This window comes from Streptomyces sp. GL_140 (assembly GCF_057834465.1).
The window spans coordinates 2,756,931-2,868,690 of the sequence record NZ_CM174404.1 but is presented as its reverse complement, the minus strand read 5'-3'; the positions used below and the strand labels follow the sequence as shown (position 1 = coordinate 2,868,690).

At 71.9% G+C, this 111,760-nt stretch carries 100 protein-coding genes, 3 tRNA genes and 2 pseudogenes (1 of these 105 running past the window's edge); 56 read left to right on the top strand and 49 right to left on the bottom strand.

What is annotated here, in order from left to right; all coding sequences use genetic code 11:
* Together AC3IYJ_RS13430 and AC3IYJ_RS13425 are read left to right on the top strand one after the other, a co-directional pair.
* Positions 1-708, top strand: a pseudogene (locus AC3IYJ_RS13430) (ComEC/Rec2 family competence protein) (its annotated part extends 1,695 nt beyond the left edge of the window); the annotation flags it as partial.
* A gap of 136 nt (positions 709-844) precedes the next feature.
* Positions 845-1,726, top strand: a complete 882-nt coding sequence (locus tag AC3IYJ_RS13425) for a YceI family protein (protein ID WP_489401534.1) — start codon at positions 845-847, stop codon at positions 1,724-1,726.
* An 18-nt stretch (positions 1,727-1,744) separates the two neighbouring features.
* Here the strand turns inward: AC3IYJ_RS13425 and AC3IYJ_RS13420 are convergent, their stop codons facing one another.
* Positions 1,745-1,987: a hypothetical protein gene (locus tag AC3IYJ_RS13420; protein WP_489401533.1), complete on the bottom strand. Its 243-nt coding sequence runs from the start codon at positions 1,985-1,987 to the stop codon at positions 1,745-1,747.
* Positions 1,988-2,060: 73 nt separating this feature from the next.
* Between AC3IYJ_RS13420 and holA the strand changes: the two genes are divergently transcribed.
* The gene (gene holA, locus AC3IYJ_RS13415) at positions 2,061-3,053 is read left to right on the top strand and encodes a DNA polymerase III subunit delta (protein ID WP_489401532.1); all 993 of its coding nucleotides are present in this window, start codon (positions 2,061-2,063) and stop codon (positions 3,051-3,053) included.
* Between the two features lie 61 nt (positions 3,054-3,114).
* Here the strand turns inward: holA and AC3IYJ_RS13410 are convergent, their stop codons facing one another.
* Positions 3,115-4,488 (bottom strand): MFS transporter, encoded by a 1,374-nt coding sequence (locus AC3IYJ_RS13410; protein WP_489401531.1) that lies wholly within the window; start codon positions 4,486-4,488, stop codon positions 3,115-3,117.
* Between the two features lie 100 nt (positions 4,489-4,588).
* Here AC3IYJ_RS13410 and AC3IYJ_RS13405 point away from each other — a divergent pair, with 100 nt between their 5' ends.
* Positions 4,589-5,170: a TetR/AcrR family transcriptional regulator gene (locus AC3IYJ_RS13405; protein ID WP_489401530.1), complete on the top strand. Its 582-nt coding sequence runs from the start codon at positions 4,589-4,591 to the stop codon at positions 5,168-5,170.
* Positions 5,171-5,384: 214 nt separating this feature from the next.
* Here AC3IYJ_RS13405 and rpsT read toward each other — a convergent pair whose 3' ends face one another.
* Complete coding sequence (gene rpsT / locus AC3IYJ_RS13400) at positions 5,385-5,651, bottom strand: 30S ribosomal protein S20 (protein WP_330296357.1); 267 nt, start codon at positions 5,649-5,651, stop codon at positions 5,385-5,387.
* A 226-nt stretch (positions 5,652-5,877) separates the two neighbouring features.
* Here rpsT and lepA point away from each other — a divergent pair, with 226 nt between their 5' ends.
* The 3 genes from lepA to hemW all read left to right on the top strand — a co-directional run bounded on the left by lepA (position 5,878) and on the right by hemW (position 11,223).
* Positions 5,878-7,743 (top strand): translation elongation factor 4, encoded by a 1,866-nt coding sequence (lepA, locus tag AC3IYJ_RS13395; protein ID WP_489401529.1) that lies wholly within the window; start codon positions 5,878-5,880, stop codon positions 7,741-7,743.
* Between the two features lie 264 nt (positions 7,744-8,007).
* On the top strand, positions 8,008-9,900 hold the full coding sequence (locus AC3IYJ_RS13390) for an AMP-dependent synthetase/ligase (protein ID WP_489401528.1): 1,893 nt from the start codon (positions 8,008-8,010) through the stop codon (positions 9,898-9,900).
* A gap of 90 nt (positions 9,901-9,990) precedes the next feature.
* Positions 9,991-11,223, top strand: a complete 1,233-nt coding sequence (gene hemW, locus AC3IYJ_RS13385) for a radical SAM family heme chaperone HemW (protein ID WP_489401527.1) — start codon at positions 9,991-9,993, stop codon at positions 11,221-11,223.
* Positions 11,224-11,349: 126 nt separating this feature from the next.
* Here the strand turns inward: hemW and AC3IYJ_RS13380 are convergent, their stop codons facing one another.
* On the bottom strand, positions 11,350-12,147 hold the full coding sequence (locus AC3IYJ_RS13380; RefSeq protein ID WP_489401526.1) for a DUF3097 domain-containing protein: 798 nt from the start codon (positions 12,145-12,147) through the stop codon (positions 11,350-11,352).
* A 28-nt stretch (positions 12,148-12,175) separates the two neighbouring features.
* Positions 12,176-12,901 carry an MBL fold metallo-hydrolase gene (locus tag AC3IYJ_RS13375; protein WP_489401525.1) on the bottom strand — a complete coding sequence of 242 codons (726 nt, stop codon included), beginning with the start codon at positions 12,899-12,901 and terminating at the stop codon, positions 12,176-12,178.
* Between the two features lie 161 nt (positions 12,902-13,062).
* Between AC3IYJ_RS13375 and hrcA the strand changes: the two genes are divergently transcribed.
* The 6 genes from hrcA (at position 13,063) to AC3IYJ_RS13345 (ending at position 18,640) form a co-directional block, all read left to right on the top strand.
* A complete protein-coding gene (hrcA, locus tag AC3IYJ_RS13370; RefSeq protein WP_489402801.1) occupies positions 13,063-14,079 on the top strand; it encodes a heat-inducible transcriptional repressor HrcA in 1,017 nt (338 codons plus the stop codon).
* Positions 14,080-15,219 (top strand): molecular chaperone DnaJ, encoded by a 1,140-nt coding sequence (dnaJ, locus tag AC3IYJ_RS13365; protein WP_384652592.1) that lies wholly within the window; start codon positions 14,080-14,082, stop codon positions 15,217-15,219.
* A 192-nt stretch (positions 15,220-15,411) separates the two neighbouring features.
* Positions 15,412-16,503, top strand: coding sequence for a nitronate monooxygenase (locus tag AC3IYJ_RS13360; protein WP_489401524.1), 1,092 nt, complete (start codon positions 15,412-15,414; stop codon positions 16,501-16,503).
* Complete coding sequence (locus tag AC3IYJ_RS13355) at positions 16,500-17,246, top strand: 16S rRNA (uracil(1498)-N(3))-methyltransferase (RefSeq protein ID WP_489401523.1); 747 nt, start codon at positions 16,500-16,502, stop codon at positions 17,244-17,246. Before AC3IYJ_RS13360 ends, AC3IYJ_RS13355 begins: the two co-directional genes overlap by 4 nt.
* A 125-nt stretch (positions 17,247-17,371) precedes the next feature.
* Positions 17,372-17,731: a histidine triad nucleotide-binding protein gene (locus AC3IYJ_RS13350; RefSeq protein ID WP_489401522.1), complete on the top strand. Its 360-nt coding sequence runs from the start codon at positions 17,372-17,374 to the stop codon at positions 17,729-17,731.
* Positions 17,732-17,734: 3 nt separating this feature from the next.
* Positions 17,735-18,640 (top strand): ribonuclease Z, encoded by a 906-nt coding sequence (locus tag AC3IYJ_RS13345; protein ID WP_489401521.1) that lies wholly within the window; start codon positions 17,735-17,737, stop codon positions 18,638-18,640.
* A 30-nt stretch (positions 18,641-18,670) separates the two neighbouring features.
* Here the strand turns inward: AC3IYJ_RS13345 and AC3IYJ_RS13340 are convergent, their stop codons facing one another.
* Entirely contained in the window at positions 18,671-20,068 is a 1,398-nt protein-coding gene (locus AC3IYJ_RS13340; RefSeq protein ID WP_489401520.1) for an MFS transporter, read from the bottom strand.
* A 271-nt stretch (positions 20,069-20,339) separates the two neighbouring features.
* Between AC3IYJ_RS13340 and AC3IYJ_RS13335 the strand changes: the two genes are divergently transcribed.
* The 6 genes from AC3IYJ_RS13335 to AC3IYJ_RS13310 all read left to right on the top strand — a co-directional run bounded on the left by AC3IYJ_RS13335 (position 20,340) and on the right by AC3IYJ_RS13310 (position 26,433).
* Entirely contained in the window at positions 20,340-21,437 is a 1,098-nt protein-coding gene (locus tag AC3IYJ_RS13335) for a carbohydrate kinase family protein (protein WP_489401519.1), read from the top strand.
* A gap of 133 nt (positions 21,438-21,570) precedes the next feature.
* A complete protein-coding gene (locus AC3IYJ_RS13330; protein WP_489401518.1) occupies positions 21,571-23,685 on the top strand; it encodes a PhoH family protein in 2,115 nt (704 codons plus the stop codon).
* A 13-nt stretch (positions 23,686-23,698) separates the two neighbouring features.
* Positions 23,699-24,196 carry an rRNA maturation RNase YbeY gene (gene ybeY, locus AC3IYJ_RS13325; protein WP_453605333.1) on the top strand — a complete coding sequence of 166 codons (498 nt, stop codon included), beginning with the start codon at positions 23,699-23,701 and terminating at the stop codon, positions 24,194-24,196.
* The gene (locus tag AC3IYJ_RS13320; protein WP_489401517.1) at positions 24,193-25,500 is read left to right on the top strand and encodes a hemolysin family protein; all 1,308 of its coding nucleotides are present in this window, start codon (positions 24,193-24,195) and stop codon (positions 25,498-25,500) included. Before ybeY ends, AC3IYJ_RS13320 begins: the two co-directional genes overlap by 4 nt.
* Entirely contained in the window at positions 25,497-25,859 is a 363-nt protein-coding gene (locus AC3IYJ_RS13315; RefSeq protein WP_371615818.1) for an MmcQ/YjbR family DNA-binding protein, read from the top strand. Before AC3IYJ_RS13320 ends, AC3IYJ_RS13315 begins: the two co-directional genes overlap by 4 nt.
* Positions 25,860-26,076: 217 nt before the next feature.
* Positions 26,077-26,433, top strand: coding sequence for a cytidine deaminase (locus tag AC3IYJ_RS13310; protein ID WP_489401516.1), 357 nt, complete (start codon positions 26,077-26,079; stop codon positions 26,431-26,433).
* 121 nt (positions 26,434-26,554) lie between these two features.
* On the opposite strand, the gene AC3IYJ_RS13305 is transcribed toward AC3IYJ_RS13310, so the two are convergent.
* Positions 26,555-27,082 (bottom strand): hypothetical protein, encoded by a 528-nt coding sequence (locus AC3IYJ_RS13305; RefSeq protein ID WP_489401515.1) that lies wholly within the window; start codon positions 27,080-27,082, stop codon positions 26,555-26,557.
* 85 nt (positions 27,083-27,167) lie between these two features.
* On the bottom strand, positions 27,168-28,496 hold the full coding sequence (locus tag AC3IYJ_RS13300) for an MFS transporter (protein ID WP_489401514.1): 1,329 nt from the start codon (positions 28,494-28,496) through the stop codon (positions 27,168-27,170).
* A gap of 41 nt (positions 28,497-28,537) precedes the next feature.
* Between AC3IYJ_RS13300 and AC3IYJ_RS13295 the strand changes: the two genes are divergently transcribed.
* The 4 genes from AC3IYJ_RS13295 to era all read left to right on the top strand — a co-directional run bounded on the left by AC3IYJ_RS13295 (position 28,538) and on the right by era (position 33,152).
* Entirely contained in the window at positions 28,538-29,644 is a 1,107-nt protein-coding gene (locus AC3IYJ_RS13295; protein ID WP_489401513.1) for a GlxA family transcriptional regulator, read from the top strand.
* 63 nt (positions 29,645-29,707) lie between these two features.
* Entirely contained in the window at positions 29,708-30,763 is a 1,056-nt protein-coding gene (locus AC3IYJ_RS13290; RefSeq protein WP_489401512.1) for a hypothetical protein, read from the top strand.
* A 5-nt stretch (positions 30,764-30,768) separates the two neighbouring features.
* Positions 30,769-31,197 (top strand): WxL domain-containing protein, encoded by a 429-nt coding sequence (locus AC3IYJ_RS13285; RefSeq protein WP_489401511.1) that lies wholly within the window; start codon positions 30,769-30,771, stop codon positions 31,195-31,197.
* Between the two features lie 1,004 nt (positions 31,198-32,201).
* Positions 32,202-33,152, top strand: a complete 951-nt coding sequence (gene era, locus AC3IYJ_RS13280) for a GTPase Era (protein WP_371619652.1) — start codon at positions 32,202-32,204, stop codon at positions 33,150-33,152.
* A 45-nt stretch (positions 33,153-33,197) separates the two neighbouring features.
* Here the strand turns inward: era and AC3IYJ_RS13275 are convergent, their stop codons facing one another.
* The 4 genes from AC3IYJ_RS13275 to AC3IYJ_RS13260 form a co-directional block, all read right to left on the bottom strand.
* Entirely contained in the window at positions 33,198-33,866 is a 669-nt protein-coding gene (locus tag AC3IYJ_RS13275) for a class I SAM-dependent methyltransferase (protein ID WP_489401510.1), read from the bottom strand.
* 142 nt (positions 33,867-34,008) lie between these two features.
* A complete protein-coding gene (locus AC3IYJ_RS13270) occupies positions 34,009-34,827 on the bottom strand; it encodes a GNAT family N-acetyltransferase (RefSeq protein WP_489401509.1) in 819 nt (272 codons plus the stop codon).
* A gap of 66 nt (positions 34,828-34,893) precedes the next feature.
* Positions 34,894-35,163, bottom strand: a complete 270-nt coding sequence (locus AC3IYJ_RS13265; protein WP_489401508.1) for a protealysin inhibitor emfourin — start codon at positions 35,161-35,163, stop codon at positions 34,894-34,896.
* A gap of 10 nt (positions 35,164-35,173) precedes the next feature.
* Positions 35,174-36,229 carry a M4 family metallopeptidase gene (locus tag AC3IYJ_RS13260; protein ID WP_489401507.1) on the bottom strand — a complete coding sequence of 352 codons (1,056 nt, stop codon included), beginning with the start codon at positions 36,227-36,229 and terminating at the stop codon, positions 35,174-35,176.
* 376 nt (positions 36,230-36,605) lie between these two features.
* Here AC3IYJ_RS13260 and leuA point away from each other — a divergent pair, with 376 nt between their 5' ends.
* The 7 genes from leuA to AC3IYJ_RS13225 all read left to right on the top strand — a co-directional run bounded on the left by leuA (position 36,606) and on the right by AC3IYJ_RS13225 (position 44,261).
* Positions 36,606-38,369 (top strand): 2-isopropylmalate synthase, encoded by a 1,764-nt coding sequence (leuA, locus tag AC3IYJ_RS13255; RefSeq protein WP_489401506.1) that lies wholly within the window; start codon positions 36,606-36,608, stop codon positions 38,367-38,369.
* A 236-nt stretch (positions 38,370-38,605) separates the two neighbouring features.
* A complete protein-coding gene (locus AC3IYJ_RS13250; RefSeq protein WP_489401505.1) occupies positions 38,606-39,301 on the top strand; it encodes a TerB family tellurite resistance protein in 696 nt (231 codons plus the stop codon).
* Positions 39,302-40,091: 790 nt separating this feature from the next.
* The gene (locus AC3IYJ_RS13245) at positions 40,092-41,588 is read left to right on the top strand and encodes a nucleobase:cation symporter-2 family protein (protein WP_489401504.1); all 1,497 of its coding nucleotides are present in this window, start codon (positions 40,092-40,094) and stop codon (positions 41,586-41,588) included.
* A gap of 104 nt (positions 41,589-41,692) precedes the next feature.
* Positions 41,693-42,439 carry a DNA repair protein RecO gene (gene recO, locus AC3IYJ_RS13240; protein ID WP_214950820.1) on the top strand — a complete coding sequence of 249 codons (747 nt, stop codon included), beginning with the start codon at positions 41,693-41,695 and terminating at the stop codon, positions 42,437-42,439.
* A gap of 12 nt (positions 42,440-42,451) precedes the next feature.
* Complete coding sequence (locus AC3IYJ_RS13235) at positions 42,452-43,276, top strand: isoprenyl transferase (protein WP_489401503.1); 825 nt, start codon at positions 42,452-42,454, stop codon at positions 43,274-43,276.
* A 194-nt stretch (positions 43,277-43,470) separates the two neighbouring features.
* Complete coding sequence (locus AC3IYJ_RS13230) at positions 43,471-43,650, top strand: YcxB family protein (RefSeq protein WP_489401502.1); 180 nt, start codon at positions 43,471-43,473, stop codon at positions 43,648-43,650.
* Between the two features lie 80 nt (positions 43,651-43,730).
* Positions 43,731-44,261 carry a YcxB family protein gene (locus tag AC3IYJ_RS13225; protein WP_489401501.1) on the top strand — a complete coding sequence of 177 codons (531 nt, stop codon included), beginning with the start codon at positions 43,731-43,733 and terminating at the stop codon, positions 44,259-44,261.
* Positions 44,262-44,278: 17 nt separating this feature from the next.
* Here AC3IYJ_RS13225 and AC3IYJ_RS13220 read toward each other — a convergent pair whose 3' ends face one another.
* Genes AC3IYJ_RS13220 through AC3IYJ_RS13205 form a run of 4 tightly spaced genes read right to left on the bottom strand, consistent with a single transcriptional unit; the run spans position 44,279 to position 47,422 of the window.
* On the bottom strand, positions 44,279-44,707 hold the full coding sequence (locus tag AC3IYJ_RS13220) for a Fur family transcriptional regulator (protein WP_384654143.1): 429 nt from the start codon (positions 44,705-44,707) through the stop codon (positions 44,279-44,281).
* A 59-nt stretch (positions 44,708-44,766) separates the two neighbouring features.
* Positions 44,767-45,633 carry a metal ABC transporter permease gene (locus AC3IYJ_RS13215; RefSeq protein WP_489401500.1) on the bottom strand — a complete coding sequence of 289 codons (867 nt, stop codon included), beginning with the start codon at positions 45,631-45,633 and terminating at the stop codon, positions 44,767-44,769.
* Positions 45,633-46,424, bottom strand: a complete 792-nt coding sequence (locus AC3IYJ_RS13210; protein WP_489401499.1) for a metal ABC transporter ATP-binding protein — start codon at positions 46,422-46,424, stop codon at positions 45,633-45,635. Before AC3IYJ_RS13210 ends, AC3IYJ_RS13215 begins: the two co-directional genes overlap by 1 nt.
* Before the next feature lie 29 nt (positions 46,425-46,453).
* Positions 46,454-47,422, bottom strand: a complete 969-nt coding sequence (locus AC3IYJ_RS13205) for a metal ABC transporter substrate-binding protein (RefSeq protein ID WP_489401498.1) — start codon at positions 47,420-47,422, stop codon at positions 46,454-46,456.
* Positions 47,423-47,577: 155 nt separating this feature from the next.
* Between AC3IYJ_RS13205 and AC3IYJ_RS13200 the strand changes: the two genes are divergently transcribed.
* A complete protein-coding gene (locus AC3IYJ_RS13200) occupies positions 47,578-48,960 on the top strand; it encodes a glycine--tRNA ligase (RefSeq protein WP_489401497.1) in 1,383 nt (460 codons plus the stop codon).
* A 70-nt stretch (positions 48,961-49,030) separates the two neighbouring features.
* Here AC3IYJ_RS13200 and AC3IYJ_RS13195 read toward each other — a convergent pair whose 3' ends face one another.
* The 6 genes from AC3IYJ_RS13195 to AC3IYJ_RS13170 all read right to left on the bottom strand — a co-directional run bounded on the left by AC3IYJ_RS13195 (position 49,031) and on the right by AC3IYJ_RS13170 (position 52,935).
* Complete coding sequence (locus AC3IYJ_RS13195) at positions 49,031-49,756, bottom strand: VC0807 family protein (RefSeq protein ID WP_489401496.1); 726 nt, start codon at positions 49,754-49,756, stop codon at positions 49,031-49,033.
* A gap of 137 nt (positions 49,757-49,893) precedes the next feature.
* Positions 49,894-50,487, bottom strand: coding sequence for a TetR/AcrR family transcriptional regulator (locus tag AC3IYJ_RS13190; protein ID WP_489401495.1), 594 nt, complete (start codon positions 50,485-50,487; stop codon positions 49,894-49,896).
* 21 nt (positions 50,488-50,508) lie between these two features.
* Positions 50,509-51,549 (bottom strand): aldo/keto reductase, encoded by a 1,041-nt coding sequence (locus AC3IYJ_RS13185; protein ID WP_489401494.1) that lies wholly within the window; start codon positions 51,547-51,549, stop codon positions 50,509-50,511.
* A 77-nt stretch (positions 51,550-51,626) separates the two neighbouring features.
* Positions 51,627-52,055 carry a MarR family winged helix-turn-helix transcriptional regulator gene (locus AC3IYJ_RS13180; RefSeq protein WP_489401493.1) on the bottom strand — a complete coding sequence of 143 codons (429 nt, stop codon included), beginning with the start codon at positions 52,053-52,055 and terminating at the stop codon, positions 51,627-51,629.
* Between the two features lie 7 nt (positions 52,056-52,062).
* Positions 52,063-52,479 (bottom strand): SRPBCC family protein, encoded by a 417-nt coding sequence (locus tag AC3IYJ_RS13175; protein ID WP_489401492.1) that lies wholly within the window; start codon positions 52,477-52,479, stop codon positions 52,063-52,065.
* Between the two features lie 111 nt (positions 52,480-52,590).
* A complete protein-coding gene (locus tag AC3IYJ_RS13170; RefSeq protein ID WP_489401491.1) occupies positions 52,591-52,935 on the bottom strand; it encodes a DoxX family protein in 345 nt (114 codons plus the stop codon).
* 90 nt (positions 52,936-53,025) lie between these two features.
* Here AC3IYJ_RS13170 and AC3IYJ_RS13165 point away from each other — a divergent pair, with 90 nt between their 5' ends.
* Positions 53,026-53,481 (top strand): MarR family winged helix-turn-helix transcriptional regulator, encoded by a 456-nt coding sequence (locus AC3IYJ_RS13165; RefSeq protein WP_489401490.1) that lies wholly within the window; start codon positions 53,026-53,028, stop codon positions 53,479-53,481.
* 87 nt (positions 53,482-53,568) lie between these two features.
* On the opposite strand, the gene AC3IYJ_RS13160 is transcribed toward AC3IYJ_RS13165, so the two are convergent.
* Positions 53,569-55,056, bottom strand: a complete 1,488-nt coding sequence (locus AC3IYJ_RS13160; RefSeq protein WP_489401489.1) for an MFS transporter — start codon at positions 55,054-55,056, stop codon at positions 53,569-53,571.
* Positions 55,057-55,120: 64 nt separating this feature from the next.
* On the opposite strand from AC3IYJ_RS13160, the gene dusB reads away from it, so the two are divergent.
* The 5 genes from dusB (at position 55,121) to AC3IYJ_RS13135 (ending at position 62,130) form a co-directional block, all read left to right on the top strand.
* A complete protein-coding gene (gene dusB / locus AC3IYJ_RS13155; protein WP_489401488.1) occupies positions 55,121-56,263 on the top strand; it encodes a tRNA dihydrouridine synthase DusB in 1,143 nt (380 codons plus the stop codon).
* Positions 56,264-56,638: 375 nt separating this feature from the next.
* A complete protein-coding gene (gene ppdK, locus AC3IYJ_RS13150) occupies positions 56,639-59,347 on the top strand; it encodes a pyruvate, phosphate dikinase (RefSeq protein ID WP_489401487.1) in 2,709 nt (902 codons plus the stop codon).
* Positions 59,348-59,842: 495 nt separating this feature from the next.
* Positions 59,843-60,961, top strand: a complete 1,119-nt coding sequence (locus tag AC3IYJ_RS13145; RefSeq protein ID WP_489401486.1) for an ArsR/SmtB family transcription factor — start codon at positions 59,843-59,845, stop codon at positions 60,959-60,961.
* Positions 60,962-61,126: 165 nt separating this feature from the next.
* On the top strand, positions 61,127-61,591 hold the full coding sequence (locus AC3IYJ_RS13140; RefSeq protein WP_489401485.1) for a group III truncated hemoglobin: 465 nt from the start codon (positions 61,127-61,129) through the stop codon (positions 61,589-61,591).
* A 131-nt stretch (positions 61,592-61,722) separates the two neighbouring features.
* On the top strand, positions 61,723-62,130 hold the full coding sequence (locus tag AC3IYJ_RS13135; RefSeq protein WP_489401484.1) for a VOC family protein: 408 nt from the start codon (positions 61,723-61,725) through the stop codon (positions 62,128-62,130).
* Between the two features lie 3 nt (positions 62,131-62,133).
* Here AC3IYJ_RS13135 and nirD read toward each other — a convergent pair whose 3' ends face one another.
* Genes nirD through AC3IYJ_RS13120 form a run of 3 tightly spaced genes read right to left on the bottom strand, consistent with a single transcriptional unit; the run spans position 62,134 to position 66,286 of the window.
* A complete protein-coding gene (nirD, locus tag AC3IYJ_RS13130) occupies positions 62,134-62,469 on the bottom strand; it encodes a nitrite reductase small subunit NirD (RefSeq protein ID WP_489401483.1) in 336 nt (111 codons plus the stop codon).
* Positions 62,466-65,009 carry a nitrite reductase large subunit NirB gene (nirB, locus tag AC3IYJ_RS13125; protein WP_489401482.1) on the bottom strand — a complete coding sequence of 848 codons (2,544 nt, stop codon included), beginning with the start codon at positions 65,007-65,009 and terminating at the stop codon, positions 62,466-62,468. Before nirB ends, nirD begins: the two co-directional genes overlap by 4 nt.
* A 2-nt stretch (positions 65,010-65,011) precedes the next feature.
* Entirely contained in the window at positions 65,012-66,286 is a 1,275-nt protein-coding gene (locus tag AC3IYJ_RS13120; RefSeq protein ID WP_489401481.1) for an NAD(P)/FAD-dependent oxidoreductase, read from the bottom strand.
* A 168-nt stretch (positions 66,287-66,454) separates the two neighbouring features.
* Here AC3IYJ_RS13120 and AC3IYJ_RS13115 point away from each other — a divergent pair, with 168 nt between their 5' ends.
* From AC3IYJ_RS13115 to AC3IYJ_RS13105, 3 genes are all read left to right on the top strand, one after another.
* Complete coding sequence (locus tag AC3IYJ_RS13115; RefSeq protein ID WP_489401480.1) at positions 66,455-67,750, top strand: ferredoxin reductase family protein; 1,296 nt, start codon at positions 66,455-66,457, stop codon at positions 67,748-67,750.
* 453 nt (positions 67,751-68,203) lie between these two features.
* Positions 68,204-68,980 carry a sulfite exporter TauE/SafE family protein gene (locus tag AC3IYJ_RS13110; RefSeq protein ID WP_489401479.1) on the top strand — a complete coding sequence of 259 codons (777 nt, stop codon included), beginning with the start codon at positions 68,204-68,206 and terminating at the stop codon, positions 68,978-68,980.
* 22 nt (positions 68,981-69,002) lie between these two features.
* A complete protein-coding gene (locus AC3IYJ_RS13105; protein WP_489401478.1) occupies positions 69,003-69,947 on the top strand; it encodes a class I SAM-dependent methyltransferase in 945 nt (314 codons plus the stop codon).
* Here the strand turns inward: AC3IYJ_RS13105 and AC3IYJ_RS13100 are convergent.
* The 4 genes from AC3IYJ_RS13100 to AC3IYJ_RS13085 all read right to left on the bottom strand — a co-directional run bounded on the left by AC3IYJ_RS13100 (position 69,941) and on the right by AC3IYJ_RS13085 (position 73,410).
* Positions 69,941-70,561 carry a class F sortase gene (locus AC3IYJ_RS13100; RefSeq protein ID WP_489401477.1) on the bottom strand — a complete coding sequence of 207 codons (621 nt, stop codon included), beginning with the start codon at positions 70,559-70,561 and terminating at the stop codon, positions 69,941-69,943. The two genes, AC3IYJ_RS13105 and AC3IYJ_RS13100, sit on opposite strands and share 7 nt — an antisense overlap.
* 130 nt (positions 70,562-70,691) lie before the next feature.
* The gene (locus tag AC3IYJ_RS13095; RefSeq protein ID WP_489401476.1) at positions 70,692-71,240 is read right to left on the bottom strand and encodes a GVDTG sorting domain-containing protein; all 549 of its coding nucleotides are present in this window, start codon (positions 71,238-71,240) and stop codon (positions 70,692-70,694) included.
* Positions 71,241-71,443: 203 nt separating this feature from the next.
* Positions 71,444-72,718, bottom strand: a complete 1,275-nt coding sequence (locus AC3IYJ_RS13090; protein WP_489401475.1) for an ATP-binding protein — start codon at positions 72,716-72,718, stop codon at positions 71,444-71,446.
* Positions 72,715-73,410 carry a hypothetical protein gene (locus tag AC3IYJ_RS13085; protein ID WP_489401474.1) on the bottom strand — a complete coding sequence of 232 codons (696 nt, stop codon included), beginning with the start codon at positions 73,408-73,410 and terminating at the stop codon, positions 72,715-72,717. Before AC3IYJ_RS13085 ends, AC3IYJ_RS13090 begins: the two co-directional genes overlap by 4 nt.
* A 179-nt stretch (positions 73,411-73,589) precedes the next feature.
* Here AC3IYJ_RS13085 and AC3IYJ_RS13080 point away from each other — a divergent pair, with 179 nt between their 5' ends.
* Complete coding sequence (locus AC3IYJ_RS13080) at positions 73,590-74,015, top strand: gamma-glutamylcyclotransferase family protein (protein ID WP_489401473.1); 426 nt, start codon at positions 73,590-73,592, stop codon at positions 74,013-74,015.
* A gap of 10 nt (positions 74,016-74,025) precedes the next feature.
* On the opposite strand, the gene dnaG is transcribed toward AC3IYJ_RS13080, so the two are convergent.
* The 4 genes and pseudogenes from dnaG to AC3IYJ_RS13060 all read right to left on the bottom strand — a co-directional run bounded on the left by dnaG (position 74,026) and on the right by AC3IYJ_RS13060 (position 79,582).
* Positions 74,026-75,930: a DNA primase gene (gene dnaG / locus AC3IYJ_RS13075; protein ID WP_489401472.1), complete on the bottom strand. Its 1,905-nt coding sequence runs from the start codon at positions 75,928-75,930 to the stop codon at positions 74,026-74,028.
* A gap of 35 nt (positions 75,931-75,965) precedes the next feature.
* Positions 75,966-77,240, bottom strand: coding sequence for an NAD(P)/FAD-dependent oxidoreductase (locus tag AC3IYJ_RS13070; protein ID WP_489401471.1), 1,275 nt, complete (start codon positions 77,238-77,240; stop codon positions 75,966-75,968).
* Positions 77,241-77,333: 93 nt separating this feature from the next.
* Positions 77,334-78,656, bottom strand: coding sequence for a deoxyguanosinetriphosphate triphosphohydrolase (locus AC3IYJ_RS13065; protein ID WP_489401470.1), 1,323 nt, complete (start codon positions 78,654-78,656; stop codon positions 77,334-77,336).
* Positions 78,657-78,722: 66 nt separating this feature from the next.
* A pseudogene (locus AC3IYJ_RS13060) lies at positions 78,723-79,582 on the bottom strand (sirohydrochlorin chelatase).
* Between the two features lie 252 nt (positions 79,583-79,834).
* On the opposite strand from AC3IYJ_RS13060, the gene AC3IYJ_RS13055 reads away from it, so the two are divergent.
* From AC3IYJ_RS13055 to AC3IYJ_RS13045, 3 genes are all read left to right on the top strand, one after another.
* Positions 79,835-80,545 (top strand): SanA/YdcF family protein, encoded by a 711-nt coding sequence (locus tag AC3IYJ_RS13055; RefSeq protein ID WP_489401469.1) that lies wholly within the window; start codon positions 79,835-79,837, stop codon positions 80,543-80,545.
* A gap of 77 nt (positions 80,546-80,622) precedes the next feature.
* Positions 80,623-81,384, top strand: coding sequence for a glucose 1-dehydrogenase (locus tag AC3IYJ_RS13050; protein ID WP_489401468.1), 762 nt, complete (start codon positions 80,623-80,625; stop codon positions 81,382-81,384).
* A 151-nt stretch (positions 81,385-81,535) separates the two neighbouring features.
* Positions 81,536-83,641 (top strand): molybdopterin oxidoreductase family protein, encoded by a 2,106-nt coding sequence (locus AC3IYJ_RS13045; RefSeq protein ID WP_489401467.1) that lies wholly within the window; start codon positions 81,536-81,538, stop codon positions 83,639-83,641.
* On the opposite strand, the gene AC3IYJ_RS13040 is transcribed toward AC3IYJ_RS13045, so the two are convergent.
* Positions 83,638-84,069: a hypothetical protein gene (locus AC3IYJ_RS13040; RefSeq protein WP_489401466.1), complete on the bottom strand. Its 432-nt coding sequence runs from the start codon at positions 84,067-84,069 to the stop codon at positions 83,638-83,640. The genes AC3IYJ_RS13045 and AC3IYJ_RS13040 overlap by 4 nt on opposite strands.
* A 559-nt stretch (positions 84,070-84,628) precedes the next feature.
* Between AC3IYJ_RS13040 and AC3IYJ_RS13035 the strand changes: the two genes are divergently transcribed.
* Positions 84,629-85,735, top strand: a complete 1,107-nt coding sequence (locus tag AC3IYJ_RS13035) for an RNA polymerase sigma factor (protein ID WP_489401465.1) — start codon at positions 84,629-84,631, stop codon at positions 85,733-85,735.
* 49 nt (positions 85,736-85,784) lie between these two features.
* Here the strand turns inward: AC3IYJ_RS13035 and AC3IYJ_RS13030 are convergent, their stop codons facing one another.
* The 4 genes from AC3IYJ_RS13030 to AC3IYJ_RS13015 all read right to left on the bottom strand — a co-directional run bounded on the left by AC3IYJ_RS13030 (position 85,785) and on the right by AC3IYJ_RS13015 (position 91,470).
* Positions 85,785-87,710, bottom strand: coding sequence for an ABC transporter ATP-binding protein (locus AC3IYJ_RS13030; RefSeq protein ID WP_489401464.1), 1,926 nt, complete (start codon positions 87,708-87,710; stop codon positions 85,785-85,787).
* Positions 87,707-89,440, bottom strand: a complete 1,734-nt coding sequence (locus AC3IYJ_RS13025; RefSeq protein ID WP_489401463.1) for an ABC transporter ATP-binding protein — start codon at positions 89,438-89,440, stop codon at positions 87,707-87,709. The genes AC3IYJ_RS13030 and AC3IYJ_RS13025 overlap by 4 nt, the downstream gene beginning before the upstream one ends.
* Before the next feature lie 177 nt (positions 89,441-89,617).
* The gene (locus tag AC3IYJ_RS13020; RefSeq protein ID WP_489401462.1) at positions 89,618-91,057 is read right to left on the bottom strand and encodes an FGGY family carbohydrate kinase; all 1,440 of its coding nucleotides are present in this window, start codon (positions 91,055-91,057) and stop codon (positions 89,618-89,620) included.
* Positions 91,058-91,164: 107 nt separating this feature from the next.
* Positions 91,165-91,470 (bottom strand): YtxH domain-containing protein, encoded by a 306-nt coding sequence (locus AC3IYJ_RS13015; protein WP_489401461.1) that lies wholly within the window; start codon positions 91,468-91,470, stop codon positions 91,165-91,167.
* A 145-nt stretch (positions 91,471-91,615) separates the two neighbouring features.
* Here AC3IYJ_RS13015 and AC3IYJ_RS13010 point away from each other — a divergent pair.
* The 3 genes from AC3IYJ_RS13010 (at position 91,616) to AC3IYJ_RS13000 (ending at position 92,030) form a co-directional block, all read left to right on the top strand.
* Positions 91,616-91,688 (top strand) — tRNA-Asn (locus AC3IYJ_RS13010).
* Positions 91,689-91,693: 5 nt separating this feature from the next.
* A tRNA-Asn gene (locus AC3IYJ_RS13005) sits at positions 91,694-91,766 on the top strand.
* A 187-nt stretch (positions 91,767-91,953) separates the two neighbouring features.
* Positions 91,954-92,030: transfer RNA gene (locus AC3IYJ_RS13000), tRNA-Ile, on the top strand.
* Between the two features lie 82 nt (positions 92,031-92,112).
* Here the strand turns inward: AC3IYJ_RS13000 and AC3IYJ_RS12995 are convergent.
* Both AC3IYJ_RS12995 and AC3IYJ_RS12990 read right to left on the bottom strand, forming a co-directional pair.
* The gene (locus AC3IYJ_RS12995; protein ID WP_489401460.1) at positions 92,113-93,639 is read right to left on the bottom strand and encodes a peptide MFS transporter; all 1,527 of its coding nucleotides are present in this window, start codon (positions 93,637-93,639) and stop codon (positions 92,113-92,115) included.
* A 367-nt stretch (positions 93,640-94,006) separates the two neighbouring features.
* A complete protein-coding gene (locus tag AC3IYJ_RS12990) occupies positions 94,007-95,161 on the bottom strand; it encodes a carboxylate-amine ligase (RefSeq protein ID WP_489401459.1) in 1,155 nt (384 codons plus the stop codon).
* A 226-nt stretch (positions 95,162-95,387) separates the two neighbouring features.
* On the opposite strand from AC3IYJ_RS12990, the gene AC3IYJ_RS12985 reads away from it, so the two are divergent.
* Entirely contained in the window at positions 95,388-96,659 is a 1,272-nt protein-coding gene (locus AC3IYJ_RS12985; protein WP_489401458.1) for an MFS transporter, read from the top strand.
* A 56-nt stretch (positions 96,660-96,715) separates the two neighbouring features.
* Here the strand turns inward: AC3IYJ_RS12985 and AC3IYJ_RS12980 are convergent, their stop codons facing one another.
* A complete protein-coding gene (locus AC3IYJ_RS12980; protein ID WP_489401457.1) occupies positions 96,716-97,120 on the bottom strand; it encodes a cupin domain-containing protein in 405 nt (134 codons plus the stop codon).
* 49 nt (positions 97,121-97,169) lie between these two features.
* On the opposite strand from AC3IYJ_RS12980, the gene AC3IYJ_RS12975 reads away from it, so the two are divergent.
* A complete protein-coding gene (locus tag AC3IYJ_RS12975) occupies positions 97,170-97,988 on the top strand; it encodes a helix-turn-helix domain-containing protein (protein ID WP_489401456.1) in 819 nt (272 codons plus the stop codon).
* A 252-nt stretch (positions 97,989-98,240) separates the two neighbouring features.
* Here AC3IYJ_RS12975 and AC3IYJ_RS12970 read toward each other — a convergent pair whose 3' ends face one another.
* From AC3IYJ_RS12970 to AC3IYJ_RS12960, 3 genes are all read right to left on the bottom strand, one after another.
* The gene (locus tag AC3IYJ_RS12970) at positions 98,241-99,596 is read right to left on the bottom strand and encodes a carboxyl transferase domain-containing protein (RefSeq protein ID WP_489401455.1); all 1,356 of its coding nucleotides are present in this window, start codon (positions 99,594-99,596) and stop codon (positions 98,241-98,243) included.
* Positions 99,597-99,717: 121 nt separating this feature from the next.
* Complete coding sequence (locus AC3IYJ_RS12965) at positions 99,718-101,295, bottom strand: GAF domain-containing protein (protein ID WP_489401454.1); 1,578 nt, start codon at positions 101,293-101,295, stop codon at positions 99,718-99,720.
* The gene (locus AC3IYJ_RS12960; RefSeq protein ID WP_489401453.1) at positions 101,292-102,329 is read right to left on the bottom strand and encodes a rod shape-determining protein; all 1,038 of its coding nucleotides are present in this window, start codon (positions 102,327-102,329) and stop codon (positions 101,292-101,294) included. Before AC3IYJ_RS12960 ends, AC3IYJ_RS12965 begins: the two co-directional genes overlap by 4 nt.
* A gap of 242 nt (positions 102,330-102,571) precedes the next feature.
* Here AC3IYJ_RS12960 and AC3IYJ_RS12955 point away from each other — a divergent pair, with 242 nt between their 5' ends.
* Positions 102,572-103,264, top strand: a complete 693-nt coding sequence (locus AC3IYJ_RS12955) for an esterase/lipase family protein (RefSeq protein ID WP_489401452.1) — start codon at positions 102,572-102,574, stop codon at positions 103,262-103,264.
* A gap of 6 nt (positions 103,265-103,270) precedes the next feature.
* On the opposite strand, the gene AC3IYJ_RS12950 is transcribed toward AC3IYJ_RS12955, so the two are convergent.
* Positions 103,271-103,861 carry a hypothetical protein gene (locus AC3IYJ_RS12950; RefSeq protein ID WP_489401451.1) on the bottom strand — a complete coding sequence of 197 codons (591 nt, stop codon included), beginning with the start codon at positions 103,859-103,861 and terminating at the stop codon, positions 103,271-103,273.
* Positions 103,862-103,939: 78 nt separating this feature from the next.
* Between AC3IYJ_RS12950 and AC3IYJ_RS12945 the strand changes: the two genes are divergently transcribed.
* Positions 103,940-104,659, top strand: coding sequence for an SCO2400 family protein (locus tag AC3IYJ_RS12945; RefSeq protein WP_489401450.1), 720 nt, complete (start codon positions 103,940-103,942; stop codon positions 104,657-104,659).
* Positions 104,660-104,729: 70 nt separating this feature from the next.
* On the opposite strand, the gene AC3IYJ_RS12940 is transcribed toward AC3IYJ_RS12945, so the two are convergent.
* Positions 104,730-105,152 (bottom strand): MarR family winged helix-turn-helix transcriptional regulator, encoded by a 423-nt coding sequence (locus tag AC3IYJ_RS12940; RefSeq protein ID WP_489401449.1) that lies wholly within the window; start codon positions 105,150-105,152, stop codon positions 104,730-104,732.
* Positions 105,153-105,266: 114 nt separating this feature from the next.
* Here AC3IYJ_RS12940 and AC3IYJ_RS12935 point away from each other — a divergent pair, with 114 nt between their 5' ends.
* The 3 genes from AC3IYJ_RS12935 (at position 105,267) to AC3IYJ_RS12925 (ending at position 107,742) form a co-directional block, all read left to right on the top strand.
* Positions 105,267-106,289, top strand: a complete 1,023-nt coding sequence (locus AC3IYJ_RS12935) for an NADP-dependent oxidoreductase (RefSeq protein WP_489401448.1) — start codon at positions 105,267-105,269, stop codon at positions 106,287-106,289.
* A 66-nt stretch (positions 106,290-106,355) separates the two neighbouring features.
* Positions 106,356-106,778 carry an organic hydroperoxide resistance protein gene (locus tag AC3IYJ_RS12930; protein ID WP_330296265.1) on the top strand — a complete coding sequence of 141 codons (423 nt, stop codon included), beginning with the start codon at positions 106,356-106,358 and terminating at the stop codon, positions 106,776-106,778.
* A 145-nt stretch (positions 106,779-106,923) separates the two neighbouring features.
* Positions 106,924-107,742 carry an EI24 domain-containing protein gene (locus tag AC3IYJ_RS12925; RefSeq protein WP_489401447.1) on the top strand — a complete coding sequence of 273 codons (819 nt, stop codon included), beginning with the start codon at positions 106,924-106,926 and terminating at the stop codon, positions 107,740-107,742.
* A gap of 26 nt (positions 107,743-107,768) precedes the next feature.
* On the opposite strand, the gene AC3IYJ_RS12920 is transcribed toward AC3IYJ_RS12925, so the two are convergent.
* Together AC3IYJ_RS12920 and AC3IYJ_RS12915 are read right to left on the bottom strand one after the other, a co-directional pair.
* A complete protein-coding gene (locus tag AC3IYJ_RS12920; protein WP_489401446.1) occupies positions 107,769-108,488 on the bottom strand; it encodes a carbon-nitrogen hydrolase family protein in 720 nt (239 codons plus the stop codon).
* Between the two features lie 70 nt (positions 108,489-108,558).
* Positions 108,559-109,134: a TetR/AcrR family transcriptional regulator gene (locus tag AC3IYJ_RS12915; RefSeq protein ID WP_489401445.1), complete on the bottom strand. Its 576-nt coding sequence runs from the start codon at positions 109,132-109,134 to the stop codon at positions 108,559-108,561.
* A 136-nt stretch (positions 109,135-109,270) separates the two neighbouring features.
* On the opposite strand from AC3IYJ_RS12915, the gene AC3IYJ_RS12910 reads away from it, so the two are divergent.
* Positions 109,271-111,730 carry a beta-glucosidase family protein gene (locus AC3IYJ_RS12910; protein ID WP_489401444.1) on the top strand — a complete coding sequence of 820 codons (2,460 nt, stop codon included), beginning with the start codon at positions 109,271-109,273 and terminating at the stop codon, positions 111,728-111,730.
* Positions 111,731-111,760 lie beyond the last annotated feature (30 nt).

Below are 111,760 nucleotides of genomic sequence, written 5' to 3'. Positions count from 1 at the left end.
GGAGACGCCGCCGTACTCGCCGTCGCTCCGGGGACGGCCGTGGTGGTGGACGCGGGTCCCGAGCCCGGTCCGGTGGACGAGTGCCTGCGGGAACTGGGCGTGCGACGGGTGCCGTTGCTCCTGCTGACGCACTTCCACGCCGACCACGTGGGAGGTCTGGCGGGGGTGCTGCGGGGGCGCGCGGTGGGTGTGGTGCAGGTCACCACGCTGGAAGAGCCACCGGGGCAGGCGGAGTTCGTGCGACGGACGGCGGCGGCCGCCGGGATTCCCGTGGTCCCCGCGATGGACGGGGAGCGGCGCCGGGCCGGGCCGCTGGAGTGGCAGGTGCTGTGGCCGCCGGCCGGGGGAGCGATCTCCGAAGGGCCGAACGACGCGAGCGTGGCCCTGCTGGTGCGGACCGCCGGAGTGACCCTCCTCCTGCTCGGCGACCTCGAACCGGACTCCCAGCGGGAACTGCTGAAGAACCATCAGGAACTCGGTCCGGTCGACGTCCTCAAGGTCGCCCATCACGGCAGCGCCCATCAGGACCCCGGCCTCTACGACCGGGTCCGGCCGCGCCTCGCGATCGTCCCGGTCGGCGCGGGCAACCGGTACGGACACCCCGCGGAAGGTACGCTCGCGCGGCTGCGGGCCTCGGGGGCGGCGGTGCTGCGCACGGACGAGGACGGTTCGGTCGCCGTCACGGGCAGCGGCTCGGGGCTGCGGGCATTCCCGGTCAATCGACGACGACACCGGCGCGGTCATACCGGGCGTGACCGCTCTGTTTGCCCACAACCCGACAGCATGATCGAATGCGTTTTCGCCAGAGCGGTCCAGGTCCACACAGCACGGGGGTGCATAAACCATGTTCAGTCGCAGACGGGGGATGGAGTCGGCGGGAAGTGCCAGTCCCCAGACATCCGCGACACTGACGCTTTCTCATACGGCACGGCTGCTCAGCTGCCGGGTTCTCGACACGGTCCACCAGCCGGTTCGGCAGGCCCAGTTCGAGGTGACCGACCCGATCGGGCGGCGGATCGTCAGCGGGGAGACCGACCCGTACGGCGGTTTCACGGCGACCATGCCGGAGGGCGAGTACCGGCTGTCCGTGACGGCCGAGGGCTACGCGCCCTTCTACGGGGCGACGCTGGTGGGGGACCCGGCGCAGCCCGGAACCGGGGAGATCATCCTCGACGCCGTGGAGCCGCCGCTGCTGCCGCAGCCCGGCCACTGGGAGCTCGATCCGGCGCATTCGTCGATCGGGTTCTCGGCCCGGCACATCGGCCTCGCCCGGATCAACGGCCGGTTCAACACCTTCGCCGGCGCGGTACGGATAGCCGACCGCATGGAGGATTCCTCCATGCACGTGATCATCGACGCGGCGAGCATCGACACCGGACTGCGGATGCGGGACGACCACCTGCGCTCCGCGGACTTCCTGGACGCGGCCCGCCACCCGACCGTGGAGTTCTACAGCGAGCGCTTCATCCACCGGATCGGCAGCCGCTGGTCCGTGGCCGGCGCCCTGACCCTTCACGGGGTCAGCCGGTCCGTGACCCTGGACACCCAGTACCTGGGTCTGGGAACGGGCATGGAGGGCGAGCCGAGGGCAGCCTGCCGGGCCACGGCGGAACTGCACCGGGAGGACTTCACGCTGAACTGGCAGTCGGTGCTGGCGCACGGGATCGCGGCGATCGGGTCGAGCGTGGAAGTGGCGCTGGACATCCAGGTCGTGCACAAGGCCTGACCGGGGGGAGCCGGGGGCCTACGGGGCTTCGAGCCAGCCGTCGTACTCGGCGGCCAGATCGTCCAGGGCGGTGGCGTCGAGCCCTTCACGGGGGTCCTCGACGACCACCAGCCACTGGGCGTCCTCGGCGTCGTCCTCGCCCGCCAGGGCGTCGCGGACCAACTGCGGTTCCTCCGGGAGGCCGAAGCGGTCGACCACCTCGCGGGCCACCTCCTCGGCGGCGTCGCGGTCGGGCAGCACCAGTACATGTCGCACGTTCACCCGGTCATTCTCCGGCACGGGGCAGGGGCCGCGGAGCGAGGGGCTGTCAGTGCGACGTGGGATGCTGGATCCGATGGCCACCAGGAAGAATTCCACCGACGATCCGCTTGCCCCCGTCACCCTCGCGGTGGGGCAGGAGGACCTCCTGCTCGACCGCGCCGTGCGGGAGGTGCTGACGGCGGCCCGGGCCGCCGACGCCGACACCGACGTGCGCGACCTCGCCTCCGATCAGCTCCAGCCCGGCACGCTGGCCGAGCTGACCAGCCCCTCGCTCTTCTCCGAGCGCAAGGTGCTGGTCGTGCGCAACGCGCAGGACCTGTCGGCGGACACGGTCAAGGAGGTCAAGGCGTACCTCGAGTCGCCGTACGAGGAGATCAGCCTCGTCCTGCTGCACGCGGGCGGCGTCAAGGGCAAGGGCCTGCTCGACGCGGCGCGCAAGGCGGGTGCCCGGGAGATCGCCTGCCCGAAGATGACCAAGCCGGCGGACCGGCTGTCGTTCGTGCGGGGCGAGTTCCGCACGCTGGGCCGTACCGCGACCCCGGAGGCCTGCCAGACGCTGGTCGACGCGATCGGCAGCGATCTGCGGGAGCTGGCGAGCGCGGCGGCGCAGCTGTGCGCGGACGTCGAGGGCACGATCGACGAGGCCGTGGTCGGCCGCTACTACACCGGCCGGGCCGAGGCTTCGAGCTTCACGGTCGCGGACCGGGCGGTCGAGGGCCGCGCGGCCGAGGCGCTGGAGGCCCTGCGCTGGTCCCTGTCCACCGGGGTGGCGCCGGTCCTGATCACCAGCGCGCTGGCCCAGGCGGTGCGGGCGATCGGCAAGCTCGCCTCGGCCCCGCGGGGAGCCCGCCCCGGCGACCTCGCGCGCGATCTCGGCATGCCGCCGTGGAAGATCGACCGGGTCCGGCAGCAGATGCGCGGATGGTCGGCGGACGGCGTCGCGGACGCCCTGCTCGCGGTGGCGGCGGCCGACGCGGGAGTCAAGGGCGGCGGCGACGACCCGGAGTACGCGCTGGAGAAGGCCGTGGTGGCAGTGGCCCGAGCGGCCCGCCGACCGCGCGCCTAGACCGTCCGGGCCGTCCGGGCCTCTGAGCCGCCTGTGCCTCTGGGCCGTCCGGGCCGTCGCTTCAGTGGGCCATCGCATGGGTGGCGGAGGCGGCCGGCCGGCCTTGGGGGAGTAGGAGCGGGGCGGCCAGGGCGAGGGCCAGGGCCGGGAGGGCGAGGGTGGTGAAGCTGCCCGAGGCGAAGGCGGCGATGCCGATGGCCGCGCCCAGTTCGTGCGAGGTGCCGACCAGCCCGGAGGCCAGGCCGCTGTGGTCCGGGGGCACTTCGGAGAGGGCCGAGGTGGTGGCGCAGACGAATGCCGCACCGAGCCCGAGGGCCAGTAGGGCGAAGCCGGGGACCAGACCCGTCCAGAGACCGCCGAGGTCGGTCACGGCCGCGCCCGCGGCGGCCAGGGCGAAGGACGCCGCGCCGATCGGGCGCCAGCCGAAGCGGGGGACGAGCCGGGAGCCGAGGTGCGCGCCCGCGGTGACGGCCACGGCCGCGGGGAGGAAGGCCAGGCCGGTGACCAGGGGGCTCCGCCCGAGGGAATCCTGGATGTGCAGGGAGCTCAGGTAGAACGCCGTCACGAGCAGGCCCGCGGCCCCCAGCATCACCGTGGAGCCTCCCAGCAGGTTCCTGCGGCCCGGCAGGGCGCGGGGCAGGACGGGGCTGTGCGACCGGCGCTCGGTCACCGCCAGGAGCACCCCCGCGGCCAGGGCCCCGGCCAGGAAGAGCCAGGAGCGTTCGGTCAGCCCGTAGACGAGCGCGGCCGAAGCCAGGGTCGGGAGGAGGATTCCCGGCACGTTCACCCGGATCCGGGCGGCCGTCGCCGCTCCGCCGGGAGTGCGCAGTGCGTGGCCCAGCAGCAGGGGAACGAGGACGAGCGCGAGCACCCCGACGGGCAGGTTGACGTAGAAGATCCAACGCCAGCCGGGGCCGTCGGTGAGGATCCCGCCGAGCAGTACCCCGATGGCCGCGCCCGCACCGCCGATCGCCGCCCAGGCGCCGAGGGCGCGGTGCCGTTCAGGGCCCCGGAACAGCACCGAGACCAGGGCCATGGCCGCCGGGGAGAGCAGTGCCGCGCCGACGCCCTGCGTGGAGCGCGCCGCGATCAGGGTGACCGCGTCCGTGGCGAGTCCGGACGCCACCGAGGCTGCCGTGAAGAGGGCGAGCCCGGCCAGGAACGTCCGCAGCGCCCCGAACCGGTCCGCCAGCCGGCCGCCCGCCATCAGCAGGGCGCCGAAGAACAGGGTGTACGCGGTGACGACCCAGGTGAGTCCGGATCCGGAGAGGGCGAGGTCGTGGCTGATGGCGGGCAGCGCGACGTTCACGACGGTGACGTCGGCGATCAGCATGAACTGGGCCAGGCCGAGCAGGGTGAGCAGCAGCCACCGGTGCGGATGGGGGCTCCCGGTGTGGTGCGGGGCGTTCCGGGTGTTCGAAGGCATGGCGGACATGACGGAGCCACTCCTAAAGTTAACAGAACTGTTAAGGATCTCGGATCCGAGTATGCGGCTCCGGCGGGAGAATGTGAACACCGGTGTTAAGTTTGGTTCCATGGTCCCCGACGCACCCCGCCCCCGCCGCGCCGACGCCGAGCGCAACACCGCCGCGATCGTCGATGCCGGCCTGGACTGTTTCCTCGCCGACCCGCAGGCGAGCATGGCCGCCATCGCCCGCGCCGCCGGGGTCAGCCGCGTGACGCTCTACTCGCACTTCCCGACCCGCGAGGCACTTCTCGACGCCGCCCTCGACCGGGCGGTCGCCGAGTCCGCGGCCACCCTGGAGGCGCTCGACAGCCGGGCCGGCACCTTCGAGGAAGCTCTCGCGCGGCTCATCCGCGGCTCGTGGCGGCTGCTGGACCGGCACTCCGCCGTCTTCGCCGTGGCCTCCGTAGCCCTCCCGCCAGAGCAGCTGCGCGAACGGCACGACCGGGTCCTCGCCCCCGTCCGGCGCCTGATCGGCCGCGGCCGGGAGGGCGGTGAAGTGCGCTCGGACCTCTCGGTCGACTGGCTGGTCACGGTCGTCTACAGCCTCGTCCACGCGGCCGCCGCCGAGGTTCAGGCCGGCCGGATGTCCGCCGAGGAGGCGCCGGAGGCCCTCACGGCCACCGTCCTGGCCGCCGTCGCCGCCGGATAGCGCGAAGCTCCAGGCCGCAGCAGGGGGCTGCGAAGCCCCCGGCCAACGCGAAGGCCCCGGCCGCCACCCTGGGGAAGGGTGGTGGCCGGGGCCCTCGGTATTGCTTTGGTTGCGCCGCACCCGCGTGGCGAACGCTTCGTGTGCGGCGCGGGGTGCCGGTCGGGAGCGGGAGAGAGGGCCCGCTGGATCCCTACCCGGCGATCACATCAGAAGCTCAGCCCTGGAGGGAGGCAGCCTTGATCGCCAGCGCCGACTTCTTGTTGGCGGCGGCGTTCTTGTGGATGACACCCTTCGAGACAGCCTTGTCGAGTGCACGCGCGGCGGCGCGAGAAGCCACGGTGGCCTTCTCGACGTCACCGGCGGCGACGGCCTCGCGGGCCTTGCGGATCGCGGTCTTGAGCGAGGACTTGACGGCCTTGTTGCGCAGGCGCGCCTTCTCGTTCGTCTTGTTCCGCTTGATCTGGGACTTGATGTTCGCCACGAAAGAGCCTTTGCAGGTTCAGAGATTTGATCTTCGGATTTGTGTCCCGGAAGCTTAGAGGGCATACGAGACACAGCTGCTCAGGCTACCAGGCGCGCTCCGACCGGCCCAAACCGAGCGCACTGCCCAGTCCATGGGACCATGGAAGCCTGCGTACAGATCCGACTTCGCGCAGACCGACGCTCACCACTTCGTTCCGACTGAGACCCGAGAATCAGGACACTGCGTGCCCGCGATCCCCAGCCACGTGCCCGAGCCGAGCCGTACCGACCCGGCGCTGATCCGCAATTTCTGCATCATCGCGCACATCGACCACGGCAAGTCGACCCTTGCCGACCGGATGCTCCAGCTCACCGGCGTGGTGGACTCGCGGCAGATGCGCGCCCAGTACCTCGACCGCATGGACATCGAGCGTGAGCGCGGAATCACGATCAAGTCCCAGGCGGTGCGACTGCCGTGGTCGCCGACCGTGGGTGAGGGGCAGGGCAAGACCCACATCCTCAACATGATCGACACCCCCGGGCACGTCGACTTCACGTACGAGGTCTCGCGCTCGCTCGCCGCCTGCGAGGGCACGGTCCTGCTGGTGGACGCGGCCCAGGGCATCGAGGCCCAGACCCTCGCCAACCTGTACCTGGCGATGGAGAAGGACCTGGCGATCGTCCCGGTCCTGAACAAGATCGACCTGCCGGCCGCCCAGCCGGAGAAGTTCGCCGAGGAGCTCGCGAACCTGGTCGGCTGCCAGCCCGAGGACGTGCTGCGGGTCTCGGCGAAGACCGGTGTCGGCGTGGACGCGCTGCTCGACAAGATCGTCGCCACGGTCCCGGCCCCCGTCGGCCCCAAGGACGCCCCGGCCCGCGCGATGATCTTCGACTCCGTGTACGACTCGTACCGCGGTGTCGTCACGTACGTGCGTGTGGTCGACGGTCAGCTCAACAAGCGCGAGCGCATCCGGATGATGTCCACCGGCGCCACGCACGAGCTGCTGGAGATCGGTGTCTCGTCCCCGGAGATGACCCCGGCCGACGGCATCGGCGTCGGCGAGGTGGGCTACATCATCACCGGCGTGAAGGACGTCCGTCAGTCCAAGGTCGGTGACACCATCACCAGCCTGCACAACGGCGCGACCGAGGCCCTGGGCGGCTACAAGGACCCGCGCCCGATGGTCTTCTCGGGCCTGTACCCGCTCGACGGGTCGGACTACCCCGACCTGCGCGAGGCCCTGGACAAGCTCCAGCTCAACGACGCGGCGCTGGTCTACGAGCCGGAGACCTCGGCGGCGCTGGGCTTCGGCTTCCGCGTCGGCTTCCTCGGCCTGCTCCACCTGGACGTGGTGCGCGAGCGCCTGGAGCGCGAGTTCGGCCTCGACCTGATCGCCACCGCGCCGAACGTGGTCTACCGCGTCGTCCTGGAGGACGGCAAGGAGGTCACCGTCACCAACCCGAGCGAGTTCCCCGAGGGCAAGATCAGGGACGTGTTCGAGCCGGTCGTACGGGCCACCCTGCTCGCGCCCTCCGAGTTCATCGGCGCGATCATGGAGCTCTGCCAGCAGCGCCGCGGCACGCTGCTCGGGATGGACTACCTCTCCGAGGACCGGGTCGAGATCCGCTACACCCTGCCCCTCGCGGAGATCGTCTTCGACTTCTTCGACCAGCTGAAGTCCAAGACGCGCGGTTACGCCTCCCTCGACTACGAGCCCACCGGTGAGCAGTCCGGCAGCCTGGTCAAGGTCGACATCCTGCTGCACGGCGACAAGGTCGACGCCTTCTCCGCCGTCTGCCACAAGGACGCCGCCTACGCCTACGGCGTGCGCCTGGTCGCCAAGCTGCGCGAGCTCATCCCGCGGCAGGCCTTCGAGATCCCGATCCAGGCGGCCGTCGGCTCCCGCGTCATCGCCCGCGAGACCATCCGCGCGATCCGCAAGGACGTCCTCGCCAAGTGCTACGGCGGCGACATCTCCCGTAAGCGGAAGCTGCTGGAGAAGCAGAAGGAAGGCAAGAAGCGCATGAAGATGGTCGGCTCCGTGGAGGTCCCGCAGGAGGCCTTCATCGCCGTCCTCTCCAGCGACGAGTCCGGCGGCAAGAAGAAGTAGCCGCTCCGGCAGCCGAAACGGCCGTCGTGCACCAAGCAGGCCCCCGTGCTCCGGCGCGGGGGCCCGCTTCGTTATGAATCGGCGCCCCAACGCCTCTTACGCACCAGGCGGAGGGCCCCTAGTCTGATCACTGCTCGTTGGTTACTCGCCAGTTTTTTTGGTCGGGCGACGCCAAGCCCTGACTCAGCCACCCACCCTGACCCACCACCCAGTCAGTCCGCCCCTGTGATGAACAGGCCCTGCCGCGTGGTCCGGAGGATGTCCGTGAGCGACACACAGACCTTGATCGAGAACCGTCCGCCCACCGTGGCGACCCTCTTCCTGGAGCGTGTCGCCGCCACGCCGAACGCCGAGGCCTACCGCTATCCGGTCCCCGCCGCCGACGGGAAGGGCGGTCCGGACGACTGGAAGTCGCTCAGCTGGGGCCAGGCCGCCGAGCGGGTCTTCGCGATCGCGGCCGGCATCATCGAGCTCGGGATCCAACCGGAGCAGCGCGTCGCGCTGGCCTCCAACACCCGGGTGGAGTGGATCCTCGCCGACCTCGGCGTGATGTGCGCCGGCGGCGCCGTCACCACGATCTACCCGAGCACGAACGCCGAGGAGTCGGCGTTCATCCTCTCCGACTCGGAGAGCCGGATCCTGATCGCCGAGGACGGCAAGCAGCTGGCCAAGGCCCGCGAGCGCCGGGCCGACCTGCCCGAGCTCGCCCACGTGGTGGTCCTGGAGGCCGCCGACGCGGTGTCCGCCGAGGGTGACCCGGAGGGCTGGGTGCTCTCCCTCGCCGACCTGGAGGCGCGCGGCAAGGAGTACCTCGCCAAGCACCCCGAGGCGGTCAAGGAGCGGATCGCCGGCATCACCGCCGAGCAGCTCGCCACCCTCATCTACACCTCCGGCACCACCGGCCGCCCCAAGGGCGTGCGGCTGCCGCACGACAACTGGTCGTACATGGCCAAGGCCACCGTCGCCACCGGCCTGATCACCAAGGACGACGTCCAGTACCTCTGGCTGCCCCTCGCGCACGTCTTCGGCAAGGTGCTCACCTCGGGCCAGATCGAGGTCGGGCACGTCACCGCCGTCGACGGCCGGATCGACAAGATCATCGAGAACCTGCCGATCGTCCAGCCGACCTACATGGCGGCCGTCCCGCGCATCTTCGAGAAGGTGTACAACGGGGTCGCGGCCAAGGCCAGGGCCGGCGGCGGAGCCAAGTACAAGATCTTCCAGTGGTCCGTGGGCGTGGCCCGCGAGTACGCCAAGGTCACCCAGGACAACTTCCGCCGCACCGGCAATGCCAGCGCCCCCCTCGGCCTCGCCACCAAGCACAAGATCGCCGACGCGCTCGTCTACTCCAAGCTCCGCGAGGCCTTCGGCGGCAACCTGCGCGCCGCCGTCTCCGGCGCCTCCGCCCTCGCCCCCGAGATCGGGTACTTCTTCTCCGGCGCGGGCATCCACATCCTGGAGGGCTACGGACTCACCGAGTCCAGCGCCGCCTCCTTCGTCAACCCGGGCGAGGCCTACCGCACCGGCACCGTCGGCAAGCCGCTCCCCGGCACCGAGGTCCGCATCGCCGACGACGGTGAGGTCCTCCTGCGCGGCCCCGGCATCATGCAGGGCTACCACGGGCAGCCCGAGAAGACCGCCGAGGTCCTGGAGGCCGACGGCTGGCTGCACACGGGAGACATCGGCGAGCTGTCCCCGGACGGCTACCTGCGCATCACCGACCGCAAGAAGGACCTCATCAAGACCTCGGGCGGCAAGTACGTCGCCCCGGCGGAGATCGAAGGCCAGTTCAAGGCGATCTGTCCCTACGTCTCCAGCATCGTCGTACACGGCGCCGACCGGAACTTCTGCTCCGCGCTGATCGCCCTCGACGAGCCCTCCATCCTGGTCTGGGCCGCCGAGAACGGCCTGGAGGGCAAGACGTACGCGCAGGTCCTGGCGGCGCCCGAGACCAACCGGCTCATCGAGACCTATGTTCAGACCCTCAACGAGGGCCTCCAGCGCTGGCAGACGGTCAAGAAGTTCCGCCTCCTGCCGCGCGACCTCGACGTCGAACACGGCGACCTCACGCCCAGCCTCAAGCTGAAGCGGCCGGTCGTCGAGCGTGAGTTCAAGCACCTGATCGAGGAGATGTACGAGGGCTCCCGCGAGGCGTAGCAATGGCGGCGGGGCGGTGGACCGCCCCGCCGGCAGTGGGGCCCGGTGTGCGCGGGACCGCCCCGGCGGCGGTTGCGGGATGATGGGTGCATGCCTTCCGCACTGCCCGACGGTGAACCCATGCCCGAAGACGGCTCGCTGCCGCCGCACGCCCTGGCGGGTGCCGGGGAACGGCCCCTCGGGTTCTACCTGCACGTCCCGTACTGCGCCACGCGCTGCGGCTACTGCGACTTCAACACCTACACGGCCACCGAGCTGCGGGGCACCGGCGGCGTGCTCGCCTCCCGGGAGAACTACGCCGACACCCTGATCGACGAGGTCAGGCTGGCGCGCAAGGTGCTCGGGGACGACCCCCGCGCGGTGCGCACCGTCTTCGTGGGCGGCGGCACGCCCACGCTGCTGCCCGCCGGGGACCTCGTACGGATGCTCGCGGCGATCCGTGAGGAGTTCGGCCTGGCCGAGGACGCCGAGGTCACGACCGAGGCCAATCCGGAGTCGGTGAACCCGGAGTACCTGGCGGAGCTGCGGGCCGGGGGATTCAACCGGATCTCCTTCGGCATGCAGAGCGCGAAGCAGCACGTCCTGAAGGTGCTGGACCGCACCCACACGCCCGGCCGCCCCGAGGCCTGCGTCGCGGAGGCGCGCGCGGCGGGCTTCGAGCACGTGAACCTGGACCTGATCTACGGGACCCCGGGGGAGTCCGACGAGGACTGGCGGGAGTCCCTGGCCGCCGCGATCGGGGCGGGCCCGGACCACGTGTCGGCGTACGCGCTGATCGTGGAGGAGGGAACCCAGCTGGCACGGCGGATCCGCCGCGGCGAGGTCCCGATGACGGACGACGACGTGCACGCGGACCGGTACCTGATCCTCGAATCGGTCATGGCCGAGGCGGGGTACTCCTGGTACGAGGTGTCGAACTGGGCCACCACCGAGGCCGGGCGCTGCCTGCACAACGAGCTGTACTGGCGCGGGGCCGACTGGTGGGGCGCCGGCCCCGGAGCCCACTCGCACGTGGGCGGGGTGCGCTGGTGGAACGTGAAGCACCCCGGCGCGTATGCCGCTGCGCTGGCGGAGGGAAGGTCGCCCGGGGCCGGGCGGGAGCTGCTGTCCGAGGAGGACCGGCGGGTTGAGCGGATCCTGCTGGAGCTGCGGCTGGTGGACGGCTGCCCGCTGTCGCTGCTGGCTCCGGCTGGTCTCGCCGCGGCGGGGCGTGCCTTGGCCGACGGCCTGCTGGAACCCGGGCCCTTCGAGGCCGGCCGGGCCGTGCTGACCCTGCGGGGCCGACTTCTGGCCGACGCGGTGGTCCGGGACCTGGTCGACTGAGCGAGTGGGGTGGGCGGGCCCTGCGGGGCCTGTCCCCTACCCACCCTTCCACCGTTCCCTGGGCTCCGCCCAGACCCGGTCCTCAAGCGCCGGACGGGCTGAAGGGCGCCGGCGGGGCTGGAAGGCCTACGCCGTGACGTGGTCGATCAGGTGTTCCACCGCGCCGAGCAGGGTGGGCTCCAGGTCCTTGTACGAGGTCACGCGCGACAGGATGTGCTGCCAGGCGGCGCCGGTGTTCTCCGGCCAGCCCAGGGCCCGGCAGACGCCCGTCTTCCAGTCCTCCCCGCGCGGGACGACCGGCCAGGCCGGGATGGAGAGCGCGGACGGTTTCACCGCCTGCCAGACGTCCACGTAGGGGTGGCCCACGATCAGGACGTGCGGCGAGGTGACGGCGGCCGCGATCCGGGACTCCTTGGAGCCCGGGACCAGGTGGTCCACCAGGACCCCCAGCCGGGCGTCGGCGGCGGGGGCGAACTCCGCCACCACGGCGGGCAGGTCGTCGATGCCCTCCAGGTACTCCACGACCACGCCCTCGATCCGCAGGTCGTCGCCCCAGACCCGTTCCACCAGCTCGGCGTCGTGGCGGCCCTCGACGTAGATCCGGCCCGCCCGGGCCACCCGGGCCCGCGCGCCGGGGACGGCGATGGAGCCCGAGGCCGTACGGGCCGGGGCGACCGGCCCCCGGGCAGGGCGGGTCAGGGTGACCACCGCGCCTTCCAGGAGGAATCCGCGGGGCTCCAGCGGGAACACCCGGCGCTTGCCGAAGCGGTCCTCCAGGGTGACCGTGCCCGCCTCGCAGGCCACCACGGCGCCGCAGAAGTCGCTGCCGGCCACCTCGACCACGAGACCGGGATCGGCGGGCACCTCCGCGGCGGGCTTGGCGCGCTTCCACTGCGGGGTCAGGTCGGGGGAGTACTCACGCATCCGGCCGAGGGTAGGAGAACGGGCGGGCTCAGCCGTCCGACACGCCGAAGCGCGCCGCCAGTGTGTCGCGTTGCGCACGGACGAAAGCCGCGTCGACCACCGCTCCGTGACCCGGCACGTACAACGCGTCCTCCCCGCCCAGTGCCAGCAGCCGGTCGAGCGCCGCCGGCCACTGGCGGGGCACGGCGTCCGGACCCGCCTGGGGCTCGCCCGATTCCTCGACCAGGTCGCCGCAGAAGACCACTTCGCGGGTGCCGGGGACGAAGGCGGCCAGATCGTGCCGGGTGTGCCCGGGGCCCACGTTCGCCAGCAGCACCTGCACCCCGCCCAGGTCGAGCGTCCACTCGCCCGACACCAGGTGGCGGGGGACCACCAGCAGGTCCACCGCCTCGGCGGCCTCGGCCGGGGCCAGGCCGTGCCGGATCGCGTCGGCCCGCAGCTCGTCGTGGCTCACGGACAGCAGGCCGTCCAGCCCGACCGGACCGTAGACCTCGGCCCCGGCGAACGCCGATCCGCCCAACACGTGGTCGAAATGTCCGTGCGTGAATGCGATATGGGTCACGCGCCGGCCCGCCAGACGCTCCGCCTCGGCCCGCACCCGGGCCCCTTCCCGGACGGAGGACCCCGGGTCGATCAGGAGGGCCGAATCGTCGCCGACCACCAGTCCCACGGTGCAGTCCCACACCGGCAGACGCTGCCGGCCGGTCCGTTCGGTGAGCCGTTCCCAGCCCGCCTCTTCCCAACGCACGTCCATGCCGCGACGCTACCTTGGCGGGCCGCCCTTGCTAGGTGCGTACCACCCCGCCGTACACTGACCGGGGGATCTCTGGCACTCGAATGCGCAGAGTGCCAGAAAACCGACAGCAAACCGGTGGCGGTCCGAGCCGGGTGAAGAAGACGACGGAGGTGTGCGCGATGCTCAGCGAACGCAGACTCGAAGTGCTGCGCGCCATCGTCCAGGACTACGTGGGGACGGAGGAGCCGGTCGGCTCCAAGGCGCTCACCGAGCGGCACCGCCTCGGCGTCTCGCCCGCGACCGTGCGCAACGACATGGCCGTGCTGGAGGACGAGGGCTACATCGCCCAGCCCCACACCAGCGCCGGCCGGATCCCCACCGACAAGGGCTACCGCCTCTTCGTCGACAAGCTGGCGGGGGTCAAACCGCTGTCGACGCCCGAGCGTCGGGCCATCCAGAACTTCCTCGACGGGGCCGTCGACCTCGACGACGTCGTCGGCCGGACCGTACGGCTGCTCGCGCAGCTGACCCGGCAGGTCGCCGTCGTCCAGTACCCGAGCCTGACCCGCTCGACCGTCCGGCACGTGGAGCTGCTCTCGCTGGCCCCCGCGCGCCTGATGCTCGTACTGATCACGGACACGGGCCGGGTCGAGCAGCGGCTCGTCGACTGCCAGACCCCCTTCGCGGACACCTCGCTGGCGGATCTGCGGGCCCGCCTCAACAGTCGTGTGGTCGGCCGCCGGTTCACCGACGTGCCGCCGCTCGTGCAGGACCTTCCGGAGTCCTTCGAGACCGAGGACAGGGCGACCGTGAAGGTCGTCCTCGACACCCTTCTCGAAACGCTGGTGGAGGAGGCGGAGGAGCGGCTGATGATCGGCGGCACCGCCAACCTCACCCGTTTCGGACATGACTTTCCTCTGACGATCAGGCCGGTGCTCGAAGCGCTGGAGGAGCAGGTCGTGCTCCTCAAGCTGCTGGGCGAGGCCAACGAGTCGGGAATGGCCGTAAAGATCGGGCATGAGAATGCCTACGAGGGACTGAACTCCACGTCCGTCGTCTCGGTCGGCTACGGTTCGGGCGGCGAAGCAGTCGCCAAACTCGGCGTGGTCGGACCGACCCGCATGGACTACCCCGGAACGATGGGAGCGGTACGCGCAGTGGCACGTTACGTCGGACAGATCCTGGCGGAGTCGTAAGTGGCCACGGACTACTACGCCGTTCTCGGCGTGCGCCGCGACGCATCGCAGGACGAGATCAAGAAGGCCTTCCGCCGCCTCGCGCGTGAACTCCACCCGGATGTGAATCCGGACCCGAAGACGCAGGAGCGCTTCAAGGAGATCAACGCCGCGTACGAGGTGCTCTCGGACCCGCAGAAGAAGCAGGTCTTCGACCTCGGCGGCGACCCGCTGTCCTCCTCGGGCGGTGGCGGCGGCGCGGGCGGATTCGGGGCGGGTGGCTTCGGCAACTTCTCCGACATCATGGACGCCTTCTTCGGCCAGTCCCAGCAGCGCGGACCGCGCTCGCGGACCCGTCGGGGCCAGGACGCCATGATCCGTCTCGACCTGGAACTGGACGAGGCCGCCTTCGGCACGACCAAGGACATCCAGGTCGACACGGCCGTCGTCTGCACCACTTGCTCCGGCGAAGGCGCAGCCCCCGGCACCTCGGCGCAGACGTGTGACATGTGCCGCGGCCGCGGTGAGGTCTCGCAGGTCACCCGGTCCTTCCTGGGCCAGGTCATGACCTCGCGCCCCTGCCCGCAGTGCCAGGGCTTCGGCACCGTGGTCCCGACCCCGTGCCCCGAGTGCGCGGGCGACGGCCGGGTCCGCTCCCGCCGCAGCCTCACGGTCAAGATCCCGGCGGGCGTCGAGAACGGCACCCGGATCCAGCTCGCGGGCGAGGGCGAGGTCGGCCCCGGCGGCGGCCCCGCCGGCGACCTGTACGTGGAGATCCACGAGCTGCCGCACCCGACCTTCCAGCGGCGCGGGGACGACCTGCACTGCACGGTCACCATCCCGATGACCGCGGCGGCCCTGGGCACCAAGTGCCCGCTGGAGACGCTCGACGGCCTGGAGGAGATCGACATCCGGCCGGGCACCCAGTCCGGGCAGGCGATCCCGCTGCACGGCCGGGGCGTCACGCACCTGCGTGGCAACGGGCGCGGCGACCTCATCGTCCACGTCGAGGTCACCACCCCCGCCAAGCTGGACGCGGCTCAGGAGGACCTGCTGCGCCAGCTGGCGAAGCTGCGCGGCGAGGAGCGGCCGCTCGGCCAGTTCGCGCCGGGCCAGCAGGGGCTGTTCAGCCGCCTGAAGGACGCCTTCAACGGGCGCTGAGCCCCGCGCGGGAACCCGTACCGAAGGCAGGGCGGGAACCGGCAGGAGAACCATCGCGAGCCCGGTCCGGGGATGCCCCGGACCGGGCTCGCGGCATGCCGCCGACACGTTTGCGACAACCCGCGGAAGCGGACTATGCCAGGCGAATGCCGTGATTCGGTCCCATGAGCGGGACATGGCACGATGCAGACCATGTCCTCCGCACCGAACGGTCTGTTCGCGTACCCGATCGTGCAGGCGCCCATGGCGGGCGGCGCGTCCTGTCCGCCGCTCGCCGCCGCCGTGTGCGAGGCGGGCGGGCTGGGGTTCCTGGCCGGCGGTTACAAGACCGCCGACGGAATGTTCCAGGAAATCAAGCGGCTGCGGGCGCTGACCCGGCGCCCCTTCGGAGTCAACCTCTTCATGCCGCAGACCGGATACGTGGATCCGGCCGCCGTGGAGGTTTACCGCGGCCAGCTCGCCGGAGAGGCCAGCTGGTACGAGATCTCGCTCGCCGAAGAGGACATCATCGGCACGTGCGACGACGGCTACGACGCAAAACTCGCCATTCTTCTCGAAGACCCCGTCCCGGTGGTCTCGTTCACTTTCGGCCTTCCTTCCCCCGCGGCGTTCACCTGCCTGCGCAAGGTCGGTACGTACACGATCGCCACCGTCACCTCGGTCGAGGAGGCGCGTGCCGCGCAGGCGGCCGGCGCCGACGCCGTCTGCGTGCAGGGCATGGAGGCGGGCGGCCACCAGGGCACCCACCGCGACGACCCGCAGGCCGACGGCACGGCGGGGCTCGGACTGCTCGCGCTCGTGGCGCAGGTACGGGAAACCGTGGCCCTGCCGATCATCGCGGCGGGCGGCCTGATGCGCGGCTCGCAGATCGCCGCGCTGCTGGCGGCGGGCGCGGAGGCGGCGCAGCTCGGCACGGCCTTCCTGGTCTGTCCCGAGTCCGGCGCGGACCCGCTGCACAAGAAGGCGCTGACCGACCCGCTGTTCGTCCGGACCGAGATGACCCGGGCCTTCTCGGGGCGCCCGGCCCGCGGGCTGGTGAACCGGTTCATGCGCGAGCACGGGCCGTACGCCCCGGCCGCCTACCCGCAGATCCACCACCTGACCTCGCCGCTGCGCAAGGCGGCCGCCGCGGCCGGGGACCCGCAGGGCATGGCCCTGTGGGCGGGCCAGGGGCACCGGCTGGCGCGGGCGCTGCCGGCCGGGGAACTGGTGGAGGTGCTCGCGGCGGAACTCGCCGCGGCCCAGAACGTTTTGAAGGCAATGCAGATGAGGAGTGCGTCATGACCGCCCCCGTGTTCGTGGTCGAAGAGGTCCCCGCGGGGCCGGAGTTCGTGCTGGACGGCCCCGAGGGCCGGCACGCGGTGTCGGTGAAGCGGCTCAATCCGGGTGAGGACGTGGTCCTCACCGACGGCCGGGGCCGGTGGGCCGAGGGCGTGGTCAAGGCGGCGGAGGGCAAGGACCGCCTGGTGATCATGGACCTGGAGTCCGTCATGGAGGAGCCGGAGCCCACCGTCCGGATCACCGTCGTCCAGGCCCTGCCCAAGGGCGACCGGGGCGAGCTCGCCGTCGAGACGATGACCGAGACGGGCGTGGACGCGATCGTGCCGTGGCAGTCCTCGCGCTGCATCACGCAGTGGCGCGGCGACCGCGGGGCCAAGTCCCTGGCCAAGTGGCGGGCCACGGCCCGGGAGGCGGGCAAGCAGTCCCGCCGGGTCCGCTTCCCGGAAGTGGCCGAGGCCATGTCCACGAAGCAGGTGGCGGCGCTGCTCGCCGGGGCCGATCTGGCGATGGTCCTCCACGAGGACCGCGACACCCCTTCCGGGGCGCTGGCCACGGCCGAACTGCCCGCCGGGGGCTCCGTCGTGCTGGTGGTCGGCCCCGAGGGCGGGGTTTCCCCGGAGGAGCTGGCGGTCTTCGCCGAGGCGGGGGCCCACCCCTACCGCCTGGGCCACTCCGTGCTGCGGACCTCCACGGCCGGCACCGCCGCGGTGGCGGTGCTGCTGGCCAGGACGGGCCGCTGGTCCTGACGGGCCGCTGGTCCCGACGGGCCTCGGGTCGTCGCGGGTCGGAGTCGTCCACAGGCGCGGACGCCGCTCGCCGGCGGTGGATACGATGCCGGAAGCGATCAACGAACGTCACGGAAGGCTCAGCAATGGCCGGGGAACCGCAGGCCGACTGCCTGTTCTGCAAGATCATCGCGGGGAACATCCCGGCGACCATCGTCCGGGAGACCGAGACGACCGTCGCCTTCCGGGACATCAACCCGCAGGCGCCCACGCACGTGCTCGTCATCCCGAAGGCGCACTACCCGGACGCGGCCTCCCTCGCCGCGGCCGAGCCCCAGCTCGCCGCCGACGTGCTGCGCGAGGCCGGACACGTCGCCGCCGACGAGAAGATCGACGAGCACGGCTACCGGGTCGTCTTCAACACCGGGGCCGGCGCCGGCCAGACCGTCTTCCACGCCCACGCACACGTCCTGGGCGGCCGCGGCCTCCAGTGGCCCCCCGGATAAGCCGTGTCCGTACGGGAATTCGTGGTGCTGGGCACCGCCAGTCAGGTGCCCACGCGCCACCGCAACCACAACGGCTACCTGCTGCGCTGGGACGGCGAGGGCATCCTCTTCGATCCCGGCGAGGGCACCCAGCGCCAGATGCTGCGCGCCGGGGTGGCCGCCCACGACATCAACCGGATCTGTGTCACCCACTTCCACGGTGACCACAGCCTCGGCCTCGCCGGGGTGATCCAGCGCATCAACCTCGACCGGGTCCCGCACCAGGTCACCGCGCACTATCCGGCCTCCGGGCAGAAGTTCTTCGACCGGCTGCGGTACGCCACGGCCTACCGGGAGACCGTCCAGCTGGCCGAGGAACCGGTGGCCGGGGACGGGATCCTGGCGCGCGGGGACGCGTACACCCTGGACGCCGTGCTGCTCTCGCACCCGGTGGAGTCCTTCGGCTACCGGGTCACCGAGCCCGACGGGCGCCGGATACGGCCCGAACTGCTCGCGCTCCACGGGATCAAGGGGCCGGACGTGGGCCGGATCCAGCGCGAGGGGCGCCTCGGCGAGGTCACCCTGGAGGAGGTCAGCGAGGCCCGCCCCGGGCAGCGGTTCGCCTTCGTGATGGACACCAGGCTCTGCGAGGGCGTCGAGACGCTCGCGGAGGGCTGCGACATGCTGGTCATCGAGTCGACCTTCCTCGACGAGGACGTCCGCCTCGCCACCGACCACGGGCACCTCACCGCCGGACAGGCGGCCCGGGTGGCACGGGACGCGGGGGTGCGCCACCTCGTGCTGACGCACTTCTCGCAGCGCTACGGCGACCCCACGGAGTTCGAACGCCAGGCCCGCGCGGCCGGGTTCGAGGGCGAGCTGACGATCGCCGCCGACCTCGTACGGGTTCCCGTGCCGAAGCGGGCCTGAGCCCGGCCCCGGCGCGGCCCCGGACTCCGCCTAGACCCCGGTGCGGACCCGGCGGCGGGTCTGTTCCCGGGTCCGGCGGGCGGCCACCGGGGAGAGCAGCAGCACCCGCAGCGGGGGCAGGCGCAGACGGCGTACCGCGAGCTCGGGGATCGCGGCGAGCTCCGCGATCTCCAGCTCCGGCGCTCCCACCCGGGGCACGTCCCCCGTCGGGGCACCCGCACCGGCGGCGAGCACCGCCGCGGGGGCTCCGCCGCGCCGCCGCACCGATCCGGGCACCAGCGGGCGACCCCCGACGTGCAGGGCCACAGCGGCCATCGGCCCGGCCACGGCCAGCAGCAGCCCCCCGAGTGCCAGGCCCATGCCGGGGAAGCCGACGCCTTCGGCGAGCAGGCTCCCGGTCAGGGGCCCGCAGGCCACACCGAGGGAGGACGCGGAGCCGACCAGGACGGCCCAGCGCCCTCGCGGGTCCAGCGCCGCCGCGAGGCCGATGGCGTAGGACAGGACGACCGGGTAGAAGGCGTTCCACAGCACCTCCCCGGCGGCGAAGGTGCCCAGGCCGTGCGCGTGCGAGGCCAGCACCACGCAGCCGGCGATGACGGCGGTGCCCACGCCCACCGGGACGGCCCGGCCGAGCCGCGCACCGAGCGCGGAGGCAGCGGTGACCCCGAGCAGTCCGGCGCCGAGCGCGGCCGCGAAGACGACGCCGAGGGTGACCTCGGACAGGCCCGCCTGCTGCGTGCCGATGCGGCCGCTGACGCCCCACAGGGCGTTCTGCGCGAGGGACCACAGCATCAGGGCCCCGGCCAGCACCATCCCGGCGCGCGGGTACGGCAGCCGCCCGCGGACCCGTACGGCCCGGTCCGCCGCGGCCCGGCCCCGTACGGCCGGTGCGCCCAGGCGTCCCGTGGCCGGCCAGCACGCCGTCGCGATCAGGGCGATCGCGGCGAAGGGCAGCCAGTGGCCCCCGCCGAGCCGGGGCAGGGTCAGGTACAGCGCCCCGGCGGTCGCCGAGACCGACAGCAGGCCGAGCGAGGAGGTGCGGTGCGGGTCGCGCTGCGCGGCGATCCCGGAGGCGGCCACGGCGGTCGCCGTGCCGGAGCCGAACCCGCCGACGACGGCGCCCGCGACGACGAGCGGGAGCACCGTGGTGGCGGCCGCCGTGCCGTAGCCGAGGACGGCGAGGAGCAGCCCGAGCCGGGCCAGCGGGCGGGGCCCGTGGCGGGGGATGCGGGAGGCGAGGGCGAATCCGGCGGCGGCGGAGCCCAGGAGCAGGACCGAGCCGATCAGCCCGGCCTGCGCGGGACTCAGCGGAAGGTACGCGTCGAGCCGGCCGACGACGGTCGGCAGCAGGTACGGGGCGGTGTAACCCGAGGTGAAGAGCGCGACGAGCGGCCAGGCGGCGGGCGGTGCGGGGGTGTGGTCCGACACGGGTGTTCCAGGTGGTGCGCAGGCGGAGCAAGAGATTCCGCACGAGAGGCGGGGCCCCTGTCTATCAAGAGGCCGGAGCCCCGGAACAGGGCGTTCAGGTAGTGATCTGCGTCACACTGTATTCCCGCCGCGTGCCGGCCGCGCTCCGCTGCCCCTCCAGGCGGGAACGACCGGACGACGAGCGGACTTCAACCCATCCTGGACAAGAACCACCAATAATTCGATCAAGACCGATTCCAGCGAAAAATGCGTGGCGAACGGGGAGTGCATCGTGAGCAGTCGGGACAGCCAGGAAAGCCGAACCGCCGCCGTGGACCCGCTGGGCCCGCTGCGCGGCCCCCAAGAGCCGGGCTGTGACGTCTTCCTGACCGGAACGGTCTTCCTCGACATCATCTTCACCGGCCTCGACTCGGCCCCCGTGCGCGGTACGGAGTCCTGGGCGCGCGGCATGGGATCCAGCCCCGGAGGCGTCGCCAACATGGCCGCCGCCCTGGCCCGGCTCGGGCTGCGGACCTCGCTCGCCGCGGCCTTCGGCGACGACCACTACGGCGAGTACTGCTGGGACGCGCTGGAGCAGGGCGAGGGCATCGACCTGTCGATGTCGCGGACCGTGCCCGGCTGGCACAGCCCCGTCACGGTCTCCATGGCCTACGAGGGCGAGCGCACGATGGTCTCCCACGGCCACGAGGCCCCGCCCCCGGCGGGCCCCGGGCCGTTCCCGCGGTGCCCGCCGCGCGCCCGCGCCGCCGTGGCCTCGCTCGGCCCGGGCGGCGGCGAGCCCTGGGTGTACGAGGCGGCCCGGCGCGGGGCGCGGATCTTCGCCGACGTCGGGTGGGACGAGAGCGGGCGGTGGGACCTGGGCGCGCTGGCCGACCTGGAGCACTGCGAGGCCTTCCTGCCCAATGCGGGGGAGGCGATGGCCTACACGCGCACCGACTGCCCGCGCGCGGCGGCCCGCGCGCTGGCCGAGAAGGTCCCGATCGCGGTGGTGACTATGGGCTCCGAGGGCTCGTACGCGGTGGACGGGCGGACCGGGGAGACGGCCGAGGTCCCCGCGATCACGGTGGACGCCCTGGATCCGACCGGCGCGGGCGACGTGTACGTGGCGGGCTTCCTCACCGGCACCCTGGCCGGCTGGCCGCTGGCGGACCGCCTCGCCTTCGCGGGCCTGACGGCGGCCCTGTCGGTGCAGGAGTTCGGCGGATCGCTGTCGGCCCCCGGCTGGCCGGAGGTGGCCGCCTGGTGGCGGACCGCCCCGGAGGCCGTGCGCGGACGGTACGGATTCCTGGACGACCTGGTTCCGCCGGGCGCCGCCCCGGCCCGCAGGCGCCGGGCGGTACCGACGATCGGCTTCCGGCATTCGGCCTGACGGCAGGCCCCGGACCGCGGCCTTGTAAAACCCCTCGGGTACGGGGCGGGGGCGACGTAGGCTTGGAGATCCGGAGGCCGTCGACCGGCGAGGCCCCTCAGTGGGAGGTATGTGCAGGCCACAGTGCCGGCCCATGACTCAGACACCGACAGCCAAGACCCCCGCGCCGGGGCAGGCGCGAGCCCACTTCACCGTCCCGGCCACCCACCCGATGGTGTCCGTCCTCGGCTCGGGCGACGCCCTGTTGCGCGTGATCGAGAAGGCCTTCCCGAAGGCCGACATCCATGTTCGGGGCAATCAGGTCAGCGCGATCGGCGCCGCGGCGGAAGTCGCGCTGATCCAGCGCCTGTTCGACGAGATGATGCTGGTGCTCCGCACCGGGCAGCCGATGACGGAGGATGCAGTGGAACGCTCGATCGCCATGCTCAAGTCGAGCGGCAACGGCGAGGGCCCGGACGAGTCGCCCGCCGAGGTGCTCACCCAGAACATCCTCTCCAGCCGCGGCCGCACGATCCGCCCCAAGACCCTGAACCAGAAGCGGTACGTCGACGCGATCGACAAGAACACGATCGTGTTCGGAATCGGCCCCGCCGGTACCGGCAAGACCTACCTCGCCATGGCCAAGGCGGTCCAGGCCCTGCAGTCCAAGCAGGTCAGCCGGATCATCCTGACCCGCCCGGCGGTCGAGGCGGGCGAGCGCCTGGGATTCCTCCCCGGCACCCTCTTCGACAAGATCGACCCGTATCTGCGCCCGCTCTACGACGCCCTGCACGACATGATCGACCCGGACTCGATCCCCCGCCTGATGGCGGCGGGAACCATCGAGGTGGCGCCGCTGGCGTACATGAGGGGTCGGGCCCAGCCCCGCTTCACGAAGGTCCTCACGCCTGACGGCTGGCGGCCAATCGGCGACCTTCAGGTGGGTGACCTGGTCGTCGGATCGAACGGCGAGCCGACCCCGGTGCTTGGTGTCTACCCGCAGGGTGAGAAGGACATCTACCGCGTCACCGCCCAGGACGGCTCTTGGACCTTGTGCTGCGGCGAGCACCTCTGGACGGTCCGTACGGCTTCGGACAAGCGTCGCGACAAGCCGTGGCGCGTCCTGGAGACCAAGGAGATGATCGGCAACCTCCGTGCGGCGCACGCCCGCCGCTACGAGCTGCCGCTTCTCACGGCCCCCGTCGAGTTCCCCGCACGTGAGGTCCCGATGGACCCGTACGCGCTGGGCCTGCTATTGGGTGACGGGTGCCTGACCGGTTCCACCACACCGTCCTTCGCCACGGAGGACGAGGAACTGGTCCACGCCCTTGAATCCGCCCTTCCCGGGGTCGCTGTACGGCACAAGGGTGGTCCTGACTACGTCCTGAACAGAGTGAAGTCCCCGGGTGATGTTGTCACGCTGGAGAATCCCGTCACCAGGGTCCTGCGAGAGCTGGACCTGATCGGCAGCCGTTCGCACTCCAAGTTCGTGCCGGACGACTATCAGTTCAATACGCCGGAAGTCCGCCTTGCGGTGCTCCAGGGCCTGCTCGACTCCGACGGGGGTCCGGTCACCCAGCGGGACCGCACCTGCCGGATCCAGTACTCCACGGCGTCGATCGTCCTGCGGGACGACGTGATCGCCCTGGTCCAGTCGCTCGGCGGTGTGGCCTACACCCGGCGTCGTGCGGCCGAGGGGCGCAAGCAGGGCACCGCACTGGCCGCCCACCGGCGCGACTCGCACGTCGTCGACATCCGCCTCCCCGAGGGCATCGAGCCCTTCCGCCTCACCCGCAAGCGGGACGCGTACCACGCGGCCGGCGGCGGGCGCCCGATGCGCTTCATCGACTCCATCGAACCTGCGGGCCGCGAGGAGGCCGTGTGCATCCAGGTGGCCGCCGAGGACTCGCTGTACGTCACGCAGGACTACCTGCTGACGCACAACACCCTCAATGAGGCCTTCGTCGTGCTCGACGAGGCGCAGAACACCACCCCCGAGCAGATGAAGATGTTCCTGACCCGGCTCGGGTTCGACTCGAAGATCGTCGTCACCGGTGACGTGACCCAGATCGACCTGCCGGGTGGTGCCAAGAGCGGTCTGCGTCAGGTCCAGGAGATCCTCGAAGGCGTCCGGGACATCCACTTCTCGCGGCTCACGTCCGAGGATGTCGTCCGGCACAAGCTGGTCGGCCGTATCGTCGATGCGTACGAGAAGTACGACGACAGCCAGGACGCGAAGCAGTCCCGGAACGGCTACCAGCGGAAGTAGAACCCAGCGCACCATGTCGATCGACGTCAACAACGAGTCCGGAACCGAGGTCGACGAGCAGGCGATCCTCGACATCGCCCGCTACGCGCTCGCCCGGATGCGGATCCACCCGCTCTCGGAGCTCTCCGTCATCGTCGTCGACGAGGAGGCGATGGAGCAGCTCCACATCCAGTGGATGGACCTGCCCGGACCCACCGACGTCATGTCCTTCCCGATGGACGAACTGCGTCCGCCGTCGAAGGACGAGGAGGAGCCCCCGCAGGGGCTCCTCGGTGACATCGTGCTCTGCCCCGAAGTGGCCAAGAAGCAGGGCGAGGACGCGCCGACGCAGCACTCCATGGACGAGGAGCTCCAGCTCCTGACCGTCCACGGGGTGCTGCACCTGCTCGGCTACGACCACGAGGAGCCGGACGAGAAGGCCGAGATGTTCGGCCTCCAGGCGGCCATCGTCGACGGCTGGCGCGGCGAACGCGGTGTGACCGGCCCGTCCCCGGCCCCGACCGTCTCGTGACCAGCGACGCACAGCTGATCACCGGGGCCGTACTCCTGGTGGTGGTGGCCTGGTTCGCGGCGTGCGCCGAGTCCGGGATCGCCCGGATCTCCACCTTCCGCGCCGAGCAGGCCGCACGGGAAGGCAGGCGCGGAAGCGCGAAGCTGCTCCAGGTCGCCGCCGACCCCACCCGCTACGTCAACGTCGCCCTGCTGGTCCGGATCACCTGCGAGATGGCGGCGGGCGTGTTCGTCACGTACGTCTGCCTCGACGAGTTCGGCGAGAACTGGACCGCGCTGCTCGTCTCCATCGCGGTGATGGTGCTGGTGTCCTTCGTCGCGGTGGGCGTGTCCCCCCGCACGATCGGCCGCCAGCACCCCCTGAACACCGCAACGGCGGCCGCGTACGTACTCGTACCGCTCGCCCGCGTCATGGGGCCGATCCCGCAGCTGCTGATCCTCATCGGCAACGCCCTCACGCCCGGGAAGGGCTTCCGCAAGGGCCCCTTCGCCTCCGAGGCCGAGCTGCGCGCCATGGTGGACCTGGCGGAGAAGGAATCGCTGATCGAGGACGACGAGCGCCGGATGGTGCACCAGGTCTTCGAGCTGGGGGACACCCTCGTGCGCGAGGTGATGGTGCCGCGAACCGACCTCGTCTGCATCGAGCGGTACAAGACGATCCGTCAGGCGACCACGCTCGCGCTGCGGTCCGGTTTCTCGCGCATCCCGGTGACCGGGGAGAACGAGGACGACATCGTCGGTATCGTGTACCTCAAGGACCTGGTCCGCAAGACGCACGTCAGCCGGGAGTCGGAGACCGACCTGGTCTCCACGGCGATACGGCCCGCGGTCTTCGTCCCGGACACCAAGAACGCGGGCGACCTGCTGCGCGAGATGCAGTCGGTGCGCAACCACGTGGCGGTGGTCATCGACGAGTACGGCGGCACGGCCGGCATCGTGACCATCGAGGACATCCTGGAGGAGATCGTCGGCGAGATCACCGACGAGTACGACCGGGAGATCGCGCCCGTGGAGGAGCTGGGCGGCGACCGCTACCGGGTCACCGCGCGCCTGGACATCACCGACCTCGGGGAACTGTTCAAGGTCGACTCCTTCGACGACGAGGACGTGGAGACGGTCGGCGGGCTGCTCGCCAAGGCCCTGGGCCGGGTGCCGATCGCGGGCGCCTCGGCGGTGGTGGACCTGCCGGACGGGCGTCCGCTGCGGCTGACCGCCGAATCCCCGGCCGGACGCCGGAACAAGATCGTGACGGTGCTCGTGGAGCCGGTGGCCCCCGAGGCCGCGGCGGAGGAAGAGGCGCAATGACACCGGCCGAACTGCGCGAGTTCTGCCTCGGCTTCAACGCCGCGGTGGAGGAGTTCCCCTTCAACCCGGAGACCTCGGTGTTCAAGGTCCTGGGGAAGGTGTTCGCGCTGAGCGCACTCGACGGTGACCCGCTGAAGGTCAATCTGAAATGCGAACCGGAGCTGGCGGTGCGGCTGCGGGCCGAGCACGAAGCGATCGTGCCCGGCTGGCACATGAACAAGCGGCACTGGAACACGGTCACGGCCGGCGGGCCGGGCGGGCTCCCCGACGCGATGGTCCGGGAGCTGGTCGAGGACTCGTACGACCTGGTGGTCGCGGGTCTGCCGAAGGCGGAGCGACTGCGGCTCGACCGGCCGTGATGCGTCGGCCCGACCCCGGCCCCGACCCCGGTCGTGGAATCGGGGTCGGGTCCAAGGTCACTGATCACGGGACCTTCGGGGCGCCGCAAGCACTTACGCAGCGCTTAGGTTTATCCCTGCGCCACCAAGATCCCGGGGGGACACCGGGGGTGGAGGGGAGAGCGCGTCAGCGGGGTCGTCGTGCGGCCCCGCTGACGCGCTCCATATGCTTCAGGCTATGACCGACACCACTGGGATCGACCCCGAAGACATCAAGATCATCACGTTGGCGCGCAGCGCCCGGGCCCGCAACGGGGTGCCCGAAGGGGCGGCGGTGCGGGACGAGACCGGCCGTACCTACGTCGCCGGAACGGTGGCACTGGACTCCCTGAAGCTGAGCGCGCTCCAGACGGCCGTCGCGATGGCGGTGGCCAGCGGGGCCCAGTCCCTGGAGGCGGCGGCGGTCGTCAGCTCGGCGGACGCCCCCGCCGAAGCCGACCGCGCGGCGGTCCGCGACCTCGGCGGCCCGCAGACCCCGGTCCTGCTGGCGGGCCCGGACGGCACCCTGAAGTCCACGACTCCGGCCGGGGCCTGACGCCCGACGCGGCGGATCCGGCCGGTCGGGGGCGCGGCGGCCTACGAGATCTACAAGGTCTACAAGGTCTACGAGGCCTACGAGGCCTTCGCGATCGGCCGGGTCCCGCAGCGGCCGGGTCCTACAGCGGTTGGCCGCCGCGGCCCGTCCGGCCGACGCCGCGCGGTGAGAAGGTGACCGGGCCGATCCAGCCCTGGCGGACCAGGGCCACCTGGGACGGCAGCGGGGTCACGGGATCGAAGTTCCTGCCGCGGGACCAGTTCGCGAACAGCCCCTCCGTCGTCTCGACGGCAGTCACCACCATGGTGACCCGGAGGTCGCCCTCGGCCCAGGTGTTCCACAGTGCCCAGCCCTGCGGCCGGGGTTCGACGCCGAGCCGCGCGCACATCTGCTCGTAGCCCTCGTCCGTTCCGGCGGGCATGACCCCGGGCTTGAACACGCAGGCTCCGATGAGCCGCTGCAGGGGGCGGTCCGGCTCCGTGCAGCCGTCGCCCTTGAAGTGGTAGCTGCGCAGGGTCCGGGAGAGGGCGTCCAGGTCCGTCCGGAACGGCGCGGGGTGGTCCTCGCCGGATGCCTCGACCACGACCCGGTGGGCGAGGCGCTCGATCTCCCGGAGGTAGTCGAGCTCGGAGAGTTCGGGTGCGGTCATGCTCCGCAGTCTCGCAGGGGGCGCGAGCGCGCGGACAGCTGTTTTCACCCCTTGCCGGGCCGCCCGCCCGGCGGCCCGGTCCCGGTCAGGCCGTGAGGGCCGCCGCGGGGGCGGGTGCGGGGCGGCGGCGGATGACCATCGCCATCAGGGCGGCCATCGCGCACAGCGCGCCCGAGGCGTACCAGACGAGGTCGTACGAGCCGAAGGCGTCGCGGGCCAGGCCGCCCAGGAAGGCCACCACCGCGGCGCCCACCTGGTGCGAGGCCAGGACCCAGCCGAAGACGATGGCGCCGTCCTCGCCGTAGTGCTCGCGGCACAGGGCGATCGTCGGCGGGACGGTGGCGACCCAGTCCAGGCCGTAGAAGACGATGAAGAGCAGCATCGGCGGGTGCACGGACGGGGCCAGCAGCATCGGCAGGAAGAGCAGCGAGATCCCGCGCAGGGCGTAGTAGACGACGAGGAGGCGGCGCGCGTCGAAGCGGTCCGTCAGCCAGCCGGAGAACACCGTGCCGATGACGTCGAAGACGCCGATCACCGCCAGGAGTCCGGCCGCCGCGGTCACCGGCATGCCGTGGTCGTGGGCCGAGGGCACGAAGTGGGTCTTGACCAGGCCGTTCGTCGAGGCTCCGCAGATCGCGAAGGTACCCGCGAGCAGCCAGAAGGGGCCGGTCCGGGCCGCCTTCAGCAGCACGGTCACCGCCCGGCGGGCGGCTCCCGGTACGGGCGCGGGCTTGGCCGCGTACGTGCCCCCGTACGGGGCGGCACCGATGTCCGCGGGGTGGTCGCGCAGCAGCAGCCAGACGAAGGGCACGACGACCAGGGCCGCCAGCGAGACGGTGACCGCGGCCGGACGCCAGCCGTGGTGTTCCACCAGCCAGGCCAGCAGCGGCAGGAAGACCAGCTGGCCGGAGGCGCCGGCGGCGGTCAGGATGCCGGTGACCAGGCCGCGCCGGGCGACGAACCAGCGGTTGGTCACGGTCGCGGCGAAGGCCAGGGCCATGGAGCCGCTGCCCAGGCCGACCAGGACGCCCCAGTACATGATCAGCTGCCAGGCGGAGGTCATCCACACCGTGGCCACGGAGCCGATGGATATCACCGTCAGCGCGACGGCCACGACCCGGCGGATGCCGAAGCGGTCCATCAGCGCGGCCGCGAACGGCGCGGTGAGCCCGTAGAGCGCGAGGTTCACGGAGACGGCGAGGCCGATCGTGCCGCGGGACCAGTCGAACTCCTGGTGCAGCGGCTCGATGAGCAGCCCCGGGAGGGAGGCGAAGGCGGCCGCGCCGATGATCGTCACGAAGGCGACGGCCGCGACGAACCAGGCTCGGTGGATGCGGTGGGCGGTGGCCCCGGGGGCGGGGGAGGGTGCTGTCTGCGTCGTCACGACGACAGTTTCCGGCCATCGGGACCCCATACGACAGTGGCCTGACTGACACGCTTCGATATGATCGGGCCATGGATCTCGTGGAGTCCGAGCCGCAATCCCAGCCGCAGGCCCAATCCCGGCCCCGGCCCCGGCGGCACCGCGTCGTCGTCCTCGCGCTCGCCGGGCTGCTGCCCTTCGAGCTCGGCATCCCCCACCGGATCTTCGGCCGCGCCAAGGATCCGGCCGGGCGGCCGCTGTACGAGATCCTCACCTGCGGTCTCGCGCCCGGCGCGGTGCCCACGGACGCCGACTTCGCGATCCAGGTCGGGCACGGGCCGGAACTGCTGGCCACGGCCGACACGGTGGTGGTCCCGGCCTCCTACGAGCTGGGACCGGTCCACGCGGAGGGCCGGCTCACCCCCGAGCTGGCCGCCGCCCTCGCGCACATCAGGCCCGGTACCCGTCTGGTGTCCATCTGCACGGGTGGCTACGTGCTGGCCGCGGCGGGATATCTGGACGGCCGCCGGGCCACCACCCACTGGTCCTCGGCCGAGCACTTCCAGCGGACCTTCCCCGCCGTGCTGGTCGACCCGGGCGTGCTCTACACCGACGACGGGGACGTGCTGACCTCCGCCGGAGTCGCCGCGGGCATCGACCTGTGCCTGTACATCGTGCGCCGCGACCACGGCACGGCCGTGGCCAACGACGTGGCCCGGCGCACCGTCGTACCGCCCCACCGCGACGGCGGGCAGGCGCAGTTCATCGAACGGCCGGTGCCGGAGCCGCAGCAGGCCAGCACGACGGCGGCCCGCGCGTGGGTGCTGGACAGGCTGCACGAGCCGCTGCGACTGAGCGACTTGGCCCGGCAGGAGGCCATGTCGGTACGGACCTTCACGCGCAGGTTCCGCGAGGAGTCCGGGGTCAGCCCCGGCGAATGGATCGTCGGACAGCGGGTGGAGCGGGCCCGGACGCTGCTGGAGCGGACCGGGCTGCCGATGGAACAGGTGGCGCGGGAGGCCGGGTTCGGGACGGCCCAGTCGCTGCGCAAGCACGTACAGGCGGCGCTCGGCGTGAGCCCGACGGCCTACCGGCGGACGTTCCGGGAGGCGGGGGCCGGGGGCGGGGGAGCGGGCGCGAGCGGTCCGATCCTGCCATCTCCTGATGGGCCATCAGTTGATGCCGGGTCCGTGCATTGACTTATCCCGCCACCCGCTCGTGAATGGCCCCCTGTCGGGGTACGGGAACCCAGGGGGCGGGCAGTGCGAACAGCGCGGAGCAGAGGGTGGTCGGCGGCCGTCGGCATGGCGGTGCTGGCCGCCGCGACCGGAGGCGCGCTGAGCCCGCCCGCCGCCGCCGAAGGGGCCGGGCCGAGCGCGGGGCCCCCAGGGCAGGTGGAGTTCCCGACGCACTGCCTGCTGCCCCAGGAGGCCGGGCTGCCTCCGGCCGACGGGCCCACCACCGCCCGGATCACCGTGGACAACCCGGCGCCGCGGGTCGGCGACATCGTCACCGTGACCTATCAGGTGGCCAGGACCCCCGCCGTGAACCCGCTCGCCGCCGAGCTCCCCGCCGACGTGCTCACCCCGACCGGCCGGATCGTCCTCGGCGGAGCGCAGAGCGGCGAGGTCACGGTCGTCGGAGCCAAGCGCAACGACCCCGTCAAGGCGGGCGACCCGCTGCCCGCCGTCACGATGACGGGCACCTTCACCGTCACCGCACCCGGTGAGATCACCCTCGCCCCGGGCGGCTACACCCTGCACACCAGCCACCTCATGGACCTCGACACGATCTGCGCCGCCGCCCCGACCCCCGACCCGGCCCCGAATACGGCCCCGGACCCGACCTCGGCTCCGGCTCCGGCTCCCGTTCCCACTTCCACTCCCACGACTGGTCCGACTACGGCTCCCACTACGGCTCCCACGACGGCTCCGACCCCGGAGCCGAGCCCCGTCCCGGTCCTGACGCCGGTCGCCGAGCGGATCACCGCGACCCCCGCCCCGACGGCCAACCTGCGCTCGGTCGCCCTCGCCACGGCCTCCGGCAGCCCCGGCGCCAAGGTCAAGGTCACCGGTTCCGGCTTCGTTCCCGGCGCGGCCGTGACCGTGGCCGGGCGGGCCGGAGTCGCCGAGACCGCCGACCGGGTGACGGCGAAGGCGGACGAGCTGGGCGTGGTTCTGGCGGAGCTGCCGGTCACGGACAAGGCGACCACGGCGGTCGTGGCCTACGAGGGCGCGGCCTGGTCGGCGGCGCAGGGCTCCGGGCCGGCGGCGTACACGGCGACGTCCTCCCGGCGGCGCCGGGCACCCAGAAGGTGACGGCCGTGGTGGAACCGGGCGAGCTGGGCATGACCCAGCAGGGCCAGGCCGTGACCCTGGGCGCGGTCCCGTACGGGGACGGCGGCGCGGCGGCCGGCCGGATCGGCACCGTCACAGTCAAGGACGCCCGGGGCGGCCCGGCGGGCTGGTCGCTGATCGGAAAGGTCACCGACTTCACGGGCGCGGGCGGACTGCGCATCCCGGGCGCCTCCCTGAGCTGGACCCCCTCGTGCGCGGCGGCCGCCGGCAGCCCCAGCGTCTGTGCGCCCGGCAGCGCGGGCACGGTCGGACCGGAGGGCGCGGTGCTGGCGTCGACGCCGGACGCCGCGGTCGTCGGGGGAACCTTCACGATCGACGCGACGGTCGCCCTCCAGGTGCCCCCGTACACCGCGCCGGGCGCCTACACCGCGGTGCTGACCCTGACCCTGTCGTGACGGGCCAGGACCAGGGCCACGACCCGGACCCGGACCCTGACCCGGATCCGGTCCGAGCCCACCGGCACCGGCACCGGCGCCGGTACCGGGTGCGGTCGGCCGTGGCCGCGGCCCTGGTCCTGCTCGCCGCCGTGTTCCTGCTCGCGCCCGCCGGGACGGCCGCCGCCGCCGACAACGGCCAGTGGTCGGTGCTGCCGGCCGCGAACAACCTCGGCCAGCGGCCCTACTTCTACCTCTCCGCCGCCCCCGGCGGAACCGTCGCCGACACCGTCACCATCGCCAACCGCACCGATCAGCCCCGTACCTTCCGCCTCTACGCCGCCGACGCCTACAACACCGCCCGCGACGGCGGCTTCGCGCTGCGCGGCCCCGACGAGCCGCGCACCGCCACCGGCGCGTGGACGAAGCTCGCGCGGGAGCGGATCACCGTCCCGGCGCGCACCGTGGTCGGCGTCGGCTTCACCCTCACCGTCCCCGACCGCGCCGAGCCGGGGGACCACCCCGGAGCCGTCGTCGCCCTGGATGACACCCCGGAGGGGACAGGGCCGCAGGGGATCGGGGTGCAGCAGGCCGTCGCCGCCCGCGTCTACCTCCGGGTCGCCGGACCCACCGCGCCGGCCCTCGCCGTCGAGGACCTCCGGGTCACCGGTCGGGCCGCCGCCGGCGCGGAGATCTCGTACACGCTCCGCAACCTCGGCAACGTCACCCTGCGCCCGCGCGCGGCCCTCGCCGTCACCGGAGCCCTCGGCCGGACCCTGCGCTCCCGCACCCTGACCGGCCTGCCCGCCGAGCTGCTTCCCGGTCAGGAGGTCCGGCTCACGGCCCGCTGGGAGGACCCCCCGGCGCTGGAATGGACCCGGCTCACGGTGACGGCGGGGGCCGACGGAACCAGCTCCCGGGCCACCGTCGGGCACGCCGCGCACCCCGCTCTGAACGGCCTCCTCGCGGCCGCTCTGGTGCTCCTGGCCGCAGCCTGGTCGGCGCTGGGAGCCGCATCGGGGAGAATGGCCCGTATGAGCGATCGTTCCCCCGAGACCACCAGCCCGCACCGTGCGGGCTTCGCCTGCTTCGTCGGCCGCCCCAACGCGGGGAAGTCGACCCTGACCAACGCGCTCGTGGGTACCAAGGTCGCGATCACCTCCAACCGGCCGCAGACCACCCGCCACACCGTGCGCGGCATCGTGCACCGCCCCGACGCCCAGCTCGTGCTGGTCGACACGCCCGGCCTGCACAAGCCGCGCACGCTGCTCGGCGAGCGCCTCAACGACGTCGTGCGCGCGACCTGGTCCGAGGTCGACGTCATCGGCTTCTGCCTGCCCGCGGACCAGAAGCTCGGCCCCGGCGACAAGTTCATCGTCAAGGAGCTCGCGGGGATCAAGAAGACCCCCAAGATCGCCATCATCACCAAGACCGACCTGGTCGAGTCCAAGGTGGTGGGCGAGCAGCTCATCGCGGTCCACCAGCTCGCCGAGGAGCTGGGCTTCGAGTGGGCCGAGATCGTCCCCGTCTCGGCGGTCGGCGACAGCCAGGTCCATCTGCTGGCGGATCTGATCGCGCCGATGCTGCCCGAGAGCCCGCCGCTGTACCCGGAGGGCGACCTCACCGACGAGCCCGAGATGGTGATGGTCGCGGAGCTGATCCGCGAGGCCGCGCTGGAAGGCGTACGGGACGAGCTCCCGCACTCCATCGCCGTCGTCGTCGAGGAGATGATCCCCCGGGAGAACCGCCCGGCCGACCGCCCGCTGCTGGACATCCACGCGAACCTCTACATCGAGCGGCCGAGCCAGAAGGGCATCATCATCGGCCCGAAGGGCGCCCGACTGAAGGAGGTCGGGATGAAGTCGCGCAAGCACATCGAGGCGCTGCTCGGCACTCCGGTCTTCCTCGACCTGCACGTGAAGGTCGCCAAGGACTGGCAGCGCGACCCCAAGCAGCTCCGCAAGCTCGGTTTCTGACCTTCTCCAGACCGGCTCCGCCGGCCTTGGTCCGCGAGAACCGGATCAGGGCAGGCGCAGTACCTTCACCACGTTGTCCGTACGGGTCCCGGGCCGGCCGTCAGGCCGGTCCTGGGCCCGTACGTGTTCCTCCGCCAGCAGCACCTCCCAGGCGCCGGCCTCCAGCTCCAGCTGGGCGACGACCTGCTCGGGGGTCGGGAAGTCGATCTCCGGGCGGTCCTCCTGCCAGGAGGCCCAGCCCGCGTGGCCGACCACGAGGAGGATCCCGCCGGGGGCCACGGCCCCGGCGGCCCGCCGCAGGATCCGCTCGCGCGGGAACTCGCCGAAGGTGTGCAGGAAGCACGCGGAGACCAGGTCGTACTCCCCGGCCGGGAAGGACTCCGCGAGGTCGTGCCGCTCCCACTCGGTGCGTTCCTCGACCCCGGCGTCGGCGGCGTGGACGGCCGCCCGCTCCAGGGCGACCCCGGAGATGTCCGTCCCGGTGACGTGCCAGCCCCGCCGGGCGAGCCAGACGGCGTCGCCGCCCTCGCCGCAGCCGAGGTCCAGGGCCCGACCCGGATCCAGCCCTTCGGCCTCCCGGGCCAGGACGGCGTTGGCCTCGCCGCTCCAGACCTTCTCGCTCTCGCGGTAGCGGGCGTCCCAGTACTCCTCGCCCACGACGGCGGCGGCGTTCGCGCCGGCGGGCTCGGTGGAGCGGTGGTGCTCGTGCGACATGGGGGCCTCTTCCGGTCGGTACGGGGTACGGGGGCGGGTGCCTGTGCCTCCGATGCTCCGCCCCGGCGGCCCGCCCGGCCAACCAACTTTGCGGTTTCTGCAAAGCGCTCCCGGACGCCCTGCCGAGTCCCGCCCCGCCCCGCTACAGCGGCCGCTCCGCGATCAGGGCCGTGCCCACCCGGCGGAAGCCGAGGCGGCCGTAGATTCGGGCCACGTCCTCGTCGCCCGCCGAGAGGAAGACCGTACGGGCTCCGTGCGCCAGGGCGTCCGCGACCAGGGCCGCCGTCACCGCGAGGCCGAGCCCCTGGCGGCGGGCCGACGGGAGGGTGCCGACGCCGACGACCTCGGCGACGTCGCCGACCGGGATGTACTGGCCGGAGCAGAGCACCACGTCTTCGCGCACGGCGGCCGCCAGGGCCGTGCGGGCCGACGCGATCATTCCGGAGACCCGGACCCGGCGGGCTTCCGAGGCCGGGTCGGCGGCCGCCGCCGCGAGCTCCGCCGGGCCGCCCTCGCCCACCGCCGTGCCGGGCGATGCGAAGGCCAGCATCGGCACGGTCACCGCACTGCGGAGCAGCGGGTCGGCCGCGCCCAGCACCCGTACGTCCGGATCCGCGGGGACCCGTACGGCTTCGGCGGCCCGGTCCAGCACCATCAGCGGGTGCGTGTGGACCTGCAGCCCGGCGGCCTCGGCCGCGGCCCGCAGGGAAGGTGTGGTTTCGGCCACCCACTCGAACGATTCGGGGACGCCCAGCTCCCGCTGCCGGGCCAGCACCCGCTCCACGTCGGCCGCCGAGACCTCCGCGCCGCCGAGCGCGGGCCGCGCGTAGTACGGCCAGCCGTCGCTCTCCTGGACGAACAGGGTCAGCGGGCCGAAGTCCTCGGCCCGCGCCCCGCCCGCCCGCGGTGCGGTGTCGTAGTAGCGCTCCAGCTCGGGCAGGTCCCCGGAAATCGCAGTCATCCGGCCATCCAAGCAAAACGGCAGCTCAGGGGCAGCCGGATTGATGCCCCGGCCCGCTCCGCGCGGCTACGCGCCCTCTTTCAGCACCCGCGAGATCAGCGTCCGCTGCGCATCCGACAGGTTCGAGTCCTGGCAGAGCACCGTCCGCCCGTCCACCGTGATCCGGTACGAGAACCCGTCCCTGATCCGGTCCGCCGCAGGGCCCGGCGGACCTGGCCGCAGAGCCAGCTGTGCCAGGGCCTGCCACTCGGCCTCGTCGTCGAGGCCCGAGGTGTCCACCTCGGCCCGCCGTTCGATCCCCGCGAAGCCGCCCGTCCGCACCACCTGAATCCGCATGACAGGGTTCCTACCCCAGGCCGACCGCGGACCACGCCTTCTGGAGCGCCTGGTGTTCCGCGCCGCCCTCGCCGTACCGGGCCACGGCGGCGGCGACCGTCAGGCGGGCGAAGTCCGCGAATCCGGCGTCCGAGGCCAGTTCCCCGCCGGTCAGGGTGTCGTACCAGATCTGGCCGGTCCGCTCCCAGGCCTTGCCTCCGAGCTCGCTCGCCGCGATGTAGAAGGCGTGGTTGGGGATGCCGGAATTGATGTGCACGCCGCCGTTGTCGCGGGAGGTGCGGACGTAGCCGTCCATCGTCGCCGGCTGCGGGTCCTTGCCGAGCTCGTCGTCCTCGTACGCCGTCCCGGGCGCCTTCATCGACCGCAGGGCCATGCCGCTGTCGACGGCCGGCCCCAGCAGCCCGGCGCCGATCAGCCAGTCGGCCTCCTCGGCGGTCTGGTTCAGGGAGTACTGCTTGATGAGGGAGCCGAAGACGTCGGACATGGACTCGTTGAGCGCGCCCGACTGGTCGTGGTAGGCGAGGTTGGCGGTGTGCTGGGTGACCCCGTGGGTCAGCTCGTGCCCGATGACGTCCACCGAGACGGTGAAGTCCAGGAACAGGTCCCCGTCCCCGTCACCGAACACCATCTGGCTGCCGTCCCAGAAGGCGTTGTTGTACAGCCGGTCGTAATGGACGGTCGCGTCCAGCGGCAGGCCGGCGCCGTCGATGGAGTGGCGCCCGTAGGCCTTGAGGTACAGCTCGAAGGTGGCCCCGAGCCCGGCGTAGGCGCGGTTGACGCTGACGTCCTTGCTCACGTCCTCGCCCTCGCCGCGGATCTTCTTGCCCGGGAGCCGGGTACGGTGCTGGGCGTCGTAAATGGTCCGCCGGGGCGTCTCGGACGGCCCGTCCCCGGCCGGGGGCAGGACGGACAGCTGACGCCGGACGCGGTTCGAGGCGTCGAGTTCGAGGGTCCGGCGCGCGGCGGCCGCGCGGGCGGGGTCGTCGGACAGGGCGATCCTGTCCAGGAGGTGCGGGGGCACCACGGTGCAGAAGACGGGACGGCGGTGGCTGTGGGTGGCATCCATGCCCGGCAATGTGGCAGTGGGTGACGGCTGTGTCACTAGGGGCGACCATGATTCATTCAGTTGTCTGAAAGTGGCTGCGCCGCGTTGACGGATCGGACGGACCTCGGGCGGGCATCGAAGATGAAAAGAGGCTTAGCTCACAAAGAGGGCAAATCGGACCCTCGGGTCTTGCATACTGAAACAGGCCCCCGCATTACGGGGCGGCTCGGTTAGGCTCGGCCCATCATGCGTTTCGGGCTGCTTCTCCTTAGCTGCCGCGGCGAGGGTCTGTAGTCGTAGGCCGGCCCCCTCCCCGCGGAGTTTGGTGTTGCGGTTTTTACGACCGCCGTCGGCCGTCCCAGCGAACTACACGCGGACACGCGAGGAGCCCAACGCCATGAGCCAGCAGCCTTTTGTCGGTCGCCCCACACCCATCACCAACGCGACCCACACCCAGAAGCCCTCCGGAATGCCGATCCACAAGTACGGCTCCTACGAGCAGGTGGACATCCCGGACCGCACCTGGCCCGAGGCCCGCGTCACCAAGGCCCCCCGCTGGCTGTCCACCGACCTGCGTGACGGCAACCAGTCGCTGATCGACCCGATGACCCCCGCCCGCAAGCGCGAGATGTTCGACCTGCTGGTGCGCATGGGCTACAAGGAGATCGAGGTCGGCTTCCCGTCCTCCGGCGAGACCGACTTCGCCTTCGTGCGCTCCATCATCGAAGAGGGCGCGATCCCGGACGACGTGACGATCTCCGTACTGACCCAGGCCCGCGAGGACCTGATCGAGCGGACCGTCGAATCGCTGGTCGGCGCCAAGCGCGCCACCGTGCACCTGTACAACGCCACCGCCCCCACCTTCCGCCGCGTCGTCTTCCGCGGCTCGAAGGAGCAGATCAAGCAGATCGCCGTCGACGGCACCCGCCTGGTCATGGAGTACGCGGAGAAGCTGCTGGGCCCGGAGACCACCTTCGGCTACCAGTACAGCCCGGAGATCTTCACCGACACCGAGCTGGACTTCGCCCTGGAGGTCTGCGAGGCCGTCTGTGACGTGTGGCAGCCGGCCGAGGGCCGCGAGATCATCCTGAACCTGCCCGCCACCGTGGAGCGCTCCACGCCCTCCACCCACGCGGACCGCTTCGAGTGGATGGCCCGCAACCTGACCCGCCGCGAGCACATCTGCATCTCCGTGCACCCGCACAACGACCGCGGCACCGCCGTGGCCGCGGCCGAGCTGGCCCTGATGGCTGGCGCCGACCGCATCGAGGGCTGCCTGTTCGGTCAGGGCGAGCGCACCGGCAACGTGGACCTGATCACGCTGGGCATGAACCTCTTCTCGCAGGGCATCGACCCGCAGATCGACTTCTCGCAGATCGACGAGATCCGTCGTACCAGCGAGTACTGCAACCAGATGGAAGTCCACCCGCGCCACCCCTACGCGGGCGACCTCGTCTACACCGCCTTCTCGGGCTCCCACCAGGACGCCATCAAGAAGGGCTTCGACGCCATGGAGGCCGACGCGGCCGCCAAGGGCGTCACCGTCGACGACATCGAGTGGGCGGTCCCGTACCTGCCGATCGACCCGAAGGACGTCGGCCGCTCCTACGAGGCGGTCATCCGGGTCAACTCGCAGTCCGGCAAGGGCGGCATCGCCTACGTCCTGAAGAACGACCACAAGCTGGACCTGCCGCGCCGCATGCAGATCGAGTTCTCCCGGATCATCCAGGCCAAGACCGACTCCGAGGGCGGCGAGGTCACCCCGAAGGCGATCTGGGACGTCTTCCAGGACGAGTACCTGCCGAACCCCGAGAACTCGTGGGGTCGCATCCAGCTGCGCTCCGGCCAGACCACCACCGACAAGGACGGCACCGACACGCTGACCGTCGAGGCGGTCGTGGACGGCGTGGAGACCGTGCTGAACGGTACCGGCAACGGTCCGATCTCGGCCTTCTTCAGCGCGCTGGCCGACATCGGCATCGACGCCCGTCTGCTGGACTACACCGAGCACACGATGAGCGAGGGCGCCTCCGCCGTCGCGGCCTCCTACATCGAGTGCGCGATCGACGGCCGCGTCCTGTGGGGCATCGGGATCGACGCCAACACCACCCGTGCCTCCCTGAAGGCGGTCATCTCCGCCGTCAACCGCGCGGGTCGCTGATCCCCGTCCGGCTGATACCTCGCCCGTGTGGGCGGTCCGGAACCCCGTTCCTCCTTCCGGAGGGCGGGGTTCCGTCGTTTCCGCACCCGCTCGGCCAGGGAGTTCACGGGGGGCGCGGATCGGCCAAGTACGGGGGCCGGCGGATGTTGTCTTGTCACACTGCTGACGCATCCTCACTGATGTGGCTAACATCACGCCAACCCGGCGATGTTGCCGGAACGTTACGGAGGTGCGACGTGCTGCCAGTTCGGGGTGGGGACGGCCGGAAGCTGACGGTCTGGGGCGTCCGCACCACCTGGAACACCGTGGGGGACGGGGAGTTCTTCTGCCCCGACTGCGGTGGGGACCGCAACTACCGACGGCGCACGGGGCGCCGCCGGTTCACCGTCCTGGGCGTGCCGCTGCTGCCGCGCGGGCAGGCCGGGCCCGTCGTCGAGTGCCAGGGCTGCCGAGAGCGCTTCTCCACCGACATCCTCGACCACCTCACCACCACCCGCTTCTCCGCGCTGCTGCGCGACGCGGTGCACACCGTGACGCTGGCCGTGCTGGCCGCGGGCGGGACGGCCTCGCGCAGCGCGCTGGAGGCCGCCGTGGGCGCCGTACGGTCCGCGGGGTTCCAGGACTGCACCGAGGACCAGCTGGAGTCCCTCGTGGAGGCGCTGGCCACCGACGAGGGACGGCTCGGGCTCTACGACGGCCCCGACTGCTGCGGCGCCGCGCTGTCGATCGAACTCCACGAGGCCCTGGAACCCCTGGCTCCGCACCTGGCGGCCCCGGGGCGCGAATCCATCCTGCTGCAGGGGGCGCGCGTGGCCCTGGCGGACGGCCCGTACATCCCCGCGGAGCGCGAGGTGCTGTCCACGGTGGGCGCGGCCCTGCGCATCGACGGGGACGAGGTCGCGCGGCTGCTGTCGGCGGTCCGGGCGCCGTAGGGCCCGTCGTCGGGTTCCCGCCCGCCCCGCGGGCGACGACGGCCGTGCGACGACAGGCCCCGGGGTCGTCAGGCGGTCCCGCGCCGCACCGGGGCGGGGCGGGCCGCGATGGAGCGGCGCAGGGCCTCACACAGGGCCTCGGGGTTGCCGAACGGGATCAGGGTGCGGGCGTCCGGGACCCATGGGGCGGGCCGGGAGCGTAGACCCGCGTCCGGGAGCCTCCGGACCTCCGTCCCCGTCTCACCCCTCGGGCGCGGGGCCGGTGGAGGGTCCCAGGCCGGTCGGAATCGGCCCCCGGCGAGGTAACGATCCGGCGCTACGTGCCCGTATTCACACTCGTCGCGCGCCGTTTGAACCGCGGAGCCCTTCCATCCGTAGTGAGGGTTTCCACCAAATGGACAGCCGGACGAAGGCCTTCTGGTTTGCGCGGTCGAACGGCTGCGAAGCCTTAACCAGCACGTCACCTCGTGAGGCCTTCGCGTTCGTGCAGAGGGAACGGGTTGTTCCGCACGGTGCGGCCCATAGCGGACCCCGGGACGGTCCGCCACTGGAGAAACCTCCAGATCGAAGGCTCCGGTACGTCAACACTTTGTGGAAGTCGACGATATCTGTGAGCGGCCACACAGGCGTTCAATTCCGGTCACACGACGAGACGCCGCAGGTAACACAGCGGAGCTTCGATTCACGTGAATGCACTGACAACCCTGGCGGATAAACGGGTTAACGACCTACTCCGTCGAGGGATAACCAGATTCCTCTCGTTACCTACCTTTTGAAGGGCAAGGCAGAGATGGCACGTGTCGCCGCCCGGCTTTCCAGCGGAGAGCCCAGCACGCACCCGGTCGACGAGGTGCTCCCCCTCCCCAAGCTCGCGCTGTACGGCTTCCAGCACGTACTCGCGTTCTACGCCGGCGCGGTGATCGTCCCGATCATCGTGGGCAGCGCACTGAAGCTGAGCCCCGAGCAGCTGGTCTACCTGATCAACGCGGACCTCTTCACCTGCGGTATCGCCTCGATCATCCAGGCCTTCGGCATCGGCCGGGTCGGTGCCCGGCTGCCGCTGATCCAGGGCGTCACCTTCACGGCCGTCTCCCCGATGATCGCCATCGGCCTCGGCGCCGGCGGTGGCACCGCCGCTCTGCTGGTCATCTACGGCGCCGTCATCACCGCCGGTATCGCCACCTTCGCCTTCGCCTGGCTGCCCGCCAAGGCCTTCCGGGCGGTCATGCGACTCTTCCCGCCGGTGGTCACCGGCACGGTGATCACGGTCCTCGGCATCGTCCTGATCCCGGTCGGCCTCAAGGACGCCGCCGGTGGCGCCCCGACCGTCGGCGACGGCGGTGTGCCGACGCAGCTGGCCTACGCCGCCGGCACCATGCTCTTCATCCTGGTCCTCATGAAGTTCGGCGGACCGTTCCTGCGCAGCATCGGCATCCTGCTCGGTCTGGTCGGCGGCACCGCCGCGGCCTTCCTGCTCGGGGACGCCAAGTTCGCCAACGTCGGCCAGTCCGACTGGATCGGCGTCACCACGCCGTTCCACTTCGGTGCCCCGAAGTTCGAGTGGTTCCCGATCGTCCTGATGCTGATCGTCATGCTGATCACCATGGTCGAGACGACCGGTGACACCTACGCGGTCGGTGACATCGTCGGCAAGGAGATCGACAGCGAGACGGTGGCCCGCGCCCTGCGGGCGGACGGCGCCGCCACCGCCCTCGGTGGCCTGCTGAACTCCTTCCCCTACGTCGCCTTCGCCGAGAACGTCGGCCTGGTGCGGATGACCAAGGTCAAGAGCCGCTTCGTGGTCGTGGCCGCGGGTGTCTTCATGATCGTGCTCGGCCTCATCCCCAAGGCTGCCGCGGTCGTCGCCTCGGTCCCGCCGGGCGTGCTCGGCGGCGCCGCCACCGTGATGTTCGGCATGGTCGCCCTGGCCGGTATCCAGACCCTGGCCAAGGTGGACCTCAAGGAGGAGAAGAACGCCCTGATCGTCGGCGTCTCGCTGGCCTTCGCGCTCTTCCCCGCCACGGTCCCGGCCTACTTCGACAAGCACGTGAACGCGGACCTGTCCTCGCTGCTCAACAGCGGCGTGACCCTCGGTGCCACCGCCGCCATCCTCCTGAACCTGATCTTCAACGGTCTGGGCAAGGACGGCGCGCACGACGCCCCGACGACCGAGGTCCCGCAGGCCGACGCTCCGCAGGCCGACGTTCCGGCGGCGGACGCCAAGGCCACGGCAGCCGTACCGGCCCAGTCGGGCGAGGGCGAGCACGCCCCCGCACCGACCGCCTGATCCTCCCAAGGGGTGCCCCCCGCCCGGCCTCGCGCCGTGCGGGGGGCGCTGCCGCGTTCCCCGCCCGGGGCCGTTGTGTCAGTGGGGTACGGGAGAATGGGCCCATGAGTCTGTTCCGCGACGACGGCATCGTGCTGCGCACCCAGAAGCTGGGTGAGGCGGACCGCATCATCACGCTGCTGACCCGGGGCCACGGCAGGGTCCGGGCCGTCGCCCGCGGTGTCCGGCGCACGAAGTCCAAATTCGGTGCCGGGCTGGAACCTTTCTCCCACGCCGACGTGCAGTTCTTCGCCCGCGGCAACGAGCTGATCGGCCGCAGCCTGCCGCTCTGCACCCAGACCCAGATCATCGCCCCGTACGGCAACGGCATCGTCACCGACTACGCCCGCTACACCGCCGGCACCGCGATGCTGGAGACCGCCGAGCGGTTCACCGACCACGAGGGCGAACCCGCCGTGCAGCAGTACCTGCTGCTCGTCGGCGCCCTGCGCACCCTCTCGCGCGGCGAGCACGCGCCGAACCTCATTCTCGACGCCTTCCTGCTGCGCTCCCTCGCCGTCAACGGCTACGCGCCCAGCTTCGACGACTGCGCGAAGTGCGGGATCCACGGCCCCAACCGGCACTTCTCCGTCGGCGCGGGCGGGGTCATATGCGGGGACTGCCGCGTCCCCGGCAGCGTCGTACCCTCGTCGGAGGCCATCGCCCTGCTCAGCGCCCTGCTGACGGGCGACTGGGGGCATGCCGACGCGTGCGAGGCGCGTCACGTGCGGGAGGGCAGCGGGCTGGTCTCCGCCTATCTGCACTGGCATCTGGAGCGCGGGCTACGCTCCCTGCGATACGTCGAGAAATAGGAGCTGGGCAACATGGCACGACGCGGGATTCTGGGACGCTCTCGCCGCGAGTACAAGGTTCCCGAGCCGCACCCGTCCGGTGAGCGCCCGCCGAAGATCCCCGGCGAGCTGGTCCCGAACCACGTCGCGATCGTCATGGACGGCAACGGCCGCTGGGCCAAGGAGCGCGGGCTGCCGCGCACCGAGGGCCACAAGGTGGGCGAGGGCGTCGTGCTCGACGTGCTCAAGGGCTGCCTGGAGATGGGCGTCAAGAACCTTTCCCTGTACGCCTTCTCGACGGAGAACTGGAAGCGCTCGCCCGACGAGGTGCGCTTCCTGATGAACTTCAACCGCGATGTCATCCGGCGCCGCCGCGACGAGATGAACGAGCTCGGCATCCGAATCCGCTGGACCGGCCGCATGCCGAAGATGTGGAAGTCGGTGGTCCAGGAGCTCCAGGTCGCGCAGGAGCAGACCGTCGACAACGACGCGATGACCCTGTACTTCTGCGTCAACTACGGCGGCCGCGCGGAGATCGCGGACGCGGCGCAGGCGATCGCCCGGGACGTGGCGGCGGGCCGGCTCGACCCCTCGAAGGTCAACGAGAAGACCTTCGCGAAGTACATGTACTACCCGGACATGCCGGACGTGGACCTCTTCCTGCGCCCCAGCGGCGAGCAGCGCACCTCCAACTACCTGCTCTGGCAGAGCGCGTACGCCGAGATGGTCTTCCAGGACGTGCTGTGGCCGGACTTCGACCGCCGCAACCTCTGGCAGGCCTGCTACGAGTACGCCCAGCGCGACCGCCGCTTCGGCGGAGCCGTCCCGAACCAGGGGGAGCCGGGCACCTCGGCCTGAGCGTCACCTACGGTCCGTGCCATGAACAAGGGTGGGGAGCAAACACAGCGGACCGAGCAGGCCGCCTTCGTCTGCCGGCTGACGGTCGCCGACTTCCGGCAGGTCGTCCGGGAGCGTGCCCGGCGGACGGGAGCGGGACGGGCGGAGACGGTCCTGCTCCCGCTGAGCGGGGTACCGCGACCACGGGCGGGACCATGTCGTACACGACCGACTGGAAGCTCTTCTCGGCCTACGCCGAGACACCGGAACTCTTCGTCCTGATCGGCGGCCCCCGCGCGGGCTGCCTCGCGGCGCTGCCGAAGCGCGGGGCCGAGGAGCCGGCCGACATCGACCGGCTGCGCGAGATCCTGGGCCGGAACCTGCGAAGGCTCTAGCCCGGGCTGCGCGGCCCTCGCCCGCCATGAACGCGAAGGGCCTTCGCCGGGATCGCGTCGTCGCTGTAGGGTCCGCTGTCATGGACATGCAGGGGGAGCAGGTCGAGGTACGGCTCGTCTACCGGACCACCGTGGCGGACGTCGCGCAGGCGGTCCGGGTACGCGATTCCCGGCTGCCCGCAGGGCGCCGCAGGCGGTGGCTGTTGATCTGCTTCGGGACGGTGCTGGTCTGCCTCGGCGGGCTGGCGTTGCTGGGGCACGGGCCGATCGGTACACCCCTGGCGTCCTTCGTCGGCGGCGTGCTGATCCTCGCGGTCACGCTCCTCGGCCCGCAGCTCACGGCGCGGGCCTTCGCCGGGCTGCTGGCCAAGGCGGGGGAGACCACGGCGCTGGTGACGGCCACCGGGCTGCGGGTGAGCACGAAGGACACCGAGACCCGCATCGGCTGGGCCGCGCAGCCGCTGTACGCGGAGACGGCCGACACCTTCGTCACGCTCAGCTTCGCGAAGCGGGCGGCGGCGATGACCATCCTGCCCAAGCGCGGAGCGGCGGACCCGGCCGACATCGACCGCCTCCGAGCCCTGCTCGACCAGAACCTCAGGCGGATCTGACGAGGGCCGGGTACGGCCTAGGCGTTGGCCGCGCAGTCCGCGCAGGTGCCGAAGATCTCCACCGTGTGGGCGACGTTCACGTAGCCGTGCTCGGCCGCGATGGCCTCCGCCCACTTCTCCACCGCCGGGCCCTCCACCTCGACGGCCTTGCCGCACTTGCGGCAGACCAGGTGGTGGTGGTGGTCCCCGGTGGAGCAGCGGCGGTAGACGGACTCGCCGTCGCTGGTGCGCAGCACGTCCACCTCACCGGCGTCCGCGAGGGACTGCAGGGTGCGGTAGACGGTGGTCAGGCCCACGGAGTCGCCGCGGTGCTTGAGCATGTCGTGGAGTTCCTGGGCGCTGCGGAACTCGTCCACCTCGTCCAGCGCCGCCGCGACGGCGGTCCGCTGCCGAGTGGATCGTCCTCGTACTGGCGCGGTATTCATCTCGCCAGGCGCAGTCGCCACCGGTTCCTCCTCGTTTCGGCCTCGGCCCATTGTGCCAGGCACAAGGGCGCCCGAGGCCTTCAGACCCTTACGTCATCCCGTGTGCAGACTTCTTCCTCGGCCCGTGCGGCCTTTGCCCGGCGCCGGGCCAGGGGGGTGGACACCGCAGTCATCACGACGAACACGGCGATGGCGAGCAGGACGATGGCTCCGCCGGAGGGCGCGTTGACGTAGTAGGTCGCGGCCGTACCGGAGAGCGAGACCAGGACGCCGATGAGCATGGCCAGGCCCAGGGTGGCGGTGAAGCCCCGGGTGACGCGCTGGGCGGCAGCGACGGGGATCACCATCATGGCGCTGACCAGCAGCAGGCCGACGATGCGCATCGCGACGGTGACGGTGACGGCGGCGGTGACCGCCATCAGCAGGTTCAGGAAGCGCACCGGAAGGCCGGTGACCCGGGCGAACTCCTCGTCCTGGCAGACCGCGAACAGCTGGCGGCGCAGGCCGACGGTGACCGCGATGACGAACAGGGCGAGGATCACGGCGGTGACGGTGTCCTCGGGCGAGACCGTCGTGATGGACCCGAACAGGAAGCTGGTCAGGTTGGCCGTGGAGCCGCCCGGAGCCAGATTGATGATCATGACGCCGCCGGCCATGCCGCCGTAGAAGAGCATGGCGAGCGCGATGTCCCCGCTGGTCCTGCCGCGCGAGCGGATCAGCTCCATGCCGACCGCGCCGACGACGGCGACCAGGGTGGCCATCCACACCGGGCTCATGTTGAGCAGGAAGCCGAGCGCGACGCCGGTCATGGCCACGTGCCCGATGCCGTCGCCCATGATGGCCTGGCGGCGCTGTACGAGGTACGTGCCGATCGCGGGGGCCGTGAGGCCGACCAGGGCGGCGGCGATCAGGGCCCGCTGCATGAAGGCGTAGTCGAGGATGTCCATCAGCTCAGCAGTCCCGTCCGGAGCGGCTCGGCGTCGTGCGCCGCGTGGGGGTGTACGTGGTCGTGGCCGGGCAGCGCGTGCTGCCCCAGGGCCTCCGGGGGCGGTCCGTCGTGCATGACGCAGCCGTCGCGCAGGACGACGGCCCGGTCGATCAGCGGCTCCAGCGGGCCCAGCTCGTGGAGCACGAGCAGGACGGTGACGCCGGCGGCGACCTGGGTGCGCAGGGCGTTCGCCAGGACCTCCTGGTTGGCCAGGTCCACGCCGGCCATCGGCTCGTCCATGATCAGGAGTTCGGGTTCGACGGCGAGCGCGCGGGCGATGAGCACCCGCTGGTGCTGCCCGCCGGAGAGGGCGTTGACCGAGGCGTCGGCGTAGGAGCCCATGTCGACCAGGTCCAGCGCGCGTTCGACGGCGGCCTTGTCGGCCGCCCGCAGGAACCCGAAGCGGGTGCGCGCGAGGCGGCCCGCGGAGACCACCTCGCGGACGGTGGCGGGGACGCCGCTGGCGGCGGTGGTGCGCTGCGGGACGTACCCGATGCGCGACCAGTTGCGGAAGCGCTTGAAGTCGGTGCCGAAGAGGGAGAGGGCGCCGTCGCTCAGCGGGACCTGGCCGACCACGGCGCGCACGGCCGTGGACTTGCCGGAGCCGTTGGCGCCGAGCAGGGCGACGACCTCACCGCGACGGACGGTGAGGTCGACGCCGCGCAGCACGGGGCGCGAGCCGAGCGAGGCCGTGGCCCCGCGCAGGGATATGACGGGCTGGTCCTGTGCCTGCGTGGGCTCGGACTCCATGGCTCGCGCCTCCGTTGCTACTACTGCCATTACTTGTTGCCGAGCGCCTTCTGCAGGTTCTTCAGGTTGGACCGCATGACCTCGAAGTAGTCAGCGCCCTGGGACTTGTCCGTGATTCCCTCGAGGGGGTCCAGGACGTCGGTCTTCAGGCCGGTGTCCGCGGCGAGGGTCTTGGCAGTCTTGTCGCTGGCCAGGGTCTCGAAGAACACCGTCGAGACATTGTCCTTCTTGGCGATGGCCTGCAGGTCCTTCATCCGGGCCGGGCTCGGCTCGGACTCGGGGTCGACGCCGGAGATGCCCTCCTGGTCGAGGCCGTAGCGCTCGGAGAGGTAGCCGAAGGCGGAGTGGGTGGTGATGAAGGTCTTGGAGGCCGTGTTCTTCAGGCCGTCCTTGAACTCGGTGTCGAGCGCGCCCAGTTTGGCGACCAGCTCGTCGGTGTTCTTCTTGTAGTCCGCCGCGTGGTCGGGGTCGGACTTCTCCAGGGCCGCGCCCACGCCCTTGGCGATCTCCGCGTACTTGACCGGGTCGAGCCAGACGTGGGGGTCCTCGCCGGCCTCGCCGTGGCTGTGGCCGTCGCCCTCCGTGTGGCCCTCCTCGCCGTGGTCGTGCCCGGAGTTGCCGTGCACCTCCAGCTTGGTGAGGGTGGCGGCGTCGACGACGTTCTTCACGCCGGACTGGGCGACGGCCTTGTCGACGGCAGGCTGCAGCGTCTTGAGGTAGAGGACCACATCGGCCTCGCCGAGCTGCGCGGTCTGCTTCGGGGTGATTTCCAGGTCGTGCGGTTCGACCCCGGGCTTGGTCAGGGTGTCGACCTTCACGTGCTCCTTGCCGATCTGCTCGGCGAGGAACTGCATGGGATAGAAGGACGCCATCACGTCGAGCTTGCCGTCCTTGCCGCCGGTGGCTCCGGCAGCGCCCGAGCAGGCGGTGAGGGCCGTGGCGGCGAGGGCAACGGCTCCGGCGAGGGCGGCGGTGGGTATGAGGCGTCGTACGTTCATGACATCCATTTTCATCAAAGATGGAAACGATTGTCAAAAACCCTGGTGAGAGGGGCGTGGAGCGCCCGTGAACAGGGGTCCCGATTTGAAAGGGGGGGTGCGGGCGCCGGTAACCTTGAGGCTTCGCCGTTCGTCCTCGTAATGAAGAGAGCACCGTGGCCGCCGACAAGATCGAAACCATCGTCAGCCTGAGCAAGCGCCGTGGCTTCGTTTTCCCGTGCAGTGACATCTACGGCGGCTCTCGGGCTGCCTGGGATTACGGTCCGCTCGGTGTCGAGCTCAAGGAGAACATCAAGCGCCAGTGGTGGAAGGCGATGGTCATCGGGCGTGAGGACATCGTCGGCCTCGACTCGTCCGTGATCCTGGCCCCCGAGGTCTGGGTGGCCTCCGGCCACGTGGGTACCTTCTCGGACCCGCTGACGGAGTGCACCTCCTGTCACAAGCGCCACCGCGCCGACCACCTTGAAGAGGCGTACGAGGCCAAGCACGGCCGCGTGCCCGCCAACGGCCTGGCCGACATCAACTGCCCCAACTGCGGCGTGAAGGGCCAGTTCACCGAGCCCAAGCAGTTCTCCGGCATGCTGGAGACCCACCTCGGCCCGACCCAGGACACCGGCTCCAAGGCGTACCTGCGCCCCGAGACCGCCCAGGGCATCTTCACCAACTTCGCCCACGTGATGACCACCTCGCGCAAGAAGCCCCCGTTCGGCATCGCGCAGATGGGCAAGTCCTTCCGCAACGAGATCACGCCCGGCAACTTCATCTTCCGCACCCGCGAGTTCGAGCAGATGGAGATGGAGTTCTTCGTCAAGCCGGGCGAGGACGAGCAGTGGCAGGAGTACTGGATGCAGGAGCGGTGGAACTGGTACCGCGACCTCGGCATCCGCGAGGAGAACATCCGCTGGTACGACCACCCGAAGGAGAAGCTGTCCCACTACTCGAAGCGCACCGCCGACATCGAGTACCGCTTCAACTTCGGTGGCAATGAGTTCTCCGAGCTCGAAGGCGTGGCCAACCGCACCGACTTCGACCTCAAGGCCCACTCCGCCGCCTCCGGCCAGGAGCTCGTGTACTTCGACCAGGAGACCAAGGAGAAGTACACCCCGTACGTCATCGAGCCGGCGGCCGGCGTCAACCGCGCCATGCTCGCCTTCATGCTCGACGCGTTCAACGAGGACGAGGCCCCCAACGCCAAGGGCGTCATGGAGAAGCGCACCGTGATGCGCTTCGACCCGCGCCTGGCCCCGGTCAAGGTCGCCGTGCTGCCGCTGTCGCGCAACGCGCAGCTGTCGCCGAAGGCCAAGGGCCTCGCCGCCGACCTGCGCAAGTTCTGGAACATCGAGTTCGACGACGCGGGCGCCATCGGCCGCCGCTACCGCCGTCAGGACGAGATCGGTACGCCGTTCTGCGTCACCGTCGACTTCGACACCCTCGACGACAACGCGGTGACCGTGCGCGAGCGCGACACCATGAAGCAGGAGCGCGTCTCCCTGGACCAGATCCAGAGCTACCTCGGCAGCCGCCTGCTCGGCTGCTAGGTTCCGCCGCGAGAACGGCAGTGGCCCGGTGCGCATCGCGCACCGGGCCACTGCCGTTTCGGGAGCCCGGTTACGCGGGCGCCGGACCGCCGGCGGCCGCGGCCGAAGCCGCCAGGGCCGCGGCCCTGGCTTGGCCCTCGGCCTGGGTCCGCTTCGAGAAGCGGATGGTCCAGAAGATCAGCGAGAGCAGGAAGCCGTAGATCAGGACGGGGCTGACCACGACCATCGTGTCCACGCTCAGCAGGTACACCAGCACCACGCGCAGCGAGGCCTCCACCAGGTAGGCGACGCCCCAGACGGTGGTCATCTTCCGCATCGCCTTGCGGAAGTCGGGGTACTGCCAGAGCCCGTTGAAGTACGCCACGCCCTCCTTCGTCCCGTCCGTGCCGAACTTCCGGCCGAAGTAGAACATCAGCGGGCGGGGAGCGAAGAGGGTGGCGATGCAGAGCGCGCCGAACAGCCCCGTCACCCCCGAGTCCTTGACGAGCAGGGCGCGGGCCGAGTGCGTGCCGATCAGCGTGACGAGCGCGGTGATCACCAGGAAGACCAGGGTGACCACGGCGAACTCGTCGACCTTGCGGCGCCAGGCGAGGTGGACGATGGAGTCGACCACCGGCCAGGCACCGCTGACCAGCAGTGCGGCGAACTCGCTCCAGCCCCGGTCGGTCAGCATGTTGTACGTGAGGATCGGCGCGACCACATTGAATCCGATGGTCAGGATCCAGCCGATGGCTGCGGCGGCTCCGGACCGGGCCGGCGGGCCCGACTGTGCTGCCGGTACTTCCTGAGCGGACAAGGTTCCCCCTGGAACAGACCTGATGATGTGCGGTAAGGGGAACGTAAGAACGCAACGGAGGGTCGGCAAGGGCCCTGCGCCCAAAATGATGATCAAGCTGTCCGGAGTGGCCGATTCCAGGCCTGGGTCTTCTCGGCCTACGAGCGCAGGCCCCGGATGATCAGGGCGGTGACCGCCTCGAACTCCGCGATGATGCTCGGCGAAAGCCAGTCCGCCGCGTACTGCGGATCGTGGAAGCGGCCGGTGGCATCGAACACCGCGCGGGCGGCGGCCGGCACGTCGGCCGCGCTGAGCGATCCCTCGGCGACCCCCTCGGCGATGATCCGGGACAGCTGCTCGATCAGCTCGGTCAGATGCCGGTCGACCACACCGCTGTTCTCGGCGAGCAGCACGATGTACGTCGCGAACAGCTCCGGGTCGTCACCCGCCTTGTGGCGCTTGGCCTCGAACAGCGCCTCCAGCCAGGATTCCAGCTTGGAGGGGGCCGGCTCGGCGGGCGCCGAGGCGATCTCCTCCAGCATGACCACGCTCTTGGCGAGCCAGCGGTCCGTGACGGCCTCGCGCAGCGCCGCCTTCGAGGGGAAGTGCCGGTACACGCTGCCGTGGCTGACGCCCAGGGCTCGCGCCACGTCGACCACGGTCGCCTTGGTGGGGCCGAAGCGGCGCAGCACCTCCTCGGTGGTTTCGAGGATGCGCTCGGGGTTCAGGGGCTCGGCGGCTGCGGGAGGCATGAGTACGACCGTACAGCCGGATCAGTGCTCGCTGTCCAGGTGGGCCATCTGCGCCGCCGGATAGCGCTCACCGGCCGCCGAGCCGACCGGGACCGCCTCCTCGATGGCGGCGAGGTCGGCGGGGGCCAGCTCTATGTCCAGCGCGCCCAGCGCCTCGTCGAGCCGCTCGCGGCTCCGGGCACCCACCAGCGGCACGATGTCCTCGCCGCGCGAGAGCACCCAGGCGATGGCGGTCTGCGCGACGCTGACGCCCTTCCCGTCGGCGACCTTGCGCAGGGCGTCGACCAGGTCGAGGTTCCGGTCGAGGTTGTCGCCCTGGAAGCGCGGGCTCATCCCGCGGAAGTCACCCGGGGCCAGCGACCGCTCGCGGGTGAAGTGCCCGCTGATCAGGCCGCGGGACAGCACCCCGTACGCCGTGACGCCTATCCCGAGCTCGCGGGCGGTCGGCAGGATCTCCGCCTCGATCCCGCGCGAGATCAGGGAGTACTCGATCTGGAGGTCGGCGATCGGAGCCACGGCGGCGGCGCGGCGCAGGGTGTCCGCGCCGACCTCGGAGAGCCCGATGTGCCGGACGTGCCCGGCCTCGACGGCCTCGGCGATGGCGCCGAGGGTCTCCTCGATCGGGACGGAGGGGTCCACGCGCGCGATCCGGTAGATGTCGATGTGGTCCCGGCCGAGGCGCTGGAGCGAATAGGCCAGGAAGTTCTTGACGGCCTCCGGCCGCCCGTCGTACCCGGTGAATCCGCCCTCGACGGTCCGCAGCGCGCCGAACTTCACGCTGGTCAGCGCCTTCTCGCGGGCCGCGGCGGGCGCCGTGCGCAGGGCTTCGTTGATGAGGAGCTCGTTGTGCCCCATCCCGTAGAAGTCGCCGGTGTCGAGAAGCGTGACGCCGGCATCCAGGGCAGCGTGGATGGTGGCGAGGGACTCGGCCCGGTCGGCCTCGCCGTAGAGGGCGGACATCCCCATGCAGCCCAGCCCCAGCGGGAAGACGGAGGGGCCGGTGGTGCCGAGGGTGCGGTGTGCGGTCCGGGTGCTGGTGCTGGTGCTCTCGTATGTGGTCATGGAACGAGAATGGCATGACGAGTGACAGATTTCAATATCTGTCACTCGTCATGTGGGTGAACCTCGGACGGGCGGCGTCAGGCCTCTGGGTGGGCCAGTCGGCCGAGGAGGGTCACGGCGTCCGCGCGCGGGACCGGCCGGAAGAACTCCGTGTCGACCTGCTCGACGGCGGCGATCGCCCGCGGGGCCAGCTCGGCCCCGGCCTCGGTGACGCGCAGCCGCTTGGCGCGGGTGTCCGCGGGGTCGACCTCGCGGGTGACGAGCCCCTTCTGTTCCAGGGTCCGCACCACCTGGGAGGTCATCTTCACGTCGGTGCCGGCCTGCTTCGCCAGGGTCTGCTGGTTGGGGTGTTCGCCCTGGCCGTTGAGCCACCAGGTGCAGGCGAGCAGGACGAACTGCACGTGCGTCAGGTCCAGGGGGCCCAGTGCCGCGGTGATGCCGCGCTGCCAGCGCAGCGTGGCGTGCCAGAGCAGGAATCCGGGGCTCTCGCCGGGGGTCAGGGCCATCGGCCGGTCAGCCCTGGGCGGCGCGGACCAGTGCGGCCATGGTCTCGGGCCAGTCGCCCGTGATGGCCGGGCCGATCTGCGGGCCGACCTCGTCGGCGCCCTCGCCGGTGATCTCCATCCGGTACAGCACCCGGCTGCGGTCCGCGCCGAGCGGGTCGATCCGGTGGGTGGTGCGCAGGACCAGCCCGGCGAAGCGTGCCTCGTCGACGAACATCTCGCCTTCGACCGCCTCGGCGACGAGGAGTTCCACGGGGTCCTGGCCGGCCGGGGTCATCGTGATCAGCGCGCCCGCCGCGAAGGCCCCGCGGAGCTCGATCTTCTCGATGTCGGCATTCCAGGTGCCCCAGTTCTCGACGTCGGCCCACAGGGCCCAGATCGCCCCGGGCGTGGCGGTGGTCTCGATGCCGTGCTCGTACTTCCACATGGTGGCCTCCTGGACAGATGTTCTGTACGCAGACTATCTCTGCGCGGAACATCTGTCCAGGAGGCCGGCCCGTGTCGCCCGAGAGGGCCAAACGGCCGGACGGCCGGCAGGTCAGGCCGTCAGCCGCAGGATCAGGGCGGCCGCCGCGAGCAGGGTGAGGACCGCCGCCGGGGCGAATTCGTAGTGCTTCACGCGCAGGTGTGCGATGACGGCTCCGATGGAGTAGAGCGTCACGCCCACGGCGGCCGCGACACCCAGCGGGGCCAGCCACAGGCCCGCGACCAGGCCGATCGCGCCCGCCGCCTTGACGCCGGCCAGGCGCGGCAGCCAGGAGTCGGGCACCTCGACCGTCTGCATGTTCGACAGGATCGCGGGGTTGCGCCGGAGCGTGAGGGTGGCGGAGGCGGAGAGGGTGAGGGCGAGCAGGACGCCGACGACGGCGTAGGCGATGAACATGGTGAACTCCAACGATCGGTAATTTCAGATCATTGAATAGCATCAACGATCGATAGGCCATAATCATTTCCGAGTTGTTACGATGTGGCCATGACGGCGCCCCAGGAGTCTTCGCACCAACCGCAGCGGCTGGGCCTGCTCCTGGCCTGGCACGGATCGGTCACCCAGACCCGGATGAAGAAGGCGCTCAGCGCCGCCGGGCTCACCCCGCGCCACGCGATGACCCTGATGCACCTGTCCGACGGCCCCGTGGGGCAGGGGGCCCTGGCCGAACGGCTGGAGGTGGACCCGAGCGTGCTCGTGGGGATCCTCAACGACCTGGAGGGCGACGGCCTCGCCGAGCGCCGCCGGGACCCCGCAGACCGCCGCCGCCACAACGTCGCCATCACCGACGCGGGGGCCGTCGTGCTCGCCAGGACCAACGCCGCCCTCGACGAGGTCGAGCTCGGCCTCTTCGCGGGGCTCTCGGCGCAGGACCAGGACGTCCTGCGCGGCCTGCTGGCCCGGATCGACTCGCGCGCCGAGGACTTCGACTGCGCGGAGTAGCGCCCAGGAGGAGGTGTCCCTCCGATCAGGCCGCGAGCCCGGCTGGCGTGCAGGACGCGCCTCTACGTGCAGGACGCCTCCCTACGGTCAGACGCGCGGGGGAGCGCCGGTCCGGGCCGGGTCGGCCGCCGGCTCCAGGGTGCGGGCCGTGCGCAGGGCCGTCTCGCGCGCCCACCGGCCGCTGGTCAGGATGCCGACGACCAGGACGAGCAGCCCGCAGGCCGTGATGATCCACCAGGCCGGCTCCGCCGCCGCCAGGAAGTCGACTGCGGACGCGGGGCCGGAGGCGGCCCCGCGGTCGGAGGCGGAGCCCGCCAGGCCGGCGGCCAGCACCGCGCCCACGACGGCCACGCCCAGGGTCCCGCCGGTCTGCCGGCTGGTGGAGGCCACCGCCGCGGCCACGCCCGCCTGCGCGCGGGGCATCCCGGAGACGGCGGTGTTGGTGATCGGGGCGTTGACCATGCCGAATCCGAGCCCGAAGAGCACGTACCCGAGGAACAGCAGCGGCGTCGAGCTCTCGGCGGAGAAGGCGGCGAACAGCAGCCCGCTCGCGGCCATGGTCACCCCGGCGACCACCAGCGGCAGCCGCGGCCCCCGGGTCCCGACCAGCCGCCCCGACACGGGTGCGCAGAGGAAGGCGAGCGCCGCCATCGGCAGCATGTACAGACCGGCGTGCAGGGCGTCGAGACCCCGTACCTCCTGGAGGTAGAGGGTGTTCAGGAACAGGAACCCGGACAGCGCGGCGAAGGCGCTGATCGCGATCACCGTGGCCCCGCTGAACGGGGCGCTGCGGAAGAACCGCGGGTCGATCAGGGGCTCCGCCCGCCGGGGCTCGTAGATCAGCAGCCCGGCCAGGGAGGCCACGGCGAGGGCCCCGCAGCCCAGGATCAGCGGGGAGTGCCAGCCGGCGGCGGGGGCTTCGATGATCCCGTAGGTGACCGAGCCGAGGAGCCCCATGACCAGCAGCTGTCCGACCGGATCGGCGCGGCGGGGGTGCTCGGCCCGCGACTCGGGGATGTGGCGCAGGGTCAGCGCGAGGGCGAGGAGTCCGACGGGGAGGTTGATCCAGAAGATGGACCGCCAGCCCACGGTGTCCACGAGCAGGCCGCCGATCAGCGGGCCCGCGGCCATGGAGATGCCCACGACCGCACCCCAGACGCCGATGGCGCGGGCCCGTTCGCGCGGGTCGGTGAAGGTGTTGGTGATGATCGACATGGCGACGGGGTTGAGCATCGAGCCGCCGATCGCCTGGAGCATCCGGAAGGCGATCAGCCAGCCCAGGCTCGGCGCGAGCGAGCAGAGCACCGACCCGGCGGTGAAGAGCACGAGCCCGACGGTGAACACCTTGCGGCGCCCGATCCGGTCCGCCGTGGATCCGGCCAGCATCAGCAGCGAGGCCAGGACCAGCGTGTACGCGTCGATCGTCCACTGCATGCCGGCCACGGTGGCGCCCAGCTCGCGGCGCATGGAGGGGAGGGCCACGTTCAGGACGGTGTTGTCGAGGCTGACGATGAGCAGGCTCATGCAGCAGATCGCCAGGACGAGCAGGCGTCTCCTGGGGCTCAAGTCGCGCATGATGCCGATAGTACGCCTAACTAAAGAAATATGAGGACCGGCGCGTCTGCGCGACAATGGGGGGATGACCACGCTCCCCCCGCCTCTCGCGATCGGCCCGCACACCGTGCAGCCCCCGGTGGTGCTCGCGCCGATGGCCGGCATCACCAATGCCCCGTTCCGTACCCTGTGCCGCGAGTTCTCGGGCGGCAAGGGGCTGTTCGTGAGCGAGATGATCACGACCCGGGCCCTGGTCGAGCGCAACGAGAAGACCATGCAGCTGATCCACTTCGACGAGACCGAGAAGCCTCGCTCGATCCAGCTGTACGGAGTCGACCCCGCGACGGTCGGCAAGGCGGTCCGCATGATCGTCGAAGAGGACCGCGCCGACCACATCGACCTCAACTTCGGCTGCCCGGTCCCCAAGGTCACCCGCAAGGGTGGCGGCTCGGCCCTCCCGTACAAGCGCAACCTGCTGCGCGCGATCCTGCGCGAGGCCGTCGCCGGCGCCGGCGACCTCCCCGTCACGATGAAGATGCGCAAGGGCATCAACGACGAGCACCTCACCTATCTCGACGCCGGCCGGATCGCCGTCGAGGAGGGCATCACCGCCATAGCCCTGCACGGCCGCACCACCGCCCAGCACTACGGCGGCACGGCCGACTGGGAGGCCATCGCGCGCCTCAAGGAGCACGTTCCGGAGATCCCGGTGCTCGGCAACGGCGACATCTGGTGCGCCGAGGACGCGCTGCGCATGGTCCGCGAGACCGGCTGCGACGGCGTGGTCGTGGGACGCGGCTGCCTGGGGCGGCCGTGGCTCTTCAACGACCTGGTCGCGGCCTTCGAGGGGCGTCCCGAGGACTTCCACAAGCCCACGCTGCGGGAGGTCGGGCAGACCATGCTCCGCCATGCCCAGTTGCTGGGGGAGTGGATCGGCGACGAGGCGCGCGGGGTGATCGACTTCCGTAAGCACGTGGCCTGGTACACCAAGGGCTTCTCGGTGGGCTCGGAGATGCGGCAGAAGCTCGCGGTCACCTCCTCCCTGGCCGAACTGGACGCTCATCTGAGCGAGCTCGACCTGGACCAGCCGTGGCCCGAGAGTGCGGACGGTCCGCGCGGCCGAACGTCCGGAAACAACCGGGTTGTCCTGCCCGAGGGCTGGTTGAAGGATCCGTACGACTGCGCGGGCGTGAGCGAGGAAGCCGAACTGGACACGTCCGGAGGCTGAGAAAGCGCTGGCAAAACATGCCGGAGGCGGCGTGACATACGCCACGCATGGGTGAGGTTTCGCTCAGATGAGCGCGTAAGTCACGGGTAAGACTTTCAAAGGGTGGCACTGGGTGCCACCCTTTGTGCGTTCAAGTATTGAACGCAAATGTATCGATGATCGCTCATCCGAGCGTGAGCAGGCCTCAGTGAGCCCCTCACCCTTCGGGACATGAAGACTCTTCGTATGTTCTGGCTACTCGCCAGTTACATTCGATCTGGTGGCGCGCGGGTGGTTACGGCCACATGACGGCCAAGTGGACGTACCCATAAGCCTTCGATCTGGGTATGTTCCTGGCCGTCAGGGCAGCCACCGAGCCTCGAGGAGTCGAGACCCGTGTCGGAAAACAAAGATCAGAAGTTCGTCTACGACTTCACCGAGGGCAACCGCGACCTCAAGGACCTTCTCGGTGGCAAGGGTGCCAACCTCGCCGAGATGACCAACCTGGGTCTGCCGGTCCCTCCCGGCTTCACCATCACCACCGAGGCCTGCAAGGTCTACCTCGAAAGCGGCGAGGCCCCGGCCGCGCTGCGCGACGAGGTCGGCGCGCACCTCGCCGCCCTCGAGGCGAAGATGGGCAAGAAGCTCGGCCAGTCGGACGACCCGCTGCTGGTCTCCGTGCGCTCCGGCGCCAAGTTCTCGATGCCCGGCATGATGGACACCGTCCTCAACATCGGCCTCTCCGATGCGTCCGTGACCGGCCTCGCCTCCCAGGCCGGTGACGCGCGCTTCGCGTGGGACTCGTACCGCCGCCTCATCCAGATGTTCGGCAAGACCGTCCTCGGCGTGGAGGGCGAGCTCTTCGAGGACGCCCTCGACGAGGCCAAGGCCGCCAAGAAGGTCACGGTCGACACCGACCTCGACGCCGCCGACCTCAAGAAGCTGGTCACCCGCTTCAAGAAGATCGTCGCGAAGGAGGCCGGCCGCGAGTTCCCGCAGGACGCCCGCGAGCAGATGGACCTCGCCGTCGAGGCGGTCTTCAACTCCTGGAACACCGACCGCGCCAAGCTCTACCGCCGCCAGGAGCGCATCCCGAGCGACCTGGGCACCGCCGTCAACATCTGTTCCATGGTCTTCGGCAACCTCGGTCCCGACTCGGGCACCGGCGTCGCCTTCACCCGCGACCCGGCCAGCGGCCACGCGGGCGTCTACGGCGACTACCTCCAGAACGCCCAGGGCGAGGACGTGGTCGCGGGCATCCGCAACACCGTCCCGCTGGCGGACCTGGAGGCCATCGACAAGGCCTCGTACGACCAGCTCATGACGATCATGACGAAGCTGGAGACCCACTACAAGGATCTCTGCGACATCGAGTTCACCATCGAGCGCGGCCAGCTGTGGATGCTCCAGACCCGTGTCGGCAAGCGCACCGCCGGTGCCGCCTTCCGCATCGCGACGCAGCTCGTGGACCAGGGCCTGATCACCGAGGCCGAGGCGCTCCAGCGCGTCAACGGCGCGCAGCTGGCCCAGCTGATGTTCCCGCGCTTCGACGAGGAGTCCAAGACGCAGCTGCTCGGCCGCGGCATCGCCGCATCCCCGGGTGCGGCCGTCGGCAAGGCCGTCTTCGACTCGTACACGGCCGTCAAGTGGTCCCGTTCCGGCGAGAAGGTCATCCTGATCCGCCGCGAGACCAACCCGGACGACCTGGACGGCATGATCGCCGCCGAGGGCATCCTGACCTCGCGCGGCGGCAAGACCTCGCACGCCGCCGTCGTCGCCCGCGGCATGGGCAAGACCTGCGTCTGCGGCGCCGAGGACCTCGAAGTCGACACCAAGCGCCGCCGCATGACGGTCGGCGGGCACGTCATCGAAGAGGGCGACGTCGTCTCCGTCGACGGCTCCACCGGCAAGGTGTACCTGGGTGAGGTACCCGTCGTGCCGTCCCCGGTCGTCGAGTACTTCGAGGGCCGCATGCACGCCGGAGCGGACGACGCCGACGAGCTCGTCGGCGCCGTGCACCGGATCATGGCCTACGCGGACCGCGTCCGCCGGCTGCGCGTGCGCGCCAACGCCGACAACGCCGAGGACGCGCTGCGCGCCCGCCGCTTCGGTGCCCAGGGCATCGGCCTGTGCCGCACCGAGCACATGTTCCTGGGCGAGCGCCGCGAGATGGTCGAGCGCCTGATCCTCGCGGACACCGACAAGGAGCGCGAGGAGGCACTGAGTGCCCTCCTGCCGCTCCAGAAGAAGGACTTCGTCGAACTGTTCGAGGCGATGGACGGACTGCCCGTCACCGTCCGCCTCCTCGACCCGCCGCTGCACGAGTTCCTGCCCGACATCACCGAGCTGTCGGTCCGCGTCGCCCTCGCCGAGTCCCGCAAGGACCACAACGAGAACGACCTGCGCCTGCTCCAGGCCGTGCACAAGCTGCACGAGCAGAACCCGATGCTGGGTCTGCGCGGCGTCCGCCTCGGTCTGGTCATCCCCGGCCTGTTCGCCATGCAGGTCAGGGCCATCGCCGAGGCCGCCGCCGAGCGCAAGAACGCCAAGGGCGACCCGCGCGCAGAGATCATGGTCCCGCTGGTGGGCACGGTCCAGGAGCTGGAGATCGTCCGCGAGGAGGCCGACCGGGTCATTGCCGAGGTGGAGGCCGCCACCGGCACCAACCTGAAGCTGACCATCGGCACGATGATCGAGCTGCCGCGCGCCGCGCTGACGGCCGGGCAGATCGCCGAGGCCGCGCAGTTCTTCTCCTTCGGTACGAACGACCTGACCCAGACGGTGTGGGGCTTCTCCCGCGACGACGTCGAGGCCAGCTTCTTCACCGCGTACCTGGAGAAGGGCATCTTCGGGGTCTCCCCCTTCGAGACCATCGACCGCGACGGTGTCGGCTCGCTGGTCCGCAGCGCGGTCGAGGCCGGCCGGGCCACCCGCCCCGACCTCAAGCTCGGCGTCTGCGGAGAGCACGGCGGCGACCCCGAGTCCGTCCACTTCTTCCACGAGGTCGGTCTGGACTACGTCTCCTGCTCGCCGTTCCGGATCCCGGTGGCGCGCCTGGAGGCCGGCCGCGCCGCCGCCGAGGCGAAGGGCAGCGACAGCCGCTGACCGACCCCCTGGCCCCGTGACGGGGCCCGCTTGGACTGCGCCTGCCCCCGGGTTCCCTGACACCCGGCGGCAGGCGCGCCTATTTCCCGGGTGTTCTCCGCTGTTCCCGACTGATCCCGGCTCTTCCGGTCGATGCCCGCCGTTCCGGGCCGTTCCGGGCCGATCCCGGCGGGTCAATATTGGTTCAATGTTGTTCCACACGTTCTTAACGGCAGCAGGCGGTGGACGGATCCCCACCCGTCCACCGCCTGCCGCCAATCCGCCGGACACGTCGGCGCTTCCCGGTGCGACCGACCGCCAGGCCCCGCAAAGCCCCCCACGGCCTTCGCGGAGCGTTTCGGTCGCGCCGGAGTGTGCCCGGCGGAGTACAGGATTTCGGTTGTCACGCCCCCGCCGAAAGGGGTTTCAACTGTGGCTGAAAGGCCATGGTGACCACGTGTGACGGCGTGCATACTCATGGGGCGGGGGGATTGCGGTTGCACAGGTGGGGGTTCGGTGCTGCGTATCCATTTCACTGGAGTGGACCTCGCTCGCGTAAGGATGGCAGGTCGTCCCGATGCGTTGTGGGAAACGATTCTGAGTTTTCACCGTTTAAGGGACCGGCGAGATACCCGGCTCTTCGGTGAATGGCGTACGGAAACCCGGAGCAGGTTGAATGGTGAAACACGACTGCTGGGTGCGCTGATACCCAGCCGCGGCTATTTCCCCGATTTCCTGACTCCGGTGGAGGGTCAGTACGGATGGGACGTGGGCCTCGACGCCCTGCGCGGGATCCGTCCCGAGCGGATGCGCCGGGAGCTCGCCATCCTCGGCCGCGGCACGGGAACCGGCTCCGGCATGGCCGCCGCCTTCGGGATGCCCGCGGCGGTGAAGGGCCAGGGCGCGGGCGGCGGGACGTGCCGTGCCCCGGGGACCGACATGGGTACGGGGACGGGCGCCGACGCCCCCGTCCCGCGGCGGCTGCGGGACTTCATGGAGGATGCCACCGCGCACCTGCCCCGGTTGCTGGGCGAGCTGCGCGGCTACCACCGGGCGGCCGTGGAGCCCTACTGGACCCACATCCAGGCCCAGATCGAAGCCGAGCGGGCCGCACGCGGCCGGGCGCTGCTCGACGGCGGAGCGGACGAGCTGCTCGCCTCGCTGCCGCCCATGCTGCGCTGGCGGGCGCCGGTGCTGGAGTGCGACTACCCCGTGGACCGCGACGTACGGCTACGGGGGCGCGGGCTGCTGCTCCAGCCGTCCTTCTTCTGCCGGCGCACGGCGGTGACCCTGCACGACCCGGAGCTGCCGCCGGTGCTGGTCTACCCGGCCGCGGCGCAGCTGGCTTCGGCCCAGCCAGGCGGGGAGGCGGCCCGTCCGGCGGAGGAGCAGCGCCGGTACCGCCAGCGCACCCTCGGCAAGCTCGTCGGGCACACCCGCTCGGTGGTCCTGCAGGCCATCGGCGACGGGGCCACCACGAGCGAGCTCGCCCGCCGCGCCGGGGTCTCGCTGGCCTCCGCGAGCCAGCACGCCGGGGTGATGCGGGAGGCGGGTCTGGTGACCACACTGCGCCGGGGCAACGCCGTCCTGCACACGGTCACCCCGCTCGGGGCCGCGCTGCTCAAGGGGGCGTGAGCGCCCGATAGGACAGATGATCGAACACACGCTCCGGTTATCGAATTCATGTGCGTTGAATTTCGAGCATCGGGGCGTGCTTTTCGCCGCCGTCTGGCCTGATGTGACCTGTAGCGGGACTTTCTCCCCTGGGTGGGCTTCGCCCTGGGGGAGGATGGTGGAGCAATGAACCACTTTGCCGCCGACGCCGACATCTCCGGGCGCGCCGACCTCGACGTCGTGCTGCGCCGCTTCTACACGGCCGCCTTCGCCGACCCGGGGATCGGACCGTTCTTCACCGAGCTCGCCGGCACCGACCTCGACGTGCACCTGCCCCGGATCACCGACTTCTGGGAGCGGGCCCTGTTCCGCAGCGCCGACTACCGGCGCAACGCCTTCGCCCCGCACGCCGCCCTGCACTCGGCCCGCGAGCTGACCGCCGAGGACTTCGGCCGCTGGGTGCAGCTGTGGCGCGCCACGATCGACGGACTGCACCGCGGTCCGAACGCGGAGCGGGCCAAGGCGATGGGCGAACGGATCGCGCTGACCATGCTCAAGCGGCTGAGCGGCACGAAGGACCCCTTGCAGAGCCCGGACGGGCTCGGCTTCATCCCGCTGGCCGCCCTGGAGCTGGGCCTGACCCACGCCTGACCCACGCCGCCCCGACTGACCTGCGCTTTCAGGTCATCAGAAAAAGTTCGCGGGGGAGCGATGAGTTTCCTCCGGCGCCCCGGTCTACCTCTCGAAAGCAACGCAAGCGCACCGAGAGAAGAGAGACCACGATGTCCTCCACCATGATCTTCGTCAACCTGCCGGTCAAGGACCTCGAGGCCACCAAGACCTTCTGGAGCAAGCTCGGCTACTCCTTCAACGCCCAGTTCACCGACGAGAACTGCGCCTCGATGCCCATCACCGACTCCATCGTGGCCATGTTCCTGACCGAGGCCCGGTACAAGGACTTCACCCACAAGGCCATCGCGGACGCGACCACGACCTCCGAGGTGCTGCTGTGTCTGAGCGCCGAGAGCCGCGACGCGGTCGACGAACTCGTCGACGGGGCCCTGGCGGCCGGGGCCACCGAGCCCCGTCCGGCCCAGGACCACGGAGTCATGTACGGCCGCGCCTTCGACGACGTCGACGGGCACACCTGGGAGATCATGTGGATGGACCCCTCGATGATCCAGGCCTGACCCTCAAGCCGAGGTGGCGGCGGTCCGCACCGGGTAGGTCCGGACCGCGACCTCCTCGTCGTCCAGGCAGCGCCCCGACTCCAGGTCGAAGCGCTGCTTGAGCAGCGGGGAGGCCACGAAGGCCCGGCCGGCCGCCGAGCCGATCAGCCCGCGCGAGAGTACGTACGCCCCGGTGAAGGGGTCCCGGTTGCCGATCGCGTACGGGCGCCCCTTGCGGTCGACGAACACCGCGGCCTGGCTCCCGTCGGGCAGCAGGGCCGCGACCCCGCGCCCGGGTACCAGGGAGGACAGCTCGCACACCGTCAGCCAGCCTTCGTCCACCTGCAGTTCGACGGTCATCGGGTGCCTCCTACGGGCTCCAGGGTGAGGATCGCCAGGTCGGGCTTGACCTGGTCGCGCTCGGGGACGAACTTCACGGTCGGGTCGGGGGCGCCGGGCGCGTTGACGAAGGACACGAACCGGCGCAGCCGCTCCGGGTCCTCCAGCGTCTCGGCCCACTCGTCGCGGTAGTGCGCCACGTGGTCCGCCATCAGCGACTCCAGCTCCGCGCACAGCCCCAGCGAGTCCTTGACGATCACGTCCCGCAGGTGGTCCAGGCCGCCCTCCAGCCGGTCCAGCCAGGTGGAGGTGCGCTCCAGGCGGTCGGCGGTGCGGATGTAGAACATCAGGAACCGGTCGATGAGCCGGACCAGTTCGGCGTCCGAGAGGTCCTGGGCCAGCAGATCGGCGTGGCGCGGGGTGGCCCCGCCGTTGCCGCCCACGTAGAGGTTCCAGCCGCTCGCCGTGGCGATGACCCCGAAGTCCTTGCTCTGTGCCTCCGCGCACTCGCGGGCGCAGCCGGAGACCGCCGACTTCAGCTTGTGCGGGGCGCGCAGCCCCCGGTAGCGCAGCTCCAGGTCGATGGCCATGCGCACGGAGTCCTGGACCCCGTAGCGGCACCAGGTCTGGCCCACGCAGGACTTCACGGTCCGCAGGGCCTTCCCGTACGCGTGCCCGGACTCGAATCCGGCGTCGACGAGCCGGGCCCAGATGCGGGGGAGCTGGTCCACGCTGGCGCCGAAGAGGTCGATGCGCTGACCGCCGGTGATCTTCGTGTAGAGGCCGAAGTCGCGGGCCACCTCGCCGATCACGATGAGCTTGTCCGGGGTGATCTCGCCGCCGGGGATGCGCGGGACGACCGAGTACGAGCCGTTGCGCTGCATGTTCGCGAGGAAGTGGTCGTTGGTGTCCTGGAGGGCGGCCTGCTCGCGGTCCAGTACGTAGCCGCTGGCGCCCAGGGTCGGCGCGAGCGAGGCGATGATCGAGCCGAAGGCCGGCTTGCAGACCTCGCAGCCCTCGCCGCCGCGGGCCCCTTCGCGGCCGTGGCTGTCGAGGAGCTGCTCGTACGAGGTCACGCGCAGGGTCCGGACGATCTCGTAGAGCTCGGCACGGGTGAAGGGGAAGCACCCGCACAGCCCCTTGTCGGCGGCGGCCGGCAGCAGCTGGCCGATCACCTTGAGGCAGCTGCCGCAGCCGGTGCCCGCCTTGGTGCACTTCTTCACCTCGGGCAGGGTGGTGTGCTCGGTGATGGCCTTCTTGGTGACGTTGTGGCAGGAGCAGATCACCGCGTGGTCGGGGAGCGAGGCCGGGCCGAGCGCCACGGGCGCGCCCACCCCGGCGGGCAGCACCAGCTGCTCGGGGGTGACCGGCGGCACGGAGCCGGTGAGCGGGCGCAGCAGGCCGTAGGAATCGGCGTCGCCGACCAGGACCCCGCCGAGCAGGACGCCTTCGGAGGAGACGACCACCTTCTTGTAGACGCCGGAGCGGGAGTCGGAGTAGACGACGTCGAGGCTGCCTTCGGTGGTGCCGTGGGCGTCGCCGAAGGAGGCCACGTCCACGCCGAGCAGCTTGAGCTTGGTGGAGAGGTCGGCCCCGGTGAACTGCTTCTCCCGGCCCAGCAGGTCCTCGGCGGCCGTCTCGGCCATCTCGTAGCCGGGGGCGACCAGTCCGTAGACGCGGCCGTCGGCGGCCAGTGCGCACTCGCCGATGGCGTAGATCCGCGGGTCGGAGGTGCGGCAGTGGGCGTCGACCGCGATGCCGCCGCGCTCGCCGACGCCCAGGCCCGAGTCGCGGGCGAGCTGGTCGCGGGGGCGGACGCCCGCGGAGAAGACGACCAGGTCGGTGGGGACCGTGGATCCGTCGGACAGCTTCATGCCGCTGACCGAACCGTCCTCGCCCGTCACCACCTCCTGGGTGCCGACGCCCGTGTGGACGGTGAGCCCCATGTTCTCGATGGTGCGCAGCAGCGCCGCGCCGCCGCCCTCGTCGACCTGTACGGGCATCAGGCGGGGCGCGAACTCCACGACCCGGGTGGCCAGTCCGAGCCCCTTGAGCGCGCCGGCGGCCTCCAGCCCGAGCAGGCCGCCGCCGACGACGGCGCCGGTGGTGCGGGTCTTGGCGTACTCCTCGATGGCGAGGAGGTCCTCGATGGTGCGGTAGACGAAGCAGCCCAGGGCGTCCTTGCCGGGGACGGGCGGTACGAACGGGTAGCTGCCGGTCGCGAGCACGAGCACGTCGTACGGGAACACCTGCCCCGAGCGGGAGGTGACGGTGCGGGCCTCCCGGTCGATGGTCTCGGCGGGGTCGTCGAGGTGCAGGGTGATCCCGTGCTCCGCCATGAACCCGGCCGGAGTCATCGACAGGTCTTCCGGGGTGCTGCCGGAGAAGTACGAGGTCAGGTGCACCCGGTCGTAGGCGGGCCGGGGCTCCTCACAGAGCACGGTGATCCGGTGCGTGGCGGTGGCGCCCCGCTCGGCGAGTGCCTCCAGGTAGCGCTGGCCGACCATGCCGTGGCCGATGAGCACGATGGCGGGGGTGGGCGTGGGCGTGGCTGCGGCCATGATCAGGAGCCTCCGTCGTCGGTGAGCAGGTGGAACAGGTCGGTCGGGCCGTGCTCGTCGGTGAGAGCGGCGCTCTCCTCCCAGCTGCGGGCGAGGGCGCCCACGCTGGAGAGTTCGCCGAGCAGGACCCCGCCGACGAGGCGGTCGCCGCGGACGACGACCTTGCGGTAGGTGCGGCGGGTGGCGTCGGTGAGCCGGACCACGTCGTCGCCGGGCAGCGGGGTGGTCTCGCCGAAGGCGGCGAGGTCGAGGGGGTGGTCGCCGCCGGCGGTGAGGGTGAGGCGGGTCAGGGCGCGGGTCCCGGTGTATCCGGAGGCGGCGGTGGCGGCGGGGATGCCCCGGCCGGTGCCGAGGAGGACGCCCACCAGGGCGTCGGCCTGCTCCAGGGCGGGGCCGGCGAGGCCGTAGACCCGGCCCGCGTGCTCGGCGCAGTCGCCGATGGCGTGGATGCGGGGGTCGCTGGTGCGGAGCTCGTCGTCGACGAGGATGCCCTTGCCGACGTCGAGGCCGGAGGCCTGGGCGAGTCCCGTGCGGGGGCGGACCCCGCAGGCGAGGACGACGAGGTCGGTGTCCAGGCGGTAGCCGTCGGCGAGCTCGACGCCGGTGACGTGGCGGAGCCCCGGGAGCGGAGCCTCGGAGGTGGTCGACAGGCCGCGCACTCGGCACTCCGTGTGGATTTCCACGCCCAGGCCTGCCAGATGAGTGCGCAGCAGCGCAGAGGCTTCCGCGTCGAGCTGGCGCTCCATCAGGCGTTCGCCCTGCTGGGCCAGGACCACCTGGGCGCCGCGTTCGGCCAGGGCGCGGGCCGCCGAGACGCCGAGGAGGCCGCCGCCGATCACCACCGCGCGCACGCCGGGACGTACGGCCTCGGAAAGGGCAAGGCAGTCGTCCATGGTGCGGAACGCGTGGACCCCCCGGGGGAGTTCCCGCCCTTCCGGTTCGAACAGGCCGCGCAGGGCGGGGAGCACCGGGTTGGAGCCCGTGGCCAGGACCAGGGTGGAGTAGGGCTCGACCGTTCCGTCGTCGCAGTGCACCAGCTGTTCCGCCCGGTCGATCCGTACCGCCCGCACCCCCCGGCGCAGCGCCGGGCCGGGGGCGGGGAGCGTGATCACGTCCGGTGCGTACCGGCCCGCCAGGACCTCCGCGAGCAGGACCCGGTTGTAGGGGGAGTGGGTCTCCTCCCCGAGGACGGTCACTCCCGCGCCGAGCCGGGCCGCGACCCGCAGGCCCGCGAGCCCGCCGCCGATCACCACCACGCGCTGCTGTTCCGAGGTCATGACACGAGCGTGCGCGGCCGCTGTTTCCCCGCCGCATCGCCGTTGTTACCCGCACGGAACGCCGACCTCAGCGTCCGGGTTAAGGGCCCGTGAGGCGTTCCTCAAGGCGGCCTTAAGGATCACCGGGAGGGCCGGAGAGCCGCCCGGACCGCCCTTAGCGTGGCCCGTATGCGAGATGCGGCGGTACGGGTCAAGGGCGGGATGCTTGGTGGGGCGGGGGTCGTGAGCCTGCTGTGGGCCGCCCAGGTGCACCCCTCGGCCCGGCTCGACGCCCTCTTCGCGACCGCCGCCCACCTGTCCGGTCTGCTCGCCGGGTACGGGGTCCTCGTGCTGCTCTTCCTGATGGCCCGGGTCCCCGCCGTCGAGCACGGGGTCGGCGCCGACCGGCTCGCCCGCTGGCACGCGCTGGGCGGCCGCCACGTCCTCCTGCTCTGCTTCGGGCACGGGCTCCTCGCCCTGTGCGGATACACCGTCCACGAGGGGATCGACGTCCTCTCCGCAGTCCGGGGCCTGCTCGGCTACCCGGCCCTGACCGCCGCGGCGGCCGGCACCGCCATGCTGGCCGCCGTCGGCATCACTTCAGCCCGGTCCGTACGCCGCCGGGTCCCGCACGAAACCTGGCGCGGGGTGCATCTGCTGGTCTACCTCGCCGCCGCGCTGGCCTTCGGGCACCAGCTCGCCGGGCCCGACCTGCGCCCCGTCGCCTGGTTCTGGGCCCTCGCGCACGCCGTCGTCGCCGTTCTGCTCGTCTGGTACCGCGCCGTGGTCCCCGTACGCCAGGCGCTGCGGCACGCGCTGCGCGTCGCCGAGGTCCGCGTCGAGGGGCCCGGGGTGGTCTCCGTCGTGGTCCAGGGGGAGCACCTCTCGGAACTGCGCGCCGAGCCGGGGCAGTTCCTGCGCTGGCGGTTCCTCCAGCGCCGGCTGTGGCACACCGCGCTGCCGTTCTCGCTGTCGGCGCCGGTCCGCGGGGACACCCTGCGCATCACCGTGAAGGCCCTCGGCGGCCACTCCCGCCGGATCCGCAGGCTGCGCCCCGGCACCCGGGTCATCGCCACCGGCCCCTTCGGGGCGCTGACCGCCGCCCGGCGGACCCGGCCCAAGGTGCTGCTGATCGCCGGCGGGGTCGGGATCACCCCGATGCGGGCCCTGTTCGAGACGCTGCCCGGCGGGCCCGGGGACATCACCCTGCTCTACCGGGCCGGGGCCGAGGAGCAGCTGGTCCTGCGCTCCGAGCTGGAGGCCATCGCCGCCGGACGCGGGGCGGGGCTGCACTACCTGCTGGGGCGTTCGGACGACGCCTACGATCCGCTGGCTCCGCGGGCGTTGCTCGGGCTGGTGCCGGATCTGGTGGAGCACGACGTGTACCTGTGCGGGCCGCCGGGGATGGCGGACGCCACGCAGTCGGCGCTGCTGCGGGCCGGGGTGCCGGCCGGGCGGATCCACTCGGAGTGCTTCAGCTTCTGATCCCGATCCGATTCCCCGCTTCCGAGAGGTCGCCGCACCATGCGTCACCCGCTGCACGTCGCCCTGACCGTGTCCGTTTCCGCTGCGCGGGGCTTGTCCCCTACCCGCCCTTCGCCCATCCCCCAGACTCCGTCCGGGGGGACCCCCAGCCGGGGCTCCGCCCCGGACCCCGGTCCTCGAACGCCGGACGGGCTGACGGTGCCCCGCCACCGCAGGCCGCGTACCTCCCCGGCGCACGTCGTGCGGGCCGCGCTGGGCTCCGTACCGCCCGCGCGGCGGCTGGTGGCCGGGCTCGGGCTGGCCAGCGTGCTGGCCGCGAGCGTGCTGACGGTGGTGGTGGACCCGGCGGCTCCGGTGGCCCCGGATCGGGTGCCTTCCGGCCGAAGCTCAACCTTTGCGCAAGTTTCCCGGGATTGATGGCTGCTACAGCCAATGGCTCCGTAGGGTCGGGCCGTGCCTGACATATCGACAACCATGATCATCACCCTGTGCGTGGCCGCCGCGGCGGCCGGCTGGATCGACGCCGTCGTGGGCGGAGGCGGCCTGCTGCTCCTGCCCGCCCTGCTGCTCGGCCTTCCGAACGCCCACCCCGCCACCGTCCTCGGCACCAACAAGGCCGTGGCCATCGTCGGTACCTCGGGCGCGGCCGTCACCTACCTGCGCAACACCAAGGTGGACGTGAAACTGGCTGTCCGCATCGGGCTGGCCGCCCTCATCGGCTCGATGGGCGGAGCCGCCCTGGCCGGCGGGATCAGCAAGGACGCCATGCGCCCGCTGATCATGGCCGTGCTGGTGGTGGTCGCGGGCTTCGTCGTCTTCCGGCCCGCCTTCGGCACCGCCCCCGGCGCCACCCCGGTCAGCCGCCAACGCGTGCTGCTGGCCATCGCCCTGGCCGGTCTGGGCATCGGGTTCTACGACGGCCTCATCGGCCCCGGCACGGGCACCTTCCTCGTGCTGGCCCTGACCGCCCTGCTCCACCTCGACCTGGTCACCGCCTCCGCCACCGCGAAGATCGTCAACGTGTGCACCAACGCCGGGGCGCTCGCCATGTTCGCCTACCAGGGCATGGTCCTGTGGCAGCTGGCCGCGCTGATGGCCGTCTTCAACCTCGCCGGCGGCATGCTCGGCGCCCGGATGGCGCTGAAGAAGGGGAGCGGGTTCGTCCGAGGGGTCCTCCTGACGGTGGTCGGGGCCCTGGTCATCAAGCTGGGCCTCGAACAGTGGGGCTGACCTGGGGCGTAAGGTTCGTGGCGTGCCACGCCTCGAAATATCAGACCTGATCACCGTCACCGACCCGCACAGTCTCGCCCGGTTGCCGGTGCGCCGGGGCGACGTGGTCCGCAGGCTCACGGAATGCGGTGACCAGCGAGGGGCCCGACTCGTCGCGGAACTGCCGGCCGGCCCCGACGACGTACTCGATCCCCTTGCCGTGGACCGCCTGCTGATCGGCGCCCGGACGGGGACGCAGCGGCTGAGCGAGGAACTGCGCCTCGACGAAGAACTGGCACGGATACTCGGCCCGGTCTTCGAAACCATCCGCGAGCTGGCCGGACGTCGAGGCCGCTTCCGCCTCGTCGACATCGGCTGCGGGCTCGGCCACCTCGTCCGCCGGCTCGCCGCCACCGGCGCCCTGGGATCCGGGGTGGAACTCATCGGGGTCGACCTCGACGCCGCGATGGTCGCCGAGGCCGACCGGCTGGCCCGCTCCGAGGGGCTCGACTGCCGGTTCGTCCACGGCAACGCCTTCGACCTCCCGGAGGTGGCCACCGTCTACGTCTCCACCGGAGTGCTGCGCCACTACCGCGGCCCCGAACTCACGGAGTTCTTCCAGGCCCAGGCCGACTCGCCGGCCCTCGCCTTCTGCCACTACGACATCGCCGCCACCCGGCTTGCCCCCGTCGGCTCCTGGATGCACCACCGGGCCCGCACGCGCGATCCGCTCGCCCGCCACGACGGGTTCGTCTCCGCCCTGCGCGCCCACTCCGACGAGACGCTGCTGCGCGCCGCCACCATCCCTGGCATCCGGCCCCTGGTCCACGCACCCCGCCGGCCCGCCAATCCCTTCCGCACCGTCATGCGCCCGGTCATCGGCATCCGGCCGGAGCTGGAGGCCCCGCTGCGCGAGGCCCTGGGGCCGTCCGCCCGGCGGCTGGTGGGAGCGGAGCGGTTCGGCGCGGGCGGCGACGCGGGTCAGTAGGTGCCGGTGAGGTGGGCGAAGACGACCACGTTGCCCTGGTAGCCGGTGCGCGGCGAGAAGCCGCCGCCGCAGGTGATGACGCGGAGCTCGGCGCGCGGCGAAGGCCCGTAGACGCGGGCGTCGGGAAAGGCCTTGGAGTCGTAGACCTCCACCGCGTGGACGGTGAACACGGCCGTACGCCCATCGGTGCGGGCCACTTCGATCAGGGCCCCGCGGCGCAGCGCGCCGAGGTGGTAGAAGACCGCCGGTCCGGTGGCGTTGTCCACGTGTCCCGCGACGACCGCGGTGCCCGTGGCGCCCGGGGTGGTGCCGTCGCGGTACCAGCCGGCCAGGTCCCGGCGGGCGGGCGGCGGCACTTCGAGGCTGCCGTCGGACTGCAGGCCGAGCCCCATGAGCGGGGCGTCCACCCGGATGGACGGGATCCGGATCCGGGTGGGCGGGGAGCCGGGGAGCGGGGAGATGGATCCGGGGTACTGCGCCTGGGCGCTCAGCGCCTCGCCGGGGGAGGGCAGCGGGGGCCGGACCTGTTCGCCGGAGCCGCTGCTGATGAGCCAGACGCCGATGCAGGCGGCGAGTGCGACGAGCCCGCCGCGGTGGGCTCGGCCTGCTTCCATACGGCCCCCTTGCCGTTGGCGCTTCGGTGACTGTCCGTCGCCCGGCCCCGCGTACGGGGGGGACCTCGCGGGGCCGGGCGACGGGAGGCGGTACCGGTCGGACCGCGGCCGGGGCCGCGGTGGGCGTCCGTCAGCTCTGCGTGCCGCTCGCCCGGCGACGCAGGAGCCAGATACCGCCGACGGCGGTGGTGGCCAGCACTGCCACTCCCGCCGTGATCTTGGCGGGGTCGGTGGTGGTGGTCGTGCCACCGCCCACCCCGGTACGGACGTGGCCCTGCGGGCCGCGGTCGTGTTCGGTGACGGTCAGGTCGCCGGTGGCGAACTTGCCGTTCGCGCAGGTGGCGCCGATGCCGTAGGTGCCCGGGTGGACCGAGTGGCCGACCTGGAACTGTCCCACGACCACCTCCTTGTGGGTCCCCGGGGCCAGCTTGAAGCGGCCGCCGCCGACGGTGGAGGCATCGCCCTCGGCATGGCTGTCGGGGCCGCAGGCACGGGTGTTCACCGTGACGGTGGTGCCGGGCGGGGCGGACTTGGGCCACACCTCCAGGGGGGCGAAGTCACCGGGCGCGAAGGCCGCCATCCCCAGGTCCGCGGCGGCGACCGCGCCCGCCACCGGCCCGGCGAACGCGAGAGCGGTCAGCGCGGTGGCGGTGAGCACGTGGGCGGTGCGTCGGCGCATGGTGGGTCTCCTGGTGGACACGGGGTCGTGTTACCGAGGTAACCGGCGGTGGCGACCGGGCGCCTGCTGATGTCCTGTCAGATTCGCCGCCGGTCGTCCTGAGCGGAGTCGTTTGCGCAGCTCAGCGCCTGCGAGGCGGCCATCCGTGTGCCCCCACCCCGTCCGGGTGACCGCGCCCTGCCCGGGGCGCCCCCGGCGGATCCCTACGCCGGGGGCAGGGTGATCGTGGCCGAGGCGCCCGCGGGTGCGGCGTTCGCGAGGGTGACCCGGGCTCCGATGACCTGGGCCTGGCCCAGGGCGATGGTCAGGCCGAGCCCCGTGCCCTGGCCGCGTTCGGCCGTGCCCGTCTGGAACCGCTGGGGCCCGTCGCGCAGCAGGTGCTCGGGGAAGCCCGGCCCCCGGTCGAGGACCGTCACCGTGTTCCCCGCCACCGTCACGATGATCGTCGCCCCGCCGTGCCTGTGGGCATTGACCAGCAGGTTCGTCAGGATCCGTTCCAGCCTGCGCACGTCCGTGCGCACGTCGCTCCCGCCGTCCGCGCCCCGTACCGTCGCCGCCACCCCCGAACGCCGGGTGATCGACTCCACCAGTGGCCCCAGCGGGTGGACGTCGAGCTGGGCCTCCTCGCGGTCCGCGTCCAGCCGGGCCACCTCCAGGAGGTCCTCCGTCAGCGTCCGCAGCGCCGCGACCCGGTCGCGCACCAGCTCGGTGGGCCGGCCCGAGGGCAGCAGTTCGGCGGCCGTGTGCAATCCGGTCAGGGGGGTCCGCAGCTCGTGCGCCACGTCCGCGGTGAACCGCTGCTCGGCCACCAGCCGCCGCTGCAGGCTCGCCGCCATCGTGTCCACGGCCGAGGACAGCGCCGCGACTTCGTTGCGGGTTCCGGGCACCCCCGAAGGCCCGATCCGGGCGTCCAGTTCGCCCGCGCTGATCCGCCGGGCCGTCTCCGCCGCCGACCGCAGGTCCTTGCTCAGCCGACTCGCGAGCAGCGATCCGCCGAACGCGGCCAGGGTGACGACCACCGCTCCGGAGGCGACCAACTGCTGGTCGAGATCGCGCAGTTCCTCCTGGTCGGAGGCGAGCGACTGGCGTACGGAGAGCACTTGGTCGCCGCCGACCGGCCGGGCGGCCCAGACGGCCGGGCGGGGGCCGTCCAGGTCGAGGTAGGTGGTGCGCTCCCCGGCGAGGGCCGCCCTGCGCAGCGGCTCGGGGAGGTTGGGGCAGTCGATCCGGGCGTCGGCCTCGCCGACCTTGTCGAAGTCCAGCTGGCCGGTGAGCTCGTAGACCTGCCGTACGCGCACCAGTTGCGCGGTGGCGCTCTGCCGGGCGGCCTCGGCGACCTGGCGGACGCGGGCCTCGTGGATCAGGACGCCGATGGTGACGGCGACGAGCGAGCAGCCGACGGCGAGCAGCACGGAGATCTTCCAGCGCAGGCCGAGGGCGCGCACGAGCAGGCGGCAGCGGAGCAGGGCCGACTTCACCGCGGGCCACTGCCCTTCCCGGAGGTGGGCGCCGGCTGCGCCGCGCACTCCTCGGCGCCGGAGATGGCGTTGCCGAAGCGCTTCTCGTCGCTGACCACGACCATCCGCACCCCGTCCCAGTGGTAGCGGACGGCGTGCGCGGAACCGTCGTCGTCCGCGGTGCGCACCAGCAGGTCGGTGCCCACGGTCTCGGGGCTCAGCCGGCGCCCGCTGGTGCGCAGGATCGGCAGGATCTTCCCGTCGACCGCGGTGTACACGGCGAGCATCGAGCGGCCGGTCTCGGTGTCCCCGGCGACGATCAGCTCGTCCTTCCCGTCACCGGTGACGTCCTTGTACCGGGCGGGCCGGAGCCCCGGACGGCCCGGGGACGGGATGTCCGTGCTCCTGGCGAACTGCCTCATCTGCCGGTCCGCGTACAGGACGGCCCGTACGTCGACCTTCTCGATGCCCTGCGGACCCACCGGGGGTGCACCGTCGAGGGGTGAGGGCGGAGGGACCTGGCTGGATACGGCCGCCCCGCCCGCCGCCGGCGATTCCTCGGTCCACATCGGCCACAGCGGCTTCGCCTGCGGCTGGGCCGAGACCGGCGGCGCGGGCTCGCTGCGGCCGAGTCCGCCCGGTGCGGCGCAGCCGCCGAGACCGACGCAGAGCAGGGCCGCGGCGAGGAGGCTGCGGCGGGTCAGTCGAGACATGGGGGGCCAGAACCGTGAGGTGGTGGGGAGGGGGGACACTGACGGTGAACGGCGTCGGTCACGGGCGTCGGGCGACGTGGTGGACTGTCCAGTGTGAGTCGAGGGAGGGCTGTATGGCATCGGTCGATCGGCCGGAGGACCGGGGCGAAAGTACGAGACCGGCACCGGTACCCGTACCCGTGACGGAACGGGAGGAGCTTCCCTTCTTCGTCTACGGGACCCTGCGGCCCGGCGAGGTCAACCACGACCTCTTCCTGCGCGGCCGCACGGCCGCCGAGGAGCCCGCCCGCCTTCCGGACGCGGCACTGTACGAGGGCCCCGGCTACCCCTACGCCGTCGACCGGCCGGGCTCCGCCATAGCCGGGGAGCTGATCACCCCGGTCCCGGGGGCGTACGGGGAACTCCTTGCCGCGCTGGACCTGCTGGAGGAGTACGAGGGCCCGGGAAGCCCCGCCAACATCTACGACCGCTCCGCCCGCGAGGCCCTGCGCCCCGACGGCACCGCCGTCCGCGCCTGGGTCTACCTGGCGGCCCCGCCCCTGGCCCGCCGCCTGGCGGACTCGGGCACCGAGATCCCCGGCGGCGACTGGCTGCGCCGCGGCTAGAGCGGGGGCTCTACAGGCCTTCCGCGCCCCGGTTGCGCAGGCGCTGGCCGTACTGCTGGAGGACCCAGAGCTCTTCCTGGACCGCCGCCAGCTGCTCCGGGGAGCCCTGGTGGCCCAGGCGGGCCATCGTGCCCTGGATCTCGTGCACCCGGCGGTCGACGGCGCGCAGCCGGACCTGGACCAGCTGGACCCCGGCGTAGATCTCGTCGACCGTCTTCGCGTGGATGGCTTCGACCACGAGCTCGGTGACGAGCGCGCGGACGGTGTCGTTCGGAGCGGCTTCCCGGACCCGGGTCAGATAGTCCTCGGTGCCCAGGGAGGCTCCGCCGGCGTCCTGGATGGCCTGGCGGACGGCCGCGTAGGGCGGTGCGGTGAATTCGTCCATCCCGTACGCGTCGAAGGCGGGGGAGACCAGGGCCGGGCGCTGGAGCGCCAGCTTGAGCAGCTCCCGCTCGGTGCGGGCGGCCGGGCTGCGCAGGTTCAGAGCGGGGCCCGCGGGTGCGGCGGCGGGCGCGGGGATGTCCTCGTACCCGTGGCCGGACTTGCCGCCCCGGCCCTTCTGGGGCTGGTTGCCGCGCTCCCGGGCCCAGCGGTCGAGCTGGGCGATCCGCTTCACGACGAACTGCTCGTCCCGCATGCCCAGCATGCCCGCCAGCTGGACCGCCGACTCGTGCTGGATCCCGACGTTCTTGATCTTCTTGATGATCGGGGCGGCCTCGTCCAGCGCGGCCGACCGACCCGCCGGGTTCTCCAGGTTGTGCCGGGCCACGATGTGCTTGAGCGCGAACTCGAACAGCGGGGTCCGGGCCTCGACCAGCGCGGCCACGGCCGCGTCGCCCTGCGCCAGGCGCAGGTCGCAGGGGTCCATGCCGCCCGGGGCGATGGTGATGGAGGTCTCGGCGGCGAACTTCTGGTCGTCCTCGAAGGCGCGCAGCGCGGCCTTCTGCCCGGCCGCGTCCCCGTCGAAGGTGAAGATCACCTCGGCGGTCGCGTTGTCCATCAGCAGGCGGCGCAGGATCTTGATGTGGTCCCCGCCGAAGGCGGTGCCGCAGGTGGCGATCGCGGTGGTGACCCCGGCCATGTGGCAGGCCATCACGTCGGTGTAGCCCTCGACGACGACGGCCCGGGAGGTCTTCGCGATCTCCTTCTTGGCCAGGTCGATGCCGTAGAGCACCTGGGACTTCTTGTAGATCAAGGTCTCGGGGGTGTTCAGGTACTTGGGGCCGTTGTCGTCGTCGCGCAGCTTGCGCGCGCCGAAGCCGACCACCTCGCCGCTGATGTCGCGGATGGGCCACATCAGGCGGCCGCGGAAGCGGTCGATGGGCTTTCCGCTGCGGCTGTCCTGGGCCAGGCCCGAGGTGATCAGTTCCTTGTCGCTGAAGCCCTTGCCACGCAGGAAGCGGGTCAGGTGGTCCCAGCCCGCCGGGCTGTAGCCCACGCTGAAGTGCGCGGCCGCGGCCTGGTCGAAGCCGCGCTCGGCCAGGAACTTGCGGCCGATCTCCGCCTCGGCGCTGCCCAGCTGCTCCATGTAGAAGAGGGCGGCGGCCTTGTGCGCCTCGACCAGCCGGATGCGCTCCCCGCGGCCGCTGGTGCCGGCGGTGTAGCCGCCCTCTTCGTACCGCAGGGTGATGCCGGCCAGTCCGGCCAGGCGCTCGACCGCCTCCGAGAAGGAGAGGTGGTCGATCTTCATGACGAAGTCGAGGGTGTCCCCGCCCGCCTGGCAGCCGAAGCAGTGGTAGAAGCCCTTGCTGGGGCTGACCTGGAAGGACGGGGACTTCTCGTCGTGGAACGGGCAGAGGCCCTTGAGGTTGCCGCCGCCCGCGTTGCGCAGCTGGAGGTACTCCGAGACCACGGCGTCGATAGGGACCGCGTCCCGTACCGCCTTCACGTCGTCGTCGTTGATCCGTCCTGCCACGCGGGCAAGTCTACGGCCGGGGGCCGACAATCCCGTCAGGCCCCCTCCGCCGGTACCAGGACAGAAAGCGGAACGGTGGGGTCCGCCAGCCTTTCGCGGTCTACGGGCGCCTTCGACCTGATCAGGGCCTGGATGTGCTCGGTGACGTCCCACACGTTGACGTTCATTCCGGCCAGGACCCGGCCGTCCGACAGCCAGAAGGCGATGAACTCCCGCTTGCCCACGTCCCCGCGGATCAGCACCTGGTCGTAGCCGCCCACCGGGGCGTACCCCGAGTACTCCAGGCCCACGTCGTACTGGTCCGAGAAGAAGTACGGCACCCGGTCGTAGCTGACCTCCTGCCCCAGCATCGCCTTCGCGGCGGCCGGACCCCCGTTCAGGGCGTTCGCCCAGTGCTCCACCCGCAGCCGGGTCCCCAGCGTCGGATGGTGCGCCGCGGCCACGTCCCCGACCGCGAAGATGTCCGGGTCGGAGGTGCGCAGGGACGCGTCCACGGCGATCCCGCCGCCGTGCTCCCGGTCCACCAGGGCCAGACCCGAGGTCTCCGCGAGGGCCGTGCGCGGCGCCGCCCCGATCGCCGAGAGGACCGCGTGCGCCGGGTGCTCCTCCCCGTCGTCGGTGCGCGCAGCCAGCACCATCCCGTCGTGCCCGACGATCTCGGTCAGCCGGGCCCCGAAGTGGAAGCGGACCCCGTGCGAGGCGTGCAGGTCCGCGAAGAGCCGGCCGATCTCCGGACCGAGCACCGCGTGCAGCGGGGTCGCCTCCGGCTCGATCACCGTGACCTCGGCCCCGTACCCGCGGGCCGCCGCGGCGACCTCCAGGCCGATCCAGCCGGCGCCCGCGATCAGCAGGTGCCCGTTGTCGCGGCCGAGTCCGGCCAGCGCGCCCCGCAGCCGTTCGGCGTGCGCGAGCCGGCGCAGATGGTGCACCCCGACCAGCTCGGTGCCCGGGATGTCCAGCCGGCGCGGCTCCGCGCCGGTGGCCAGCAGCAGCTTGTCGTAGGGCAGCGCCGTGCCGTCGCCGAGGACCACTTTCTTGGCCTCCCGGTCGAGCTGGACCGCCGGCTGGCCGAGGTGCAGCTCGATGTCGGAGGCCGCGTACCAGGAGGGCTCGTGGACGAAGACGCTCTCGCGCTCCTCCTTGCCCGCCAGGTATCCCTTGGAGAGCGGGGGCCGCTCGTAGGGATGGTCGCGCTCGTCTCCGATGAGGATCACCCGCCCCGTGAACCCCTCGGACCTCAGCGTCTCGGCCGCCTTAGCTCCGGCAAGCCCTGCGCCGACGATGACGAATGTCCGGTGTGCGTCGACCACCTGATGCCTCCTCATAACCTCTCCGCCACATGCGACCACATGCGAGCGTCCCGCACTGAGCCTGCCGCGTGAAGGGGGAGTGGCCCGATCGGCTCACCCTTCGGCGCGTCGCGTGCGCATCGTGAGCCGGGCGTGCAGGGAGCGCGCCGAGGCGTCGGTGAGCATCGCGATCTGGTCGACCACCGCACGTTTGCGGGCCTTGTCGTCCGGCGCGGCGTCGAAGACGGCCCGGAACTGCGGGTCCAGGCCCTCCGGCGCGCGGGCGCTCAGCGCCTCCGCGAGCTCGGCCAGGACGATCCGCTGATCGGCGCGGATCCGCTCCTGCTCGTCGCGCTGCATGACGTACAGGTCGGCGACCGCCTTGAGGACGGCGCATTCGTTGCGGGCCTCGCGCGGGACCACCAGCTCCGCCCCGTACCGGGTCAGGCGGCCGGTTCCGTACGCCTGCCGGGTGGCTCCCTCGGCGGCCAGGCAGAAGCGGCCGATCAGCTGGCTCGTGGCGTCCTTCAGGCGGGCCTGGGCCACGGCCGAGCCGTCGTACCCGTGCGGCCACCAGTCCTGCTCCATCAGTCGGTCCAGCGCTTCGCGCAGCTCCTCCGGCTCGGTGTCGGCCGGCACGTACCGGCCGATCGCCACCCGCCAGATCACGGTGCGCTCGGGCTCGGCGAAGAGCAGGTTCGGGTCGAGGTGGCCGGCGTGCAGGCCGTCCTCGAAGTCGTGGACGGAGTACGCCACGTCGTCGGCCCAGTCCATGACCTGGGCCTCGAAGCACTTGCGGTCGGCGGGCGCGCCGCGGCGCAGCCACTCGAAGACCGGCAGGTCGTCCTCGTAGGCGCCGAACTTCACCGACCCGGGGTCGGTGGGGTGGTCCCCGCGCGCCCAGGGGTACTTGGTTGCGGCGTCCAGGCAGGCCCGGGTGAGGTTGAGCCCCACGCTGACGAGCGCGCCGCTCTGCGGATCTGGGACGAACCGCTTGGGCTCCAGCCGGGTCAGCAGGCGCAGCGACTGGGCGTTGCCCTCGAAGCCGCCGCAGTCCTTGGCGAACTCGTTGAGTGCCTCCTCGCCGTTGTGGCCGAAAGGCGGGTGTCCCATGTCGTGCGAGAGGCAGGCGGCCTCGACCAGATCGGGATCGCAGCCGAGCGCGGCGCCGAGCTCGCGGCCGACCTGGGCGCATTCCAGGGAGTGCGTCAGGCGCGTACGGGGACTCGCGTCCCAGTCGTACGAACGCGTACCGGGGGTGACCACCTGGGTCTTACCGGCGAGGCGGCGCAGGGCGGAGGAGTGCAGCACGCGGGCGCGGTCGCGCTGGAAGGCGGTCCGGCCCGGCCGTTTGTCGGGCTCGGCGGCCCAGCGCTCGGTATCGGCGAAATCGTAGGGCGGACGAGCGGACGCGGTGGTGCCTTCCAAGCCTTCCATGCTCCGAACGGTAACCGGAGTCACCGACAAGAGGAGCAATCCGAGCAATCGGAACCAACACGCCCTTTACGCGGTGGCCAGTTCCAGTGGTCCGCTCCGCTCCTTGTACCGCTCCGCGAGGGCTTCGTCGTAGCGCTGGAGCACCAGGCGGGCCAGCGCCGGATGATCGCCCAGCGGGGCGGCGGCCGCCCCCGGCGCGGCAGCGGCGCTCGCGGAGGCGAACCGCCCCGGGGCGGTGAAGTACGAGGCCACGGCGGGCCGGTGGCAGCCCCGCGCGGCCAGGGCCCGTACCGCCTCGGGCACGGTGGGCGCGGCGGCCGAGGCGTAGGCCGCCACCACGGGCACCCCGCCGAGCCGCTCGGACAGCAGGGCGGCGGTGGCCCTCGTATCCGCGGCGGACTCGGGGTCGCGCGATCCGGCGGCGGCCAGCACCACCGCCGACCCGGCGCTCCAGCCGGCCTCCACGAGCCGCTCGTAGAGGGCTTCGACCAGCAGCGGATGCGGGCCGAGGGGGGCCGCGACCCGGGTCCGCAGGTGCCCGGCGCGGGCGGCCGCGGCAGGCAGGTCCCGCTTGACGTGGGTTCCGCGCCCCAGCAGCAGCGGCACGAGCACGGCGCCTCCGGTGGCCCGTTCGAGCGTGTGGTCGAGCAGCGGCTGGTTCAGCTCGATGTGCCCGAGCCGGACACGGAGGCGGGGGCGGAGCTCGCGGACCCGTTCGAGCAGGGCTTCGCCGGCGGGGAGGGCACGCGGGTCACGGCTGCCGTGGGCCACGGCGACGAGGGTGGGCTGCATGGGAGGGCTCCGTGGTGTCGGGGGCGCAGCCCGCTGAGCTGCGTGCCGAGCTGGGCGGTGATCCGGGTCAGGAGCTCCGCCGTGGTGGCGGGCTGAAGGGGAAGGGACTCGGGAGGGTGCGCCGGCTCCGTCATGAACCGATCCTGCGCGCCGCACGTTGCCGGTGCGTTGCGCCGGGGTGACGGGTCTTTTCCACCTGCTCACAGGAGGATGGACGGCGGGGGTGGACGGCGCGGAACGGCGGGGGTGGACGGCGCGGAACGGCGCCGGGGCGGATGCCCCGGCGAGGACCGGCCCCGGCGGCCGAAGCGGCCGCGGCAACCGAGGGATCTTCCTCCGCGTCCTGAGCTGCGGAACACCAACCAGGCACAACACGGGGGTCGGGCATGCACGGGACCGGGACACGGCTGACGGAGCGGCTGCGGCCGGGGGCGCTGGTGCCCCGGACCGTACGGGGCCGGCGGCGGGCCGTGCGGCTGGTGATGGCCGGCTGCGTGCTGGCGCTGCTGCCCTCCGCGTGGACCCACGCCGCCGCCGCGCCCCGGCTGCGCACCACCGCCGACGCGCCCGCCGCCGAGGTGGCGGTGGTCTTCGGAGCCGGGCTGTGGAACGGCCGCCCGACCCCGTACCTGGCGAACCGGCTGGACGCCGCCGTCGAGCTCTACCGCGCGGGCAAGGTCAAGGTCGTCCTCGTCACCGGGGACAACAGCCGCACCGAGTACGACGAGCCCGACGCGATGCGCGCGTACCTGACCGGCCACGGCGTGCCCGACGGGCGGATCGTCAGCGATTTCGCGGGATTCGACACCTGGGACTCCTGCGTCCGGGCCCGGGAGGTCTTCGGGGTCCACCGGGCGGTGCTCATCAGCCAGGGCTTCCACATCCGCCGGGCGGTCGCCCTGTGCGAGGCCGCGGGCGTGGACTCGTACGGGGTCGGCGTCGACGACGCGCACGACGTGACCTGGTACTACGGCGGCACGCGCGAGGTGTTCGCGGCGGGCAAGGCGGCCCTGGACGCGATGTTCAAGCCGGAGCCGAAGTTCCTGGGCCCGAAGGAGGAGGGGGTGTCGCGGGCCCTGGCCGCTCTGGCAGACTGACGCCGCTGTCGGCGTATGCCGATTAGTCATATGGCAATCTGTCTGATGCGTCAGGGGTCGTGGTTACCGTGGCTGTAGTGGATCTGAGTGACAAGGTCGTCGTCATCACCGGCGGGGCCCGCGGCCTCGGCGCGGCGGCCGCGCAGGCCGTCGTGGACGGCGGCGGCAAGGTGCTGATCACCGACGTCCTGGAGGCGGAGGGCGCCGGGACGGCGGCGAAGCTGGGCGACTCGGCGCGCTTCTTCAAGCACGACGTGACGAGCGAATCCGACTGGCAGGCGGCACTGCAGTACGCGGTCGCCGAGTTCGGCCGCATCGACGGCCTGGTCAACAACGCCGGCATCTCCACCGGCCAGTTCCTGGAGCACGAGAGCGTCGAGCACTTCCGCCGGGTCGTCGAGATCAACCTGGTCGGCGTCTTCATCGGCATCAAGACCGCGATCCCGCTGCTGCGGGAGAACGGCGGCGGCTCCATCGTCAACATCTCCTCCGCCGCCGGCCTCACCGGCCTCGCGCTGACAGCCGGGTACGGGGCCTCGAAGTGGGCCGTGCGCGGACTGTCGAAGGTCGGCGCGGTCGAGCTCGCCGAGGCCGGGATCCGCGTCAACTCGGTCCACCCCGGCATGACGCTGACCCCGATGACCGCCCCGATCGGCATCCAGGCCGGCGAGGGCAACTACCCCGGCGCCCCGCTGGGCCGCGTCGGCCTTCCCGAGGAGATCGCCGCCGCCGTCGCCTTCCTCCTCTCGGACGCCGCCGGCTACATGACCGGCGCCGAGCTGGCCGTCGACGGCGGCTGGACGGCCGGCCTCACGGTGAAGTACCTCACCGGCCAGTGACGCACCTCAGCGGGCAGCACCTCCCCGGGGCAGCACCTCACCGGGCAGTGACGTACCTCACCGGGCGGCAGGGCCCGCGCTGAGGTGCCCGTACAAGAGGCGTAACCGGGCGCGGCGGCGGGCGTAACACCCGCGACGCATGGTGAGGCGCATGCACACCCCGGGAGCCGCACCGGCCGATACCGCCTCCTCCGCCGTCACCGCCACGCACTGCCCGTACTGCGCGCTGCAGTGCGGCATGAACCTCCGCCCCGAACCGGGCGGAGCGGCAGTGACGGTGGAGGAGCGCGCGGACTTCCCCGTGAACCTGGGCGCGCTGTGCGGCAAGGGCCGCACGGCCCCCGCAGTGCTCTCCTCCCGGGTGCGCCTCACCGAGCCGCTCGTCCGCACCCACGCCGGGCGGCTGGAGCCGGCCACTTGGGAGGAGGCCCTCGACGCCGTCGCCGAGGGGCTGGCCCGTACGCGCAGGACGTACGGGGCCGACGCGGTCGGGGTGTTCGGCGGAGGCGGGCTGACCAACGAGAAGGCGTACGCCCTCGGAAAGTTCGCCCGCGTCGCCCTGCGGACCTCGCAGATCGACTACAACGGCCGGTTCTGCATGTCCTCGGCCGCCGCCGCGCACCAGCGGGCCTTCGGGCTCGACCGGGGGCTGCCCTTCCCGCTGGAGGACATCCCCCGGACCGGCTGCGTCATCCTCGTCGGCTCCAACCCCGCCGAGACCATGCCGCCCGCCCTGCGGTTCTTCCGGGAACTGCGCGAGAACGGCGGCACGTTGATCGTGGTGGACCCCCGCCGCACACGGACCGCCGAACAGGCCGACCTGCACCTGGCCCCGCGCCCCGGCACGGACCTGGCACTGGCCCTCGGCCTGCTCCACCTCGTCGTCGCGGGCGGCCGCACCGACGAGGAGTTCATCGCTTCGCGCACCACCGGCTGGGAGGAGGCCCGCGCGGGCGCGATGGCGCACTGGCCGGAGCTGGTCGAGCGGATCACGGGCGTGCCCGTGCCCAAGCTCCGCGAGGCGGTGCGGATGTTCTGCGAGCCGACCTCCGCCATGGTCCTGACCGCCCGCGGCCCCGAGCAGCAGTCCAAGGGCACCGACACCGTCGGCGCCTGGATCAACCTCTGCCTCGCCACGGGCCGCGCCGGCCGCCCCCTCTCCGGCTACGGGTGCCTCACCGGGCAGGGCAACGGCCAGGGCGGCCGCGAACACGGCCAGAAGGCCGACCAGCTCCCCGGCTACCGCAAGCTCACCGACCCGGCGGCGCGGGCGCACGTCGCCGAGGTGTGGGGCATCGACCCCGCGGACCTCCCCGGCCCCGGCCGCAGCGCATACGAACTCCTCGACGCCCTCGGCACGGACGTCAGGGCCCTGCTCCTCATGGGCTCCAACCCGGTGGTCTCCGCCCCCCGGGCCGGCCACATCGAGGACCGCATCCGCTCCCTGGACTTCCTGGCCGTCGCGGACGTCGTCCTCTCGGAGACCGCGGCCCTCGCCGACGTGGTCCTCCCCGTCACCCAGTGGGCGGAGGAGACCGGCACCACCACCAACCTGGAGGGCAGGGTCCTGCTCCGCCGCCGGGCCCTGACCCCGCCCCCGGGTGTCCGCAGCGACCTGGAGGTCCTGCACGGACTGGCCGCCCGGCTGGGCGTGCCGAAGGCCTTCCCGACCTCGCCCGAGGAGGTCTTCGAAGAGCTCCGCCGCGCCTCGGCCGGCGGCCCGGCGGACTACGCGGGGATCAGCTACGCCCGCATCGAAGCCGAACAGGGCGTCTTCTGGCCCTGCCCGGACGAAACCCACCCCGGCACCGAGCGCCTCTTCCTCGACCGCTTCGCCACCGACGACGGCCGGGCCCGCTTCGTCCCCGTCGTCCACCGCGACTCCGCGGAGGTCCCGGACGCCGAGTACCCGTTCCTCCTGACCACCGGCCGGGTGGTCGCCCAGTACCAGTCGGGCGCGCAGACCCGCAGGGTGGACGAGCTCAACGAGGCCGCCCCCGGCCCCTTCGTGGAACTCCACCCCCGCCTCGCGGCCCGCATCGGCGCGGTCGACGGAGCCCCCCTCGCGGTCACCTCCCGCCGCGGCCGCGCGGTGGCCCCGGCCCGCATCACCGACACCATCCGCGCGGACACGGTCTTCATGCCCTTCCACTGGCCGGGCGAGGGCCGAGCCAACACCCTGACCAACCCGGCCCTGGACCCCGTCTCCCGGATGCCGGAATTCAAGGTCTGCGCGGTCCGGGTGGAGCCGGCCTAGGCGTCCGGGGCCCCGGCGAAGGTCGGCGCCAGCGCCGCCAACAGCCGCCGGGCGTACTCCTCCTCGGAGCCGGAGAGCTGCGGGTACTCGGCCGTGAAGTGGTCCCACTCGTGGCCGACGTTCCCGTACGCGGCGATGTCCTCCATGCTCACGCCCGGGTGGGGCAGCGGCTGTTCGGGAGCCAGCCGGAACACCTGGTCCAGCAGCGCGTGCGGCAGCGGGCAGCGCTCGGCCAGCAGCACGGCGTCGTAGAGGTCCTTGCCCTGCGGATGGGCGTCGCTGACCAGCCACAGCAGCTTCCAGGCCCGCGCCCAGGCGGCAGTCCGCTCCGGGTCGTCGAAGACCGGAACGCCGGCCCGGTAGCCGCGCGCGAAGTGCTTCAGCGAAGGATCGAAGACCGCCTGCTGGCGTACGTCGTCACCCGCCACCGGCAGCAAGGTGCGGGGCAGTCCCTTCTCGGTCCGGGTGGCCTCGTCCAGCGGTTCCCGGGAGCTGCGCGGTCATAGTCGGCCGGGAGCAGGAGTTCGAGGTGGTGCTCGAAGTAGCCGCCGCCCGGGCCCGGCCGGTCCGTGGTCCAGGGGACGGTCTCGACCTTGACCCGGACCGGGTCGAAGCCGGCCGCCCGCAGGGCGGGGACGAGCCGCTCGTGGCCGTCGCGGTCCGCCAGTCAGCATCGGCTGCGAGACCATCCGGCCCCGGGCCAGGAGGATATGGGTGACCTTCAACTTCCGCGCCCCGGACCACGCGTCGAGCCGTTCCAGCTCCGCCGGATCCGGGCAGCGCACCGTGACATGGGTTTCGTACAAAGGCATGGCAGTGGTCTTCTCGGACATGAGTCCGATCCGCATCGGGGTTCTGGTCCGGGGGTAACCATCGGTCACGCACCGGACTCAGAAAGTGCTCGCACGCCCCTCGTGGCAGCGATGTGCCGTACGCCACACTGAGGTCCGGTGCCCCCGTCCTCGGAGCCCTGTGGAGGTCGCCCCCGTGCAGACCCAGAGCCTGACCGTCACCGTCAGCCCGCCCTCGGACGCCGCCGCGTCGGCCGAAGCCGCCGCCGGCGAAGAGCCCGAGGCGGACGCCGTGGACGAGGAGGAGCCCGAGGAGGAGCCCGAGGTCCGGGAGTCGGCCGAGCAGGTGCCCACCCAGCGCAGGCGCGCGGGTGACAGCTCCGCCGGAGCGGGCCCGTCCGCCGACCTGTTCCGCCAGTACCTGCGCGAGATAGGCCGCATCCCGCTGCTGACCGCCGCCGACGAGGTCGATCTCGCACGGCGCGTCGAAGCGGGGCTGTTCGCCGAGGAGAAGCTCGGCAGCGGCGAGCGGCTCGACCTCCAGCTCACGCTCGACCTGGACAAGCTCGTCGTCATGGGCCGGATGGCCAAGCGCCGCCTCATCGAGTCGAACCTGCGGCTCGTCGTCTCCGTCGCCAAGCGCTACGTGGGCCGCGGGCTCACCATGCTCGACCTGGTCCAGGAGGGGAACCTCGGACTGATCCGGGCCGTCGAGAAGTTCGACTACGCCCGCGGCTACAAGTTCTCCACCTACGCCACCTGGTGGATCCGCCAGGCCATGTCCCGCGCCCTGGCCGATCAGGCCCGGACCATCCGCGTGCCGGTCCACGTGGTCGAGCTGATCAACCGCGTCGTCCGTGTCCAGCGCCGCATGCTCCAGGAGCGCGGGTACGAGCCCACCGCCGAAGAGGTCGCCGCCCACCTGGAGCTGACCCCCGAACGGGTCCTGGAGGTGCTGCGCCTCGCCCAGGAGCCGGTCTCGCTGCACGCCCCCGTGGGCGAGGAGGACGACGTCGCGCTCGGCGACCTCATCGAGGACGGAGACGCCGCCTCGCCCGTGGAATCGGCCGCGTTCTTCCTGCTCCGCGAGCACCTGGAAGCGGTCCTCTCCACCCTCGGCGAGCGCGAGCGCAAGGTCGTCCAGCTGCGCTACGGGCTCGCCGACGGCCGCCCGCGCACCCTGGAGGAGATCGGCCGGATCTTCGGCGTGACCCGCGAGCGGATCCGCCAGATCGAGTCCAAGACCCTCAACAAGCTCCGCGACCACGCCTTCGCCGACCAGCTCCGCGGCTATCTGGACTGAAACGGGCAGGGGGCGCCCCGAAGGACGCCCCCACCTCGAGCCGGTCCGGTCAGTCGACCTCGGCGACCGCCTGCGCGAACTGCGCCGCGTACAGCCGCGCGTACGCGCCGTCCGAGCCCAGCAGCTCCTCGTGCGTGCCCTGTTCCACGATGGAGCCGCTCTCCATCACGAGGATCAGGTCGGCGTCGCGGATCGTGGACAGCCGGTGCGCGATCACGAAGGAGGTGCGGCCGGCCGCGAGGCGGGCCATCGCCTTCTGGATCAGCACCTCGGTACGGGTGTCCACCGAGCTCGTCGCCTCGTCGAGCACCAGGATCACCGGGTCGGACAGGAACGCCCGCGCGATGGTGATCAGCTGCTTCTCGCCCGCGCTGACGCCCGCGCCCTCGTCGTCCAGCACCGTGTCGTAGCCCTGGGGCAGGGTGCGGATGAACCGGTCCGCGTGCGCCGCCCGCGCGGCCTCCTCGATCTCGGCGCGCGTCACCTCCCGCGAGGCACCGTAGGCGATGTTCTGCGCGATGGTGCCGCCGAAGAGCCAGGTGTCCTGGAGCACCATGCCGATGCCGCCGCGCAGTTCCTCGCGGGTCATCTTCGCGATGTCCACGCCGTCGAGGGCGATCCGGCCGCCCGTGACCTCGTAGAACCGCATCAGGAGGTTGACCAGCGTGGTCTTGCCGGCGCCGGTCGGGCCGACGATCGCGACCGTGTGGCCCGGGTCGACGGTGAGCGAGAGGTCCTCGATCAGCGGCTTGTCCAGCTCGTAGCGGAAGGCGACCTTGTCGAAGGTGACCTGTCCGCGGAGGGTCTCCGGGCGCTCCGCGACCTCGACGTCCGGGTCCTGCTCCTCCGCGTCCAGCAGCTCGTAGACCCGCTCCGCCGAGGCGACGCCGGACTGCACCAGGTTCGCCATCGAGGCGACCTGGCTCAGCGGCATCGAGAACTGCCGCGAGTACTGGATGAAGGCCTGCACGTCACCGATCGACAGGGTGCCGGAGGCGACCTTCAGACCGCCGACGACCGCGACGAGCACGTAGTTGATGTTCGAGATGAACATCATCACGGGCTGCATGATCCCGGTGACCAGCTGCGCCTTGAACGAGGCCTTGTACAGCTCCTCGTTCTGCTCGGCGAAGAGGGCCGCGGACTCCTTCTGCCGGCCGAAGACCTTGACCAGCGTGTGGCCCGAGTACATCTCCTCCACGTGCGCGTTGAGCGCGCCCGTGGACTTCCACTGCGCCACGAACTGCGGCTGGGACTTCTTGCCGATCTTCGAGGCCACGTACGCCGAGACCGGGATGGTCACCAGCGCGACCAGAGCCAGCACCGGGGAGATCCAGAACATCATCGCCAGCACGCCGATGATGGTGAGCAGCGAGTTCATCAGCTGCCCCATCGTCTGCTGGAGCGTCTGGCCGATGTTGTCGATGTCGTTCGTGGCCCGGCTGAGCACCTCGCCGCGCTTCTGCCGGTCGAAGTAGGACAGCGGCAGCCGCGACAGCTTCGCCTGGAGGTCCTCGCGCATCCGGTACACGGTGCCGTTCTGAATGTGGTTCGACAGCCGTGTCGCGACCAGCATCAGCAGACCGGCGATCGTGAAGACGGCCAGCGCCCACAGCGCCACCGCCCCGACCGCGCCGAAGTCCACGCCCTTGCCCGGGGTGAAGTCGGTGCCGGACAGCATGTCCGCCATGCCGCCGTCGCCGTTGGCGCGCATCCCCGCCAGGGCCTGCTCCTTGGTGAGCCGGGGATCCATGTTCTTGCCGATGATCCCCGCGAAGACCAGGTCGGTGGCCTTGCCGAGGATCTTCGGACCGGTCACCGAAGCGGCGACGGAGCCGACGACGGCGACGACCATGCCCAACAGCTTGACCCGGTCGCGCGCCAGTTCGCGCAGCAGCCGTTTGCCCGAGCCCTTGAAGTCCATGGACCGCGTCGTCGGCGGTCCCATCATCATCCGTCCTCCGGGCCCGCTCATGCGGCCTCCGCCTCCGTCAGCTGGGAGAGCACGATCTCCCGGTAGGTCTCATTGCCGGCCATCAGCTCGTGATGGCGTCCTTCGCCCACCACTTGCCCCTCGTCGAGGACGATGATCCGGTCGGCGTCGCGGATCGTGGAGACCCGCTGGGCGACGATGACCACGGTGGCCTCCTCGGTCTCGCGGGCCAGGGCGGAGCGCAGCGCGGCGTCCGTCGCGTAGTCCAGGGCCGAGAAGGAGTCGTCGAAGAGGTAGATCTCCGGGCGCTGTACGAGCGTGCGCGCGATCGCGAGCCGCTGGCGCTGGCCGCCCGAGACGTTGGTTCCGCCCTGGGCGATGGGGGCGTCCAGCCCGCCCTCCAGCTCGGACACGAAGCCCTTGGCCTGCGCCACCTCCAGCGCGTGCCACAGCTCTTCGTCGGTGGCGTCGGGACGCCCGTAGCGCAGGTTGGTGGCGACGGTCCCGGAGAACAGGTACGGCTTCTGCGGCACCAGGCCGACCGTCCTGGCCAGCAGCTCCGGGTCGAGGCGGCGCACGTCCTCGCCGTCCACGAGGACCTCGCCGCCGGTCGCGTCGAACAGCCGGGGGACCAGGCCCAGCAGCGTGGACTTGCCGCTGCCCGTGGAGCCGATCACGGCGGTGGTCCGGCCGGGGCTTGCCACCAGGTCGACCCCGCGCAGGACGGGGGACTCGGCGCCCGGGTAGCGGAAGTCGGCGCCGCGCAGTTCGAGGCGGCCGTGGCTCAGCAGCTTGCGGACGGGGTCGGTGGGAGGGACCACGCTGGAGTCGGTGTCCAGGACTTCCTGGACGCGCTCGGCGCAGACCTCGGCGCGCGGCACCATCATGAACATGAAGGTGGCCATCATCACGGACATGACGATCTGCATCAGATAGGCCAGGAAGGCCGTCAGCTGGCCGATCTCCATGCCGCCGCTGTCGACGCGCATCGCACCGAACCAGATGACGGCGACGCTGGAGATGTTCACGACCACGATGACGGTCGGGAACATCAGCGCGAGCAGCTTGCCGGCCGCCAGGGAGACGCCGGTGAGGTCGGCGTTGGCCTCGCGGAAGCGGTCCTTCTCGTAGTCGTCGCGGATGAAGGCGCGGATCACCCGGTTGCCGGTGATCTGCTCGCGCAGGACCCGGTTCACGGTGTCCAGGCGCGTCTGCATCTTGCGGAACAGCGGCCGGGTCTTCAGCACGATCGCGCCGACCGACAGACCCAGGACGGGGACGACGGCGAGCAGCACGCCCGACAGCTTCACGTCGAGCGAGAGCGCCATGAAGATGCCGCCGACGCACATGATCGGAGCCGAGACCATCAGGGTGAAGGTCATCAGTACGAGCATCTGGATCTGCTGCACGTCGTTGGTCGTGCGGGTGATCAGCGACGGGGCGCCGAACTGGCCCAGCTCGCGCGCGGAGAAGCTCTGCACGCGGTCGAAGACGCCGGCCCGCAGGTCGCGGCCGAAGGCGGCGGCGGTGCGGGCGCCGAAGTAGACGGCGCCGCAGTTGCAGGCGAGCTGGACGAGCGAGATGCCGAGCATCAGGGCGCCGGAGCGCAGGATGTAGCCCGTGTCGCCGTTGACGACACCGTTGTCGATGATGTCGGCGTTGAGCGTGGGCAGGTAGAGGCTCGCGCTGGTCTGCAGCAGTTGCAGCAGGACCAGCACGGCGATCGGTTTCCGGTACGGACCGAGGTGGGTCCGCAGAAGTCGTATGAGCACGCGCAGGCTCCGGTCGGCATATCGAGGGGGTTCAACCCATCTTCGGCCAATCGGGTGCCCGATCCCTACCGCTTTTCGCAAAGCCCGGCCAAAAGGAGTAGACCGGGCCCGGCCGGTCCTAGGCCTCCGCGCCGGCCCCGCATCGGCCCGCGCGCCGCTGCGCCCGGTCCGCCGGGGTCAGAAGGCGCCCGGGTGGATCTGCTCCCGTGTGGCGATGTACTGCTGGCGCACGCCCTGCCAGGCGGGGTACTCCTCGTCCGGCTCGAAGACCTGAGCGGCCGGGGCGGGCCACACCGGAGGGGTGTGCGGGGCCAGCGTGCCGCGTGCGACGCCCAGGGCCCACGCCGCCTGACGGGCCGCGCCCAGGGCCGCGTAGTCCGCCGGTGCCGGTACGACGATCTGCGTGCCGAACAGCCCCGGTGCGAAGGCCTGGACCGCGGGCAGCTCGGCCGCGGCGCCCAGCAGGAACACCCGGCGTATCTCCACCCCGCGGCTGCGCAGCACGTCGAGCGCGTCCACCAGTCCGCACAGCATGCCCTCGAAGGAGGCCCGCGCCAGGTGCTCCGGCTTCATGGAGTCCCGGCGCAGCCCCGACAGGGTCCCGGCGGTCTGCGGCAGGTTCGGCGTCCGCTCACCCTCCAGGTACGGCAGGAGTACGAGTCCGTGGGCGCCCGGGGTCGACTTCAGCGCGAGCTCGCTCAGCCCGTCCAGATCGGTGCCCAGCAGTTCGGCGGTGCCGCGCAGGGCCCGTACCGCGTTGGAGACGTTCACCACGGGCAGGTGCATCCCGGAGGCGTCCGCGAGCGAGGTGATCAGCCCGCCCGGCTCCGTCAGCGCCTCGTGGTGCACCGCCATCACGGACCCGGACGCGCCCAGCGAGACCACCGCGTCGCCGGGGCCCATGCCGAGCCCGAGGGCGGCGGCCATGGTCTCGCCGGTCCCGGCGGAGATCAGCAGCCCCTCGGGCGTGGTCCCGGCGGCTTCGCAGGGGCCGAGCACCTCGGGCAGCAGCGCCCGGTGCCCGAACGCCAGCTCGACGAGGTCGGGGCGCCAGGACCCGGTGGCCGCCGACCAGTACCCGGTGCCGGAAGCACCGCCCCGGTCGGTGGTGCGCCGGGCCGGGCGGCCCAGCAGCTGCCACACGAGCCAGTCGTGGGGGGACATCACCACGGCGACCCGGCGGGCGGCCTCGGGCTCGGTACGGGCCAGCCAGGCAAGTTTCGCGAGCGGCTGCGCCGAATGGGGGACGGAGCCGACGGCTTCGGCCCAGGCCTGGCGGCCGCCGAGTGCCTCGATGAGGTCGGCGGCGGCGACCTGGCCGCGCTTGTCGTTGCCCACCAGGGCGGAGCGGACGAGGCCGCCCTGCGCGTCCAGCGGCAGCACGGCGTGCTGCTGGGCGGAGACCCCGATGGCTTCGACGCCTTCGAGGAGCCCGCCGCCGGCGGCCTCGCCGAGCGAGAGCAGCCAGGCCTGCGGGTCCGTCTCGTGCGGTACGGCTTCGCCGGTGGGCTGCGGATGGGGGGCGTACCCCTGGCGCAGCACGGCGCCCGTCTCGGTGTCACAGACGACTATGCGAGTGAAGGCGGAAGAACTGTCCAGCCCGGCGACTATCCCCATGCGGAGAATTCTGCCGCACGTATGGACGAACTCCGCCGCCTCGAACCCCGGCGGACCCCGGGCCGGGACCGGCCGGGGCCCTGCCGGGGCTGCCGTGGAGGTTGCCGTCAGGTGTTGCTGGTGCCCCAGTCGTCCTCGCCGGGGCCGCCGCCGACCCTGGCGCGCAGGCCCCGTACCCGCCCGGCCAGGGCGCCGGGCACGGCGTCGCCCACCTTGTCGCTCACCGCGGCGAAGGCCTTGCCCGCGAACTCGCGACTGCTGTGACCTGCGGTCTCCGCGGCGTTGCGGACGACCGGACTCTGCGCCAGCTCGCGCGCGGACTTCTTCAACTGTTCATAACGCTCGCGCCCGGCCCGGGTCCCGAGCACGTACCCGAGGGCCAGTCCGACCGCGAACGTGACCTTGTACCGCATGCCTGTCACCCTTCGTCGTGTGGTGCCCGGCCCGCTGCAGATACCGATTGGCGGAGCACCCCCCTGCTTGCGCTAATCTATGACTCGCAACGGGCACTCGCCCCCCGGCCAGGCCGGAGGTGGGCTGTTCGGTGCAACGCAGCAATCCCCTGTAGCTCAATTGGCAGAGCAGCCGACTGTTAATCGGCAGGTTACTGGTTCGAGTCCAGTCGGGGGAGCGCGGTCCCCTGTAGCTCAATTGGCAGAGCAGCCGACTGTTAATCGGCAGGTTACTGGTTCGAGTCCAGTCGGGGGAGCAAGAGAGAACGAGGACCCCGTGTGGGTCCTTTTTCTTTTTCTGCGCCGGATCTGGAACCGGACAGGGCTCGAAACGGTCTCTCTGGGCAGGCGAAGCCGATCATGCGAGGCATCCGAGGCAGGAGATCGTATGAGCGGCTATGCTGCGGCAGAAGGCGCGCACACATGTACGCGCCACGCCGTGACGGGGCGGTAGCTCAGCCGGTTAGAGCAGCGGACTCATAATCCGTCGGCCGTGGGTTCGAGTCCCACCCGCCCCACCACAGCGGAATTGTTCTGACGTGCGGAAACGTCTCTGCAGGGACGTCCGGGCGTCGGCGCTCGCCACACGGATGCGACCGCGGGTCAGCGGACGCCGCCCATGAGGGCTTTGACCCTGTTGCGGTACACGAAGATCGCGACACCCCCGAGGAGCGCCAGCGCGCCCTGGTTCGCGAACCAGGACGGCGCGTCGGTGGACACGCCCGACTGCTGGAGCAGCGCCACCACCGAGTCGCCGACCGTGACCGCCAGGAACCAGACGCCCATCATCTGGGACGAGTACTTCGCCGGGGCGAGCTTGGTGGTCAGGGACAGGCCGACCGGCGACAGGGTGAGTTCGCCGACCGTCTGGACCAGGTAGACCGTCGCCAGCCACATCGGGGAGACCTTGGCCCCGTCGGCGGCGATGCCCTGGGCGACCATCATCACGGCGAACGAGAGGCCGATCAGGACCAGTCCTACGGCGAACTTGGCCGGAGTGCCCGGCTCCTTGGCCCGCCGGCTCAGCGCCACCCAGAGCCAGGCGAAGACGGGCGCCAGGGCCATGATGTAGAGCGGGTTGAAGGACTGGAACCAGCTCGCCGGGAAGCCGAGCCCGAAGAGGGTGCGGGAGGTGCTGTCCTGCGCGAAGAGGTTGAGCGTGGAGCCGGTCTGGTCGTAGATGCCCCAGAAGAGCGCGGCGGCCACGAAGAACCACACGTACGCCGACATCCGGGCCCGCTCGACCTTGCCGAGTCCCTTGTCGCGCTTCATGCGCAGCAGGTACCAGGACGGCAGGACGATGCCCAGGACGGTCAGGGGCAGCATCGCCCAGCTCGGGGTGAAGTGCCCGGACAGGCCTGCGCATCCGTAGGCGACGGCCGCGACGGCCAGCCACAGGAGCGACTTGCGGACGACCGAGTCGCGCTCCGCCCGCGAGAGCGGGGTGGGGACGAGGTCGCTGCGCTCGGACATGTGGCGCTTGCCGAAGGCGAAGAAGGCGAGACCGAGGGCCATGCCGACTCCGGCCATGGCGAATCCGAGGTGCCAGTCGACGCTCTGGCCGACGGTGCCGATGGTCAGCGGGGCGATGAAGGCGCCTAGGTTGATCCCCATGTAGAAGAGCGTGAACCCGCCGTCGCGGCGCGGGTCGTTGGGGTCCTTGTAGAGGTGGCCGACCATCGTGGAGATGTTGGCCTTGAGCAGGCCGGAGCCGACGGCGATGCACACGAGGCCGACGAAGAAGGAGACCCGGGCCGGAACGGCCAGCAGGAAGTGCCCGATCATGATCACGGTGCCGCCGATGGCCACGGTCCTGCGCGCGCCCCAGGAGCGGTCGGCGAACCAGCCGCCGGGGAGGGCGAGCAGGTAGACCATCGCGTTGTAGAGGCTGTAGATCGCGGTGGCCGTCGCGGCGTTCATGGCGAGCCCGCCGTGGGAGGCCGGGGCGACCAGGTAGAGGACGAGCAGCGCCCGCATGCCGTATAAGCTGTAGCGCTCCCACATCTCGGTCATGAACAGGTTGGCCAGTCCGCGGGGGTGACCCATGAAGGTCTTCTCGCTGCAGGCACGGGCACCGGCACCGGCACCGATGGTGCTTCTGTGCTCGTCCTTCGTCAGGCTGGACGCCATGGTCGATCCTTCGTCAGGCTGGACGCCATGGTCGATCCTTGCTCGCTCTGGGCGCGCGCGGATCGGCGTACGGCCGCGCCCGGTGGGAGGGGGCCGGCACCGGCGGGCGCTCCGCCCTCCCCACGCCCGGGGGTCCGGCTCTCGCAGGGAGCCGGGCGGGGACGGAACGCGCCGGGATCCACGCCCCGGTGCTCCATCGCGCCCGGACCCGGCCCACAGGTCATTCACCGTCCTCAAGCCTGCCGGACCCGGTCCCACCCGGACAGAGCCCTTCGGGCGTCCCGCACGGCCGAAGGACCCTGCCAGAAGCCGGCCACGGGGCGGCGCCCCGGCCGCTGCGCGCCGCCACCGCACCGTCCGGGGTCGGTCAGAAGGCCTCCGTTTCGTCCGCCAGGTGGCGCAGGACGTCCGTCAGGTCGCCGCGGCGGGCGAAGGCTGCGCGCTGGCGGTGGGCGCCCGAGCCGTCGCGCAGGAGCGATGCCATGGTCTTCGCGGCGTGGTCCAGGTCGCCCGAGGCGGCCAGTTCGGGGGCCACCAGGTCGAGCAGGGCCTCCGCCAGGTCCGCCGCCGGGAGCTCGGTGCCGGTGTACGGGTCCAGGCCGAAGCCCTCCAGACCGTCGTGGGCCGCCCGCCAGCGCGCCAGGCGCAGCACGTCGTCCCGGATGGGCGGATCGGGGCGCTGCTCGGCGATCTCGCGCAGGGCCGTGGCGACGAGGGCGCGGGCCAGTTCGGCCTGCAGGACGGCCGAATCGATGTCCGGGGACATGTCGGGGGCGCGGAGTTCGAGGGTGGGCCAGTTCCCCGAAGGGCGCAGGTCCCAGTAGACCATCTTGGTGTCCAGGGCGGCCCCCGAGCCGAGCAGGGTCTGCACGGAGCGCCGGAAGTGGGCCGTCGAGGTGAAGTGCGGGGGCAGGCCCGCAGAGGGCCAGCCCGACCAGGCCATCGCCCGCCAGCTGGCGTGGCCGGTGTCGCGGCCGCCCCAGAAGGGGGAGTTGGCCGCCAGAGCGATCAGCGTGGGAAGCCAGGGTCTGACCCGGTTGGACACCGCGACCGCCGTGTCCACGTCGAGGGTGCCGATGTGGATGTGCCGGCCGCAGCTGACGAGGGTGTCGGTGAGTGCGCCGAAGCGCCGGTGCTGTTCGCGCTGGCGCGGTTCGTCGTCGGTGAGGTGGAGCGGGCCCTCCACGGCGATCACCGGAGAGGGGGCCGCCAGCAGTCGGCAGCCGTGGGCGCGGGCCGCCCGGGCGAGGGTGCGCCGCAGTGTGGCGAGTTCCCTGCGCAGGGTCGCCGCCGAGTCGGCGACCGGGGTGGAGATCTCCACCTGGTAGCGGGTGCCCTCGGGGTGCATTTCCTGGGGGAGTCCCGCGGCGGTGGAAAGGACGAGCGGGGCGGCCGGAACCACCCGCAGGGTGCGGGCGTCGATGAGGAGGAACTCCTCCTCGACCCCCACGGTGAGCGGCAGGACCGAGCCGGTCGCGCTCGTGACGCTGGTGCTCGTGGTGCTGGTGCCAGGTTCGATCACTACGCCTCCCTGGACATACGAGTCTTTTCATCATGAGCTGAACCCCAGGCGAGGAGCGCACGTCTATTCGGTCAAATGTCCGGTGATAGTGGCGGGTTACCGGCAGGATCCGGCCCGCGACGGGACCCGGGATTCCGGTGGGGCGATTGTTTCGGGCGGGTGGCGGGGGAGTGTGCTCCACCGGAAATCCGGCGGGCCCCCGGACGGCGGCTGGTTAAGATTCGATGTGACTCGTACAACGGCTCCGCCCTCGCCCACCCGCCCCAGACGCCGCATATTCGCCGACCTGACCCCGCTGAGGAGCTCGGCGGACTACCGGCGCCTCTGGGTCGGTGGAACGATCTCCTGGCTCGGTCAGGCGATGACCGCCCTCGCGATCTCGCTCCAGGTCTACGAGATCACCGGCTCCAGCTTCTCCGTCGGACTGGTCGGGCTCTTCTCGCTCGTCCCGCTCGTCGTCTTCGGCCTCTACGGCGGCGCCATCGCCGACACCGTCGACCGCCGCAAGCTCGGCCTCCACAGCTCGCTCGCTCTGACCGTCCTGTCGATCGCCCTGGCCTGCGCCGCGCTCATGGACTACCACCGGGTCTGGCTGCTGTACTCCGTCGTCGCGCTCCAGTCCGTGTGCGGGGCGCTCAACGGGCCGGCCCGCTCCGCGATGATCCCGCGGCTCCTGCCCAACGAGCAGCTGCCCGCCGCCAACGCGCTGAACTCCGTCACCATGACCTTCGGGATGACGGCCGGGCCGATGCTGGGCGGGGTCATCGTCGGCTGGTGGGGCTACCAGGCCGCCTACCTGATCGACGCCGTCACCTTCAGCGCCGCCCTCTACGCGATGTGGCGGCTGCCGTCGATGAAGCCGGAGCGCGAGGAGGGCGAGAAGGGCCGGGCCTCCGTACTCGACGGCCTGCGCTTCCTCGGCACCCGGCCCAACATCCGGATGACCTTCTTCTCCGACCTGGCCGCCATGGTGCTGGCCCAGCCGAAGGCGCTGTTCCCGGCCATCGCCGTGCTCTGGTACGGCGGCGACGCCAAGACCGTCGGCCTGCTCGTGGCCGCGCCCGCGGTGGGCGCGCTGCTCGGCGGGCTGTTCTCCGGCTGGCAGGGGCGGATCCGCCGGCACGGGGTGGCGATCCTGCTCTCCGTCGCCGGGTGGGGGCTGGCCATCGCCGTGTTCGGGCTGACCCGCAACCTCTGGCTCGGGCTGCTCTTCCTGGCCCTGGCCGGCGCCTCGGACACCGTTTCGATGGTCTTCCGCACCACCATGCTCCAGGCCGCGACCCCCGACGACATGCGGGGCCGCCTCCAGGGCGTCTTCATCGTGGTCGTCGCGGGCGGCCCCCGGCTCGGCGACTTCCTCGCCGGGACCGCCGCCGACCTCACCTCCCCGGCCGTCGCGATCACCGGCGGCGGGCTCGCGTGCGTCCTCGTACTGGCCCTGCTGGCCCTGCGGTGGCGGGGATTCGCCCGCTACGACGCGCGGTCGCCGCAGGCCTGACCGGCCCCGGCCCGGGCCGCGGGACCGGAGCCGGAGCCCGGCCCCGGCCCCGGGGCCTACGCGTCCACCGGCTCCCGGGTGCGGTCGCCGCCCTGCGCGCCCGTGTTGGCGGTGCCGGTCGGCTCGAACAGCAGGATCGCCGCCTCCTCGTCGGCCTGCGGGCAGTGCTCCACCCCGCGCGGGACCACGTAGATCTCGCCGGGGTTCAGTACGACGTCCCCGTCCCGCAGCCGGATCGTCAGGGTGCCGCTGACGACGAGGAAGAGCTCGTCGGTGTCCTCGTGGGTGTGCCAGACGAACTCGCCCCGTACCTTGGCGATCTTGACCTCGTAGTCGTTGACGCGGGCGATCCGGCGCGGGGCCCACTGCTCGGTGAAGCCGGCCAGCTTCTCCGCGATGTTCACCGTGCGCGTGCTGTCGGACTGAGTGCTCTCGGACTGCGTGCTCTCGGGTGTGGTCATGCGCCCAGGCTGGCCGGTGCGGCGGGGCCCGGTCTTGTACGTTCCTGACATGGCCGCGATACCCCGCCCGCGCAGCACGGTCCACGCCTGGAAGCCGCCGGTCCCGGGCATCGCGGAGGTCCTGCACGCCCGGTTCACCGACCACGCCTACCCGGCCCACGTCCACGACACCTGGGCGTTGATGATCCTCGACGGCGGCCGCGTCGACTTCGCACTCGACCGCGAGCGGCACGGCGTCGGCGTCTCGGACACGGTGATCCTGCTCCCGCCCGGGGTGGTCCACGACGGCCGCACCGTCACCGAGGCCGGCTTCCGCAAGCGCGTCCTGTACCTGGAGACCTCGCTGCTCCCGCCGTCGCTGACCGGCGCCGCCGTGGACGCCCCGCTGCTGCTCGACGGCGCCCTGCGCGAGCGGGTCCACGCACTGCACGGGGCGCTGGGCGGGCGGGACGATCCGCTGGAGGCGCAGTCGCGGCTCGTCTTCGTCCAGGAGCGGCTGCGCGGGTGGCTGGAGGGCCGCCCCACGATCCCGTACGGGGTTCCGGATCCGACTACCGTCATCCGACTGCGCGAGCTCCTGGACGCGCGGGTCTGCGGCGGGATCACCCTGGACGAGGCTTCCGCGCTCCTGGGACACGCCCATCCCACCCACCTGATCCGCAGCTTCCGGAAGGCGTTCGGGCTCCCTCCGCACGCCTACCTCACGGGGCTCCGGGTCGCGCGGGCGCGGCGGCTGCTGCTCGCGGGGATGCGGCCGGCCGAGGCGGCGACGGCGGCGGGGTTCTACGACCAGGCGCACCTGACCAGGCATTTCGGGCGCCATGTGGGGATCAGCCCGGCGAGGTTCGCCCGATCGGGCCGGATGTGAAGGGAAGTTGGCGGGTTCGTTGCCGTTTGCGTCGCCGGACCTTCAAGCTCGCGCCCGAGGGCCGCGCCACCGTCAACCAGACCTTCGAATCGCTGACCCTGCTGCCAGGGGCCCTCCAAGGCCGAAGGCTCCGGGGGAGGGCACACCCTGGTGGCGGGGGTGGAGGGCGTACTGGCCGGCGACGACAACGAGCTGCCGCAGCAGATCACGCGGCTACCGGATGGACGTGAAGCTGCCGCCGCGGGGCCGCCGTTAGGCCGTCTTCGGCTCCTCCGGCGGGACGATCCCGCGGGCGACGCCCAGGGCGACCAGGTCCTGGGGGCGGATGCGCAGCTGGTCCGCCGTCGCCGGGGCGGCCTCCGGGGGCCGCTTGAGGATGGCCGCCGCCAGTTCGGGGGCGATCACCGAGAAGTAACTGTCCGGCGTGACCCAGGTGTTGCCCGGCGCCGCCAGGGCCAGGGCCCCGCCCGAGCCGCCCTCGCCGATCAGGAGGGTGGTCACGGGGACGGTCGCCGAGGCCAGCGCCGCGAAGGTGTCGGCGATGGCCGCCCCGGCGCCCGCGTGCTCGGCGGCGGCGTCGTTGGCCGCGCCCGGGGTGTCCACCAGGGTCAGCACCGGAATGCCGAGCCGGTCCGCGAGCCGGATGACGCGGGCCGCCGTACGGTAGCCCGCCGGGCGGGTGGCGGTGCCGCACTGGGCGGCGTACGCGACCGCCCCGCCCTGTCGGAGGCCGAAACCGCACAGCATCCCCGGGTCGGTGCCGCCGGCCCGGTCGCCGGAGAGGGGCAGGCGCAGGTCGAAGTACGCGTCCAGGTACTGCGGTGCGTGCGGCCGGCCGGGACGGCGGGCCTGCCGGACGGCGTCCCATCCGGTGGCCGGAGGCGCTACGGCGGCCAGCGCGGCCGGCGGCGCGAGGGCCTCGGGGGAGCGGGGCGCGGCGAACACCCGCAGCCAGGCCGCCAGGGTCGCGGGCAGCTCCGCCGCGGGGACGACCGCGTCCACGTGCCCGGCGGCGTACTGCCCCTCGGCGGTGTAGGCCGCCGGGTCCGCGTCCACCGGCCGCACCCGGGAGCCGGCGAAGCCGACCTGGGCCCCGGGCAGCGCGAGCACCACGTCGGCCCCGGCCCCGAGGGTGGCCCAGCCGCCGCCGGTGGTGGGGTCGCGCAGCACGGCGATCTGCGGCAGCCCGGCGGCGCGGGTGAGGGTGGACTGGCGGGCCGCGCGCTGGAGCTGGGTCAGCGCGAGCATGCCCTCCTGCATGCGGGAACCGCCGGTGGCGATCAGCGAGACCAGGGGGAGGCGGTGGGTCCGGGCGTGCGTGTAGGCGGCCTCGATCCGGTCGCCGGTGCGGTGGCCGAGGGATCCGCCGAGGAAGCCGAACTCGAAGGAGATCAGGGTGGCGGGGCTGCCGTCGATCAGGGCGGTGCCGATGACCACGGACTCGTCCTCACCGGTCCGCTGCGCCGCGCGGTCGCGGGAGTCGTCGTAGCCGGCCCAGGCGAGGGGTCCGTCCGGGGCCGATTCCCCGGGCGGGGCGGGGAGTTCGGCGAAGCTGCCGGGGTCGGTCACGGAGGCGATGGCCGCACGGGCCGATTGGCGGATCGTCACGGCATCACCCTAGGGCCTGGCGTCCATCGCCCGGCTGCCGCGTGACGAACGTCGCTTCCCGCAGGGCCCCTTGGGGCGGACGGCGCCCGACGAGGACCCGGCAGGATCTGAAGGCGCGGCACTAGATCGGGGACTCCCAGGTCAGTGTGGTGCCGCGGTTGCCCGAATCCGTCCGGCCGTCGTCGGAGACGGTCAGACGGGCGCGGGTGGGGACCACGTCGACCTCGACCTGGATCGAGGCGACCTCCGAGCGGCGGTGCGCCGCGGCCAGGGCGCCGCGCAGGGCCGCGAGGAGGTCGGCGGCCACCGTTTCCGGGAGCAGCGCGTCCACCGCGCCCGCGAAGTGGACCGACGGCTGGAAGCCCAGCAGCACCGCCGCCCCGCCGGTCTCGCGCAGGACCCGGCCGCGGAAGGTCGTGGGCGCGTCCGTCGGGGGCTGCTGGAGGGTGAAGATGGCGGTGCGGACCTCCTGGATGGTGGAGTCGAGCTCGTCCACCGCCCGGCTCAGTTCGTCGCCGACCGTATCGCCCGCCGGGGAGGACGCGGAGCGCTTGCGCGTGCTCTCCAGCATCATCTCGGTGGCGAACAGTCGCTGGACCACCAGGTCGTGCAGGTCCCGCGCGATGCGGTCGCGGTCCTCGTAGACCGCCAGCTGCTCGCGGTCGTGCTGGGCGTCCGCCAGGACCAGGGCCAGGGCCGCCTGCGAGGCGAACTGCGAGGCGAGGAGCCGGTCCACCGCGTCGTACGGCGGGCCGCCGCGTGACCGGGGGAGGGCCAGGGTGCCGATCAGCTGGCCGCCGCTCTGGAGCGGGAGCATCATGCTGGGGCCGAAGCGCTCCCGCACGTGGGTGGTCATCCGGGGATCGGTCGCGGAGTCCTCTATGAAGACAGGTTCGCCGCCGAGGAGTTGTTCCAGGACCGGCGAGCCCGGCGCGATGGCCGTGCCGACCAGGTCCCCGGGGTCCCCGTGGGTGGAGGCGGCCACGATCTCCATGCCGCCCTCGGGGGTCGGCTGGAGGACGACCCCCGCCTCCGCGTCCGCCAGTATCCGGGCCCGTTCGGCCACGCACATCAGCGCGTCCGCCGCCGGCCGGCCCGCCAGCAGGGTGGTGGTCACGGCGGCCGCGCCCTCGATCCAGCGCTCCCGGCGGCGCGCGGTTTCGTACAGCCGGGCGTTGCCGATCGCTATCCCCGCCTGCGAGGCCAGGACGCGCACCAGCGCGAGGTCGTCGTCCGTGAAGGAGCCGCCGCCGCGCTTCTCGGTGAGGTAGAGGTTGCCGAAGACCTCGGTGTGGACCCGGATCGGTACGCCGAGGAAGCTGCGCATCGGCGGGTGGCCCGGCGGGAAGCCCGCCGAGCGGGGGTCCCGGCTCAGATCGTCGAGCATCAGCGGGCGCGGATCGGCGATGAGCGCGCCGAGCAGGCCCGAGCGGCCGTCGGGCAGGTGGCCGATCGCGGCCTTCTCGGCGTCGGTCACCCCGGCCGTGAACAGGTCGGTCAGCCGGATGCGCTCGGGGTCGACGACCCCGAGCGCACCGTAGCGGGCCGCGCACAGCTCGGTCGCCGAGTCCACGATGTGCTGGAGGGTGGTCCGCAGTTCGAGTTCGGAGCCGACGCTGAGGACCGCCTCCAGGAGGACGGGCAGGCTGGCGGGATGTCCGTCGCCGTCGTCCGGGGGGAGCGGGTCGGCGTGCGTCATTCGGCCAGCGGGTTCAGAACCATGGGGGCGATCTTTCCTTCCAGCATCATGCCGAGACCCAGTACCGCGCAGATGTCGGGTCGTTCCGCGATGGCCACCGGCATTCCGGTCGCGTCGCGGAGCATTTGGTCCAGGCCGGGCAGCAGGGCGCTGCCACCCACCATCATGATCCCTCGGTCCGTCAGATCCGCCACCAGGTCCGGCGGGCAGTCGCGCAGCACCTTGCCGATGCCGTCGAGGACGGCGGTCAGCGGGGTGTGGATGGCGTCGCGGACGGCCGCGGTGTCCACGTGGACGGAGCGGGCGAGACCGGTGGCCACGTCGCGGCCGTGGATGAGGGTGGAGGCCGGACCCTCGGCGGTGATGCCGTTGCCGTGCAGGGCCAGCTGGAGCGGGCGGACGGCCTGGCTGGGCAGCATCAGCTCGTGCGCGTGGCGCAGGTGCTGGACCACGGCGTGGTCGATGGCCTCGCCGCCGACCGGGATCCGCTCGGCGGTGACGATGGAACCGAGTGACAGGACGGCGACCTGGGTGGCCGCGGCCCCGCACACCATGATCATCGTCGCGGTCGGCTGCTCCACGGGCAGGCCGCAGCCGACGGCCGCCGCGATCAGGGTGTCGACGAGTTCGACGCGGCGGGCGCCGAGCCCGACGAGGGTTTCCACGGTGGCCCGCTGGGCGAGCGGGTCGGCGTCGTGCGGGGTGCAGGCGGCGGCCCGCAGCCGCGGCTTGCGGCGCAGGGCGCGCCGCAGCTTCTCGCCGAGGAGGTGGCGCAGCATGCGCTGGGCCATCTCGATGTCCACGACGGTGCCGCCGGAGACGGGGCGTACGACGCGGATGTAGTCGGGCGTGCGGCCGGTCATCCGTTCGGCGAAGGTGCCGACGGCGATGAGCGCGCCGGTCCGCGTGTTCACCGCGGCGACGCTGGGTTCGTCCACGACCAGCCCGGCGCCCTTGACGTACACGCGGGTCCTGGCTGCTCCGAGGTCGACTGCGACGTGGCAGCGACGCAACTGCTCAAGACTGACGGTCACGGCAGATCCTCCCGAGAGCGCTGACGCAAGAAGACCGACGGGTGCCGGTCACACTTCGTATCTTCTCGGGTGAATTAGGCATTTTGCCCGATTTGATGCTCCGGGTGGGGGGTGCCGTGCGGTACGGGAGGGGTGCGAGAGGCGCCGGAGGGTGCTGCACGGGGGTGGTTTTCTGTCCCGACAGGCGCGACCATGCCCGCACTGATCGTGCTACTGGCGCGTAACAAGGTAAAGGGGACTCCATGCTGACGGCCCGCCAGAGACTGCTCGCGCTCCTGACCCTCTGCCTGGCGCTGCTCGCGGCGCCCGCCCTCCCCGCTCAGGCGGCCGCCCCCGCCTCCGGACGCGTCCCGGTGGTCTTCGTGCACGGCTACAACGCCGATCCCGGGGTCTGGGGTTCCCTGCGCGAGGACCTGCGCTCCGACGGGTACGCCGACTCCGACCTCTTCTCCTTCGGCTACGACACCCACCAGTCCGTCAACGAGGTCCTCTCCGGCCGCCTCGCCGCCTACGTCGACGAGGTCCGCCGCCAGACCGGCGCCGCCCGCGTGGACCTCGTCGCCCACTCCTTCGGCTCCCTCGTCACCCGCTGGTACGTGAAGTTCGGCGGCGGCGGCGCCTCCGTGGACCACTGGGTCTCCCTGGCCGGCCCCAACCACGGCACCTCCACCGCCTGGGCCTGCGCCCTGTGGGACCAGGCCTGCCGTGACATGACACCCGGCTCCTACGTGGTCAAGAACCTCAACGCCGGCGACGAGACCCCCGGCGCCGTGAAGTACGCGACCTTCTGGTCCAACTGCGACGAGGTCATCAACCCCGACTCCAGCGTCCCGCTCACCGGAGCCGCGAACACCCCCGTGGGCTGCCTCAAGCACAACGACCTGCTCGGCGACGACCCCACTTCGGCGGGGGTGCGGGCCTTCCTGCGCTCCTAGGGGGTGTCAGGCGGCGTCCGCCCGTACGGAGACCTCCTGGAGCAGGCCGTACGTGAACTCCGCGACGTACGCCCGCCCCGACGCCGTGAACGCGAGCCGCCATCGCGTCGGTGCCGTCCCCTCCATGGGGCGCACCGGCGCGAAGGCCCGGGCCACCTCGTCCACCGTGGCCGACCAGGGCAGCAGATCCTCCGGCGACTCCAGTACGGGGCTGCGCGCCCCCGGCGCCCGGACCAGCCACTCGTTCCAGACGGCCCCGTCCGGCGCGGCGAGCACCTCGAAGCGCAGGCCGGGCCAGAGCGGTACCGGCCACAGCAGGGCGTCGCAGGTCAGATCCCCGATCGCGCGGGACCCGGTGGACTCCGGCGGGCCGAGCACCGAGCGGTAGCGGGCCAGGGCACCCCGGGACCGGGGCGATCGGACCATGGCCTGCCAGCGCTTGTTGGCCTCCCGCTGCTGCGCGAGCGAGGCGCCGAGCCGGAGGCGGGCCTCCTCGGCCAGACCGGGCTGGAAGTCGGCCATGCGGCGCAGCAGCACCAGCTGGAACTCGTTCGGGCCGAAGGCTTCCCGGGCGGCCGGGCTGGGATTCGCGGTCATGGAGGAAAAGATTCCACACAGGATCCTTACGTTCCCGCGATACGGATGTTGCCGCCGAACGCATAGCCTGCGGGCGCCATGAACTACTGCCCTGCTTGTCGGAGGCACCTCAACGGCGCGCTCGCGTGCGCCGGGTGCGGAACCCCGGCCGAGTACCTGATACCCGCCGCGCCCGCCGGGTCGGCAGTCGCACCCGACACGGAGGCGACGCCCGCCGCGCTCGCCGATGTGTACGCCGACTCCCTGGTCGTACTGTCCGGCCCCGCGCGGGGCCGGGCCGGGGCCCGCCGCCGCGCCGGGCACCGGCGGCGCCGCCGGACCGCGCTGACGCTCGGGCTCGGGCTGCTGCTCGCGGCGGGTGCTTCGGTGGCGATGGCCCGGCTGACGACCGACGGGGGGACCTCCGACCGGGCGGCCAGGGTGGAGCTGACGGACAACGCCGGTCCGAGCGCGCCGGCCCCGCTGCCGAGCCTGGAGGGGGCTCCGGCCGCGCCGTCGGCCCTGCCCTCGGGGAAGGGTCCGGCCACCGCGAAGGCCACGGACGGGGCTGCGAAGACGGCCGGGCCGGGCCGCGCCACCGGGGAGCCCGGGACACCCGGAGTCACGCCGCCGGCCTCCGCCCCGGGGACGCCGGGGCCGACGCGGAGCACTCCCGGGCCAGGGGGGACCGTAAAGCCGACCGCATCGGGGCAGCCCGCGCCGAGCGGATCCGGGACCGCGCAGCCGACCGTGTCGGCCGGCCCGACGCCCACTCCCACGCCCAGCCCCACCTGCCGGTTCTTCTGGCCCTTCTGCTGAGGGGCTGAGCGGCTGAGCGGCTGCGGGGCTGAACGGCGAGCGGCCCGGCGGCCCGGCGTCCGGGCGCGGGTCAGCCCAGCATTCGCCTGAGCAGGTCCCGCAGGGCCGTCCGCTCCTCCGTGGAGAGCCCGGCCAGCGGTTCGCGCGCGAAGTCCAGGGACTCGCGCAGCCGGTCGGCGGTCTGCAGGCCCTCGTCGGTGGGGGCTGCCAGCTTCACCCGGCGGTCGGCCGGGTCCGGGCGGCGCTCGACCAGTCCCCGGGTCTCCAGGCGGTCCACGATGCCGGTGATGTTGGACGGCTCGCACTTGAGCTTCTGCGCGATCTTGCGCATCGCCATCGGCTCCAGCGAGAGCAGATTGAGGACGCGGGCCTGGGCCCCGGTGAGCTGGTGGCTGGCGGCCGCGTGCTCGTACTCCTCGTGGTAGCGGGCCACGACGGTGCCGATGAGTTCGACGACCTCGAGGGTCAGGGGGTCTGCGCGACGACTGGGCATGGATCCAGCGTACCCATTTACTTGACAACATGAAATATCCAGGCGCATGGTTGTTTCAGGTTGTGAAGCATTTCGCACCCCATCTCCATCTCCACCCCCATCCAGGAGCGCCGCATGTCTGAGATCCCCGCCGTCAGCCGTGAGTGGCACCTCGTCCGCCGCCCGCAGGGCTGGCCGGTCGCGGAGGACTTCGCCCTGCGCGAGGTCCCCGTGAACGCCGAGCCCGCCGCCGGCCGGATTCTGGTGCGCAACCTCCACATGTCCGTGGACCCGTACATGCGCGGCCGGATGAACGACGCGAAGTCCTACGTCCCGCCCTTCCAGCTCGACCAGCCCATGCAGGGCGGTGCGGTCGGCGAGATCGTGGCCTCCGCCGCCGAGGGCTTCGCCGTGGGCGACCACGTCCTGCACCCGCTGGGCTGGCGCGAGTACGCGGAGCTCGACGCCGCGCACGCCACCAAGGTCGACGCCTCGCTCGCCCCGCTCTCCGCCTACCTCGGCGTGCTCGGCATGCCCGGCCTGACCGCCTACGCCGGACTCTTCGAGGTCGCCTCCTTCAAGGAGGGCGACTCGGTCTTCGTCTCCGGCGCCGCCGGTGCGGTCGGCAGCCTCGTCGGCCAGTTCGCCAAGATCAAGGGAGCCTCCCGCGTCATCGGCTCCGCCGGGTCCGACGAGAAGGTGACGCTCCTCACGGAGAAGTACGGCTTCGACGCCGCCTTCAACTACAAGAACGCCCCCGTCGCCGAGCAGCTGCCGCAGGCCGCCCCGGACGGCATCGACGTCTACTTCGACAACGTCGGCGGCGACCACCTGGAGGCGGCCATCTCCGCCCTCAACGTGAACGGCCGGGCCACCCTGTGCGGGGCCATCGCCCACTACAACGACACCGAGGTCGCGCCCGGTCCGCGCAACCTGATGATGGTCATCGGCAAGCGCCTGCGCCTGCAGGGGATCCTGGTCAGCGACCACGCCGGGCTGCAGCCGCAGTTCGTCCAGGACGTCGCGGGCTGGCTGCGCTCCGGGCAGCTCGTCGCCGACGAAACGGTGGTCGAGGGTGTGGAGAACGCCACCGAGGCCTTCCTCGGAATGCTGCGCGGGGAGAACACCGGAAAGATGATCGTTTCTTTCACCCGTTAGGCTCACTCCACACCGTCGTGACGCGTGGGCGCGAGTCGCGACGATTTACCAGGAGGATCTTCTTACATGTCCATCCAGCAGTCCGACGTTCTCTACACCGCCGTCGCCACCGCCGAGAACGGCCGTGACGGTCGCGTCGCCACCAACGACGGCCAGCTCGACGTCGTCGTGAACCCGCCGAAGGAGATGGGCGGCAGCGGCGCCGGCACCAACCCGGAGCAGCTCTTCGCCGCCGGTTACAGCGCCTGCTTCCAGGGTGCGCTCGGCGTCGTCGCCCGTAACGAGAACGCCGACATCTCCGGCTCCACGGTCACCGCCGAGGTCGGCATCGGCAAGAACGACGAGGGCTTCGGCATCATCGTCAAGATCTCGGCCACCATCCCGAACGTGGACGCCGCCACCGCCAAGGACCTCATCGAGAAGGCCCACCAGGTCTGCCCGTACTCCAAGGCGACCCGTGGCAACATCACGGTCGAGCTCGCGGTCTGATCCTCGGATCTCGCGTCTCGAAGCCCGTTCGGAGCCGGCTCGAACCCCGTTCGGGGCCCGCTCGGAGCGAGTGATCGCCGAAGGCCGCACCCTGGCACCGGGGTGCGGCCTTCGCCGTGCGCGGCGCCGGTCCTAAACTGGCTCCATGCGTGATCTTGCGGGGGGATTCGGCTATCTGCTGGCCGGACAGCGATGGGTGCTGCGGCACGGCCGGTGGCTCGGCTTCGGACTGCTGCCGGGGCTGGTCTCCCTGGTGCTCTACGTCGGGGCCCTGATCGGCCTCGGCTACGGCGCCGACGACCTGACGGCCTGGGCGACCCCCTTCGCCGACGGCTGGTCCTCGCCGTGGCTCGGGCTCTTCCGCGGGTTCCTGACCGCCCTGCTCTTCTCCCTCGGGCTGTTCGTCGCGGTGATCACCTTCACCGCCGTGACCCTGCTCGTGGGCCAGCCCTTCTACGAGTCCCTCTCGGAGCAGGTCGACCGGAGCGAGGGCGGCGAGGTCCCCGAGTCGGGGCTCACGCTCTGGCAGGAGCTGTGGATCTCCGCCCGGGACAGCCTGCGGATCCTCGGCAAGGTCCTGCTCTACGGGATCCTGCTCTTCGGCCTCGGTTTCGTCCCGGTCCTCGGGCAGACCGTGGTCCCGGTCGTCGGGTTCTGTGTCTCGGGCTTCTTCCTGACCCAGGAGCTCACCTCCGTCGCCCTGATGCGCCGCCGGGTGGAGCTCTCCGGGCAGCTGGAACTGCTGCGCTCGCGGCGGATGCTGGCGCTCGGCTTCGGGGTGCCGCTGGTGCTGGCGTTCCTGGTGCCCCTGGTCGCCGTGTTCCTGATGCCCGGCGCGGTGGCCGGAGCGACGCTGATGGCCCGGGACCTGGTGGGCGGCGCCGAGGAGCCGCAGCCGGAGGCCGAGTCCGAGCCGGACCGGGGCGAGGCGGACACCGGAGCCCCGGCGCAGACGTACTCCTAGGGCCTGTCGGCGAAATGCCGTCGGGCTCAGGCCCGCGGTCCCACCTCCGCCACGGCGACCGACGGCGTACGGTCGTCGGCCTCGGCGAGCAGCGTCCCGCCCGGGGCCCATACGGCGGCGCCGCCGCACCCGGTCCACGGGCCGGCCGCTCCGACGTGGTTGGCGAGGGCCACGTACATCCCGTGGTCGCGAGCGATCCCGGGGTGGATCGCGCTCCGCTCGGCGATGCCGCCGCCCGTCCCGTAGAGCGAGCTCGCCAGGTGGACCCGGCAGCCGGCGGCCGCGCCCGCGCCGGGCACCTGTGCGAAGTGGTTGTCGTAGCAGATCCCCAGGGAGAAGCCGGTCCCGCCGAGTTCGAAGCGGCCCGGGACCGAGCCGGCGGCGAAGACGTCCTGCTCGTGCCGGTAGAGGTGCTGCTTGGCGTACGTGGTCACGTGCGCGCCCAGCGCGTCGTGGACCAGGGTCGCGATGACGGGCCGGGGGCCGTCCACGCGCAGCGCGACGTTGACGGCGGTGGCGATCCCGGCGGAGCGGACGGGGTCCAGTCGGGGATCCTCGGGCCCGCTCAGCCACAGGCCCGGGTCGGCGGCGATCGCGGGCAACTCGTAGCCCGTCAGCACCAGCTCCGGGAAGACCACCAGCTCCGCACCCTCCTCGCGGGCCCGGACGGCGAGGCCGGCCGCCCGCGCGGCGTTGGCGGACACGTCGGCGGGGGCGCAGGCCAGCTGCGCGGCGGCGATCTTCACCCGGACAGCATGCCAGCCGGGGCGATTGCCGCCCGGGCCGGTGCCGGGGAGGTGCCGGCCGGTCCCGGTGTCAGGCCGGGGGGCCCTGGAGCAGGGTCAGGAAGGAGCGGAAGGCGCCGGGCATGTCCACGGACTCCGGGGCGAGCAGCCACTGGTACTGGAGGCCGTCCATCACGGCCGTCAGCAGTGGGGCCACCTGTTCGGGGGTGAGGCCGGACGGGAGGCGGTCCCCGTACTCGGCGCGCAGCACCGCCGCCATCTCCCCGCGCACCTGCGCGTACCGCTCGGTGAAGAACTCCCGTGCCGGGTGCCCGTCGGTGACGCTCTCGCCGAGCAGCGCTGAGAAGGTCTGGACGATTCCCGGGCGCATGGCGTTGTACTCCACCAGCGAGGCGAGCAGGTCCAGGCGCCAGGTGCCGGCCGAGGGGCGGCTGCCGCCGCCGGTGTCCCAGCGGTCGCGCTCCTCCAGGACGGCGACGAGCAGGGCCTCCTTGGTCGGGAAGTAGTGCAGCAGCCCCTGCTGGGTCAGGCCCACGCGTTCGGCCACCGCCCCCAGGGAGGCGCCGCGGTAGCCGCGCTCCGCGATGACCTCGACGGCCGCGCGGACGATCTCCGCCCGCCGTTCCTCACTTCTCGCCCTGGCCATCGCCCCGGCACCCCTTCCGCTTCAGCCTGCCAGCAGGACCGTACGGCATCTTGATGTCACGAACAAATAACGAACCCTACCGCTCTACAGGTAATCGGTCCACCATGGAGCCAGCACCCGCGCTCAACGAGGAGGCATGGCCGTGACCGACGCCGATCAGGTCCGCAACGACGCCGTAGAAGCGGCACTGGGCAAGCTGGATCTCGACACCAAGGCCCGGCTCCTGGCCGGCCAGGACATGTGGTCCCTGCCCGCAGTCCCCGAGATCGGGCTGAAGTCCCTGGTCTTCTCCGACGGCCCCATCGGGGTGCGCGGAGTGCGCTGGACCGCGGACGACCCGTCCATCGCCCTGCCCTCCCCGACCGCGCTCGCCGCCGCCTGGGACCCCGCGCTCGCCCGCCTCGCCGGCCGCCTCCTCGCCCAGGAAGCCCGCCGCAAGGGCGTCCACGTCCTCCTCGCCCCCACCGTCAACCTGCACCGCTCCCCGCTTGGCGGCCGGCACTTCGAGTGCTACTCCGAGGACCCCTACCTCACCGGCGAAGTCGGCAGCGGCTACGTCAACGGGGTCCAGGACGGCGGAGTCGGCACCACCGTCAAGCACTTCGTCGGCAACGACGCCGAGACCGACCGGTTCACCGTCGACAGCGTCATCGCCCCGCGCCCGCTGCGCGAGCTGTACCTGGCCCCGTTCGAGGCCATCGTCGCCAACGCCCACCCGTGGGGCATCATGACGGCCTACAACCGGGTCAACGGCGCGTTCATGAGCGAGAACACCCACCTCGTCAACGAGGTCCTGCGCGCCGAGTGGGGCTTCGACGGCTGCAACGTCTCCGACTGGATGGCCGCCCGGTCGACCACCGGCGACATCCTCGGCGGCCTCGACGTGGCCATGCCCGGCCCCGCCACCGTCTACGGAGCACCGCTCGCCGACGCCGTCCGCGCCGGGGAGGTCCCCGAGTCCGCCGTCGACGAGGCCGTCCGCAACGTGCTGCGCCTCGCCGCCCGCGTGGGCATCCTGGAAGGCGCCCCCGCCGTCGTCGGCGAGGTCCCGGCCGCCATCGACGGCCAGGCCCTGGCCCGCGAGATCGCCGCCCGCGGCTTCGTCCTCGTCCGCAACGAGGCCGTCTCCGGCGGGGCGCCGGCGCTGCCGCTCGACACCACCGGGGGCCGCACCGTCGCCCTCATCGGCGCCGCCGCCCGCGACGCCCGGGTCCTCGGAGGCGGCTCCGCCACCGTCTTCCCCGAGCGGATCGTCTCCCCGCTGGACGGCCTCACCGCCGCCCTCGCCGAGAACGCGCTCACCTTCACCCTCGGCGCCGACCCGAGCGACGAGCTGACCCCCGCCGACAAGGGCTTCGAGCTCCGCGCGATCTGCCGCGACGCCTCCGGCGCCGTCCTCGGCGAGGGCTCCCTGCCCACCGGCCAGGTCCAGTGGATCGGCGACGACCTGCCCGAGGGCGTCACCTACGCGACGATGGCGAGCATCGAGGTCACCGGGCGGTTCGTACCGCGCGAGAGCGGCGAGCACGCCTTCGGCACCCGCGGACTGGGCGCCTTCACCCTCGCCCTCGGCGGAGAGGTCGTCTGGGACGGTGTCCAGGCCATGGGCAACGAGGCCGACCCCTTCGAGGCCTTCTTCGGCGCCCCCAACGAGCGGGCCCGGACCACCCTCACCGAGGGCGAGGCCGTCGAGGTCTCGCTGACCTACCAGGTCCCCGACATGACAGCGCTGCCGCTCAGGGCGATCATGTTCTCCTTCCTCCACCTCGGACCGCAGCGCTCCGCCGACGAGCTCATCGCCGAGGCCGTGGAAGCGGCGCGCGCCGCCGACACCGCCGTCGTGGTGGTCGCCACCACCGAGCGGGTGGAGTCCGAGGGCTTCGACCGCACGGACCTCGCCCTCCCGGGCCGCCAGGACGACCTGGTCCGGGCCGTGGCCGCCGTCAACCCGAACACCGTGGTCGTCGTCAACGCCGGTTCCCCGGTGGAACTCCCCTGGCGCGAGGAGGTCGCCGCCGTCCTCCTGACCTGGTTCCCCGGGCAGGAGGGCGGGGCCGCGCTGGCCGACGTACTCCTGGGCCGGGCCGAGCCGGGCGGGCGGCTGCCCACCACCTGGCCCGCGGAGTTCGCCGACGCGCCGGTCACCGAGGTCACCCCGACGGAGGGAAGCCTCGAATACCGCGAGGGGCTCTTCATCGGCTACCGGGCCTACGAGAAGCACGGGATCGCCCCGGCCTTCCCCTTCGGCCACGGCCTCGGCTACACGCAGTGGCAGTACGACTCCCTGGAGGTCACCCCCACGGCCGCGCGGGTCCGCCTCACCAACACCGGCACCCGGCCGGGCCGCGAGACCGTCCAGATCTACCTGGCCCCCGTTTCCGACGGTGTGGAGCGCCCGGCGAGCTGGCTGGCCGGCTTCGCGAGCGTGAGCGCGGGCCCCGGCGAGAGCGTCGAGACCGAGATCGCCCTGCCCGCGCGCGCCTTCGAGATCTGGGACGAGGAAGCCCACGCCTGGCGGTCCATCAGTGGCGCCTACGAGGTCCGCGCGAGCCACTCGCACGGCGACACCCGGCTGACGGCGTCCCTGGACCTCTAGCTCCGGGGCCGCGGACGGCACCCACGAACC

Excerpts from the sequence above, each read along its gene's own strand:
- AC3IYJ_RS13260 (WP_489401507.1), bottom strand. The coding sequence starts at position 36,229 with ATGGATGCCACCCACAGCCACCGCCGTCCCGTCTTCTGCACCGTGGTG.
- AC3IYJ_RS13410 (WP_489401531.1), bottom strand. The coding sequence starts at position 4,488 with ATGTCCGCCATGCCTTCGAACACCCGGAACGCCCCGCACCACACCGGG.
- dusB (WP_489401488.1), top strand. The coding sequence starts at position 55,121 with ATGACCACGCTCCCCCCGCCTCTCGCGATCGGCCCGCACACCGTGCAG.
- holA (WP_489401532.1), top strand. The coding sequence starts at position 2,061 with ATGGCCACCAGGAAGAATTCCACCGACGATCCGCTTGCCCCCGTCACC.
- AC3IYJ_RS13215 (WP_489401500.1), bottom strand. The coding sequence starts at position 45,633 with ATGGACATCCTCGACTACGCCTTCATGCAGCGGGCCCTGATCGCCGCC.
- AC3IYJ_RS13350 (WP_489401522.1), top strand. The coding sequence starts at position 17,372 with ATGGCCGGGGAACCGCAGGCCGACTGCCTGTTCTGCAAGATCATCGCG.
- recO (WP_214950820.1), top strand. The coding sequence starts at position 41,693 with ATGAGTCTGTTCCGCGACGACGGCATCGTGCTGCGCACCCAGAAGCTG.
- AC3IYJ_RS13115 (WP_489401480.1), top strand. The coding sequence starts at position 66,455 with ATGCGAGATGCGGCGGTACGGGTCAAGGGCGGGATGCTTGGTGGGGCG.
- AC3IYJ_RS12930 (WP_330296265.1), top strand. The coding sequence starts at position 106,356 with ATGTCCATCCAGCAGTCCGACGTTCTCTACACCGCCGTCGCCACCGCC.
- AC3IYJ_RS13230 (WP_489401502.1), top strand. The coding sequence starts at position 43,471 with ATGTCGTACACGACCGACTGGAAGCTCTTCTCGGCCTACGCCGAGACA.
- AC3IYJ_RS13295 (WP_489401513.1), top strand. The coding sequence starts at position 28,538 with ATGGATCTCGTGGAGTCCGAGCCGCAATCCCAGCCGCAGGCCCAATCC.
- AC3IYJ_RS13045 (WP_489401467.1), top strand. The coding sequence starts at position 81,536 with ATGCACACCCCGGGAGCCGCACCGGCCGATACCGCCTCCTCCGCCGTC.
- AC3IYJ_RS13265 (WP_489401508.1), bottom strand. The coding sequence starts at position 35,163 with ATGCGGATTCAGGTGGTGCGGACGGGCGGCTTCGCGGGGATCGAACGG.
- AC3IYJ_RS13030 (WP_489401464.1), bottom strand. The coding sequence starts at position 87,710 with ATGAGCGGGCCCGGAGGACGGATGATGATGGGACCGCCGACGACGCGG.
- AC3IYJ_RS13355 (WP_489401523.1), top strand. The coding sequence starts at position 16,500 with ATGACCGCCCCCGTGTTCGTGGTCGAAGAGGTCCCCGCGGGGCCGGAG.
- AC3IYJ_RS13100 (WP_489401477.1), bottom strand. The coding sequence starts at position 70,561 with ATGGAAGCAGGCCGAGCCCACCGCGGCGGGCTCGTCGCACTCGCCGCC.
- AC3IYJ_RS12915 (WP_489401445.1), bottom strand. The coding sequence starts at position 109,134 with ATGGCCAGGGCGAGAAGTGAGGAACGGCGGGCGGAGATCGTCCGCGCG.
- AC3IYJ_RS12975 (WP_489401456.1), top strand. The coding sequence starts at position 97,170 with ATGGCCGCGATACCCCGCCCGCGCAGCACGGTCCACGCCTGGAAGCCG.
- nirB (WP_489401482.1), bottom strand. The coding sequence starts at position 65,009 with ATGGCCGCAGCCACGCCCACGCCCACCCCCGCCATCGTGCTCATCGGC.
- AC3IYJ_RS13015 (WP_489401461.1), bottom strand. The coding sequence starts at position 91,470 with ATGCGGTACAAGGTCACGTTCGCGGTCGGACTGGCCCTCGGGTACGTG.
- AC3IYJ_RS13065 (WP_489401470.1), bottom strand. The coding sequence starts at position 78,656 with ATGGAAGGCTTGGAAGGCACCACCGCGTCCGCTCGTCCGCCCTACGAT.
- hrcA (WP_489402801.1), top strand. The coding sequence starts at position 13,063 with ATGCTCAGCGAACGCAGACTCGAAGTGCTGCGCGCCATCGTCCAGGAC.
- hemW (WP_489401527.1), top strand. The coding sequence starts at position 9,991 with ATGCCTTCCGCACTGCCCGACGGTGAACCCATGCCCGAAGACGGCTCG.
- AC3IYJ_RS12980 (WP_489401457.1), bottom strand. The coding sequence starts at position 97,120 with ATGACCACACCCGAGAGCACGCAGTCCGAGAGCACTCAGTCCGACAGC.
- AC3IYJ_RS13310 (WP_489401516.1), top strand. The coding sequence starts at position 26,077 with ATGACCGACACCACTGGGATCGACCCCGAAGACATCAAGATCATCACG.
- AC3IYJ_RS13120 (WP_489401481.1), bottom strand. The coding sequence starts at position 66,286 with ATGACCTCGGAACAGCAGCGCGTGGTGGTGATCGGCGGCGGGCTCGCG.
- AC3IYJ_RS12950 (WP_489401451.1), bottom strand. The coding sequence starts at position 103,861 with ATGACCGCGAATCCCAGCCCGGCCGCCCGGGAAGCCTTCGGCCCGAAC.
- AC3IYJ_RS12965 (WP_489401454.1), bottom strand. The coding sequence starts at position 101,295 with ATGACGCACGCCGACCCGCTCCCCCCGGACGACGGCGACGGACATCCC.
- AC3IYJ_RS13225 (WP_489401501.1), top strand. The coding sequence starts at position 43,731 with ATGGACATGCAGGGGGAGCAGGTCGAGGTACGGCTCGTCTACCGGACC.
- AC3IYJ_RS12945 (WP_489401450.1), top strand. The coding sequence starts at position 103,940 with ATGAACTACTGCCCTGCTTGTCGGAGGCACCTCAACGGCGCGCTCGCG.
- AC3IYJ_RS13190 (WP_489401495.1), bottom strand. The coding sequence starts at position 50,487 with ATGCCTCCCGCAGCCGCCGAGCCCCTGAACCCCGAGCGCATCCTCGAA.
- AC3IYJ_RS13160 (WP_489401489.1), bottom strand. The coding sequence starts at position 55,056 with ATGCGCGACTTGAGCCCCAGGAGACGCCTGCTCGTCCTGGCGATCTGC.
- AC3IYJ_RS12955 (WP_489401452.1), top strand. The coding sequence starts at position 102,572 with ATGCTGACGGCCCGCCAGAGACTGCTCGCGCTCCTGACCCTCTGCCTG.
- AC3IYJ_RS13405 (WP_489401530.1), top strand. The coding sequence starts at position 4,589 with ATGGTCCCCGACGCACCCCGCCCCCGCCGCGCCGACGCCGAGCGCAAC.
- AC3IYJ_RS13095 (WP_489401476.1), bottom strand. The coding sequence starts at position 71,240 with ATGCGCCGACGCACCGCCCACGTGCTCACCGCCACCGCGCTGACCGCT.
- AC3IYJ_RS13170 (WP_489401491.1), bottom strand. The coding sequence starts at position 52,935 with ATGTTCATCGCCTACGCCGTCGTCGGCGTCCTGCTCGCCCTCACCCTC.
- AC3IYJ_RS13245 (WP_489401504.1), top strand. The coding sequence starts at position 40,092 with ATGGCACGTGTCGCCGCCCGGCTTTCCAGCGGAGAGCCCAGCACGCAC.
- AC3IYJ_RS13165 (WP_489401490.1), top strand. The coding sequence starts at position 53,026 with ATGACGGCGCCCCAGGAGTCTTCGCACCAACCGCAGCGGCTGGGCCTG.
- AC3IYJ_RS13380 (WP_489401526.1), bottom strand. The coding sequence starts at position 12,147 with ATGCGTGAGTACTCCCCCGACCTGACCCCGCAGTGGAAGCGCGCCAAG.
- AC3IYJ_RS13140 (WP_489401485.1), top strand. The coding sequence starts at position 61,127 with ATGAACCACTTTGCCGCCGACGCCGACATCTCCGGGCGCGCCGACCTC.
- AC3IYJ_RS13315 (WP_371615818.1), top strand. The coding sequence starts at position 25,497 with ATGACACCGGCCGAACTGCGCGAGTTCTGCCTCGGCTTCAACGCCGCG.
- AC3IYJ_RS13360 (WP_489401524.1), top strand. The coding sequence starts at position 15,412 with ATGTCCTCCGCACCGAACGGTCTGTTCGCGTACCCGATCGTGCAGGCG.
- AC3IYJ_RS13330 (WP_489401518.1), top strand. The coding sequence starts at position 21,571 with ATGACTCAGACACCGACAGCCAAGACCCCCGCGCCGGGGCAGGCGCGA.
- AC3IYJ_RS13085 (WP_489401474.1), bottom strand. The coding sequence starts at position 73,410 with ATGTCTCGACTGACCCGCCGCAGCCTCCTCGCCGCGGCCCTGCTCTGC.
- AC3IYJ_RS13055 (WP_489401469.1), top strand. The coding sequence starts at position 79,835 with ATGCACGGGACCGGGACACGGCTGACGGAGCGGCTGCGGCCGGGGGCG.
- AC3IYJ_RS13135 (WP_489401484.1), top strand. The coding sequence starts at position 61,723 with ATGTCCTCCACCATGATCTTCGTCAACCTGCCGGTCAAGGACCTCGAG.
- AC3IYJ_RS13300 (WP_489401514.1), bottom strand. The coding sequence starts at position 28,496 with ATGGGGTCCCGATGGCCGGAAACTGTCGTCGTGACGACGCAGACAGCA.
- AC3IYJ_RS12925 (WP_489401447.1), top strand. The coding sequence starts at position 106,924 with ATGCGTGATCTTGCGGGGGGATTCGGCTATCTGCTGGCCGGACAGCGA.
- AC3IYJ_RS13425 (WP_489401534.1), top strand. The coding sequence starts at position 845 with ATGTTCAGTCGCAGACGGGGGATGGAGTCGGCGGGAAGTGCCAGTCCC.
- AC3IYJ_RS13305 (WP_489401515.1), bottom strand. The coding sequence starts at position 27,082 with ATGACCGCACCCGAACTCTCCGAGCTCGACTACCTCCGGGAGATCGAG.
- AC3IYJ_RS12910 (WP_489401444.1), top strand. The coding sequence starts at position 109,271 with ATGGCCGTGACCGACGCCGATCAGGTCCGCAACGACGCCGTAGAAGCG.
- AC3IYJ_RS13180 (WP_489401493.1), bottom strand. The coding sequence starts at position 52,055 with ATGGCCCTGACCCCCGGCGAGAGCCCCGGATTCCTGCTCTGGCACGCC.
- ybeY (WP_453605333.1), top strand. The coding sequence starts at position 23,699 with ATGTCGATCGACGTCAACAACGAGTCCGGAACCGAGGTCGACGAGCAG.
- AC3IYJ_RS13375 (WP_489401525.1), bottom strand. The coding sequence starts at position 12,901 with ATGGACGTGCGTTGGGAAGAGGCGGGCTGGGAACGGCTCACCGAACGG.
- AC3IYJ_RS12935 (WP_489401448.1), top strand. The coding sequence starts at position 105,267 with ATGTCTGAGATCCCCGCCGTCAGCCGTGAGTGGCACCTCGTCCGCCGC.
- AC3IYJ_RS12995 (WP_489401460.1), bottom strand. The coding sequence starts at position 93,639 with ATGGCGTCCAGCCTGACGAAGGACGAGCACAGAAGCACCATCGGTGCC.
- AC3IYJ_RS13275 (WP_489401510.1), bottom strand. The coding sequence starts at position 33,866 with ATGTCGCACGAGCACCACCGCTCCACCGAGCCCGCCGGCGCGAACGCC.
- AC3IYJ_RS13185 (WP_489401494.1), bottom strand. The coding sequence starts at position 51,549 with ATGACCACATACGAGAGCACCAGCACCAGCACCCGGACCGCACACCGC.
- leuA (WP_489401506.1), top strand. The coding sequence starts at position 36,606 with ATGAGCCAGCAGCCTTTTGTCGGTCGCCCCACACCCATCACCAACGCG.
- AC3IYJ_RS12940 (WP_489401449.1), bottom strand. The coding sequence starts at position 105,152 with ATGCCCAGTCGTCGCGCAGACCCCCTGACCCTCGAGGTCGTCGAACTC.
- AC3IYJ_RS13020 (WP_489401462.1), bottom strand. The coding sequence starts at position 91,057 with ATGGGGATAGTCGCCGGGCTGGACAGTTCTTCCGCCTTCACTCGCATA.
- era (WP_371619652.1), top strand. The coding sequence starts at position 32,202 with ATGGCCCGTATGAGCGATCGTTCCCCCGAGACCACCAGCCCGCACCGT.
- AC3IYJ_RS13205 (WP_489401498.1), bottom strand. The coding sequence starts at position 47,422 with ATGAACGTACGACGCCTCATACCCACCGCCGCCCTCGCCGGAGCCGTT.
- nirD (WP_489401483.1), bottom strand. The coding sequence starts at position 62,469 with ATGACCGTCGAACTGCAGGTGGACGAAGGCTGGCTGACGGTGTGCGAG.
- AC3IYJ_RS13175 (WP_489401492.1), bottom strand. The coding sequence starts at position 52,479 with ATGTGGAAGTACGAGCACGGCATCGAGACCACCGCCACGCCCGGGGCG.
- AC3IYJ_RS13270 (WP_489401509.1), bottom strand. The coding sequence starts at position 34,827 with ATGACTGCGATTTCCGGGGACCTGCCCGAGCTGGAGCGCTACTACGAC.
- AC3IYJ_RS13210 (WP_489401499.1), bottom strand. The coding sequence starts at position 46,424 with ATGGAGTCCGAGCCCACGCAGGCACAGGACCAGCCCGTCATATCCCTG.
- AC3IYJ_RS13235 (WP_489401503.1), top strand. The coding sequence starts at position 42,452 with ATGGCACGACGCGGGATTCTGGGACGCTCTCGCCGCGAGTACAAGGTT.